Genomic DNA, 115,343 nt, shown 5'->3' with positions numbered 1-115,343 from the left:
CAGACCGCGGAGGCGCTGGTGCGCTGGCCGCACCCGGACCGCGGCCTGCTGCCGCCGGACATCTTCCTGCCCGTCGCCGAGCAGGGCGACCTCCTGCGCGAACTGGACCGGTGGGTGCTGCGCACGGCGTTGAAGGAGGCCTCGACCTGGCCGGAGCCGGGCGGTCAGCCGGTGTCGGTCGCGGTGAACCTGGCCGGTCTGGTGCCGGGCGACCCGGAGTTCGTGGACATCGTGGCCGACGCGATCGCCGAGGCTGGCATCCCGTGGGACCGCGTGGTGCTGGAGCTGGTCGAGACCGCGCTGGTCGACCTGCCGTCACGGGTGCGCCAGACGATGGACGAGCTGGTGGACCGGGGCATCCGGTTCGCGGTGGACGACTTCGGCACCGGCTACTCGTCGCTGGCCCGGCTCAAGGACCTCCCGGCGCAGATCATCAAGGTGGACCGCCGGTTCGTCTCCGGTGTGGGCAACGACTCCTCCGACTTCGCCGTCGCCAAGGCCGTGGTCGACATGGCCCGCGCGATGGGCCGCAAGTGCGTGGCGGAGGGCGTGGAGACCGCCACCCAGTTCCACGTGCTGCGCGGGGTCGGCGTCGACGCCTACCAGGGCTGGCTGTTCTCACGTCCGGTGCCGCCGAAGGAATTCCGCGCGGTGCTGGCACTTGGTCCGTTGCACATCCCCCGCGCCGGCTGATCCGAGATACTCCTGTCCCGATGGATGTCGCACTTGTGGTGATCACCCGGTGACCCCGGAACGGATGATCGCCGACCTCGAAGCCAGGGCCCGGGACCTCGCCGGACGATCGCGGGAGATGCGGGACCGGATCCGGCGCGCGACGGCCACGCAGCGGTCGCCGGACGGCGTGGTGACCGCGACCGTCGCGCCCAACGGGTCGTTGCAGCACATCGAGTTCTCGCCGGGCGCCGCGGAGTTCTCGCACGCGGAGCTGAGCGAGGTCGTGATGGCCACGGTGCGGCGCGCGCAGGCGCAGGCCGCGCGGCAGGTGGTGTCGGTCGTCGAGCCGCAGTTCGGCGGCACCGCGGCGATGGACTTCCTGACCGGCTCCATCCCGCCGGAGGAACCGGTGAGGTCGGTGGAGCCCGTGGAAGCGGTGGACCCGACCGACGCCGGGGACTCCGATCTGCCGCTGCCGCGGAGCTTGTGGGCGCCGCCGGGTGGCGAGTCCGGCACCGGGGCGGCGCCTCGGTGACCGTGCTGGACTGGGCGGAGTCGGAGTCGGAGTCGCACTCGGAGTCGCACTCGGACGCGGGCTCGGCAGAGGTGGGGCCGGACTCGCTCGAAGCCGACCTGGCCGTGCTCGGCGCGGACGCGGACCCGTTGGGGCTGCTGACCGCGGCCGGGCTCGGGTGGCTGGTCGAGCACGTCGACTTCCTGCGCGAGCCGCTGGACTGGCTTGCCGGCCACGGCGACCGGTTCGAGGACGCGGTGGCCACCTGGAAGCAGGTCGGCACGACGTTGGGCGGTATCGCGCGGCGGCGGGCGGGCGGTGGACGGCTCACCGGGGAGATCGCGGCGATGAGCCTGATGTGCGTCGGCGTGGCGTCGAAGGTGGCCGCGGCGGGCAAGATCGCGGCCGCGATCCAGGGCGTGTTCCGCGACCTGATCGCGATGTTCGTCTCGGAGGTCCTCCGCAACGCCACCATCGCGCTCGCGGTGTCGGACATCACCTGTGGCAGCTCGCTGTCCGCCTTCGCGGCGTGGGCGGTCGAACGCGGTGCGGTCGTGCTCGACCGGATCACCCGGCAGATGACGAGACTCGTGCACGTGGTGGTGCGGATCCTGGCCGCGTTGAAAGCGTTGTTCGGCAAGGCGCGCGCCATGCTGAAGGCCCTCACCCGTTACGGCGAGGAAGGCGGGACGGGTTCCCCGAGCGCCGTCGGGAACCCGACGCTGCCGCCCCAGCGAACGCCCCCACGAACGCTCCAGCGGACGTTCCAGCGCCGGACCGGCTACCTGGACGACTGAGCCCGGCCGATCACCCCCACTGACCAGGAGGCGGCGGGCCGGGAACCTGAGGCTGCGGTGGCCCGGCCATCGGCGGCGGAGGTGGTCCGGCCATCGGCGGCGGCATCTTCGGTTTCGCACCGCGCATCGCACGACCCACCGGCGGCAACGCGGCGACCAGGCCCGCGATGAGCCACAACGCCAGCGCGATCGCCGGCATCACCCCGAAGAGGGGCGGGAGGTCCGAGATGCCGGCGAGCAGGAACCCGTAGTGCACCGCGGCCAGGAGCGAGATCAGGACCAGCGCCCAGCGCACACCGGGCACCCGGCACATGAGCAGCACGACGAGGATCAGCGCCAGCGACGGCAGTACGAACGAGATCGCTTGGAAGAGCTCGAAAGTCCGGACGAGGGAGCCGGAGAACGGCGGCATGAGTAGTCCGCCCGAGAAGGTGAACATCATCGAAGGGCCGACGACGATCGAGATCGCGCCGAGGAAGGCGATGATCACACCCGGCAGGTACAGCAGGGCCGCCACGACGGCCATCGCCTTGCTCGGCGGGCGCGGTCCGCCGGGGTAGGCCTGGCCCGGGTACGGCGGTTGCCCCGGATAAGGCTGCTGAGGGCCCGGGTACGGCGGCTGGCCGGGGTGCTGCTGCTGACCCGGGTACGGCTGGCCCGGATGAGGCTGGCCCGGGTAGGACTGCCCGGGGTAGAGCGGTTGGCCCTGGTACTGCTGCCGGGCCGGTGGTTGTTGACCGGGGTTGGGCTGCTGCGGCCAGCCGCCGTTGGGTTGAGTCATGCGCGCGCCTCCAGATTCGAGCGCGAAGTTACCTGCGAAGGCAGTCGGGACGCCGGGATTCGCCTGAAATCAGGCCGGATTCCACAGATTCCGCCGCTATTGAGACGCCGACGCGCGGATCAACGGCAGCAGCGCGGCGATCCGGTGCCGGGGCAGGTCGATCAGCCTCAGCTCCAGGTCGTCGTGCTCACCGATCCGCTCCCGCGCCTCCCGCTTGGTCAACGCGCCGTGCGTCGCGGTGACCAGCGCCTCGCGCCACACGTTCCCGAGCTTGCCGTGCGCGCGCATCAGCACCTCCCGCACGGCCAACCCGCCGACGTCCAACGTGCCCGCCAACACCTGGTCGGCCACCACCACGCAGTGCTTGCCGTCCGGAGTGGACCGCAGGAACCGCAGCGCGAACCTGGTGTCCACCAACGACTTCAGCGCCTGCTGCCCCGCTCCCGATGCCACGTCGGGGTGGTTGTTCGGCACCAGCGCCGCCATCCGGCCAGGCGAGCACGTCAGCAACGTCCGGAGCAGCCAAGGACCCGGATCACCGGACAGGTCCACCGCCAACGACGCCGCGCCCTTGCCGATCGGGTCGGACCACCCCGGCGCACGCGGCTTCGGCGGCGGCGAGGACTCCGGGCGCGGCGCGAGGTCGACCAGCGCCGCCAACGCCGTCGAACCCGGCCCGGACGCCTCAACCGACTGCGGGCCGTGCGTGTAGATGGACGTCTTGGCCGCCGCGGGCGAGACCGAACGGCGTGACGTCGGCCGGCACACGTACAGGTCGGCCGCGCTGCCGATGGCCTGCGCGCCGTCGAACCGGTGGAACGCGGGCAGGATCGCCTCGAACACCAACCCGAGCCGCTGCAACTCCTGCTGCACCTTCAACCCCAGCGCCGGCGTCCGGTCGCTGAACCCGTGCGCCAGCAGCACCCGCCCGCGCGCCAGGTCGGCCAGGCACTCGATGGCCCGCGCGGCGAACAACGCCATGCCCTCCGGCGTGTACGGCGGGTCGCTGAACACCAAGTCCGCCGACTCCAGGAGAGCGGGCGGCAGGCCGAACCGGAAGTCCGCGTGCACCGTCCGCACCGGCCACCCGCGTTCCTCGGCGCGCACCGAGATGTACTCCAGCAGCCGGTCGTCCACATCGACCACGACCACCTCGACGGCGGGGTTCACCGCGCACACCGCGAGCGACGTCAGGTCGTGGTCGCCCAGGCACAGCAGGGTCTGCCCGGCCAGGTCGTACGTCGTGTCCAGCCACAGCGCGCGCTTCAACGCCGTCTCCGCCGTCGCCTGCACGTGGTCCAGCGCGGCCAACGGCGGCGGCACGTCCGCGATGTCGGCCAGGATCGACCGCAGGTGCGCGGTGTGCCGCGACACCAGCGCGTCCACCGGGTCGACCAGGTCGTCACCGGCCCCGAACTCCGCGTAGTCGGCGGCCTTGGCGGGCGCGAGCCGGTACCGGTCGCCGCTCGTCTCCAAGTCGTCGCCGACCGCGGTCAGCAACTCCTGCACGGTGCGCCTGGGCACAGCGGGAAGCCGAACCAATTCGGCCAGGGTGTGCCAGTCACCGGCCAGCAGGTCGAGCACGCGCCGCAGCTTGCGGGCGTGCGGACCGCGGTCGGCCAGGAGGGTGCGCACTAGTTCGGTTGCCACAAACGGTGCAGCCTACTTACCGGATGCTGGAACGCTGTGCCTCGGTCGGACTAACGGGCTAGGGTCGATCGACGCTTGATACCCATCGGCAGGAGGACCACGGGTGATCGAGTTCCGCGACGTGACCAAGCGGTTCGACGACGGGACCACCGCGGTGAACGGCCTGGACCTCGTGGTCGAGGCCGGCACGATCACCGTTTTCGTCGGGCCTTCCGGGTGTGGCAAGACCACGTCCCTGCGGATGGTGAACCGCATGATCGACCCCACGTCGGGCACCGTCCTGGTGGACGGCGAGGACGTGCTGGGTGTGGACCCGCCGACACTGCGGCGCGGTATCGGGTACGTCATCCAGCAGGCGGGCCTGTTCCCGCACCGGACCGTGCTGGACAACGTGGCCACCGTGCCGTTGCTCACCGGCTGGACCCGGCGCAAGGCGCGTCAGCGCGCCGCGGAGCTGCTGGAGCTGGTGGGCCTGCCCGCCGAACTCGGCCACCGCTACCCGGTGCAGTTGTCCGGTGGCCAGCAGCAACGCGTCGGCGTGGCGCGGGCGTTGGCCGCGGACCCGCCGGTGCTGCTGATGGACGAGCCGTTCAGCGCGGTCGACCCGGTGGTGCGGGAAGGCCTCCAGGACGAGCTGCTGCGGCTGCAGGCCGAACTGGACAAGACCATCGTGTTCGTGACGCACGACATCGACGAGGCCGTGCGCATCGGCGACAAGGTGGCGGTGATGCGCACCGGCGGCTTCCTCGCCCAGTACGCACCGCCCGCCGAGCTGCTGACCCGCCCCGCGGACGATTTCGTGGCGGGCTTCGTCGGCAAGGACCGCGGCTACCGCAGCCTGTCCTTTGTGGACTCCTCGGGTGTCGAGGTGGCCGAGGTGGCGACGGTCGCCGAGGGTTCGGCGTCGGAGTCCTCTCCGGACTGGCGGCTCGTGGTGGACGCGGACAAGCGCCCCCAGGGCTGGGTCGCGCCGGACGGCTCGGTCGTGCCCGGCGGCTCGCTGTACGAGGTGGGCGCGTCGATCCGGGGCGCGCTGGACGCCGCGCTGTCCTCGCCGTCCGGGCTGGGCGTCGTGGTGGACGCCGGGGGACACCTGGCCGGTGTCGTCACGGCACGGCAGGTGTTGGACGTGATCGAGAGCCGCCGTGGGTGACGGCCGTGGGTGACATAGCGAAGTACCTGGGCGACGCCGGCACCAGGGCGGCGCTGCTGGACATGCTGCTCGACCACGTCTACCTGTCGCTGGTGCCGCTGGTCGTGTCGGTGGTGCTGGCGGTCCTGCTCGGCCTGCTGTGCCACCGGTTCCGCCAGGTCAACGCGACGTTGATCGGGATGTCGAACATCGTCTACACGATCCCGTCGCTGGCGCTGTTCGCGATCATCCCGGCGCTGATCGGCACGCAGGTGCTCGACCCGCTGAACGTGATCATCGCGTTGACCGTCTACACGACCGCGCTGCTGGTCCGCCCGGTCGCCGAAGCGCTGGCCGCGGTGCCCGCGCACGTGACCGCCGCCGCCACCGCGATGGGCTTCCGGCCGCTGCGCCGGTTCCTGACCGTGGAACTGCCGCTGTCCGTGCCGGTGCTCGCGGCGGGTGTGCGGGTCGGTTCGGTGAGCAACATCAGCCTGGTCAGCGTGGGCGCGCTGATCGGCACCGGCGGCCTCGGCACGCTGTTCACCGACGGCTTCCGCCAGCGCTACCTCGCGCCGATCATCATCGGCATCGTGCTGACCCTGGTGTTGGCGCTGGTGGTCGACCTGCTGCTGGTGCTGCTGCGCAACCGGCTGACGCCGTGGGCGAGGGTGGGGAAGCCATGATCTTCGCGGACGCCTTCGCCTGGCTGCTCGACCCGGTCAACTGGTCCGGCGGCAAGTCGATCCCGGTGCGGGTCGGCATCCACCTGCTCTACTGCCTCGGCGCGGTGCTCGGCGCTTCGCTGATCGCCGTGCCGCTCGGCCTGTACGTCGGGCACACCGGGCGCGGTGGTGTGGTGCTGGTCGGCGGCAGCAACGCGTTGCGGGCGTTGCCGACGCTGGGACTGGTCACGTTCCTGTACCTGATCGCGGGCGGCGGCACGGTCGGTGTGCTCATCGGTCTGATCGTGCTGGCGGTGCCGCCGATCCTGGCCGGTGCCTACGCGGGCATCCAGGACGTGGACCGCGGTGTGGTGGACGCGGCGCGCGGTATGGGCATGACCGGGTCGCAGCGGTTGTGGCGGGTGGAGGTGCCGAACGCGCTGCCGCTGCTCGTCGGCGGTCTGCGCAACGCGACGCTCCAGGTCGTCGCCACCGCGTCGGTGGCGGCTTACGTGGGGATCGAGACGTTGGGGCGTCCCCTGCTGGACGGCCTGCGGGTGTTGGACTACGGGCAGTTCGTCGGCGGCGCGATCCTGATCGCCGTGCTCGCGGTCGTGCTGGACGTCGTCCTCGCGGGCGTCGGCAGGCTGGTCGTGCCCGCGGGTTTGCGGCTGTCGGCCGCACCGGCCGGGAGGACGCGGTCGAGAAGGACACAGCGGGGGCGCCGAGAGGAACCGGTGCCCGTCGAATCTGGAGGAAGCACGGCATGAAGCGCACGTTGGCCGTCATCGTCGCGTCGGCCGCCCTGGTCGTCTCCGCGTGCGGGTCCAAAGAGGACCTGGGCGGGAGCGGGCAGCAGGCCGCGTCGGGTGAGGTCGTGGTCGGTTCGGCCGACTTCACCGAGAACAAGATCCTCGCCGAGATCTACGCCGGGGCTTTGAAGGCGACCGGCGCGACGGTGTCGGTCCGGTCCGGCATCGGCGCCCGCGAGCTGGTCGTGAAGGCGTTGCAGGACAAGTCGCTCGGCGTGGTGCCGGAGTACACGGGCAACCTGCTCAACTACTTCGACAAGACCAACACCACCACCGAGGCGGAGGAGGTCTACACGGCGTTGAAGTCCAAGACGCCGGCGGGCCTGGAGGTGCTGGAGAAGTCGGACGCGGAGGACAAGGACGTCCTGGTGGTCACCAAGGCCACCGCGGACGGCGGCGTGAAGTCGATCGCCGACCTCGGGTCCGGCAAGTACGCGCTCGGCGCGGCCGGTGAGTGGGCGCAGCGCTGGGAGACCAAGGTCAAGGACCTGTACGGGGTGACGTTCACCGAGATCAAGACCACCGACGCGGGCGGCCCGATCACCGTGGACGCGCTGAAGAACGGCACCGTCCAGGTGATCAACCTGTACACGACGTCCGCCGACATCAAGGCGAACGGCTTCGTGGAACTGGAAGACCCGAAGACCATGTACCCGGCGCAGAACATCGTGCCGCTGCTGCGGTCGGACGCGGTCGACGCCAAGGGCAAGGAGGCGCTGGACAAGGTCTCCGCCGCGCTCACCACCGAGAACCTGGCCGACCTGGTCAAGCGCGTGGACGTGGACAAGGAGACCGTCGCGAACGTGGCGGCGGACTTCCTGAAGACCGTCACCCTCTAGCACCACACTCGCGGGCCGGGCGGCACGCCTGCCCGGCCCGCGAGTCTTACCTCCCGCGCTCGGTCCCCCGGGCCGAACTCAGCGGACCGGCCCGGCGAGCGCCGCGAGCCGGTCCACCACGTCGGCGAGCGGCTTCCGGGTGTCGATCTCCACCGTGGCCGACGAGCGGAGCAGCGGCTCGACCCTGGTCGTGTCCGCCACGACCCGATCGCGCTCCTCGGCGGTCTTCCCGAAGGGGTTCGTGTCGCGGTCGGCGATGCGTTCCAGCACCACCTCCAAGGGCGCGCTGAGCAGGACGACCTCGTCGAACCGGGAGTAGAACCGACCCTGGTTCCACACCGTGCCCGCGATGAACAGCGGTTCACCCGAAAGCTCGTGCTCGGCGATCAGCGCGTCGATCCGGTCCTCGCGCCACTGCGGCTCCGCGCCCGTGCCACCGGCCCGGGGGACGTCTTCGATCCACCCGCCGAAGTCGGTGTCCACGACCCGGTAGCCCCGCTGTGCCAACCGGTTCAGAGCCGACGACTTGCCCGTGCCGGACATGCCGGTCACCAAGATCACCGCCACTGGTTCAGCGTAGCGGCGCGCCGGTGTCGGCCGACCTCGACGTGGACGGTGGCACGCGGGCGGTCCAGTCGGATCGTCGCGTCGTCGTGGCGAAGTCGATGCGCGTCTTCCGGACGCCCGTAGACCAGCTCGATCCGGCCCTCGCGCACGGTCGCGGTCAGGGCTGTGGTCGCGGCGGACAGCATGAGCAGGACGCCGATGTTCTCGCCCAGTTCCTCGGCGTGGTAGGTCAGCACGTACAGCGGACCGGTCTCGGCGGCGACGAGCAGCGCTCCCTGCGCGACCTCGCCGCCGAGCGCCGCGACGAGGAGCACCGAGACCCCGGCGAGCAGCTGGACCCGCACCGGCGGGGTCACGTTCGCGGCCAGCACGGCGATCGCGCCGGCGACCGCGGCGCCGGCGATCAGTCCGGGCACGATCCAGTAGAACGGGAAGCTGTCGAAGGCCACGACGTGACGCCCGACGGCGTCCAGCCGCTCGTGCAGCGAGGTGTGGTCGTCCAGGGAGAGCACCGCCAGCACACCGGCGGTGACGAACCAGTACGGCCACCAGCGGGAGCCGGCGACGCGGGCGGACGCACCCGTCACGGCGTGCGCGAGGGCGGTGGTCACCAAGAGCGCGGAGCTCCACCACGTGGGCAGGTTGCCCTCCTCCACCACGTCGAGGTAGAGCTGCAACTCGCCGCCGTTGTTCACCAGCGGGTGGTCGAACAACGCGGGCACGGCCATGCTCAGCAGGCTGACCAGTGCGCTGATGCCGAGCAGCACGAGCAGCCACCGCTGCCCGGTCGAGGTGTTCCGAGCACGTCCGGTCACGTCACCCGTCCTGTCCGTCGTAGAGATCAACCGGAAGTTAGGGGGCCAAGATGAAACCCGCATGAAAATCCGGGCGAGCCCTCTGCGGGTCAGCCGCGTCCGCCGATCCGGCTGGTCAGCTCGTCCGCCGCACGCCGGATCTCCGCCGCCAACTCCGGCCACGTCTCGCCGCACTCCACCTCGCACACGTGCCGGAACGTCACCGTGATCGCCGCGATCGGCCGCTCGCCGTGGTCGAACACGGGCGCCGCCACCGAGGCGAACCCGGCCGTCACGTAACCGTCCTCCACCGCCCACCCGCGCCGCCGCTCCACCGCCAGCAGGCGCCGCAACGCGGGCAGGTTCCGCGGCCCCCGCCCGGTCCGGTCCACGAACGGGCCCGGGAACAGCGCCCGCACCTGCGCCGCCGGCAGCCGGCCCAGCACCGCCCGACCCGAAGCGGTCAGGTGCGCGGGCAGCCGCACCCCGACGTCCGACACGATCGTCGTCGGCTGCCGGGGCTGCTCCCGCACCAGGTACAACGCCTCCGAACCGTGCAGCACCCCCAGATGAGCGGTCCGCCCGACGGAATCCACCAACCGCCGCAGCACCGGCCGCGCCAACCGCTCCAACGGGTCGTGCCGCAGGTACGCCGACCCGAGCTCGAACGCCGCCACGCCGAGCCCGTAGCGTCGCTCCTCGGGGAAGTGGGTCGCGAACCCGGCCGCCGCCAGCTCCGCCAGCAGGTGGTACGTCGTGGACCTGGGCAAGGACAGCTCACGCGCCACCGCCGCCGCCGACAGCGGACCCGGCCTGCTGGCCAGCAGCCGCAGCACCGCCAACCCTCGGCGCAACGCCGGCACGTCGCTGCTGCCTCCCACGAAAGCCATTCTCAACAAAACCGCGGCAAAGCGCATTGGAGGGGTATGACGACCAGCTTCGAGGACTTCGCCACCGGGCAGGTCACCCCGCTGCTGCGCTACGCCACCGTGCTGACCGGCGACCCGCACCTGGCCCAGGACGTGGTCCAGGAGTGCCTGCTCAGAGCCCAACAGCGCTGGACACGCATCGCCCAGGTCGACGCCCCCGCCGCCTACCTGAAGAGGATGGTCACCAACGAGTTCCTGAGCTGGCGCCGCCGCCGGAAGACGCACACCCCGCTGCACAGCATCGACCCGCCGAGCCCGGACCCGTCCGGCTTCTACGACGAGCGCGAAGCGATGCTCCAGCGCATCGACAAGCTGCCGCGCAAGCAGAAGGCGTGCGTCGTGCTGCGCTACTACGAGGGCTACGACGACGCCGAGATCGCCGAGACCCTGAACTGCTCCCAGGTCACGGTCCGCAGCCACATTTCCCGCGCGCTGGCGACGCTGCGCGCGAACGACCGCGTGAAGGAGGCACTGTGATGGACACCGAGAGCCAAATCAGGGACGCGCTGCGGCTGCGTGCCGAGCAGACCCCGCCGGAGGGCAACGTCCTGGCCGCGCTCTACCGCCCCAAGAAGAGCCGCAAGCCGCTGTTCCTGTCCCTCGCCGCGGCGACCGGCGCGGTGGCCATCGCGGCCGTCGCCGTCGTCACCACGGCGAACATCCGCCCGTCGACCGAGGCCGGCGCCCAGAACACCACCGTCCCGACCACGACCACCGCCGCCACGAACGCCCCGGCCACCCTCGGCTACAGCCCGACGTGGCTGCCCGACGGCATGATCGAGGGGGACCGGATCGTCGACCTGGACGACCGGACCCAGCGGCACTGGGTCCACCGCGTCCCCAACGGGCAGTCCGACACGCCGATGTTCACCCTGGTCATCGCGCACAGCGAGGAGGGGAAGCAGGCGCTGCACAACCGGATCATCAACGCGTCCGGTGACAGCCGGGCGACGGTCAACGGCAAGCCCGCCCAGATCACGGACCCGCAGCAGGACGCGACCAACCCCGACGCGGAGGTCGTGCTCAACCCGGAACCGGGCGTCTACATCCAGCTCACCCTGCTGAACGCGCCGGACGTGCGCGCCTCGGCGTTGCGGATCGCCGAGTCGTTGCGGCCGGACCCCACGCCGGCGCGTTCGCCGATGTCCATCGGCGGCTCGGTCGACTACACGGTCACCGTGAACGGCGAAACGCACAGTGAGGGCAAGTGGAGCGTGTCCACGAGCGGTGAGATCGACGGTGTCGGCTACTCCGCGACGCTCAGCAACAACATCGCGCCCGAGCTCAAGGGCGGCTACGGCACGTGGGTTGCGGTCACCGCGCGCGGCCTGCCCGCCGAGTACCTCGCCACCGGCAACGGCTACCTGCGCGTCGAGCTGGCCCCGCAGCGGTACCTGTTGGTCGCCGGCAACGGCCCGGACACCAAGTCGGCGGAGGCGCTGATCGCCGCGGCCGAGGCGGTCGAGGTCGACCTGAACCCGGACATGTCCTGGATCGGCCGCTGACCGAGTCTGGTATTCCAGACACGATCGCCGGACCTCGGGTCGTGCGGACCCGGCTGCCGGGTTGAGATGAGCACATGCAACCCGTGCAGTTGGGTCCGAAGCCCCTGACCCGCGAGGACGTCCACGCCGTGGCCCGTGGCGGCGCGCGCGTGGAGATCACGGAGGCGGCCCGCGACGCGGTCACGACCGCTCGGGCACACATCGAACGCCTGGCCACGGCCGAGAAGCCCACCTACGGCGTCTCCACCGGGTTCGGCGCGCTGGCGGTCCGGCACATCCCGCCGGACCGCCGTGCCGCGCTCCAGCAGTCCCTGGTCCGCTCGCACGCGGCGGGCGCCGGCCCCGAGGTCGAGCGAGAGGTCGTCCGCGCCCTCGTCCTGCTCCGCCTCAAGACCCTGACCAGCGGTCACACCGGCATCAGGCTGGAGACCGCCGAGACGATGGCCGCGATGCTGAACGCCGGCATCACCCCGGTCGTCCACGAGTTCGGCTCGCTCGGCTGCTCGGGCGACCTCGCCCCGCTGTCCGCCGCCGCCCTCGCCCTCACGGGTGAAGGCCAGGTTCGCGACGCCGACGACAACCTCGTCCCGGCCGCACAGGCCCTCGCCAAGGCGGGCATCGAACCCGTCCGCCTGGCCGAGAAGGAGGGCCTGGCCCTGATCAACGGCACCGACGGCATGCTCGGCATGCTCGTCCTCGCGATCAGGGACCTGCACTACCTGCTGGACGTCGCCGACCTGACCGCCGCGATGAGCGTGGAAGCCCTCCTCGGCACGGACCGCGTGTTCGCCGCCGACCTCCAGGCCCTGCGCCCGCACCCCGGCCAGGGCCGGTCCGCCCAGCGGATGGCGGAGATCCTGCGGGACTCCGAGATCATGGACAGCCACCGCGGCCCGGACTGCACCCGCGTCCAGGACGCCTACTCGTTGCGCTGCTCACCGCAGGTCCACGGCGCGGCCCGCGACACCGTCGCCTACGCCGAGACCGTCGCGGACCGTGAGCTGGCGTCGTCCATCGACAACCCGGTGGTGCTGGCCGACGGCCGGGTCGAGTCGAACGGCAACTTCCACGGCGCGCCGATCGCCTACGTGCTGGACTTCCTCGCCATCCCCACGGCCGACGTGGCGAGCATCGCGGAACGCCGCACCGACCGGATGCTCGACGTGAACCGCTCGCACGGCCTGCCGCCGTTCCTGGCCCACGACCCGGGCGTCGACTCCGGCCACATGATCGCCCAGTACACCCAGGCCGCGATCGTCAGCGAGCTGAAGCGCCTGGCCGCGCCCGCCTCGGTCGACTCGATCCCGAGCAGCGCGATGCAGGAGGACCACGTCTCCATGGGCTGGTCCTCCGCCCGCAAGCTGCGCCAGTCCGTGGACGGCCTGCGCAAGGTTCTCGCGATCGAGTTCCTGACCGCCGCCCGCGCCCTGGACCTGCGCAAACCGCTCAAGCCCGCCCCCGCGACCGCGGCCGCCGTGGCGAAGCTCCGCGAGCACGTCGGGGGCCCCGGCCCGGACCGCCACCTCGCGCCCGAGATCGCCGCCGCCGAAGAACTGATCCGGAACGGAGCCCTGTGATGGTGCGTGCCGCCCGAGGAACCGACCTCACCGCCCGCAGCTGGCCGACCGAGGCCGCCTTGCGGATGTTCCACAACAACCTCGACCCCGACGTCGCCGAACGCCCCGAGGACCTCGTCGTCTACGGCGGCACCGGCAAGGCCGCCCGCGACTGGCCGAGCTTCCACGCGATCAGCCGCGAGCTGGCCAACCTCGCCGACGACGAGACCCTGCTCGTCCAGTCCGGCCGCCCGGTCGGCGTCATGCGCACCCACGAGTGGGCGCCGCGCGTGCTCATCGCGAACTCGAACCTCGTGCCGGACTGGGCGAACTGGCCCGAGTTCCGCCGCCTCGAAGCCGAGGGCCTGACCATGTACGGCCAGATGACGGCCGGTTCGTGGATCTACATCGGCACCCAGGGCATCCTCCAGGGCACCTACGAGACGTTCGCCGCCGTCGCCAACAAGCGCTTCAACGGCACCCTTCGCGGCACACTGACCGTCACCGCCGGTCTCGGCGGCATGGGCGGCGCGCAACCGCTCGCGGTCACCATGAACGAGGGCGTCGCGCTCTGCATCGAGGTCGACCCGCAGCGCGCCCGCCGCCGCGTCGAGACCCGCTACCTGGACGAGATCGCCGACGACATCGACGACGCGATCGACCGCGTGCTCAAGGCGAAGTCCGAAGGCCGGGCCCTGTCCGTGGGCCTGATCGGCAACGCCGCCGAGGTGCTGCCCGAGCTGCTGCGCCGCGAGGTCCCGGTCGACATCGTCACCGACCAGACCTCCGCGCACGACCCGCTCGCGTACTGCCCGAAGGGCGTCCCGGTCGAGGACTGGCCGGACTACGCCGCCGCCAAGCCCGACGAGTTCACCGACCGCGCCCGCGGTTCGATGGCCGACCACGTCGAGGCCATGGTGGGCTTCATGGACCGCGGCGCCGAGGTCTTCGACTACGGCAACTCCATCCGCGGCGAGGCCAAGCTCGGCGGCTACGACCGCGCGTTCGACTTCCCCGGCTTCGTCCCCGCCTACATCCGGCCGCTGTTCTGCGAGGGCAAGGGCCCGTTCCGCTGGGCCGCGCTGTCCGGCGACCCGGCCGACATCGCCAAGACCGACCGCGCCATCCTCGAGCTCTTCCCGGAGAACGAGCAGCTGGCGCGCTGGATCAAGATGGCGGGCGAACGCGTCGAGTTCCAGGGCCTGCCCGCCCGCATCTGCTGGCTCGGCTACGGCGAACGCCACCTCGCCGGCCTCAAGTTCAACGAGATGGTCGCGTCCGGCGAGCTGTCCGCGCCGATCGTCATCGGCCGCGACCACCTCGACTGCGGCTCGGTCGCCTCCCCGTACCGCGAGACCGAGGCGATGGCCGACGGTTCGGACGCCATCGCCGACTGGCCCCTGCTCAACGCCCTGGTCAACACCGCGTCGGGCGCCACCTGGGTGTCCCTGCACCACGGCGGCGGCGTCGGCATCGGCAGGTCCATCCACGCCGGTCAGGTGACGGTCGCCGACGGCACCCCGTTGGCGGCGCAGAAGATCGAACGGGTGCTGACCAACGACCCCGCCATGGGCGTCATCCGCCACGTCGACGCCGGGTACCAGCGGGCGATCGACGTCGCCGAGGACAAGAACGTCCCCATCCCGATGAGCGCCGAAGCCGATGAGCAGTGATGACTGACCTCGTGGACATCGCCGACGTCGGCCGCGACCCCAGACGCGGCGGCTACTCGCGCCACGGTTTCGACGCCGTCGAACTCGAACTCCGCGCCTGGTTCGTGGAGGAGGCGCAGCGCCGCGGCCTCGACGTCTACCCCGACCGCAACGGCAACATCTGGGCTTGGTGGGGCCGACCGGGGCCGGACGCCGTGATCACCGGCAGCCACCTCGACTCGGTGCCCGGCGGCGGCGCGTTCGACGGCCCGCTGGGCGTGATCTCGGCGTTGCAGGCGGTGGACCTGTTGCGCGCGAAGGGTTTCACCCCGTCGAAGCCGCTGGCGATCGTCGTGTTCGTGGAGGAGGAGGGCGGGCGCTTCGGCGTGGCCTGCCTCGGTTCCCGCCTGATGACCGGCGCGATCACCCCGGAAGCCGCCTGCAAGCTGGTCGACGCGGACGGCATCACGTTCGGCGAGGCCGCCCACGCCGCCGGCTTCGACCCGTTGCGGATGGGCCGCGACGACCGGGCGCTGGCGTCCATCAGCGCTTTTGTCGAGCTGCACGTCGAGCAGGGCCGGGGGCTGGACGTCCCGGTCGGCCTCGCCAGTTCGATCCTCGCCCACGGCCGGTGGCGGTACACGTTCACCGGTGAGGGCAACCACGCCGGCGCGACCCTCATCGAGGACCGCCGCGACCCGATGCTGCCCGCCGCGCAGATGGTGCTGGCCGCACGCCGTGCCGCCACCGCCGGCGCCCGAGCCACCGTCGGCCGGATCGTGCCGAACCCCGGCGGCACCAACGTCATCGCCTCGTCCGTGGACGTCTGGCTTGACGCGCGGGCCGACGACGAGCCGCGCACCCGTGAGGTGGTCGACCGGATCACGTCGGCGGCCCGTGCGGCGGCTGCGGAGGAGGGCTGCGAGGTGCGGGTGGCCGAGGAGAGTTGGGGGGGAACTGTTTTCTTCGACCCCGGTCTCATATCTCATATACGAAGTGCCCTCGGCGAAAACACACCCACCCTCCCCACCGGGGCCGGTCACGACGCCGGGATCCTGGCCGCGCACGTGCCGACCGCCATGCTGTTCGTGCGCAACCCGACCGGGATCAGCCACGCGCCGGAGGAGTTCGCGGAGGCGGACGACTGCGCGGCGGGCGTGGTGGCGCTGGCGACGACATTGGAGCACTTGACGCGATGAAGAGCTTCTGGTGCGAGCGGGCGTGGTTGCCGGGCGGGATCGCGTCCCGGGTGCTGGTTCGGGTGGACAAGGGCGTCATCACGTCGGTGTCCACTGTGAACACCATCCCGCTGGCGGTGGAACGGCTCTACGGCCTGGTGTTCCCCGGTTTCGCCAACGCGCACTCGCACGCGTTCCACCGGGCGTTGCGCGGACGCACGCACGGGGACGGCGGGACGTTCTGGACGTGGCGCGACCGGATGTACGCGGTGGCGGAGCGGCTGACGCCCGACTCGTACCTGAGGCTGGCCAGGGCCGTGTACGCGGAGATGGCCGTGGCCGGGGTGACGGCGGTGGGGGAGTTCCACTACCTGCACAACGGTGGGAACGAGATGGCGGAGGCCTTGCGGCAGGCCGCTCGTGACGCCGGGATCAGGCTCACCCTGTTGGACGCTTGCTATCTGGCGGGTGGGATAGGTGAACCTGTGCGGGGTGTGCAGGAGCGGTTCTCCGACGGGACCGGGGACAGGTGGCTCGACAGGGTCGCTGAGCTGCGCGATGACGAGAACACCAAGATCGGCGCGGCGATCCACTCGGTGCGCGCTGTGCCACGTGAAACGTTGTCGCTGGTAGCGGGCGCGTTCCCCGAACGGCCGCTGCACGTACACCTGTCGGAGCAACCCGCCGAGAACGAGGCGTGCCTGGAGTCGTACGGGATGACTCCGACGGAGTTGCTCGCCGAAGCCGGTGCCCTGACGCCGCGGACGACGGCCGTGCACGGGACGCACTTGTCTGCAAAGGACATCGCTCTTCTGGGTTCGACGCGGACCGGGGTGTGCTTCTGCCCGACGACGGAGGCGGACCTGGCGGACGGGATCGGTCCGGCGCGGGAGTTGGCGGACGCCGGGGTGCCGTTGTCGTTGGGGAGCGACCAGCACGCGGTGATCGATCCGTTGGTGGAGGCGCGCGCTCTGGAGCACAACGAGCGGTTGCGTTCCGGGCAGCGTGGGCGCTTCACGCCGGACGAACTCGTTGCCGCGCTGACGAATCACGCCTCCATCGGGTGGCCGGAGGCCGGTCGGATCGAGGTGGGCGCACCGGCTGACCTCGTCGCCGTTCGGGTGAATTCGGTGCGGACCGCGGGGGCTGCGCCCGAGCAGGTGGTCCTGGCCGCGACGGCGTCGGACGTGGCTACTGTCGTGGTCGGCGGGAAGGTCGTGGCACGTGACGGCGTGCACGAGCAGTTGGGTGACGTCGCGCGGCTGCTGACGGACGTTGTCACCTGATCGGGCGGTGAGATTCCCACTCTTCGCACTCCCGTTCAGGATCATGGCCACATGCCCCCACCACGCCCGACCTTTCGCCGCAGGAAGTTGGCCCGCCGCTTGCGCCGGATGCGGGAGGCGGCCGGCATGACCATCGAGGACGCCGCCGTCGCGCTCGACAAGCACCGCAACAGCCTCTACCGGCTAGAGGCTGGTGAGACCAAGGTCGATGTCCACCTCGCCCGATCGATGATGGACGTCTACGACCAGTACGACCCCGACCTGCTCGACCAGGTGCGCGATGCCCTGAAGCCCCGGTTGTGGATGAAGTTCGGGATGCGCGCCATGGGTTATGTGGACCTGGAGACCGAAGCCAAAGAGATCAACGAACTAGCGCTCATCTACATACCCGGCCTGCTGCAAACCCAGCCGTACATGAAGGCGATCTTCGCGTCGGGTGCCTTGAAGCGGGTCGAACAAGGCACCGAAATCCAGGTCAGACTGATCCGGCAGCGCCGCCTCACCGACGATGCGGAGCCATTGCACCTGGTCGCTTTGATCGATGAGTCCGCAGAGCATCGGTGCGCACGGTGGGCAAGGTGGTGCCTTCACGCTGCTGGATTTCCCGGACCCCGAAGACCGGACCATGTTGTACGTGGGGTACGCCATCGGGTCCATCCACATCGAGGAACCCAGTGGGGTGTGGCGGGCTAGGATTCTGTTCGACCACCTGCTTGACCGAGCGCTCAGTCCGGAGGACTCGGTCGTCTTGATCGAGCAGATCATCGCCGAGTACGAATGAGGGGCGGTCTGTTGCCTACCGGGAACTTCACCGACGCGGTGTGGCGGAAGAGCAGCCGCAGCGGGGCTGGCGGCCAGGACAATTGCGTCGAAGTCGCCTTCTTCGCTCCTGCGGTGGCGGTTCGGGACTCGAAGAACCCCGCTGAGGGCCTGCTGACCTTCCCAGCCGACGCCTGGCAGCGCTTCCTTAACCCATGATCAGCACGCTCATCACCGGCATCGGTGAGTTGACCACCAACGATCCGGAACTCGGTCGCCTCACCGATGCCGCGCTCGTCTTCACCGACGGTCGGGTCGAGTGGGTCGGTCCGGCGTCGTCCGCGCCGGTTGCCGATTCGCGGATCGACGTGGAGGGGCGGGCCGTCCTCCCCGGTTGGGTGGACAGCCACACGCACCTGCTCTTCGCGGGCGATCGCACCACCGAGTTCGAAGCGCGCATGGCCGGTCGACCGTATACAGCAGGCGGTATTGCGGTGACCGTCAACGCCACCCGTGCCGCCTCGGACGCGGATATTGCAGACAATCTGCGACGTCACGTCGCGGAAGCCGTCGCACAGGGCACCACGACGCTTGAGACCAAGACCGGCTACGGGTTGACGGTCGAGGACGAGCTTCGGTCTGCGCGGATCGCTGCTCAACACGTCGACGAAGTGACCTTCCTCGGCGCGCATCTCGTGCCGCCGGGTGCTGATCCGGACACGTACGTGGCTTTGGCGACCGGCCCGATGCTCGACGCGGTGGCTCCGCACGTGCGGTGGGCGGACGTGTTCTGCGAGCAGGGGGCGTTCGACGAGGACCAGTCGCGTGCCGTCCTCGAAGCCGCTCGGGCCAAGGGGCTGGGCTTGCGGGTGCACGGCAACCAGTTGGGCGAAGGACCGGGCGTTCGGCTCGCGGTGGAGCTGGGCGCGGCGAGCGTCGACCACTGCACGTACCTGTCCGCCGCAGATGTCGACGCGTTGGCCAACTCGTCCACCGTTGCCACCCTGCTACCGGCGTGCGACCTGTCGACCCGCCAATCGCTGCCGCCTGCCCGTCGACTCCTGGACGCCGGTGTGACGGTCGCCTTGGCCAGCAACTGCAATCCGGGCAGCTCCTACACGACGTCGATGGCCTACTGCATCACCACAGCCGTGCTTCAGATGCGCATGACCATCGAGGAAGCCGTCACGGCAGCCACCTTGAACGGCGCGAAAGCGTTGCGCCGCAGCGATGTCGGCCACCTGTCACCGGGTGCACGGGCGGACATCCACGTGCTTGACGCGCCTTCGACGACCCACCTGGCGTATCGGCCGGGCGTGCCGCTCACCCACGCTGTGTGGCGAGCGGGCGTGCGGCAGAGGTGACGGTGTCGAGGGCGTGGAGTGCGGTCTCGGTGCTGGTGGGGTGAGCGGGCAGGAGTGGTAGGCGGACGTCCGGGGTGGGGATTCGGCCTTGGGCGTGCAGGACGGCCTTGATCACGGTGGGGTTCGGTTCGGCGAACAGGGCGGTTGCCAGGACGCCTAGTCGGTTGCCCAACGGGCGCGCGGTGGTGGTGTCGCCGGTGCGCCAGGCGTCGATCAACTGCGCGAACTCGGTCGTGGCGACGTGTGAGCCGGCCAGGATGCCGCCGTGCGCGCCGAGCGCCAGCAGTGGCGAGATGAACGCGTCGTCGCCGCCGAGGATCGCCAGGTCGGACGGCTGATCGGCGAAGAGGGCGATGGTGTCGGCGTTGATCCCGCCGGGTGCGTACTTCAGGCCCAAGACGCCGGGAATGGCGGCCAGGCGGTGCAGGGTGGCTGCGGACAGGTACTGGCCGGTTCGGTGTGGGATGTCGTATGCGACCAGCGGGACCGGGCTGTCGGCGGCCAGGCGGGTGAAGTGGGCGAGCACGCCCTCCTCGCCTGGGCGGACGAACGGTGGCACCACGGTCAGCGCTGCCACGACCTCCGGGTGGTCGGTCAACGCGTGCAGGGCCTGTGGGGTGTTCGCGCCTACCAACAGGTGCGCGTTGTGCTCGCGGGCGACGCGGGTGGTCACGTCGATGATCTCGCGGTGCTCTGTTGCGGTCAGGGAGGAGGGCTCGGCGGTGGTGCCCAGTGCCACGAGACCGCGTGCACCCGCCTCCAGCACTTGGTGGGCCAGGGACTCCAGGGCGTCCAGGGCTACGGCGCCGGTGCGGTCGAACGGGGTGATCAGCGGGACGTACAAACCGGAGAGCGTCATGGTTCGCACCTTGCCCGCGCGAAGGGTGAAGGACCAGTTCACGTTTCTCAACAGAACCGTAAGCTGAACTGATGCTCGACGTTCGACGCCTGCGGCTGCTGCGGGACCTGGCACACCTGGGCACCATCGCGGCGGTTGCGCAGGCCCACGCCTACACGCCGTCGGCGGTGTCCCAGCAACTCGCGGCCCTGCAACGGGAGGCCGGAGTTCCGCTGCTGGAGCACACCGGCCGGAGTGTCAGCCTCACGCCGGCCGGCACGGCACTCGTCCAGCACGCCGAGACGATCCTGGCCGCCTTGGAAGCCGCGACGGCCACGTTGGCCGCCGCACGGAGCGGGTTGTCCGGGACGGTGCGGATCGGGGCGTTCCCCAGCGCGGTGCCGACGTTGTTGCCGGCGGCGCTGGTCGCGTTGGGGCGCGATCACCCGGCGCTCGACCTCATGGTCACCGAGCTGGATCCGGTCGACATGCCCGACGCGCTGCGGGACCGTCGGCTGGACGTGGCGTTGTGGCACGACTACGACATCGCGCCGGTCGAGCCCGATCCCGGCGTGGATTCGGTGCGGCTGTTGGACGAGACGGTGTTCCTCGCGGTGCCAGGCGGGTGGGACGACGCAGGCGATCCGATCGAGGGTGCACGGCAGGCGGCGTGGATCGTCGGGAGTCCTGGAACGCTCTGCCACACCGTGGCGATGCGGGTCTGCCAGGCGTCCGGCTTCACGCCTCAGGTGCGTCACCACGCCGACGACTTCACGGCCGTGCTCGCGCTGGTCGCCGCCGGGCAGGGTGTGGCGCTGGTACCGGAACTCGGCGCCACGCACCCGCCTGCGGACGTCCGGCTGGTTCGGCTCGGCGTCCACCGGCGCACTCGCATCGCCTACCGGCGGGGCGCGGACGGCCATCCGGCTGTTGCCGCGTGTGTTGCCGCATTGGAGACGTCCACGACTGCTTACCTCGCTTCTCACTCTTGAGAGGGAGGCGGAAGACCGCTCGTGCGAGCGATCAGTTCCGGCGGCGGAATCCGCAGGATTTGCGGCATGAGAACAGTCAAGCGCCCCGCGTTCATCGCCGCACCGTTGCTCGTGCTGGTCTACGGGGTCGTCCGGATCATCGACGGCTTCGACGGGGTGAAGGGGCCTGGCCCCGCGTGGACTACCGGCCACTTGGCGTTCATGGGCGCGCTGGCCCTGTTCGTCGCGATCTTCGGGCAGATGCGGGAGATGATCGGTCCGCGAGCGCGGGTCACCGCCCTGATCGCCACGCTGGGTGCGTTGGCGTTGTTCGGGCAGTTCTCGGTGGACGTCGTGGCGGGCTTCCTCGCCGGTGACCACGCGGAGATGGCGGCGATCAGCCAGGACGTCCGCAGCCTGCCCGGGGTGTCGCTCGCGTTCTACGACCTCGGCCCGTACCTGTTCTACATCGGACAGTTGGTGCTGGTCGTGCAGCTCGCCCTGCACCGCCACGCGCGGGTGTGGACGCCGGTGCTCGTGTTGGCCGACCTCGCGATGCCGTTCGTCGACAAGGACCTCATCCCGCTCGGCGCGGTACTGCTGCTCGTGTCGTTCCTGCCGCTCGCCCGCACCACCCGCGCGCCCGCCCTCGTGTGAGACTCCTCCTCGTGTTCAAGGTGGTTCCCGTGCCGATCCGCGCGGTGTTGATCCGGTGGGGCCTTCCGGTGCTGGTCGCGGCGGTGCAGCTGTGGCCGTTCCTGACTCGGGGCGAGGACTACCACTGGTGGGGCTACGCGGTCGTGATCGCGTCGGCCGTGCCGCTGCTGTGGCGTCGCGAGGCGCCGTTGGCCGCGCTGTTCGCCAGTCTCGTCGCGACCGGGCTCTACGACTTCGGCGGGGACTCGCCCGCGCAACCGGTCTGGTACGGCGGGATCGTGGCGATGCACGCGGTTGCCGCCCACTCGGGGCGTCGGGCGCGGGTGGTGGCGCTGGTCGTGTCGGTCGGCGGCACGTTGTTGCTGGTCGGGCCGGAGACGGCGTTGCGGACGGTGGTGCTGTTCGCCGCCGCCTACGGGTTGGGTCGGGCGACCGCCGCGTCCGAGGAGCGTGCCGCGCGGCTGGAGCACGAACGGCAGGTCGAAGCCGAACGGGCCGCCGAACGGGAACGGGCCCGGATCGCGCGGGACATGCACGACATCCTGTCCCACGCGGTGAGCGTGATGGTCGTGCAGGCGGAGGCCGGGCCGGTGGTGTTGCGGGCCGATCCGGCGCGGGCCGAAGCCGCGTTCGACGCCATCGCGGCGGCGGGGCGTGACGCGATGGTGCAGCTGCGGGGCATCCTCGCGGTGTTGAAGAGCGATGACGGACCTCGTGCGCCGCAGCCGACGATCGACGACTTGCCCGCGTTGGGTGACCAGGTGCGCAACGCGGGGGTGGACGTCGGGTTCACGAGCACCGGTGAGCCGCTGGCGTTGCGGCCGGACGTCGCCGTCGCCGCATATCGCATCACGCAGGAAGCACTGACCAACGTCGTCAAGCACGCGGGAGCCGCGCGTGCCGACGTCCGACTCGATTGGCGGGACGATTCGCTCATGATCAGCATCACCGACGACGGTCGGGGCGGTTCACCGGCGGGTGGTGGGCACGGGCTGATCGGCGTCCAGGAGCGCGCTGTCGCGTGCGGTGGCACGGCGAGCGCCGGTCCGCGTCCTGATCAGCCCGGGTTCCAGGTGCTCGTTCGGTTGCCGGCATGAGCATCCGGGTGGTGGTCGCCGACGACCAGGAGTTGGTGCGCGCGGGGTTCGCCATGATCCTCGACGCGCAGCCGGACATCGAGGTGGTCGCGGAGGTCGGCGACGGTGCGGCGGCGATCGCGGCGGTGCGGGAGTTCCGGCCGGACGTGGTGCTGCTGGACATCCGGATGCCCGGGGTGAACGGGATCGAGGCGGCGCGGGAGGTCAGCGCGGAGACGAAGGTGCTGATGCTGACGACGTTCGACGTGGACGAGTACGTGTACGACGCGTTGAAGGCCGGTGCCAGCGGGTTCCTGCTCAAGGACGTGCGCCGGGACGACCTGGCGCACGCGGTCCGGGTGATCGCGGGTGGTGAGTCGCTGCTCGCGCCGTCGGTGACGCGGAAGCTGATCGCCCGGTTCACCTCCGCCGGCTCCGCCGACCGTGCCGCGGTGCGGGTGCCCGCGTTGACGGCTCGGGAGCAGGAGACGTTGGCGTTGATCGCGCGGGGGATGTCCAACGCGGAGATCGCGCGGGCCATGGTGGTCACCGAGCACACGGTGAAGACGCACGTCAGCAACGTGCTGAGCAAGCTCGGGCTGCGGGACCGGGTGCAGGCCGTGATCGCGGCCTACGAGTTCGGGTTGGTCGTGCCCGGTGCCCGGTGCCCGGTGACTGCGGTTGATGCAGGGGCCGGGGTGGGGCTCACCGGTCGGTGAGCCCCACCCCGTCGACTCACGGGTTGACGATCGCGATCTCGCGGTCGTCGGTGACCGAGCCGGGGTACGGGCCGCTCAGGTAAGCGCTGGCGAAGGCCGTGCCCGCCCGGAACGGGTGCTCCTCCGCGTGCACGGAGAGGAACACCGACTGGAGGCTCCCGGTGCAGTTCGAGACCTGCGTGCTGGCGCCGCCGCTCGCGATGCCGGGCCCGACGCGCTGGGTGAGCCGCACGTTGACGTAGGCGTACGAACCCGGCGCGCAGACGACCGTCGTCTCGACTCTTACCGCCGCACCGCGTGCCAGTCGTTCAGCCGGTGACTGGACGCGGATACCGGACTGCGACGGGGACTGGGCGCTCACGTCGGCGCTGGAGGGCAGCACGGACGCGAAGATCGCACCGGCGACGACGGCGAGGACCGCCGCGGCCTTGGCCGGCCGGATGGCGCGGATCGATGGGAGTTTCACGGTTTCTCCTTTGCTTCCACTGCATCGGGGTGTGTTCCCGCAGCGGGTTCATGGGGCGGGCCGTCGGCCGCCGGCGCGGCCAGGCCGGTGAGCAGTCCGGCGGCCAGGACGATCACGGGCAGGTGCCAGAGGAAGTCGAAGCCGCTGTGCACGAGCAGGACGACCAGCGCGGCGGCGGCTCCGGCCCACAGCGGTCGCGGGACGTCCGCCCGGCCGCGCCAGACCGTGACGGCCAGCGCCACCAGGACCAGCAGCAGCAGGCCGAGGCCGATCGCGCCCAGTTCGACCAGCACTTGGAGGTACTCGTTGTGCACGTACCGCATGACGCGGACCTCGCCGGTGGGCGCGGTGAACACGAACCACCCGCGGCCCGGTCCCGTGCCCGCCAACGGCTGCGCGGCGACGTGGTCCAGTGCCGCACCCGTCGCGCCGGTGCGGTCCGGTGAGCTCGTCGAGATCCGGCCTTCGAGCAGCGCGGTGAGGCTGCGGCGGTAGACGAGGAGCGCGCCGATCGCGGCGACGGCGAACCCGACCACCACGCCGGACAGCCGGAACACCGCGCCCGCGCGGCTGAGTCCCAGGGTGACCGCCAGGCCGATGACGAGCCCGAGCACCGCCAGGCCGGTCTGGCCGGGTTCCGACACCGGGAACGACGGGGCCAGCGCGCCGAAGGCGACGAGCGCGCCGAGACCGGCCGGGCCGGCGTGCCGCAGGGTCGGGCGGACGCCGGCGAACACGGCCAGCGCCACCAGACCCGCGAGCAGTGCGAGGAGACCGGCGCGGCTGAGCGTCGCGCCGACACCGACCATCAGCGCGTACACCGCGCCGGTCAACGGCAACGAGTCCGGGCGGGCGGTGTTCAGGGCGAGCGCGAGGACGGCGAGCGCGGCGAGCAACGCGGCGGCGGCGTTGGGGTAGGTGAGGGTCGAGGCGGCGCGGGCCAGGCCGTCGGCGACGACCGACCACGACGGGATCCGCCACACGACGGCGGCCCAGCCGGTCAGCGCCACCAGCACACCGACGCCGACGACCACCGAAGCGCACAGCTCCCGTTGCCTGGCGTCGGCGTGCTGGGCCACGAGTGCCGCCGCAGCCAGGCAGGCGACGGCCGCGACCGTGGGCAGGGCGTTGGGGAAACTGCCGTTCAGGACCGCCCGCAGGACGGCCCACGCGGCGAACCCGGCGCACGCCAAGGGCAGGAAACCGACGCCGACCGGACGGTTGCGCAGAGCCAGGACCAGGGCGAACGCGGCCAGTGCGGCGGTGAAGACCCGGCCGGGCAGGTAGTAGCCGCCCTGGGCGACGACGGCGGCGGCGATCGCGGCGAGCAGGAGCAGCACGGCGTGCGGCAGGGCGACCCCGTCACGTGGCACGACGCGGTCGGGCGCAACTCCCCCCATGCAGGCCTCCCCCAGCCTTCACGCACAGCTCTCGTGCCTGCCTGAGCAGTGTTCGCGCGGATCTTAACCTCGAGATCGTTGCGGCGGAACGATTTTGCGAACGCCGAGGGGACGGGAATCTCGGGTCATGGGGATCTGGGACGTCAAGCGGGACTCCGTCCCCGGATCCGAGTGGTCGACGTGGTGAGACGTCCGGTCGGTGTTGGCTGTTCGCTGTCGGCTGTTGGCCGAACGTGGTCGGGTTGAGGCAGGGTGGTCGGTATGGAGTACACCCAGCTCGGCCGTTCCGGCCTGTCCGTGTCCCGCCTGTGCCTGGGGACGATGAACTTCGGGCCGGAGACGTCCGAGGACGACAGCCACACGATCATGGACCGGGCCCACGAGCACGGCATCAACTTCTTCGACACCGCTGACGTCTACGGGTGGCAGCGGGGGGAGGGCATCACCGAGAAGATCATCGGTCGGTGGTTCGCGCAGGGCGGTGGGCGGCGGGAGAAGACCGTGCTCGCCACCAAGCTGTACGGCGACATGGGGGACTGGCCGAACGAGAAGCGGCTGTCCGCCCTGCACATCCGGCGTGCGGCGGACGCGTCGCTGAAGCGGTTGCAGACCGACTACATCGACCTGTTCCAGATGCACCACGTCGACCGCGACACCCCGTGGGACGAGATCTGGGAAGCCTTTTCCGTGCTGCGGCAGCAGGGGAAGGTGATCTACTTCGGGTCGTCCAACTTCGCCGGGTGGCACATCGCGCAGGCGCAGGAGGCCGCGCGCACCCGTCACTTCCTCGGCCTGGTCAGCGAGCAGTCGATCTACAACCTGGTCAACCGGTTCGTGGAACTGGAAGTCCTGCCCGCCGCGCGGCACTACGGCGTCGGCGTCATCCCGTGGTCGCCGCTGGGCGGCGGTCTGCTCGGTGGCGTGCTGCGCAAGCAACGTGAGGGCGCCGCGGTGCGCGGCACCAGCGGCCGCAGCCTCCAGTCGCTGGAGAAGCACCGGGACGCCATCGAGGCGTACGAGAAGCTGGCCGCCGACCTCGGTGAGGACCCGGCCCACGTCGGCGTGGCGTGGCTGCTGCACCAGGAGGGCGTGACGTCTCCGATCATCGGACCGCGCACCCTCGACCAGCTGGACGGGTCGCTCCGGTCGACCGAGATCAAGCTGGACGCCGACACCCTGGCCAAGCTGGACGAGCTCTTCCCGGCGCCGGGCCCGAACGGCAGCAACCCCGCGCCGGAGGCGTACGCCTGGTAAGCGTTCTCCGGCCAGGCCTTCAGCAAGGTCGCGGCGCGAGACGGGGCATCCCTGAACGTTCGGGGGTGCCCCGTCTCGCTGAGCTGAGGCTCCGGCGCGCGGCTAATCGCGCTAATCCCGTTCCACGCAGAATTGCGGTTTCCGCACGTACTCCGTCCGGCGGCACATCAGGCCGGGGTGTTGTCTTTCCGGATGCCGTGCGATCTGCTGTGTTTATCCGGATTCGAGGGGGCTCGGTGGTCTGGCGGGAACGCGCGTTGTCCGTGGCGGAACACGGCAAGCTGTGCGACGCGTTCCTCCAGCTGCCCGGTATGCGCGACAAGGACTCGCGCGAGCTGTACGTGTCCGAATTGGTGCGGACGCATCTCGCCGCATTCTCGTTCCCCCGGCACGCCGACGCGCGCCACGACGTGTGGTCGCTGCTGACGGCGTGCCTGGAGCACGAGGGCGGTCTCGCCGGGCTGGTCGAGGTGGTCCGCGTGTTCCACCAGGGCAGCCGACCCATGGCCCGGCTGGACGAGCTGCTGGAGAGCCTGTTCCCGGACCGGCTGCTGACCGCGGCCGAGCACCGGCGCCTGGTCGCGCTGCTCGCGGACCTTGACCCGCGACCGCTCGGGATGGCCTTCCGGCAGGCCACGTCGTCGTTCTGGTGGAACGCGGTCTCCGACTGGACCGACGTGGTGGACCTGGTCGAGCGCCTGGAACTGGCGGTCGGGGCCGGCGGTGTGCCGCCGCTGTTCACCTTCGTCGACCGCCTCGCCCACCACGTCGAGGGCCTGCACGCGCCGGGGCACGGCTGGCTGCACGGCGTCGGCACGCGGCTGGGCCTGCGCCGGCCCGAGTTGCTCGAGCTGTGCGCGACGTCCCGGGCGCGGCCGGTGGACAACCCGCCCGGTTACGTGGTGCTGCAACTGCAACCGGACGGCGTCGACCAGGACCGGTACCTGATGTCGGCGTGGCTCCAACAGCCCGGCAGGCCGGACGAGGTGCTGTTCCGCGACGACGTGCCGCGCACGCTCGCCGAAGTCGCGGGCCACGTGGTGGACCTGGTGCGCCGGGCGCACGTGGTCGCGGACACCGACATGGAGGAGCTGACCCTCGAGTTCGTCGTGCCCCGCGACCTGGTGCACCACCCGATCGACCAGTGGCAGGTGGACGAGGTGTTCCCGCACCGGCTCGGCACCAGCCAGCCGGTGGTGGTCCGCAGCCTCGACCGGATGCGCCGTGACGACCTGCGCGGCCGGTGGCGCCGCAAGTGGCGGTGGCTCACCGCCAACAGCGGCCGGCTCGACCCGGCGAGCGTGCACTGGCTGCGTGACAAGCCCGAGACGAGCCCGGACAGCCTGTTCGCCGAACTCGTGCTGGGTGACGCGCCGGTCGCGGTGGTGATGTCCGAGCCGCCCGCCGTGCACACGAGCCTCGCGTGGGACGAGTTGACCGCCACGCTCTACGCGGGCGTGCCGATCGTCGTGTGGTGCCGCGAGCCGGCGCTGTCCGCGTGGTTCGAGGAGGAGATCGGCCGGCTGCTCGAATCCACCGGGCTCGACCGGCTGCCCGAGCACGTGCTGCGGTTGCGCAGGCAAGCCGGTCGGAAGAACCGCGCGCAAGCGCGATTGGGGGAACACATCACTCTGCTGTGGGATGACGCCGATCGCATTCCCGAATCATTCACGCGCACCGGTTGGCTGCGTGCGCCCCGCTGAATGCGCGCGCCTCGTTGAAGGGAATGAAGATGCCCGACTCGCGCTGGCTGGTTTACCGCGGTACCGGACGGCCCCACGACGGCATCGAAACCCTGCCGCCACCGCCGCCTTGGCGCGCGTTCGACGGTGAGGTCGCCGCCGAGCCGGAGAGCTGGGCCGAGGCGGACGTGCGGCGGCTGAACAAGGGCAGGCAGGCCGCGATCGACCGCGCCCGCGTGTACCGGCCGAGCCCGGACGTGGTGGAGATGGTGAACGCGGCGCTCTACCTGCGGCGTCCGCTGTTGGTCACCGGCAAACCCGGCACGGGCAAGTCCACGCTGGCGTTCAGCGTCGCCTACGAGTTGAAGCTGGGGCCGGTGCTCTACTGGCCGATCGGCAGCCACTCGAAGCTCACCGACGCCCTGTACCGCTACGACGCGATCGGTCGGCTCCAGGAGGCGGGGTTGCGCGGCGCCGACGGGCCGCCCGACATCGGCCGGTTCGTCCGGCTCGGTCCGCTCGGCACGGCCCTCGTGCCCGCCGAGCGGCCTCGGGTGCTGCTGGTGGACGAGTTGGACAAGAGCGATATCGACCTGCCGAACGACCTGCTCAACGTGTTCGAAGAGGGCGAGTTCGACATCCCGGAGCTGAGCCGGCTGCCGGACGACCAGCCCGAGGTGCGGGTGATGACCGAGGACCCGGGCCGGCTCGCCACCATCAGCCGCGGCCGGGTCCGGTGCCGGGCGTTCCCGCTGGTGGTGATCACCAGCAACGGTGAGCGCGAGTTCCCGCCCGCCCTGCTGCGCCGCTGCCTGCGGGTGAACATCCAGCCGCCGGACACCGAGAAGCTCGCCGAGATCGTCGCCGGGCACCTGGGCGAGGACGCGTTGGCGGAGAGCCGTGACCTGCTGGCCCGGTTCGTGGAGCGCCGCGATCACGGCGACCTGGCCACCGACCAGCTGCTCAACGCGGTGTACCTGGCGGTGTCCGGTGTCCGGCCCGATCTCGCGACCAGGGAACGCCTGGTGGACCGGATCATCCAGCCGCTGGACAACCCCGGATGATCCCCGACCTCGTCGACTTCGTCCGCGCCGCAGACCCGGACGTCACCGCCGAGGAACTCGCCGACGTGCTGTGGCTGGCCCGGTTCCTGTCCGGCGGCCCGGCCGCGCCCGGAACACCCGCTTCCCGGCCGGATCCGCCGGGGGCCGACCGGGAACCGGCGGCGCCGGGCGAGCCGCTCGGTCCTCCGGTCACGCCGCCACGTCCACCGGTCGTGCCCGGTCACGCGGCGTTGCGCGTCGGGCCGGTCGGGCAGGGCGCCGCCGACGCCGCCGAGGGTGTGCGGACGCGCAGTCCCGCCGTGGCCGCGTTGCCGGACGTGCCCGCGCTGAGCCGTGCGCTGCGGCCGTTGCGGCGCAAGGTCCCGTCGACCGAGACCGCCGAGCTGGACGAGTCCGCGACGGCCGACCACATCGCCGACACGGGGCTGTGGCTGCCGCGCACCCGGCCGGGGGCCGAGCGGTGGCTGGACCTCGCGCTCGTGGTGGACGACAGCGCCTCGATGGTGGTGTGGGAGCGCACGATCACCGAGTTCCGGGCGGTGCTGCGGCAGTTGGGGGCGTTCCGGGACGTCCGGACCTGGCGGTTCGACGGCGACACCGGGCGTGGTGTGCGGATGGCGTTGCACGGCGCGACCGACTCGGCCCAGCACCGGCCGCGCGAACTGCTCGACCCGACGGGCAGGCGGCTGGTGCTGGTGGTGAGCGACTGCGTCGGCGAGGCGTGGAGCAACGGCACGGCCGCCGCCGCGCTCGCCCAGTGGGGTGCGGCGGGGCCGGTCGCGGTCGTGCAGGTGTTGCCGCAGCGGCTTTGGGAGGACTGCGGGCCGGAGTTCGTGCGGGTGCGGTTGCGCGGCCGTGGACCGGGGACGCCCAACCACCGGCTCGCGGTGCGCGCCCTCGACCCGGACGACGACCTCACCGGCGCGGGCGTCCCGATCCCGGTGCTGGAGCTGGAACCGCGGTGGTTCGGCCCGTGGGCGTCGATGGTGGTCGACTCCGGCACGGGCTGGTTCACCGGCGCCGCGCTGTTCACCGGCCGGATGGACCGGCCGCGGGAGGAGCCACCGCCCGCGCCGACCGCCGACGAACACCTGCGGCGGTTCCGGCTGCGCGCCTCGACCACGGCCTACCGGCTGGCGGTGTACCTGGCCTGCGCCCCGCTCAGCCTGCCGGTGATGCGGTTGGTGCAGCACGCGATGCTGCCGTCGTCCCGGCCCGCGCACCTGGCCGAGGTGTTCCTGAGCGGGTTGCTGCGGCACACCGCGGAGGACGGTGACGATCTCCGGTTCGACTTCCAGCCGGGTGTGCGCGACGAGTTGCTGTCGGAGCTGACCAGGCACGAGGCGTTGCAGGTGCTGTCGAAGGTGTCGGAGTTCGTCACCCACCGGCTCGGCTCGCCGTTCGACTTCCGGGCGCTGCTGACCGAGGAGACCGTCGACGCGGGCTCGGCGTTGGGGCCGCCGTTCGCGAAGGTCGCCCGGGACGTGCTCCAGCGGCTGGGCGGGCGTTACGCCGAGGTGGCGCGACGGCTGCGGGTCGACCCGACGCGGGCCGAGGCTTTGTCCCGCCCGGCGCACGAGGAGACCGGACACGATCTGCCGGTGCGCAACGCGGAGTTCGTCGGCCGCGACGACCTCCTCGACGCGATGCGCCGGTCGTTGACCGAGGAGACGCCGCTGGTGCTCGTCGGGTTCGGCGGGATGGGCAAGACGCAGCTCGCGATCGAGTACGCGCACCGGTTCCGGGACGACTACGACCTGGTGTGGTGGGTGCCCGCCGACGACCCGGCGGTGGTGCGGGCGTCGTTGGCCGACCTCGGCGCGCGGATGGGTCTGCCCGCGTCGGCCGACGTGCAGCGGACCGTGGACGGCGTGTTGGAGGCGCTGCGCACCACCGGCCGGTGGCTGCTGGTCTTCGACGGCGCGGGCGGGCCCGGCGGGCTGCGCGGTCTGCTGCCGACCGATGGGCACGTGGTGGTCACCAGCCGTTCGCTGGAGTGGGCGACGCAGGCCGAAGTGCTGTTGATCGGCGAGTTGACCAGGTCGGACAGCGTCACGTTGTTGCTGGGCAAGGTGTCCCGGCTGACGCCGGAGGAAGCGGACCGGGTGGCCGCCGTGCTCCACGACCACCCGCTCGCCGTGCGGCACGCCGCGGCCTGGCTCGCCGAGACCGACATCCCGGCGGACACCTACGTCGGCCTGCTGGCGCAGCAGTCGTCGGAGCCGCGTGAGCCGTGGACGGTGTCGATCCGGGCGCTGCGCTCGCACGCGCCCGACGCGGCGGTCGTGCTCGACCTGTGCGCCTTCTTCGCCGACGCGCCGATCCCGATCGAGGTGCTGGAGGCCGGCCGCGACCTGCCCACGCCGTTCGGGGACGTGCTGGGGAACCCGGTGCGGCTGCGTGGCGCGCTGGAGGTGCTGGACCGGGTGGCGTTGATCCGGGCGCACTTCGCCGTCGGCCGCATCCAGGTGCACGGGCTCGTCCAGCACAGCGTGCGGACGCTGTTGAGGCCCGAGGACCAGCCGGTCACCATGGCGCACGCGCGGACCGTGCTCGGCGCCGCCAACCCCGGTGAGCCGGACGAGCCGCAGAACTGGCCGCGCTATCGCGCACTCGCGCCGCACATCGCCGCCGCGCGGCTGGTCGGTGCGCAGGAACGCCCGGCGCGTCTGCTGGTGCTCGACCACATCCGGCACCTGTTCGCGATCGGTGACTACGAGGGCAGTCGGGCGCTCGGCACGGACACCGCCGAGCAGTGGCGGGCCCGGTGGGGGCTGGACGAGGAGCTGACCCTGTTGGCGCGGCGGCTCGTGGCGAACGCGATCCGGGAGACGGGGCACGTCGCCGAGGCCATGGCGTTGGACGAGGACACCGTCCGGCGGCTGACCGAGGTGTTCGGCGCGGACCACGAGCACACGTTGATGGCGGCGCACGGCCTCGGCGCGGACCTGCGCGCGTCGGGGCGGTTCGACAGCGCCGTCCAGCTCGACCGGACCAACCTCGACCGGCACCGGCGCAAGTGGGGCGACAACCACGGCCGGACCCTCCGTGCGGCCATCAACCTCGCCGTGGACCTGCGGTTGCTCGGCGACTTCGCCGGTGCCCGGGAGATCGACCTGGACGTGGTGCGGCGGCGGCGGGAGATGTACGGGGCGGACGATCCGCGGACGTTGTTCGCCACCGCGAACCTGGTCCGCGACCTGCTCGGACTCGGTGCGTACGACGAGGCGTTGCGCATCCAGGAGGGCGTGCTGCCGACGTTGCGGTCGGCGTTGGGGCCCGATCACAACCACGTCCTGCTCGCCACCCGCAACCTGGTGATCGCGTTGCGGGGGACCGGGCGCTACGCGCAGGCGCGTGCCACGGGGGAGGAGAACCTGGCGGCGTGCGAACGACGGCTCGGCCCGCACCACGAGTACACGCTGGCGGCCATGATGACGTTGTGCAACGTGCTGCGGCGGACCGGTGAGCTGGAGTACGCGCAGAACCTGGGCCAGCGGGCCTACTCGGCCCACATGGACCGCCACCCCGACCCGTGGCACCCGTTCACGTTGGCGTCCGCGACCAACCTCGCCCTGGTGTGGCGGGACATCGGGAAGGTCGCCTTGGCGCACGAACTCAACCGGACCACGTTGCAGGCGTCACGCGAGCGGCGCGGCGACGACCACCCGCACACCCTGGCGTGCGCGGTGAACGTGAGCAGCGACCTGGCGGCGTTGGGCGATCACGACCGCGCGAGCGCCCTGTCGGCCACCACCCTGCCGCGCATGGCGCGGGTTCTCGGTGACCAGCACCCGCACACCCTGATCTGCGCGTTCAACTCGGCACTGGACCACATCGCCACCGGGCGCGCGAACGGCACGGCGGAGGCGGTGGCGGCACTGGCCCGCCGCCTCGGCACGCGCCACCCTGAGGTGGTCCTGGCAGCCGCGGGCCGCCGCCTGGCCTGCGACGTCGAACCACCACCCACGTGACGCAGCCCGTGACGAGGAGGAGCGCGACCGTCGACTACCGGGCGGGGACCGCACCTGGTCCCACCCGTTCACGGCCCGCCGGTCAGTCCTCGAAGTCGTCCTCGTCGTCCCGCGCCAGGTAGGTGGCCAGGCGTTCGACGGCGACCTCGAAGTCGGGGTTCGCGTCGACGAACGCGCGGAGCTTGTCGGCCAGCCAGGCGAAGGTCACCTCCTCCTCGCCACGCCTGCTCTCCAGTTCCTCGATACCACGATCGGTGAAGTACACGGTCTTTCCTCCACGGACACGAAACGGCCGAGCCGCCGAAACCCGGAGGTCTCGACGGCTCGGCGAACCCGACGGGTTGTTACTCGAACGCCTTCGCGATCAGCTCGCGCTGCTCGACCTCGTGCACCTTGGACGACCCCGCCGAAGGCGCGGCCATCGGACGGCGCGAGACGCGCTTCACGGCGAACCGCGAGGGCAGCAGCTCGGGCAGTGCCAGACCGAAGAACGGCCACGCGCCCTGGTTCGCCGGCTCCTCCTGGACCCAGCGGACCTCGGTGGCGTTCGGGTAGCGGTCCAGCGCCTCGGTCAGCTTGCGCGCCGGCACCGGGTAGAGCTGCTCGACCCGCACCACCGCGACGTCCTTGGCGGCCCGCTTCTCCTGCTCGGCGGCCAGCTCGTAGTAGATCTTGCCGCTGCACAGCAGGACCTTGGTCACCGCGTTCGGGTCGACACCGGTCACGTCGTCGATCACCGACTGGAAGCGGTCCTCCACGAAGTTCTCGACCGGGCTGGTCGCGGTCTTCAGGCGGAGCATCGACTTCGGGGTGAACACCACCAGCGGGCGGTTCACGCCGTCCAGCGCGTGCCGGCGCAGCAGGTGGAAGTAGTTCGCCGGCGTCGACGGCACCGCGATCGTCATCGAGCCCTCGGCGCACAGCTGGAGGAACCGCTCGATGCGGCCGGACGTGTGGTCCGGACCCTGACCTTCGTGGCCGTGCGGCAGCAGCAGCACGACGTCGGACACCTGGCCCCACTTCGCCTCACCGGACGAGATGAACTCGTCGATGATCGGCTGCGCGCCGTTGACGAAGTCGCCGAACTGCGCCTCCCACAGCACCAGCGCGTCCGGGTTGGCCACCGAGTAGCCGTACTCGAAGCCCAGCGCCGCGAACTCCGACAGCACCGAGTCGTACACCATGAACTTGCCCTGGCCCTCGGCCAGGTTCTGCAACGGCGTGTACTCCGACGACTTCTTGCGGTCCACCAGCGTGGCGTGCCGCTGCACGAACGTGCCGCGCCGCGAGTCCTGGCCCGCCAAGCGGACCGTGCGGCCCTCCAGCACCAGCGACCCGAACGCCAGCAGCTCCGCGAACGCCCAGTCGATGCCGCCCTCGCGGGCCATCTTCGCGCGCCGCTCCAGCACCGGCTTGACCCGCGGGTGCGGCGTGAAGCCCGCCGGCAGGTTCACGTGCGCGTCGGCGATCTTCTCGATGATCGACCGGTCGACCCCGGTGGGCAGCTTGGTCGGGACCTGCTGCTCCTCCTCGATCGACGGCGAGGTCTTGATCGGGTGCTTCTCCAGCTCCCGGACCTCGTTGAACACGTGCTCCAGCTGCGACGAGAAGTCCTGCAACGCCTTCTCGGCCTCTTCGACCGAGATGTCGCCGCGACCGATCAGGGACTCGGTGTAGGTCTTGCGCACCGAGCGCTTGGTGTCGATCACGTCGTACATCGCCGGCTGCGTCATCGAGGGGTCGTCGCCCTCGTTGTGGCCGCGACGGCGGTAGCAGACCATGTCGATCACGACGTCCTTGTTGAACGCCTGCCGGTAGTCCACCGCCAGCTTCGCGACCCAGTAGCACGCCTCCGGGTCGTCGCCGTTGACGTGGAACACCGGCGCGCCGATCATCTTCGCCACGTCGGTCGAGTACTTCGACGAGCGCGAGTGCTCGGGCGCGGTGGTGAAGCCGACCTGGTTGTTGACCACCACGTGCACCGTGCCGCCGGTGCGGTAACCGCGCACCAGCGCCAGGTTCAACGTCTCGGCGACCACGCCCTGGCCCGCGAACGCCGCGTCGCCGTGCAGCGCGACCGGCAGCACGGTGAAGCCCGCGCCGCCCTTGTCCAGCATGTCCTGCTTGGCCCGGACGATGCCCTCCAGCACCGGGTCCACGGCCTCCAGGTGCGACGGGTTCGCGGTCAGCGACACCTTGGTCTCGCCGTCACCGAACATCCGGAAGTACTTGCCCTCGGCGCCCAGGTGGTACTTGACGTCACCGGAGCCGTGCGCCTGACCGGGGTCGAGGTTGCCCTCGAACTCGCGGAAGATCTGCGAGATCGGCTTGCCGACGATGTTCGCCAGCACGTTCAGCCGGCCGCGGTGCGGCATGCCGATGACGACCTCGTCGATCTCGTGCTCGGCGGCCTTGTCCAGCACCGCGTCGAGCAGCGGGATGACCGTCTCGCCGCCCTCGAGCGAGAACCGCTTCTGGCCGACGTACTTCGTCTGCAGGAAGGTCTCGAACGCCTCGGCGGCGTTGAGCTTCGACAGGATGTACTTCTGCACGGTGGCCGGCGGCTTCTCGTGCGGCACCTCGACGCGCTCCTGGATCCAGAGGCGCTCCTCCGGGTCGAGGATGTGCATGTACTCGACGCCGACGGTGCGGCAGTACGAGTTGCGCAGCACGCCCAGGATGTCGCGCAGCTTCATCCGCTCCTGGCCCGCGAACCCGCCGACCGGGAACTCCCGGTCCAGGTCCCACAGGGTCAGGCCGTGCGACAGCACGTCGAGGTCCTGGTGGCTGCGCTGGCGGTAGTTCAGCGGGTCCGTGTCGGCCATCAGGTGGCCGCGGGTGCGGAACGCGTCGATCAGCTCGATGACGCGGGCGGTCTTGTCGACCGCGCCCTCGGGGATGTCGGCGACCCAGCGGATCGGCTCGTACGGCAGCCGCAGCGACGTGAAGACGTCGTCGTAGAAGCCGTCCTCGCCCAGCAGCAGCTGGTGGATGCGGCGGAGGAACTCGCCCGACTCCGCGCCCTGGATGACGCGGTGGTCGTAGGTGGAGGTCAGCGTGATGACCTTGCTGACGCCCATGTCCGTCAGGGCCTGCTCGCTGGTGCCCTGGAAGTGCGCCGGGTACTCCATCGCGCCGACACCGATGATCGTGCCCTGGCCCGCCTGGAGACGCGGCACCGAGTGGTTGGTGCCGATCGTGCCCGGGTTGGTCAGCGAGATGGTGGTGCCGGAGAAGTCCTCGGTGGTCAGCGAGCCTGACCGCGCCTTGCGGATCAGGTCCTCGTAGGCCTGCCAGAACTGCGTGAACGTCATGTTCTCGCAGCCCTTGATCGAGGCGACGACCAGCGTGCGGGCGCCGTCCTTGCCGGGCAGGTCGATCGCCAGGCCGAAGTTCACGTGCTCGGGGGTGACCACGAACGGCTTGCCGTCGACCGCGGCGTAGTGCCGGTTCATGTTCGGGTACGCCTGGAGCGCCCGGACCACCGCGTAGCCGATCAGGTGGGTGAAGGAGACCTTCCCACCGCGGGTGCGCTTGAGGTGGTTGTTGATCACGATGCGGTTGTCGGCCAGCAGCTTGGCGGGCACGGCGCGCACGCTCGTCGCGGTCGGAACGGAGAGCGACAGCTCCATGTTCTTCGCGATGGCGGCGGAAGCGCCTCGGAGCTGCTTCTGCTCCTCGCCCTGGGCCGGCTGCACCGGCGCCGCCTTGGCGGCCTGGGCGGGCGCGGGCTTGCTCGTGGGCTTCTGGGTCGGCGCCTGGCTCTTCGGCTGCTGCGTTGGCGCCGGTGTGGCGGGCGCCGACCTGGTGGTCTGCTGCTGGGCCGGAGCCGGCTTGGTGGCGGTCGTGGTGCCGTTCTCCGCGGCCGTCGCGGCCCCGTTGCCAGACCGCTGCGTCGACGACTTGTAGTCGGCGAAGAAGTCGTGCCAGGCCGGGTCTACCGACGACGGGTCGGCGAGGAACTGCTCGTACATCTCCTCGACCAGCCACTCATTGGGGCCGAACTGTGAAGCAGGACTGCTGCTGGACACGGCTGGCGCTCGCCTCTATCCATCTCGCTCTTGGTAATGAACTCACTCATGGTCAGGCTAGTCCCCCGTCTGGTGCAGTTCACACACAGGAGGTACCGGGCATCGAGTGTTCGCTCACAGGATCGATCAGGGCATCGGTCCCGTTATGGGTGCTTGAGCATCACTTGAGGTTAAGCCCGTCACGTCCCGCGTTGGGCTTCGACTTGGAGTAGTTCTGCGCACTGTCGCGGGTATCTCGGTGTGAGCTGTTCAGCCGGCTGAAACCTGTGCTCCGGGCGTGCCCTGGCTGTGCTCTGACCTGCTTGTTCAACCTTGGGGTTGACTTCGGTGGGTGGGCTTCGTATCGTTGTGTTCAACCGAGCGGTTGAGTAAGGAGATGGTGGTGGACGACCAGCTGTCGCGGGTGTTCTCGGCCCTGGCCGACCCGATCCGGCGCGACATGGTGGCGCGACTGGCGGTGGGCGACGCGACCGTGAACGAGTTGGCCGAGCCGTACTCCGTGACCGTGCAGGCCGTGTCGAAGCACCTCAAGGTCCTCGAGGACGCCGGGCTCGTCAGCCGCAGCAGGCAGGCGCAGCGGCGGCCCGTCCACCTCGAGGCGGAGGTGTTCGACCTGATGACGAAGTGGATCGAGCGCTACCGGCAGGAGGCGGAACAGCGCTACCGGCGACTGGACGCCGTGCTCGCCGAGATGGCGGCCGAAGACCCGAACCCAGCACAGACCCGTGTTCCGCAGACCCGTGTTCAAGGAGAAGCGTCATGACGACGACCACGCACCCCGAGACCAGCATCAGCGCCGACCCGGCGTTGCCGACCATCCACATCACCCGCGAGTTCGACGCGCCGGTGGACGCGGTGTTCCGGGCGCACGTCGACCCCGACCTGGTGGTGAAGTGGCTGGGCCCGCGCTCGGTGACCATGCGCGTCGACCGGTGGGACGCGTCGACCGGCGGGGCGTACCGGTACGTGCACACCCACGGTGGCGAGGAGTACCGGTTCTACGGCTCGTTCCACGAGGTGCGGCCGAGTGAGCGGATCGTGCAGACGTTTACGTTCGAGGGATTCCCGGACGGTGTAGCGCTGGAGACGCTGACGTTCGAGAACCTGGGCGGCGGCCGGACGCGCCTGCACGCGGTCAGCGTGTTCGAGACGACCGAGGCCCGTGACATGGCGATGGCCAGCGGTATGGAGACCGGTGTCGTCGAAGGCTACGAACAGCTGGACGAACTGCTCGCCGAGGCCTGATCCACCCCCTCGCCCCGCACGCCTCACCGGCTGCGGGGCAGCCTCATGTCCGCACCCCTGCCCGGGAACGCACGCCGCCCGACACCGGCGCCCGGAACCCACGACCTTCTCGACCCGATCCAGCCCGTCGCCGCCGCCGCTGCCGCCCGCCGCTGCCGCCGCCCTGTCATCGCCGCCCGCCGTCGGCCGCCACCCATCGCCGGTCGTCGGGTGAAGTCGATCTCCGGAGCACCTGGCCGCCCGCCCGGCACCGCACCGCCCGGCACCGCCTGCTGATCCCGACCCCCGTGTCCTGCCGACTCCGCGCCTGCCGACCCGCGCTTCGGGCCGGTGGGTCCGGTGAGCTGGGGCCGGTGGGTCCGGTGGGTGTCGGCTCGGGTGGTTGGTCGCGGGCCTCGTTGTTTCAACCGACGTTTGACCCGAAAAATAACAGCGTTTCCTGAGGTTGTCGGGCCATGATCACCCGATTGTGTGGCCTGCCGCCCCATAGGGGGTGGGGGCGCGTGGTTAGTGGGTGGTGGTGAGTTCGGTTGTATCGAGGTTCGCGCCGTGGGACCAGAGGCGGGCGTAGTGGCCGTTCGCTTCCAGCAGTTCGGCGTGCGTGCCCTGTTCGACGATCTTGCCTTCGGACAGGACCACGATCCGGTCGGCGCGGGCGGCGGTGGCCAGGCGGTGGGCTACTACGAACGTTGTCCGTGCGCCGGCCAGGTGGTCGCTCGCCGCCAGTACCGCCGACTCGGTCGCCGGGTCCAGGGCGGCGGTGGCTTCGTCCAGGAGCAGCAGGGTGGGCTGGACGAGTTCGGCGCGGGCCAGGGCGACCAGTTGGCGTTGTCCGGCGGACAGGCTCTGGCCCCGTTCGCCCACCTGCTGGTGGAACGCGGCGGGCAGGGCGGCGACTACCGGCATGGCGCCGACGGCGCGGACGGCTGCCTCGATCTCGGCTCGGGTGGCGTCGGGCTTGCCGTAGGCGACGTTCTCCGCGATGTCGCCGCCGAACAGGTGCGCCTCCTGCGGCACGATGCCGAGTCGCTGTCTCAGCGCCGACAGGTCGTAGTCGCGGACGTCCACGCCGTCGATCAACACCGTGCCCTCGGTGACGTCGTAGAACCGCGCCACGAGCTTGACCAGCGTCGACTTGCCGGCACCGGTGGCGCCGACCAGCGCCACGGTCTCGCCGGCGGGGACGTGCAGCGAGATCCCCTCGACCGCCGGCCGGGTGGTGCCCTGGTAGGCGAACGTCACGTCCCGCAGTTCCACCTCGCCGCGCAGCGTCGTCACCGGCACCGGGTCGTCGGCCGGCGGGACGGTGGTGGGCGTCCGGAGCAGGTCGCCGATCCGGCTGAGGCCGACCCTGGCCTGCTGGTAGCCGTCGAACACACCGGACAGCTGGTACAGCGGCGAGAAGAACAGGCCCAGGTACAGCACGAACGCCAGCAGCACGCCGGGCGACAGGGTGCCGTCCGCCACCCGGTACGCGCCGACCACGAGAACCCCCGCCTGCGCCACGCCCGACAGCAGGGCGAGGAACGGGAAGTAGGTGGCGATGTAGCGCTGCGCCCGGATGCGGGACCGGCGGTAGGCGTTGCTGCGCTCGGCGAACGCCTCCGCCGAACGCGCCTCCCGCGTGTACGCCTGGGCAACGCGCAGGCCCGAGACGTTCTCCTGGAGATCGGCGTTGACCGCGCTGATGCGCTCCCGCGCCTCCCCGTACGCGGCGGACGACAGGCGTTGGAAGATCACCGTCGCCACCAGCAGCACCGGCAGCACGCTCAACGCCACCAGCGCCAGCCCCGGGTCCGTGACCGCCAGCGCCACCGCGATGCCGGCCACGGTCAACACGCTGATCACGAACGTCGTCAGCCCTGTCTGGAGGAAGCTGGACAGGGCGTCCACATCCGTGGTCATCCGGGTCATGATCCGCCCGGCCATCTCGCGCTCGTAGTAGTCCAGCCCGAGTCGTTGCAGGTGGGCGTAGCTGCGCACGCGCAACAGGTACAGCAGCCGCTCGCCGATCCTCGACGTCACCACCGTGCCCGCCGCCGCCGACACCCAGCCCAGCACCACCAGCGTGAAGCTGATCGCGACCGCCGCCCACAGCCACCCGACCTCACCGCCGACCACACCCCGGTCGACGCCCAGGCGCACCAGGTTCGGCGACGTGACCGCCAGCGCCGTGTCGACCAGCAGGAGCCCGGCCACGCCGAGCATCGCCCAGCGGACGGGCCGAAGCAGGGTGCGCAGGCGGAAACCGGGATCGGGCGCGCGTGGGTCCTCGCCGTTCAGGGCGGGCATTTCCAGCGCGGGCGGCAGGGCGTGGACGCGCGCCATGAGCTCCGGGGTCGGCGGGGTGCCGCCGAGCAGCGCCGACGCGCCGCCACCGCCCCGCGACACCTTGGCCGTGCGCGCGGCCCGGTTCGCCGCGCGCACCACCAGTTCGTCCTCGTCGGACTCCGGCCACAGGTCGGGTGTCGTGCCGTCCGGTCCCGGTTCGAGCCGGGTGTCGGCACGGGGGGCGACCTGCTCGATCGCCTCACCCGGGCCGGCCAGCAGCTCGCGGTAGAGGCGGCAGCGCTTGTGCAGTTCGGCGTGCGTGCCCACGTCGACCACGCGGCCCGCGTCGAGCACGGCGATGCGGTCGGCCAGCGTCAACGACGAGCGCCGGTGCGCGATCAGCAACGTGGTGCGCTCGGCCGTCACGGCGGCCAGCGTGCGGTGGATCGCCGCCTCGGTGGCGGTGTCCACGGCCGACGTCGCGTCGTCCAGCACCAGCACGCGGGGGTCGGACAGCAGCGAACGGGCCAGGGCCACCCGCTGGCGCTGGCCGCCGGACAGCGTCAGGCCCCGCTCGCCGACCACGGTGTCGTAGCCGTTCGGCAGCGCCTCGATGAACTCGTGCGCCTCGGCCGCCCGTGCCGCCGCCCGCACCTGCTCATCGGACGCATCCGGTAGACCGTATGCAATATTCGCCCGCACGGTGTCCGAGAACAGGAACGCCTCCTCGAACACCGTCCCCACGGTCCGCCGCAACGACGACAGCCGCAGCTCCCGCACGTCCACGCCGCCGACCGACACCGCGCCCTCGTGCACGTCGTAGAACCGGGGCAGCAGCAGCGACACCGTCGACTTGCCCGAACCCGCCGTGCCCACGATCGCCAGCGTCTCGCCCGGCTCGACCCGCAGAGACACCCCGGACAGCACCGGCTCGCTGCGCGTGTACCCGAACGTCACGTCCCGCAGCTCCACCGCCACCGGACCGGGCGGGACGTCGCGGTCGCCGTCCACCACGTCCGGCTGCGAGTCGATCAGCTCGTACACCCGCTCCACGCCCGCACGCGCCAGCTGGGCCGTCACCATCAGGCTCGACAGCAGCCGGGTCGGGCCGACCAGGGTCGCCACGTAGGTGGAGAACGCCAGGAAGGTGCCCAACGTCACCTCACCGCGCACCGCCAGCCAGCCGCCCAGCGCGAGCACCGCGACCTGACCCAGGTACGGCAGCGCGGTCAACGTCGCCGCCGGGCGCGCGGTCAGCCGTGCCGCGCGCATCCGTTCGGCGAACAGCAGCTTCGCCCGCGCCTCCAGCCTGGTGACCTCGCGCGCCTCCTGCCCGAAGCCCTTGACCACGCGCACGCCGGTCACGGTCTCCTCGACCTGCTGCGCCACGTCCGCCGCGCGTTGCTGCGCCGACCAGGTGGCCGGGAACAGGGTCAGCCTGCTGCGTGCCGCGACCACCCCGACGGCGGGCACGATCACCAGCGCGATGACGGTCAGCAGCGGTGACAGCCAGAACATCGCCACCAGCGCCGCCACCGCGAACACGACCGTGCCGAACGCCAGCGGTGTCATCGACAGCAGGCTGTTGACCAGCTGCAGGTCGGTGATCGAGCGGGACACCACCTGACCGGTGCGCAACGCGTCCTGCTTCGGCCCGTCCAACCGCTGCACCGCGCCGAACACCGCCTGCCGCAGGTCGTGCTGAACGTCCACGGCGAGCCGCCCGCCCAGGAACCGCCGCACGAACGCGGTGCCGAAGGTCAGCAGTTCCAGGCCGACGAGCGCGATCGCCAGCCACGTGAGCCGGTCGGTGCGGCCGGCGATGGCGTCGTCCACGGCGATCTTGATCAGCAACGGGCTGACGGCTTGGAGACCCACGCCCACGACGGCGGCCAGCACCGACCACACCACGAGCGCACGGTGCTTCCAGCACGCGGTGGCGAGTCTGCGGATCCAGCCGTCGGAAGTAGTCACGGATCCAACATAGGTCTGGCCACCGACAGTTTTGTGGCCGTGGATGTGACGAAGGCCGCCCCGAAGTTCGGGACGGCCCACGATCACCCGATCAAGATCACCTGATCAGGTGAGGGTCACGTGATGTCCTTGCGCTGAGTGGCCGCCCAGCCGCCGAGGAAGAACAGTGCCGTCCAGACCAGGAAGATGAGTCCGCTCAGCCACCAGTCGAACGCGCCGAGCGCGCCCGCGACGGCCCGCAGCCCGTCCACCAGGTCGTCCGGCACCACACCGGCGTTCGCCAGGAACAACGACGACGCCACCGAGCCGGTCAGGCCGTTCACCGCGCCGTTGGGCAGGAAGCCGATGATCTCCGGCAGGCCCTGCGAGGCCAACACGATCTGGATGCCGTTCTCCACGAGGAGCATGTAGAGCAGCAGCACCACGGTGGTGCCCACGACGCTGGTCATCAGCGCGCCGACACCGACCCCGAACATGGTCATCAGGATCGACGACAGGATGCCGACACCGGCCAGCGCGAGCCACCCGGTCGCGTCCGGCAGGGCGCTCGTGTCCGAGGTGATCACCACGCCGATGCTCACCGACGCCACGATCGCGATGCCGAAGATCGCGCCCCACACGATGTAGACGATCATCTTCGCGGCCAGCGCGGAGACCCTGTTCGGCGCGGTGAGGAACGTCGTGGTGATCGTCTTGCGGTTGATCTCGTTCGCGATCGCCAGGCCGCCGAAGATCATCGGGAAGAGCGTGGCCACGTTGATGCTGCGGGCCATCCCGAACAGCGCCATCTGCCACTGCGACGGGTCCACCCCGAGGAACTCGGTCAGGTCTTCGGCCTCGGAACTGCTCATGAAATCGGTGACGCTGGTGAAGATGGCGCCGGTGAGCAGCGCCCAACCCAGCGCCATCAGCACGGTCGGGATCATCAGGCCCCACCACAGGCCCGTGCTGGTGGTCTTGCGGAACTCCGCCTTGATCAGGTTGCCCATCACGCACCGCCCCCGAGGCCGCCCTGACCGTGTTGCTGACCGTACGGGTTGTCCTGCGGCGGCTGCTGGTACCCCGGCGGAGGTGGTTGGTAGCCCTGCGGGGGCTGTTGGTACGGCTGCTGGTAGCCCGGCGGCGGCGGTTGCTGCTGGTAAGGCTGCTGCTGGAACGGCTGCTGCTGGAACGGCTGCGACGGGGTCTGGTAGCCGGGTTGCTGCTGGTAGCCGGGCTGTTGGTAACCCGGCTGTTCGTAGCCCTGCTGCTTGTACCCGACCGGCGCCGCGTACTGGCCACTGGTGAGCTGGAAGAACAGCCGCTCCAGGTCGGCCTTCTCCTCCTGGATGCCGTAGATCGACACGCCCGCCTTCAACGCGACGTCCGCGATCTGCTTGGCCTCCACGCCGCTGACCGCGATCCGGCCGTCCGGCAGCTGCTCGATCGCGTTGATCCCGTCCTCGCGCAGCGCCGCGACCAGCGCGCCGGTGTCGGACGGCTGCACGAGCACCCGGGCCTGCTGCTGGTCGCGCAGGTTGTCCAGCGGCCCGTAGTACATGGTCTGGCCGCGGCTGATGATGACCACCTGGTCGACGGTCTGCTCGACCTCGGCCAGCAGGTGGCTGGAGATCAGCACGGTCCGCCCGCTGCGCGCGTAGGACTGCAGGAACGTCCGCAGCCACGCGATGCCCTCCGGGTCCAGCCCGTTGGCCGGCTCGTCCAGCACCAGGATCTGCGGGTCGCCGAGCAGCGCGGTGGCCAGGGCCAGCCGCTGCTTCATGCCCAGCGAGTAGCCGCCCGCCTTGCGGTCGCCCGCCGCGCCGAGGCCGACGAGTTGGAGCACCTGGTCGGCGCGCGAGTCCGGCACGCCGATCGCGGCGGCGTAGACCAGCAGGTGGTTGCGGGCGGTGCGCTTCGGGTGGAAACCCTGCGCCTCCAGCACCGCGCCGACCACCCGGGCCGGGTTGCCGAGTTGGTTGAACGGCCTGCCGTTGATCAGTCCGATGCCCGCGGTCGGGGTCACCAGGCCGAGCAGCATGCGCAGCGTCGTCGTCTTGCCCGCCCCGTTGGGGCCGAGGAAGCCGGTCACCGAACCGGGTTCCACCGTGAAGCTGAGATTCTGCACCGCTGCGACCGGACCGAACTGCTTGGTCAAGTTCTGCACCACGATGCGGCCAGTGCCGTCGTGCACGCGCGTCCCTCCCGTGTACTCCTATCGGGCGTCATCCTGCCCTAGGAGGATCACTCGGGTAGGGCGTGTCGTGGTTTCGATCGGGACACCGGTATCTCGGTCGTCGTCTCGGTGTCGGCGGAACGGCGCAACGAGCGCAGCGGACGGCGGCGTTCGCGGTGCGGCAGGCCGTCGCCGATGAGGTGCTGGTGGGCCATCGTCCACACCTGGCACGGCCACTTCTTGTGCCGCAGGATGCCGGGGCACGCGCCGCAGCGGCCGTCCGGATCGGGTTGGTGCACGGTCAGCAGCAGGCGCCAACCGTCGGCCAGGCGGTGGATCTCGGAGCGCGCGAGCGGCACGAGGGCGTCCGCCTCACCGCGTTCGGCGATCTCGTCCAGCAGCGCCAGCCGGCGCAGCACGGCGGTCCGCAGTGCCTCGTCCACGTGGGCTCACATCCTGTCGGCGGCTTGGTCGAGCAGGCGGTGCAACCTTCGCGTCTGTGTGACTGACATCACAGCGGACTCGCCGGGGGGTGCGACCAGCAGAACTCGGTCGTTCTCGACGAGCACGGTCATCGACCGGTCCCGTCCGAACGGGTCGTGGCAGTCGATCCAACCCTGAGGTTCAGCCATCTGCGCTCCGATCGGGGATGGCGCGGCAGAGCTCCGCGCGAGCGGACGACCCCGCTGCGTAGCTGCGGAGTTTCCGTCCTGTGCATCGGTCGCGGGGTCGTCGTGACTTACCTGTTACGACGCGAATTCACTCGTTCGCTTGAGGGCGCGCACGGTCCGTTGTCGACCGGGGAAGAAAAGTTAGACCGGATCGGTGGGCCCGCTGGGCATGAGACCCGTTGTCCCGCTAAGCTTGCAACGCGGCCCGCTCCCAGTGACCCCCAGGCTGGTTGAGCGGGCCGTCTTTATTGCCGAAAGGGCCCCGCTCACAGCACGTGAGCGGGGCCCTTTCGCGTAACGGGTCTGAATCGGTTCGCGCGATCAGCCCGCGCGAGCCCGTCGACGGGTCAGAAGCCGATCGGGGTGTGGGGCAGGCCGTGCGCCTCGGCGACCGGCTGGTTGGTCAGCAGGCCGTCGTGCACGTTCAGGCCGAGCGCCAGCGACGCGTCCGCGCTCAGCGCCGCCTGCCAGCCCTTGTCGGCCAGCGCCACGGCGTACGGCAGGGTCACGTTGGTCAACGCGTAGGTCGAGGTGCGCGGCACCGCGCCGGGCATGTTCGCGACGCAGTAGAAGACCGAGTCGTGCACCTGGTAGGTCGGGTCGGCGTGCGTGGTCGGCCGTGAGTCGGCGAAGCAGCCGCCCTGGTCGATCGCGATGTCCACCAGCACCGAGCCGGGCTTCATGTCGGCCACCAGTTCGTTGCTGACGAGCTTCGGCGCCTTCGCACCCGGCACCAGCACCGCGCCGATCACCAGGTCGGCGTCGCGGACGGCCTGCTCGACCGCGTAGCGGTTGGACGTCACGGTGCGCAGCCTGCCCTGGTAGAGGGCGTCGATGTGGCGCAGCCGGTCCACGTTCGTGTCCAGGATCTGGACGTCCGCGCCCATGCCGACGGCGATCGCGGCCGCGTTCAGGCCCGCCACACCGCCGCCGATGACGACGACGCGCGCCGGGTGCACGCCGGGCACGCCGCCGGGCAGCACGCCACGGCCGCCGGAGGGCTTCATCAGCGCGAACGCGCCCACCTGCGGCGCGAGGCGGCCCGCGACCTCGGACATCGGGGCCAGCAGCGGCAGCGCGCCGTTCGCGGTCTGCACGGTCTCGTAGGCGATCGCGGTGGTGCCGGAGTCCAGCAGCGCCCGGGTCAGCGGCTGGTCGGCGGCCAGGTGGAGGTAGGTGAACAGGACCTGGCCCTTGCGCAGCCGCGGGTACTCCTCGGCGATGGGCTCCTTGACCTTGAGCACCAGGTCGCCCTCGGCCCACACGTCGTCCGCGGTGGCCAGGACCTTCGCGCCGGCGGCCACGTACTCGTCGTCCGTGATGGCCGAACCGAGGCCCGCGCCGGTCTCGACGAACACGTCGTGGCCGCGCTGCGTCAGCTCGTGGGCGCCCGCCGGGGTCAGCGCGACGCGGTACTCGTGGTTCTTGATCTCGCGGGGAACTGCGATCCGCACGGTGGGCTCCTTCAGGCGTTGTTACGCCAAAGGTCCGGTACCGGGGTTTCGGTGTCATCGTGCCGCCGGCACGAACGGGGAGGGGTCGGGTTGTGCCAGGTGAACAAGTCCGGAGGTGCGTTGACACCCGTCCGGGGCACACCTAGCGTTCGGGCCACCAACTGAACATCGGCCGCGGCGCGTTGTGGGCGCCGGAACCCGCGCGGGAGAGACCTCGGTGTTCGTGCCGAGGCGCCGAAGGAGCAAGTACCCCGCACACTCTCAGGCAGCGAGAACCGCTCGGGTGAGGCGACTCTGGAAAGCGTGCTTCGGCGCGCACCCACGGTGCAAGCCGGGTCGGGACGACGCCTCAGTCGTGACGGCGCGGTGAAGCTCTCAGGTCCCAGGACAGAGTGGGGATCCGGACCTCGCCTTTAGGGAGCGCTGTCGTGACTTTTCCGGACAACCTGCTGTACACGCCCGAGCACGAGTGGGTGGACTGGGCACCGGGTACCCAGGACCCCGTGGCGATCGGTATCACCTCGTACGCGGCGGACTCGTTGGGCGACATCGTGTTCGTGGAGCTGCCCGAGCTCGGCACCGTCGTCAAGTCGGGCGACGTGTGCGGCGAGCTGGAGTCCACCAAGTCGGTGAGCGACCTGTACGCGCCGGTCAGCGGTGAGGTGGTGGCGGTCAACGAACAGGCCGTGAACGACCCGTCGTTGATCAACAACGATCCGTACGGCCGTGGCTGGCTGTTCAAGGTGGCGGTGACCGACGCGACCGGGTTGCTGACCGCCGCGAAGTACGCGGAACTGACCGGGGACTGACGTCGTGGCGATCAGCGTGTTCGACCTGTTCTCGGTCGGGATCGGACCGTCCAGTTCGCACACCGTGGGTCCGATGCGGGCGGCGGCGATGTTCACGGCCCGGCTGCGTCCGGTGCTGGAGTCGGTCCACCGGGTGCACGTGGAGCTGTTCGGGTCGCTCGGCGCGACCGGGCACGGGCACGGCAGCCCCAAGGCGGTGCTGCTCGGGTTGGAGGGGCACCGGCCGGAGGAGGTCGACCCGGCGGAGGCCGAGCGGCGGGTGGAGGAGGTCCGCGCGACCGGGCGGCTGCGGCTCGGTGGCGTGCGGGACATCGCGTTCACCGAGGACACCGATCTGGTGATGCACCGGCGGAAGTCGTTGCCGTTGCACCCCAACGGTATGAGCTTCGCCGCCTATTCGGGTGACGTCCTGGTCGACTCGGCGGTGTACTACTCCGTCGGCGGCGGGTTCGTGGTGGACGAGACGGCCACCGGGACCGACCGGATCAAGCCGGACGAGACGCCGGTCGCGCACCCGTTCCGCAGCGGTGACGAGCTGTTGGCGCGGACCCGGGAGACCGGGTTGTCGATCAGCAAGGTGATGCTCGCCAACGAGCTGTCGTGGCGCAGTGAGGCCGAGGTGCGGTCGGGTCTGCTGCACATCTGGGACGTCATGCAGGAGTGCGTCGAACGCGGCTGCACGCAGGCCGGTGTGCTGCCGGGAGGGCTGAAGGTCCGGCGGCGCGCGGCCGAGATGCGGCAGCGGATGGCCGCCGAGCACTTCGCCACCGACCCGTTGCGGGTGATGGACTGGGTGACGCTGTTCGCGCTGGCGGTGAACGAGGAGAACGCCGCCGGCGGTCGCGTGGTGACCGCGCCGACCAACGGTGCGGCCGGGATCGTGCCGGCCGTGCTGCACTACTACACCCGGTTCGTGCCGGGCGCGTCCGACGACGGGGTGGTGCGGTTCCTGTTGACGGCGGGCGCGGTCGGCGTGCTGTTCAAGGAGAACGCGTCGATCTCGGGCGCCGAGGTCGGGTGCCAGGGCGAGGTCGGCTCGGCGTGCTCCATGGCGGCGGGCGGGCTGGCCGAGGTGATGGGCGGCACGCCGGAGCAGGTCGAGAACGCGGCCGAGATCGCCATGGAGCACAACCTCGGGCTGACGTGCGACCCGATCGGCGGGTTGGTGCAGATCCCGTGCATCGAGCGGAACGCGCTGGCGTCGATCAAGGCCATCACGGCGGCGCGGATGGCGTTGCGCGGTGACGGTTCGCACTTCGTGTCCCTGGACAAGGTCATCAAGACCATGCGTGAGACGGGCAAGGACATGAAGAGCAAGTACAAGGAGACCGCACGCGGCGGCCTGGCCGTCAACGTCATCGAGTGCTGACAAGGGGCGGGAGGTGGCCCGAGGCGGGCCACCTCCCGCTTCGCGCGGTGGGCGGTGGGTCGATGGCCGGCGGCCTACCCGGGGAGCTAGGGCAGAGCGGACTCGATCGCCTTCAGCACGGTCTCGTCCTCCGGCTCGGTGGTCGGCCGGAACCGCGCCACGACCTCGCCGGACGGGGCGATCAGGAACTTCTCGAAGTTCCACTGCACGTCACCGGCCGCGCCGTCGGCATCGGCGAACTCCGTCAGCTCCGCGTACAGCGGGTGCCGCGACGGGCCGTTGACCTCGATCTTCTCGAACATCGGGAACGTCACACCGTAGGTGGTCGAGCAGAAGGTCGCGATCTCCTCGGCCGTGCCCGGCTCCTGCCCGGCGAACTGGTTGCACGGGAACCCCACCACGGAGAAACCCTGTGCCGCGTACCGCTCCTGAAGTCGCTCCAAGCCCTTGTACTGCGGCGTCAGGCCGCACTTGGACGCGACGTTCACCACCAGCAACGCCTTGCCCGCCAACGTGCCCAGGCTCGAAGGCTCGCCGGACAGGGTGTGCACGGGGATGTCGTGGATGCTCATGCCCCCGAGGCTACGTGCCGTTCCACCAGTGCCCGCAAGGCCGTCATCTCCGCGGTCAGGGCGGCACGGCCCGACTCCGTCACGTTCACCCACGTTCGCGGGCGTTTGCCGTCGTAACCCTTCTCCACCGCCACCAACCCGGCCTGCTCCAGCACCGCGATGTGCCGCGACAGGTTGCCCGCCGTCAACTCCAAAGTGGACCGCAGGTACCCGAACTCGACCCGCTTCGCCTCCGCCGCGATGGTCAGGATGCCCAGCCGGTGCCTCTGGTGCACCACGTCGTCCAGCGACGCGGTCGGGTGCTCAGCCACGCCGCAAGCCCACCAGACCGCCGACGACGAGCACAAATCCGGGCAGCCACCACACGCCCATGGACAACGTGGTGGCGGGCGTCACGACCAGCGGCGTGAAGGCGGCGGACACGCACAGCACGACGAGGTAGGCCGCCGTGATGGTGGTGAACCGGGTGCTGCGCTCGACGGCCGCCAACACCACCAGGCCGAGACCGATCGCGATGAACTGCCCGATCGTGCTGTGGGCGTACTGCAGGAACGCCGTGCCGAGCACGGCCACCGGCAACGTCACGACGCGTGGCGCCCTCCGGCGCCACAGCACCGTTCAGCGCGGCCTCGTTGAGCGACAGGCCGAGCATCCACGTGCTCGTGGTGCGGATCAGGCGACGTGCAGTCCGAGGATGCGCCGTGCGGTCGGCGCCATGCCCAACACCAACGACAGGAGCGTCACCGGAACGGCAACTGTGTACGGCAGGAATCACCCGTACGAATCCCTCAAGCGGTTCACGCGAGGGAAAACCGAACCGGCTGAGACGGAGCGCGCCACCGTCAAAGATCGGATCACTCGGATGGATCAGGCGGGGTGTTCAAACGGTAATGGTCTTCGCAGGCCCTTGCGGCAAACGCATTTCACGAATGTGAAGATTGTTGACGATTAGGCTCCGGAGTCCCTACGGTCACCTGAGAGGTCCGAGGACCTTCGCAGAACCCCGTAGAGGGGCCCACGACTTCGGCGGCGGTGTCGTGAGCCCTTCTACGGCGGTTTCGGCGGCCGTGCCGCGCGTCAGAAGTCGAACACCGGACCGGTCTCGGCACGCATCACGCACCGGTTCGGGAACTCCGCCTCGAAGCTGCGCGTCTCGCCCCGCCACGTGCCGGACGCCTTCACCGTCACCGGGTCGTACTCCAACGTGCAGATGCCCGAACCGGTCGCCAGGCCGCCGATCTGGCCGTCCACACCGGACAGCGCGAGGCAGGCCATGTCGGCCCTCGGGTGCAGGCCGCCGGTCGGCTCGCAGGTCAGGTTGACCAGCCGGAGCGAATCGCTGTTCAGCACGCTGAGCACGAAGCTCGACTCGGGTGCGGAGAAGGCGGGAACCAGCGCGGCTATCGCCGTCAACAGGGGGAGTGGTGCCATGCTGCCCAGCCTGGCCGCCTGGCACGACTCGCTCCAGGGAACTCACCGGATCGTGTGGTCCCGACCGTGGCGGCTCACCGGAGGGCGCCCACGACCAGCTCCGCGACCGCCCGCATCCCGGCGGCGTTGGGGTGCACCGGGAACGCGGGCGCGGTCGGCACCAGCCCCTCCACCCACTTCACGCCCGGCAACTGGCACACGTCCCGGCCGCGGCTGCTCGGGTACGGGTCGACGAACGTCGCGCCCACCGCGGCTGCCTGCGCGCCCAGCATCGCGTTCAGGCGGCGCTGGGTGGCGTCCAGGTACGGCACGTCGCCCACCGAGATCGGCACCACGGGCCAGCACCCGTGCGACGGCGGCAGGATGCGCAGGTAGGCCACCACGGCGACGCGGGCGTCGGGCGCGCGCTCCGTGATGCCCTGGAGTACCGCCGCGACCTTGGGGGCCAAGGCGTTGATCCGCGCGGCCAGCTGGTCCGTGCCGCCCGCCGTGTACCGCGTGGTGCAGGGGGCGCCGACCGGGTCGAGCACGCTGTCCTGGGCGCAGGTCAGGATGATGTCGGAGAACCCGATGTCGTTGCCGCCGATGGTGACCGTGACCAGGTCGGTGTCCGCGGTCAGCGCGTTGAGCTGCGGCGGGTTCGGGCCGAACGGCACGTCCTGGGGTGCGGTCATGTCCTCGGTGGTGGCGCCGCCGCACGTGACGTCGGTGAGCTTCGTGCCGAGCCGTGCGGCGACCACGGACGCGTAGTTCTGGGTGGACCGGAAGCAGCCGAGCGGATCGGTGCGCTGGTGCGGGATGAACGGGCCGGAGGCGTAGGAGTCGCCGAGTGCGACGTACTTCGCGTACTCGGGTGTCGCGGCAGCGGCAGCGGCAGCGGCGGTGGCGGGGGCAGTCGCGGTGGCGGGAACCACGAACGCCGCGACGAGGGCAAGTGCCGCGGGCAGGCGGAGGGTCATCGTCGACCTCATTACTCGCGAGTAGGCAGGGTCCTGCGGATCGTGTCTGTGAGGTAGCTCACTGTCAAGGTCGGCTTCTCGGTTGGGCACGCCAGGGTGGGTGAATGGCTTCCGAGGTGCGCAGGGTGGCGCTGGCCAGTTCGGCGGGCAACGCGGTGGAGTTGTACGACTTCCTGCTCTACGGCACCGCGTCGGCGCTGGTGTTCGACAAGTTGTTCTTCCCGTCCTTCGACCCGCGCATCGGCACGCTGCTGGCGTTCGCCACGTTCGGTGCGGGGTTCCTGGCCCGGCCGTTGGGCGGGGTGGTGATCGGGCACTTCGGCGACCGCATCGGGCGGCGGTCGATGCTGGTGCTGACGTTGACCGCGACCGGTGTGTGCACGGCGGCGATCGGGTTGCTGCCGACGTACTCGTCCATCGGGCTGGCCGCGCCGCTGCTGCTGGTGTTGCTGCGGTTGGTGCAGGGGTTCTTCCTCGGCGGCGAGCAGGGCGGGGCGACCCTGATGGCGGTCGAGCACGCGCCGGTGGGGCGGACCGGGTGGTACGGCAGCTGGACGTTCCTCGGGTCGCCGATCGGGCTGCTGCTGGCCAACGGCGCGATGGCGGCGTCGACCGCGGTGTCGGGGGACGCGTTCCTCAGCTGGGGTTGGCGGGTGCCGTTCCTGTTCAGCCTCGTGCTGGTGGGTGTCGGGCTGTACGTGCGGCTGTCGGTGGAGGAGAGCCCGGTGTTCCGCGAGGCGCGGGAGTCGGCGGGCGCGGTGCGGCTGCCGGTGGTCGTGGTGCTGCGGCAGTCGTGGCGGCGGGTGCTGCTCGGCGCCGGGGTGAACCTCGGGTTCAACATGTTCATCTTCGTCGTGGCGACGTTCGCGGTGTCGTACGGGACGAAGCAGCTCGGGATGGCGCGCGGGACGTTGCTGAGCGCCGGGCTGATCGGGGCGTTCGCGCAGGCGGTGGCGATCCTGGTGTTCGCGCGGCTGTCCGACCGGGTCGGGCGGCTGCCGGTGATGCTCTCCGGTGCGGCGTTCCTCGGTCTGTTCGCGTTCCCGCTGTTCTGGCTGTTGGAGACGAGGTCGCCGGGGTTGGTGGTGCTGACGATGGTGTTGGCGTTCGCCGGTTCGGCGGCGGTGTTCGGTCCGATGCCCGCCTACTACGCCGAGCTGTTCGGGACGCGGGTGCGGTACAGCGGGGTGTCGTTGAGCTACCAGTTGGGCGCGGTGCTCGGTGGCGGGCTGTCGCCGGTCGTGGCGGCGTGGCTGCTGGGGGCCACGCCGACGCACGACTCGTGGCCGATCTCGCTGTACCTGATCGCCGGCGCCCTGGTGAGCGCGACGTGCCTGCTGGCGATCGGTGAAACCCTCCGCCGTTCGGTCGAGGTGCCGGTGAGCTAGCGGTCGTCGGCTTTTCGGGGCGATGGAGATCCCCGAAACGGTCAGCGGGCCAGCAGTGTCGCCATCACTTCGGCGGTGCGCTTCGCGGGATCGCTCGCCGTTTCGGTGGTGCGCCAGGCGATCACGCCGTCCGGGCGGACGAGGCTCGCGCCCCGCAGGCCGATGCCGTAACGCTTGGCCAGCTCGCCGGTCGTGTCCCGCAACGCGGGGATCTGCAACGACGCGACTTCGGCTGTCGTCCAGGCCGGGTCGAGGGTGAGCAGGGTCCAGGTGGTGAAGAGGTCCAAAGTGGACTTCGTGGTGCCGTTGTGCTCCACCGGCACGTGCGGTGCGCGGAAGCCGGGTCGTCCGCTGGGGTCGGCCGGGTTCTCCATCGGCGCCGGGTCGTCGTCCTCGATCAGCACCGCGTTCGAACGGCAGCGGTAGCCGAGGGTCAGGTGCAGGTGGTCGACCTCGTCCGGCACGTCCGGGCCGGCCAACTGCGGGGCGAACCGCTGCACGTAGTTCGCGAACGACCCGTCGACCACCAGCTTCGCGTACGGCCGCCGTTCGGCCTCGTAGCTGTCCAGCAGGCCCTCACCGGCCTCGCCGCGCAACACCGCCGCCAGCTTCCACGCGATGTCGAACCCGTCGCCGATCGCCGTGTTGCCGCCGAGACCACCCGTCGGCGGCGTCACCTTCGCCGCGTCACCGACCAGGAACACCCGCCCGACCCGGAACCGGTCGCTCAGCCACGCCGCCATCTCCCACCGCGTGATCTCCAGGATCTCCGGCTCCAGGTCCGGCACGTCCGTCGCGATCCGCAGCAGCTCGACGCACCGTTCCGGCGGGAAGTCCTCGACCGATTCCCGAGTCGGGTCGTACTCGACGGTCAACACGTTGCGCCGCTCGGTGTTCGTCATCACGAACGCGCCCGTGAACGCCGGGTTCCGCAGGTAGTACAGGGTCAACTTGTCCGGGACGATGTGCGACGACATGTCCGCCTCGAACACCACCCCGATGTGGTGCGACAGCTCCCCGCGCCCCTGCCGCCCGATCCCCACCCACTCGCGCACGACGCCGCGGTGCCCGTCGGCGCCGATCACGTAGTCCGCCCGCACGGTGTGCTCACGCCCGGCCGACCGGACCCGTGCCGTCACGCCGTCGGCGTCCTGCGCCAGCGACACCAACTCGGTCTCGAACAACACCTCCGCGCCCAACTCGCGCGCCCGCCGCAGCAGCACCGGTTCGACGTGGTCCTGGCTCGCCATGCCGGGACGTTCGGGGCTGAGCGCGGTGTCCCACTCGTCGTCCTCGTGCAGGATCGTGTGGAACACCCGGCCGCGCAGGCTCTCCGCGACCTTGATCACCAGCCCGCCGTCGAGGCCCGCGCTGCCCGCCTGCACCTTGTCCACGACCCCGACCCCGGCCCGGCGGAGTAACTCCATCGTCCGGTGCGTCTGCCCGGTCGCCTTCGGGTGCGGTGACGTCCCCCTGTGCTTGGAGATGCCCAGCACCTCGACGCCCTGCTGCGCGAGGAACAGCGTGGCGGACAACCCGCCGAGCCCCGCACCGATCACCAGTACTCGTACGCGCTTGTCTTCCATGTAGAGAATCTTAGCTACTAAGAGACTTGTCAATCAAGGGAAACGGTGTTCCCGCTCCGCGCCGACTCGAACGCCGCCTCCAAGACCTCCAGCCCGGTCACCGCGTCCGCCACCGGAACCGGCGTCTGACCAGCGGCGATGGCCGCGTAGAAGTCCTGGTAGGCGCCCGGCTCGGTGTGCACGGGCTCCTCGCCGAGCAGGCCCCACTGCTCCACCGTGTCCTCGCCCCAGCGCTCGCCACCGGGCACCTCGCCCGCCTTCAACGCCTCTTCCTGCGGGTCCATCCCGTACTTCACGAACGCCGACCGGTTGCCCAGCACGCGGAAGCGCGGTCCGAGCGACGCCACCAGCGCCGAAGCCCACAGGTGCGACACCGTGCCGGAGGGGTGGGTGAGCGCGAGGAACGCGTCGTCGTGCGCCTGAGCGCCCGGCCGCAGCGTTCGCACCTCCGCGTACACGCTCGTCGGACGCCCGAACAACGCCACCGCCTGGTCCACCAGGTGCGTGCCCAGGTCGAACACGATGCTGCCCAGGTCGGCGGGGTCGCCGGACTCCTTCCAGCTGTCCTTCACCTCCGGCCGCCACCGCTCGAACCGCGACTCGAACCGGTGCACCTCACCCAGCGCGCCCTCACCGACCAGCCGCGCCACCGTGCGGAAGTCGCCGTCCCAGCGCCGGTTGTGGAACGGCGCGAGCAGCAGCCCGCGTGACGTCGCCAGGTCGGCAAGTTTCCGCGCCTCGGCGGCGGACGGCGCGAACGGCTTGTCCACCACGGCGTTCAGGCCGTGCTCCAACGCGGCACGGGCGTGCGCGGCGTGGAACCGGTTCGGCGTGGTCACCACGACCATGTCGAACTCGTCCGCCCGCCGCCACACGTCGTCCACCGACGTGATCAGCTCGGCCTCGGGGTAGCGGGACGCCACCTCGGCCCGCCGATCGGGGTTGCCGGTGACGACGGCGCCCAGCGCCAGGCCGGGCGTGGTGGACAGGAACGGTGCGTGGAAGGCGGCTCCACCGAGCCCGTAACCGATCAGTGCGGTGCGCATGCCGGGAACCCTAAGCGCGGCCGGTCGCGTCCACAGTTATCCGTGGTCTACCGCCGCCGCATTTCCTCGAACGCCTCACGCAGCCACTGCGGGGCAGGGGGACTGAGCGACGCACGGAGAGGCAGGTAGGGGCCTGAACAGGGCTAGAAGCCGGCTGTGATTCGGGTGAACTCCCAGTCCGGTTGGGTGATGCCGCTGCAATTCGACGCCACCTGGCCGTCGCAGCCGCCGCGGTCGCGGCGTTGGTGGTGTCGGTGCGGATGTCGGAACTGCCGAAGTCGAACGGCATGATCGTGGACACGTCGATGCCCGCGCCGATCGCCGCCGCGCGCTCGATCAGCCGGTTGCCCCAGAAGTTGGGGCCAGGTACGGCGCGCCACGGCCGCCCGGCTGGTTCGTGCCCGGCTGGGTGGTCGCGGAGACCTGGTTGGACGGGCCCGAGGTGTTCGAGGCGGCGTCACGCGCCCGCACCGTGAACGTGTACGTGGTGGACGCGCTGAGGCCCGTCACGGTGGCCGTGGTGCCGCTGACCGAAAACCGCGACCGAGCCGCCCCGGTACACGTCGTACGCGCCCACGCCGACGTTGCCGTTGTACTCGCGGTTGGTCGCCACGTAATGATCACCCGTCCGGGTGACCAGGGCGTCCCAGTACGACCCGAGCGCGGTGCCCGCGGGGAGGTCGAACTCGATGTGCCACGAGGTGATGGCGGCGGGCCCGCCGTTGGCGACGGTGAACTTGGCCTCGAAGCGCCCAATCGTCGTGACATGAGCAATCTCCACTTCGGCGGATCGGCAGGGTGAATCACGCCCACTTCGGAGACTGGTCTAGACCATAGCGAAGGGCAATGCTCCTTACGGACCTGGTTCACATACGAGAAACACGAAAACCGGACAACCGGGTGAAACGACAACCGGGTGAAACGGCTACTCCTCCAGGGCGGTGGCGATCCACGGTGTCACGGGCAGGTCGCGCACCTCGCACTCCACGGCCAGCTTCACCGTCCACCGCAGCGCCTGCAGCACCACCGTGGCCAGCTCCTGCGGCTGCCCGTTGGCCAGCGCGATCTCGATCTGCTCGGCCGCCGCCTGCTCGTCACCGTGCACCTCGGCGAGCAGCGTGCGGATCGCGGTGCGGACCGGCGGGTCGGCGTCGTCGATCGGCACCTCCTGCCCGTCCTCGTCGAAGACCTGCATCTTCACCGGTGTCGCGCCGCCCGAGCCGAGGGCGGCGACCATGGCGCTGCACTCGGAGAACAGCAGGAGCACCAGCTCCCGGATCTCCTCGTTCCCCTCGGGCGAGCCGCTGAGGTAGCCGGTGACCAGGTCGACCGCGACAGCGTCCTCCCCGACCTTGGCGGCGGCCAGGGCCTCGGCGGCCACGGCTTGGAGCCGTGACCAGCGATCCGGATCTTGCTGCGGGTGCATTCAGCCATCTTCCAACACGGAGTAGGGGCGCACAGCTCTACAGCTCTGTCGTATTGCCTACCTGGTGGTGTTCGCTTGCCGCAACGGCTTGTCCGGGTGGTGGACTCTCGGGTATGGGTCCTCCGGGGCGTCGCGTGCTACCCCGGTATGACAGCCCGTAGGGGCACGTGCCGGTACGGCCCGACACCTAGCATCGGGCCCGTGATCCGCACTCTCCTCCAGGTCGTGCTGCTCCGCGACCGCACGCGGGTCTTCGACGGCTTCCGCCACCGCCGGGTGCTGAGCGCGTTGGTGCTGGTCTACGGCCTGATCATGGCGATCGGGATCAGCCAGGAGTACGTCGACTCCGAGGAGCCGGACGGCTGGTGGCCGCTGCTGTTCGCGATCTACGGCGGCAGCTTCGTGTTGATGCTGCACTCCACGCTCGCCGCCTGGCGGCTGGCCACGGCGGGTCTGCTGGTCACGCGGCTGCTGATGGCATCCGAACCCGAACTCCTCGGCCCGTGGTCGTTGACCTGGTACATCCCGGTGCTGTTGGCGGTCGGGATGATCCACAGCGGCCGGGTGGCGCTGGTCGTCGGCCTGGTCACCGCCGGGATGGTGGTCCTGATCACCGGGTCGGGCTGGACCGAGTACCTGGTGCCGACGATCGGCATCCTGCTTCTCGTGCTCCTGCTCGGGTACGCGTTCGGCGCGCGCGGGCGGGCCGAGCAGCGGTTCCACTCCGAACGGGACGAGAAGGCGGCGCTGGTCGAACGCGCCCGGATCGCCCGCGAGATGCACGACGTGGTCGCGCACCACATGTCGTTGGTCGTGGTCCGGTGCGAGACCGCGCCTTACCGCATCACGGACCTGTCCGAGGCGGGCCGACGCGAGTTCGCCGAGCTGGGCGCGGCGGCACGGGCCGCGATCACCGACATGCAGCAGCTGCTGGGCGTGCTGCGGGCCGAGGACCAGCGGGCCGACCGGACGCCGCAGCCGGGGCTGGCCGACATCAGGGCGTTGCACGCGGACGCGTCGGTCACCGAGACCGAGGTGCCGGAGGCGGTCGGCCTGACCGCGTACCGGATCGTGCAGGAGGCGCTGACGAACGCCGGTCGGCACGCGCCGGGCGCGACGACGTCCGTGAGTGTCGAGTTGGTGGACCGGGAGCTGCGGGTCCTGGTGCGGAACACGGCCGGCGGGCCGTCGCTGGGCGGTGGCGGCGGGCACGGGCTGCGGGGGATGCGGGAACGGGTGGCGGTGCACGGTGGTTCGATGACCGCCGAGCCCACCGCGGACGGGGGGTTCGAGGTGCTTGCCAAGATTCCGGTGGCGCGGTGATTCCGGTGGGGGGTGCGGCGGTGATCCGGGTGCTGGTGGCGGACGACCAGGAGATGGTGCGGGAGGGGTTCTCCGCGCTGCTGGACGCCCAGCCGGACATCACCGTGGTCGGGTCCGCCGGTGACGGTGTCGTCGCCGTCAGCGAGGTGCGCCGGCTGCGGCCGGACGTGGTGCTGATGGACGTGCGGATGCCGGAGATGGACGGGCTGACCGCGACCCGCCTGCTGGCCGACGACCCGGTCAAGGTGCTCGTGCTGACCACGTTCGACCTGGACGACTACGTGTACGAGGCGCTGCGGGCCGGTGCGAGCGGGTTCCTGCTGAAGCACGCGCCCGCGAGCGAGCTGCTGGCCGCGGTGCGGGTGGTGGCGCGTGGCGAGGCGTTGTTGGCGCCCTCGGTGACCAAACGCCTCATCGAGGACTTCGTGAAATCGCAGCCGGTGCGGGTGGTGAAACCGGCCGCGCTGGGTGCGTTGACCGAGCGCGAGACCGAGGTGCTGCGGTTGATCGCGCAGGGGTTGTCGAACGGCGAGATCGCCGGGCACCTGGTGCTGGCCGAGCAGACGGTGAAGACCCACGTGAGCCGGGTGTTGATGAAGCTCGGGCTGCGCGACCGGGCGCAGGCGGTGATCGCGGCTTACGAGTCCGGTCTGGTGGTACCGGGGTAGGGGCCTGGGAACGGCACCGCGGGGTGACGATCCGGAGGGCCTCGTCTTCCTAGCTTCGGTGCCATGCCGAAGAAGATCGCGCTGGTCGCCGCGCTGCTGGTGCTGGCGACGCCGGGCGGCGACCCGCCCGTGTTCACGCCCCGCATCGAGGTCCACGGGGACCTGGTGCGTGCCGCACACGTCGCGGTGGTCGTTCCGGGGTCCGATGTGGATGATGAGCGGTTCGGCGCGACGGTCGGGCGGATGGCCCGTGACCTGCACGCGTCCGTCGGCCGGGACGACGTCGCCGTGGTCGCCTGGATGGGTTACCGGACGCCGTCCGGGCTCGGTGTGGACGCGGCGGGCGGGCGGCTGGCGCGGGCCGGGGCGGTCGCGCTCGGTGAGTACGTGCGCACGCTGCCGGGTCACGTGCACCTGATGTGTCACAGCTACGGGTCGGTGGTGTGCGCGTTGGCCCAGGCGCCGGTTGACGACGTGGTGTTCCTCGGTTCGCCCGGGGTGCGGGTGGATTCGGTCGAGTCGGGTGCACGGGTGTGGGCGGCTCGTGGCGGTCGCGATTGGACGCGGTGGGTGCCCGCGGTGCGGCTCGGGGACCTGGGGCACGGGACGGACCCGGTCGACCCGGTGTTCGGCGCACAGGTGTTCGACGCTGGTGACGTGAAGCACGACGAGTACTTCAGGGAGGGCACGCCGTCCTTGCGCGCTCTCAGCCGGATCGCGGTGGGGGAGGGGCCGTGACGCGGGACCCGGTGATCGACGCCACGCGGGCGATCGCGATCGTCGGGGTGGTGCTGGGCCACTGGCTGGTGACGGCCGTGGTGCTGACCGGTGACGGGCTGGTGGTGGACAGCCCGCTGCGGTGGATGCCCGAGTTGGCGCCGGTCAGCTGGGTGCTCCAGACGTTGGGGCTGTTCTTCTTCACCGGCGGGTTCGGTGCGGCGCGGTCGGGCACGCCCTGGTGGCGCCGGGCGCGGAAGCTCGTGCTGCCGGTGGTGGTGTTGCTGGGTGCGTGGGGGGTAGTCCTGTTCGGACTGTCGATGCGCGGCCTGCCGCAGCAGACGGTGATGACGGTCGGCTACCTGGTCGTCACGCCGTTGTGGTTCCTCGCCGTGTACGTCGTGCTGTCGGCGTTCACACCGCTGCTGCTGCGGTTGGGGTGGTGGGGCGTGGTGATCCCGGTCGTGCTGGTGGCGTTGGACGTCGACTGGGTGAACGTGGTCGCGGTGTGGTGGGCGCCGTGGCAGGTGGGTGTGCTCGTCGCCCAACGCGGGCAGCACCGTTCGTGGGGTGCGGTGCTGCTCGTGGCGGGTGCGGGGGCGTTCGCGGTGCTCCTGCACGCGGGTTATCCGGCGAGTGCGGTCGGGGTGCCGGGCGCGGCGGAGTCGAACCTGTCGCCGCCGTCGGCCGCCGCGCTGGCGCTGGCGTTGGCGCAGGTGGGGGTGGTGCTGCTGGTCCGGCCGTCGTTCCGGGCCGAGGCGCTGAACGCGCGGGCGTTGCCGATCTTCCTGGTGCACCAGAGCGCGTTGCTGGTGGTGACGTTGGCGGGATCGGTGTTCGGCTCGTTGCGCGGCCTGCACACGCCGCCGTCGGACGCGCTATGGGTGTTGGAGCGCGGGACGTGGCTGCCGGTGTTCGGCTGTGTGTGCCTGGTTCTGCTTCGGTATCGCCGCGAGCAGCGCGGCGGCGATCGTCGCGCCGTGCAGGACGACCATCGCGCCGGTCGGCTCCAGCACCAGCAGCGGTGGCACGCAGGCCAGCGCGGTGAGCAGCCAGGGACGGCGGTCGTGGCAGGTGCCGGCGCGCGCGGTGTGCAGCAGGTACCAGCCGAGCAGCAGGTGGATGAGGTTTTGCAGCGGGTCGACCTTGAACACGACCAGGGTGCCCGCGGCGCCCGCGAAACCGGTGACCACGAACCCGAGGACGCCCAGCACGCCGTAACCGGCGCCGAGCGTGACGGCGAGCCGGGTGCGGTGGGTCTCGCGGGTGCGGCAGGGGATGAGGGCGGCGTTGCGCTCGAAGCGGTGGAACGCGAGCAGCACCGGCAGGAGCAGCAGCACCAGCACGGCCGGCCAGCGGGGGCGGGGGGCGACCCAGTCGAACGCGGCGGGCGCGTCCAGCAAGCCGAGCAGGCCGACCACGACCGCGAGCACGGTGAGGTAGCCGAGGTAGACCGTCATGGGCGCGGTGCGGGCGAACTCGACGACCCGCCACGGGCGGTGGCCCTCGAGCCAGGCCGTGACGCGCGGCTTGAGCAGCAGGACCAGGCAGATCTGGGCCAGGCCGAGCACCAGCAGGCACACCGTGGGCGGGCTGAGGTTCGAGCTCCCCTCGCCGGGCAGCGTCATCATCGTGCGCGGGTAGCCGCCGAACGTGATCAGCGCGAGTAGCGCCGGGACGGCGGTGAGGGCGAGGGCGCCGAGGACCTTGCGCGAGATCCGGTGCAGGCTGCCGTCGGCGTAGTAGAAGCCCAGCTGCTGGAGCAGGAGTGCGCCGAGCACCAGGTTGAGGTAGCCGCCGGTGCGCCAGTGGAAGCCGATCCGGAGCGCGTCGACCATGATCATGACGGCGACCAGTACGACCGGAGTGAGCAGGCGCGCGTGGCGGTGCAGCCAGGCCATGACCGGGGTGGCGGCGACCGCGACCAGGTAGAGGCCGAGGAACCACAGGGGGTACGCGATCAGCCGGCCGAACATCTCCACGCGGGACTTGTCCACGTCGAGCAGTTCGAGCGGCAGCGGCAGGACCAGCCAGGCCAGCACGAACGCCAGCACCGGGCGGAGCAGCCACGAGATGCGGGCGGACAGGTACCGGCCGTAGCCGCCGTGGTCGGCCTGGACGGCGTGCCAGCTGGTGAGGTTCGCGTGGCCGCCCGCGAAGTAGAAGATCGGGATGGCCTGCAGTGCCCAGGTGAGCAGCCACAGCCAGTTCGCGCTCACGCCCGCCCAGTGCAGGACGGTGAGCAGGGACTGGCTGATGACGACCAGGCCGAGCGCGGCCAGCCGCAGGAACGTGGCGTAGCGGTCCTTCGTGACCGGTGGTCGCGGTGTGTCGGCTGGTTCGGGGTCCTGTTCGCCCGGCTGACGGCGTGGCAGTCGGGGTAGCCGGGCGAGCAGGAGGAAGACGACGACGGCGCTGCCGAAGCCCCAGGCGAGCACCGGCTCGTGGCCCGGTGGGCCCCAGCGCTGCCGCCAGGAGTTGAACTCCAGGCCTGCGGCGTAGAGCTGGGCGGTGGCGTGGCAGCGGGTGGCGTTGCCGCGCGGGTTGGTGTCGCACTGGGCGTGCATGTCCTGGGCGAGGCGGGCGTCCAGGGTCTTGCGGGCCTCCTGGTTGAGCGGGCGGCCCTTGTGCTCGGCGTAGCGGAGGAGGTCGTAGCCCAGGTCGTGGGCCTTGCAGGCGGTGCCGAAGTCCCACTCCGTGTCGCCGGCCGGGCCGGAACAGCCGCCGCTGGGGTCGATCGCCCGCGTGGTCCCGTCAGGTGTGGTGACCGCCACGGGCGAGCGGTTGGCCACCTCGTTGAAATCGGTGGGGAACGCGGCGAGCGGGTTCACCGTGGACGGGTTGGCCATCGCCTCGACCGCCTCGGCGGCGGTCGCGATGTCACCCGTGAGGGGGGTGGTGTCGGTGGCGCCCGCAGGCCGGGACGCGATCACCCCGCACACGAAAACGGCCAACGCCACCAGCACGAACCTGAACCAGGCGGGTAGACGGGCGAACAACCGGAGCCCCGGCCACCCCCCGGTGGTGTTCACCGACGCTTCACTCATTGGCAGCCCAGGGTACGGACGACCCACCCCCACCGCCACCACCCACCCACCCGAACGCAGAACTCGCCATACCTGAGCGTTCGACTCACCCCACCCGAAGGTTCGACTCTCGCGAGAGTCGAACCTTCAGGCCCCGAGAGTCGAACACCCAAGTGCGGTGTGTCCTACGTTCAGAACGCGTGTGTCCTACGTTCGGGACGGCTGAATTCAACGCTCGGGACGCGTGAGCTGGGCGTTTGCGACCCCGTCAGGGTTACGGCAGGGCGCCGGCGAGGGAAGCCAGGGCCATCTGCGACAGCAGGGTGGCCATCTGGTCGCGGTCCAGGTGCGCGCTGTGCGGCGTGGAGTTGATCAGACCGAAGACGGCGTGCGCGGCGGCACGGGCGGTCGGCTCCTCCACCTCGGGTGAAGTCTTGCGGATCGTCTCCACCCACACCTCGACGTAACGCCGCTGGAGCGCTCTCACCCGCCGCCGGTCGGGGTCGGTCAGGTTGGCGAGGTTCCGAATCTGCACGGTGATCAACGCCGGGTCGTCCAACGCGAAGTCGACGTGCCACCTGATGAGCTCCCGCAGCGCGTGCTCCGGGTCGTTCGACGCCGCCACCCGGCTCTGCCCGCCCTCCAGCAGCCGCTCGCTGATGGACGTCAGCATCTCGCCCAGCATGGCGTCCTTGCTGCGGAAGTGCCGGTACAGCGCCGGTCCGGAAATGCCCACCGCCGCACCGATGTCGTCGATGCCGACGCCGTGGAACCCGTGCCGGGCGAACAGTTCGGCGGCGGCGGCCAGGATCTGGTCCCGGCGGGTTTGCTTCGCTGGCTCGTCTGGCACGCGGTCCATCTTAAACGGCCAGCCCAGTGCACGTAAACGGCCGTTAACCGCACGGTCGGCAGAAGATCACCAAGTGCCACCGAACTGCGTAATTAACTCTTGACCCACTCTTCTTATGAGGGGCTACTTACTGGTAACTCTTGTTGTGCTCCGCATCACACCCTGCGTTGTTTCCCTCCGGGAGGCTCCGATGCGCCTTGTCCGAATACTGTCCAGCGCCGCGCTGGCGTTAGCCGCGTCACTGGCACTCGTCGTACCGGCTGAAGCCGCCGCCGCCAACTACGTCGCGCTCGGCGACTCCTACTCGTCCGGAACGGGCACCGGCTCGTACTACAGCGACTCCGGCAGCTGCAAGCGCAGCCAGTACAGCTACCCGGCGCTGTGGGCCGCCTCGCACGCCCCGGCGTCGTTCAAGTTCGTGGCCTGCTCCGGCGCCAGGACCGGTGACGTGCTCGCGAACCAGGTCAGCGCCCTGACCGCGACGACCTCCCTGGTCAGCATCTCGATCGGTGGGAACGACGCCGGCTTCACCGACGTGATCACCACCTGCACGTTCGGCTCCGACTCGACCTGCGTGAACCGGGTCAACGAGGCCAAGGCCTACGCCACCGGCACCCTGCCCGGCCTGCTCGACAACGTCTACACGCAGATCCGCACCCGCGCGCCGTCCGCCACGGTCGTCGTGCTCGGCTACCCGCGCCTCTACAAGGTGCCGGGCAGCTGCTCGGTCGGCCTCAGCGACACCAAGCGGGCGGCCATCAACTCCGCCGCCGACACCCTGCACCAGGTCATCTCCGCACGGGCGGGCGCGAAGGCGTTCTCCTACCGCGACCTGCGCACGGCGTTCACCGGGCACGAGATCTGCTCGTCGGACTGGTGGCTGAACAGCCTGTCCTGGCCGGTCGAGGAGTCCTACCACCCGAACCGCAACGGCCAGCGCCTCGGCTACCTGCCGCAGCTCACCGCCGTCACGGGCTGAGCGCAACGCGTCACCCGTCACCCGGAGGGGGCCGCACGCGCGGCCCCCTCCGGCTTGTGAACCCGCGTTAACAAGCGCTAACATCTCCTCAGGTTAACGACTGCTAACCGCGAGGAGCCCGATGGACGCCCCGGTGCTGCGCAGCACGGCCGACAAATCGGCCGACGCCTTCCGGCGCTACCACGACGAGCACGCCCGACTCGTGCACGAGCTGCGCGCCAAGCTCCGCACCGCCGCCCGAGGCGGCCCCGAGAAGGCGCGCACCCGGCACGTGGAGCGCGGCAAGCTGCTTCCCCGCGACCGGGTCGACACGCTGCTCGACCCCGGCTCGCCGTTCCTCGAACTCTCACCGCTGGCCGCGGACGGCATGTACGGCGACGAGGCACCGGCCGCGGGCGTCATCACGGGTGTCGGCCGCGTCTCCGGCCGCGAGGTCGTGGTCGTCGCCAACGACGCCACCGTCAAGGGCGGCACGTACTACCCGATGACGGTCAAGAAGCACCTGCGCGCCCAAGAGGTGGCGTTGCAGAACAACCTGCCGTGCGTCTACCTCGTGGACTCCGGCGGCGCGTTCCTCCCGAAGCAGGACGAGGTCTTCCCGGACCGCGACCACTTCGGCCGGATCTTCTTCAACCAGGCCACGATGTCCAGCCGCGGCATCCCGCAGATCGCGGCCGTGCTCGGGTCGTGCACGGCGGGCGGCGCGTACGTGCCCGCGATGTCGGACGAGGCGGTGATCGTGCGCGGCCAGGGCACGATCTTCCTCGGTGGCCCGCCGCTGGTGAAGGCCGCGACCGGCGAGGTCGTCACGGCCGAGGAGCTGGGCGGCGGCGAGCTGCACTCGCGCACGTCCGGCGTCACCGACCACCTCGCCGAGGACGACCCGCACGCGCTCCGGATCGTGCGCTCGATCGTCAGCACGCTCGGCCCGCGCGCCCCCCGCCCGTGGAACGTCGAGCCGACCGTCGAGCCCTCCGTCGACCCCGCCGAGCTGTACGGCGTGGTGCCGACGGACAGCCGCACGCCCTACGACGTGCGCGAGGTGATCGCGCGGATCGTGGACGGCAGCCGGTTCCAGGAGTTCAAGAAGGAGTACGGCGCGACGCTGGTCACCGGGTTCGCCCGGATCCACGGTCACCCGGTCGGCATCGTCGCCAACAACGGCGTGCTGTTCGGCGAGTCGGCGTTGAAGGGCGCGCACTTCATCCAGCTGTGCGACCAGCGCAGCGTGCCGCTGGTGTTCCTGCAGAACATCAGCGGGTTCATGGTTGGCCGCGAGTACGAGGCGGCGGGCATCGCCAAGCACGGCGCGAAGATGGTGACGGCGGTGGCGTGCGCGCGGGTGCCGAAGTTCACCGTGGTCATCGGCGGGTCGTTCGGCGCGGGCAACTACTCGATGTGCGGGCGGGCGTACTCGCCCCGGTTCCTGTGGATGTGGCCCAACGCGCGGATCTCCGTGATGGGCGGTGAGCAGGCGGCGTCCGTGCTCGCGACGGTGCGGCGCGACCAGCTCGGCGACGAGTGGTCTCTCGAGGATGAAGAGACGTTCAAGGCGCCGATCCGGCAGCAGTACGAGGACCAGGGCAACCCGTACTACTCCACGGCGCGGCTGTGGGACGACGGCGTGATCGACCCCCTGGACACCCGGATGGTGCTCGGCCTGGCGTTGTCCACGGCGGCCAACGCCCCGATCGAGCCGGTTTCCTACGGCGTCTTCCGGATGTGATGGGGATGTTCGACGGCGAGATGTTCGACAGCGTTCTGGTGGCCAACCGCGGCGAGATCGCGGTGCGCGTGATCCGCGCGTTGCGGCGGTTCGGCATCCGGTCGGTGGCCGTCTACAGCGACGCGGACGTGGACGCGCTGCACGTGCGGCAGGCCGATGTGGCGGTGCGGATCGGGCCCGCGTCGGCGCGGGAGAGCTACCTGTCGATCGAGCGGATCATCGAGGCGGCCACGCGGACGGGCGCCCAGGCCGTGCACCCCGGTTACGGGTTCCTGGCCGAGAACGCCGAGTTCGCGCGGGCGTGCGAGAAGGCCGGGCTGGTGTTCATCGGGCCGCCCGCCGACGCGATCGAGGCGATGGGCGACAAGATCCGCGCCAAGCTGACCGTGGCGGCGGCGGGTGTGCCGGTGGTGCCGGGGCGGACCGAGGTCGGGATGACCGACGACGACCTGGTCGCGGCGGCCGGGGAGATCGGGTTCCCGGTGCTGCTGAAGCCGTCCGCCGGTGGCGGCGGCAAGGGTATGCGGCTGGTGGACGAGCCCGCTGGGCTGCGGGACGCCATCGAGTCGGCACGGCGTGAGGCGCGCGGTTCGTTCGGTGACGACGCGCTGCTGATCGAGCGGTTCATCGGCAACCCGCGGCACATCGAGATCCAGGTGCTGGCCGACGCGCACGGCGACGTGGTGCACCTCGGTGAACGGGAGTGCAGCCTCCAACGGCGGCATCAGAAGATCATCGAGGAGGCGCCCTCGCCGCTGGTCACCGAGGACATGCGGGACGCCATGGGCACGGCGGCCGTGGAGGCGGCGAAGGCCGTCGGGTACGTCGGCGCGGGCACGGTCGAGTTCATCGTGGACGGCGCGTCCGGCGACTACTACTTCATGGAGATGAACACCCGGCTCCAGGTCGAGCACCCGGTCACCGAGCTGGCGACCGGCGTGGACCTGGTCGAGTGGCAGCTGCGGGTCGCGTCGGGTGAACGTCTCTCGCTCGGCGAGGTCAGGCTGTCGCGGCACGCCGTGGAGGCCCGGGTCTACGCGGAGGACCCGGCGCGCGGGTTCCTGCCGACCGGTGGCACGGTGTTGGCTCTGCACGAGCCTGCGGACGTGCGGGTCGACTCGGCGTTGCGGGTCGGGTTGACCGTGGGCAGCGATTACGACCCGATGCTGGCCAAGGTGATCGCGCACGGCTCCTCGCGCGCGGAGGCGTTGCGGCGGTTGGACGCCGCGCTCGGGCGGATGGTGCTGCTCGGCGTGACGACCAACATCCCGTTCCTGCGGGCGTTGCTGGCCGACCCGGACGTGCGGGCCGGGGCGTTGGACACCGGGTTGGTGGAGCGCAAGCTGGAATCGTTGGTGCGCGACGACGTTCCGGACGAGGTGTTGGCGGCGGCGGCGTTGGAGCGGCAGCTCGCGCTGCGCGGTGACGACCCGTGGGAGCAGTCCGGCGGGTGGCGGGTCGGCGAGCACGCGTGGACCAAGTGGCTGATCGACGGCGTCGAGGTCCGGGTGCGCGGTGACGAAGTGGCTGTTGCAGACAAAGAACCGTTGCGGCTCAACGCTTCCGTCGACGGTTCCTGGCTCGTTGTCGGCGGTCGGCGGTATGCAATGGCCCGTTCCGGCGATGTGCTGTGGCTCGGCGCGGACGGGCACGCGTGGGCGTTGACCGAGACGCCGCCGTCCGAGGTGTCGTCGTCGGCGGTGGCCGGCAGCGGTGGCCCGGTGACCAGCCCGATGCCCGGCACGGTGCTCGTCGTGCGTGGCGCCGAGGGCGAGCACGTGACCGCCGGTCAGGCGTTGTTCGTGGTCGAAGCGATGAAGATGGAGCACACCGTCACGTCACCCGTGGACGGGGTGCTCGCCGAAGTGCGGGTCCAGGCGGGCCAACAGGTCGCGCTGGACCAACCCCTAGCCGTCGTCGTGCCCCACCTGGAGTGAGCGATGTTGGACTTCCGCCTTGACGAGGAATACGAGGCGCTGCGCAAGACCGTCGAGGAGTTCGCCCGCGAGGAGGTCGCGCCGGTCATCGGCGGGTTCTACGAGCGCGAGGAGTTCCCGTACGGGATCGTCGCCAAGATGGGGCGGATGGGCCTGTTCGGGCTGCCGTTTCCGGAGGAGTTCGGCGGGATGGGCGGCGACTACTTCGCGTTGTGCCTGGCGTTGGAGGAGCTGGCGCGGGTCGACTCGTCGGTGGCGATCACGTTGGAGGCCGGTGTCTCGCTGGGGGCCATGCCGCTGTTCCGGTTCGGTTCGGCCGCGCAGAAGGCCGAGTGGCTGCCCCGGTTGTGCTCGGGTGAGGTGCTGGGCGCGTTCGGGCTGACCGAGCCCGGTAGCGGGTCGGACGCGGGGGCGTTGCGGACCACCGCGCGGCTGGACGGTGACGAGTGGGTGATCAACGGAACGAAGGCGTTCATCACCAATTCGGGGACGGACATCACCGGATTGGTGACGGTGGCGGCGGCGACCGGGCGGCGTGAAGACGGAAAGCCTGAGATCTCGGCGATCCTCGTGCCGGCCGGGACGCCGGGGTTCTCGGTGTCGCGCAAGTACTCCAAGGTCGGGTGGAGCGCCTCGGACACGCGTGAGCTGTCGTTCCAGGACTGCCGGGTGCCCGTCGGGAACCTGGTGGGCGAGCGGGGGCGCGGGTACGCGCAGTTCCTCCAGACGCTGGACGAGGGGCGGGTGGCGATCGCGGCCATCGGTGTCGGGCTGGCGCAGGGGTGCGTGGACGAGTCCGTGCGGTACGTCGGGGAGCGGGAGGCGTTCGGTCGGAAGATCGGGACGTACCAGGCGATCCAGTTCAAGATCGCCGAGATGGAGGTCCGCGCGCACACCGCCCGGCTGGCGTACTACCAGGCGGCGGCGAAGATGCTGCGGGGCGAGCCGTTCAAGCGGGAGGCGGCGATCGCGAAGCTGGTGTCGTCGGAGGCGGCGATGGACAACGCGCGCGAGGCGACGCAGATCTTCGGCGGGTACGGGTTCATGAACGAGTACCCGGTCGGTCGGTTCTACCGGGACGCCAAGATCCTGGAGATCGGCGAGGGCACCAGCGAGGTGCAGAAGATGCTGATCGCCCGCGAACTCGGCTTGAGATGACCCGGCAATCCGCCGACCCAGGACCGATCGGGTGACAGCCGGTTGTGGGGGTGGCCCGCGACCGGAACCATGGTCCGGTGGAACTGGAGATCGAGACGGCCGAGGCCGACCTGCGGTCCTTGCGCGAATGGCTGGCCGCGGAGGACGGGGTGCGCCCCGCGTGGTTGCGCTGGGCGCCCGCGGAGGTGCCGCCCGGCCAGATGGGCGCCGTGTCCGACGTGCTCCTGGTGGCGTTGGGCGCTGGTGGCGCCGGCACCGTCGTGGCCAGGTCGATCGCCACCTGGATCAGGCACCGGACGAGCGACGTCAAGGTGAAGATCACCGCCGGTGACCGGGTGATCGAGCTCGACGCGCAGCGGGTGAAGGACACGGCCGAGATCGTCCGGATGATCTCCGAGGTGCTCCCGCCGGACGAGCTGCGGTGATCGAGGGGCTGCCGGATCCGGAGCAGTCCCGGGCAGTTCTCATCGGTGTCGACTCGACGCCCGCGCACCCCGGTTTGGAAGGGCTCCCGGCGGTTCGCAACAACGTCGCGGACCTCGCGGCGACCTTCACCGACCCGGGGATCTGGGGGCTCGCTCCCGGGAACTGCGTGGTCCCCACCGACGTGTCGGACGCCCGGCAGCTGGCCGCGACCCTCGAACGGGTCGCCGGGGAGGCCACCGACACCCTGATCGTGTACTACGCGGGCCACGGCGTGCCGGACCCGGACGACGGGGAGCTGATCCTGGCCGTCGGCGACATGACCGAGCGGTCACCGAAGTTCACCGGGCTGCGTTACGCCTGGGTGCGGGAGGCCATGCGCAACGCCGCGGCCCGCAGGCTGGTCGTGGTGCTCGACTGCTGCTTCAGCGGCCGGGCCCTGCGCACGATGTCGGACCCGGCTTCGCTGGTCGCCGGTCAGCTCGACATCGACGGGACGTACGTGCTCACGTCGTCGCCGAAGAACTCGCCTTCGCTGGCACCGCTGGGCGCACGGCACACGGCGTTCACCGGCGGCCTGATCGAGGTGCTCCGCGAGGGCGTCGTGGAAGGCCCGGAGCGGTTGCGGATGAGCGACCTGTACGAGCAGGTGCTGCGGAAGATGGTGCTCGGGCGGTTCCCCCGGCCGCAGCAGATGGGCACCAACACGGCCGGGCGGCTCGAACTCGTCCGCAACCGTGCCTGGCGAGCGCCGTCGGAGCCCGTGCGCAAGTCCCGGCCGCGGGTGGTCGTGAGGCCGATCGACCCCGGTGCCTTCACCGGGCTGGCGGACGTGACCGAGGCGATCCGGCGGACGATCGGACCGGGCGGCCGGGGTGACGCCGTGCGGATCACCGAGGGCGGCCCGTTGCGGGAGCTGACGGAGACGATGCGCCGGCAGTTCGGGGACGGCGCGGCGACCGCGGCGCTGCTGACCGGGGAGATCCTGGCGGAGGCGGTTCGCGAGATCTCCGCGGGTGCCGATCCGGACGACCTCGTGCACGATCTCCAGCGGTGTGCGGACGAACTGCTCGTGTCGCTCATCGGCCTCGCCGTGCCGGTGCGCACCGCGGCGGAGTTCGAGCGCGTGCTGGTCACCGCGTTGGGACCCACCGACATCGCCACGAAGACGGCCGCGGCGATCGAGCGCGCCGGTGCGGCCAACGTCGAGGTCGGGTTGGCGTCGGACGACGGTGTGGAGGTCGAGCTGACCAGCAGGCTCACCTTCACGACGAAACTGCTGGCACCCAACGCCGCCGCCACCCCGGTGATCCTGGACGACCCGGCGGTGGTCCTCTCGGCCACCGGGCAGGTCGACGCCGCCCGGTTGGGCGCCGATCCGGCGATCAGGGGCCGGCCGCTGCTGGTCGTGGCTCCCCAGTTACCGCCCTACCTCGCGCGACGGCTGATGTTCGCGGCACAGCAGGTGACCGTGATCTTCCCCGGCGGGGCGAACACCGAGACCGTCCTCGCCGGTCTGGCCGCCATGACGGGCGCGAGCCGCGACGGCACCCGTCCCGGTCACGCCTACCGGGCGCTCGTGACGGCGTCGACGACCACGGTCATGGCCGGGAACACCCCCGTGAACACCCCGGCGACCGCTCCTGCGCACCCGGCGAACAACTCTGCGGACACCCCGACGCCGGCCCACACCGGACGCGCGGTGGTCCGGGTCGAGCCCGCGGGACTGCCGGTCGCCGTGCGGGCGCTGGCCATCGCGCGGGCCGCCGCGAACGGCGGTGTCGTGGCGGGCGCCGGGGCCGCGCTGCGGGCGGTGGGCGACCGGCTGCCGTCGGAGTCGCCGGCGGGCCGTGTGCTGCGTCGGGCCCTCGCCGCACCGCACCGCGAGATCACGCGCAACGCGGGCATCAGCCCCGATTCGGGGACACCGGGGCACACGGACCCGCTGAACACGGTCCAGGGTGCGCTCGGGCACGCGATCGCCACCGTGGTCCCGCTCCTGGCGCCCGGCCGGACGTCCTAGCCGCGCTTGGCCCCGCAGGATGGGCAGAACCGGGCGTCGGCGGCTGCCGGGGCTCCGCACTGCGAGCAGAAGGCGGTGCCGGCGGGTGGTGTCGGGGCCGCCGGTTGCGGTTGTGGGACGGCCTGGAACTGCTGTGGTTCCTGCACCCACGCCGGTCCGGGCTGCGGGAAGCCGGGTGGTTGGGCGTACCCCGGCGGCGGCGCGTACCCCGGTGGTTGGGCGTAGCCGGGGTGGCCGTGCGGCGGCTGGCCGGGCGGCAGCATCATCTGCGCGGGTGGGAAGCCGTCCTGCCCCGCCTTGAGCGCGGCCTCGGACAGGTACTCCTCGCACACCAGCAGCGCGTCGTCGTGCAGCTCGGACTGCTTGATCTCCCGCCACAACTGACCGAGCTTGACCTTCCACGTCAGCTGTTCCGTGCCGGTCGGGAAACCGAAGACCCCGGCGGAGACCCTGATCATCGTGGTGCCCAGCTGGGGCAGCAGTTCGATCTTCAACGCGCCCCGGTGCTGGCCGATCGCCCGGAACGTGGGCGCGTGGATGCTGATCTCCCAGCTCGGCGGCACGTACCAGCCGTGGTTCGCGGCGGCCATCCGCGGCTGGCCCGTCACCTCCCGGCCGGGACCGCGGAAGTGCATCATGACCCGCTGGGCCACCGGCATGAGGTCGCCGATCGCGCCGGACACGATCCGCTCCGTCTTGAGCAGGCTCATTCGACCGGACCTTCCAGTGCCGCCGGGAAACTCCGGCCTTCCAGCGCGGGCGTCGGTGTGATGGCGGTGCCGCAGACCCCGCAGAAGCGCCAATCCTGCTGCACCTGGCCATTGCAGTGCGGGCAGCGGGCACCCGTTTGCAGGCGCCGGTGTTCCACGGCGCCGGTGAGGATGCGGAACGAGTCCGAGCGCGTCCAGTCGTGCAGGTACTTCACCCTGGCGATCGGCATCGGGTGCGTCACCACGGACTGCTGGACCGCGCGGTCGATCATCTTGTTCCACAGGGAGTTGGACTTGAAGGCGTCGAAGTCCTGTGTCTGCGCCTCGAACTCCGCGAAGTCGATGTCACCCGGCAGCCACTTGGGGACGCCGACCAGGTGGAAGATCGCGCGTTTCATCGGGTCCGGGCCGCCGGCGCACACCGCGGCGGCGCGGTCCGCGGAGAGCTCGCTCTTGCGCTGCCAGTTCAGCAGAGCCTCCTCCACCGCGAACAGTGCCACGTCGCCCAGCTGCTTCACACCGGGGATGGGGAGTTTCGACAGCAGCCCCAGGCCCTCGTTGGCCAAGCGGGTCGCCATGTCGTGGTACAGCACGTGCTTGAACGCGATGTGTCCGCACTCGTGCGCGATGACCGCCCGGATCTCGTCCTCGTCCAGGCTTTCGAGCAACCGGCTGTACAAGACGATCATCGGCTGGTCCACGCCCACCGTCATGGCGTTGGGCTCGCCGCTCATCAGGTACATCTCGGGGATCGGGATGCCGAGGGCGTCGCAGATCGGCGGCAGCATCCGGTAGTACTCGGGCAGCTGCCGGGGTCCGAGCCGGACCGCGTTGGACAGCAGGTAGTGCCGCCACGCCCGGTCGGTGTAGACCTTCGCGTACGCGGTCAGCGCGGTTTGCAGCAGCGGCACCGACTCCAGCGCCGTGCGGGCCGAGCGGTCCAGTGGGTGCATCAGGTCGCGCAGCTGGAAGTTGACGACCATTCACACCTCGGGTGCTGCCTGCCGACTGTGGACGGGCCGGACAATAGCGGTGCGCGTTCTTGATCGCCGCTGCAAAGACCGGCATTCACGCTTATGCCGGAGCGGTTCCCACTTTCGGGTTGTCGTGTCGGACAGAGAGTGGTTCTTACTGGAAGCGGCCGTGGCGACCTTCGCCCGCGTGGAAGCGGCGGAGACCCTTCTCCACTTCGCTCAGGGAGATCAGGCCGTGTTCCAGTTCGTTGGCCAGCGCGTCCTCCTCGGACATGTCCTCTTGTTCGAGCAACGACATCCGGTCCTCCCGCAGGCACACCTGCGGGAACGCGGCCAGTTCCAGCGCCAGCGCCTCGGCCGCCGTGCGCGACGTCCCGGACGGCACCACCCGGTTCACCAGACCGATGTCCAGCGCCTCGTCCGCCGCCACCGGCCGACCGGTCAACACCAGGTCCATCGCCCGCGACGCGCCGATCAACCGGGGCAACCGCACCGTCCCGCCGTCGATCAGCGGCACGCCCCACCGCCGGCAGAACACCCCGAACACGGCGTCGGAGTCCGCCACCCGCAGGTCGCACCACAACGCCAGCTCCAGCCCACCCGCCACCGCGTGCCCGGACACCGCCGCGATCACCGGCTTCGACAACCGCAACCGCGTCGGCCCCATCGGCCCGGACGGCGACCGCGGGTCGTTGCTGCGCGCGGTCCCGAGCGCCTTCAGGTCCGCACCCGAGCAGAACGTGCCGCCCTCACCGTGCAGCACGGCCACCGCCGCCGTCGGGTCCTCGTCGAACTCCCGGAACACCTCGGTCAACGTGTGCGCGGTCGGGCCGTCCACCGCGTTGCGCACGGCGGGCCGGTTCAGCAGCACGGTGAACACCGGCCCCGAGCGCTCCACCCGTACCGAACTCACAGCTTCGGCAGCCCCCGTTCCACGATCGCACCGAAGTCCACGCCGCGCGGCAGCGTGCCGAACGCCACGCCCCGGTCACCGGACAGCCGCGACGCGCAGAACGCGTCCGCGACGGCCGGGTGCCCGTGCCTGACCAGCAGCGACCCCTGCAACGCCAACGCCATCCGCTCCACCAGCCTGCGCGCCCGCACTTCGAGGTCACCGGTGTCGGACAGCTCATCCTTGATCCCGTCGACCGCCGCGTCCAGCCGCCGATCGGCGCCGCGCGCCGCGTCCACCTCGGTGAAGAACTCCTCCACGGCCTCGGGCGACCGTCCCAGCGCACGCAGCGCGTCCAGCGCGGCGACGTTGCCCGACCCCTCCCAGATGGACGACAGCGGCGACTCGCGGAACAGCCGCGGCATCCCCGAGTCCTCGATGTACCCGTTGCCGCCCAGGCACTCCAACGCCTCGGCGGCGTGCGCCGGACCCCGCTTGCACACCCAGTACTTGGTCACCGCCAGCCCGAGCCGGCTCCGGTTCCCGGCCAGCCACAGCGCGACGGTGGTCGCCGCCTCCGACTCCACCGCCAGGTCGGCCAGCACGTTGCGCATCGCGGGCTGGTCGATCAGGTACGCCCCGAACGCCTTGCGGTGCGCCGCGTGGTGCGTGGCCTGGGTCAGGCCCAGCCGCATCCCGGCCGTCGTGCCGAGCACGCAGTCCAACCTGGTCCGGTTGACCATCTCGATGATGGTCCGCACGCCCCGGCCCTCCTCGCCGACCAGCCAGCCGACCGCGCCGTCGTACTCCACCTCGGACGACGCGTTGGACTTGTTGCCCAGCTTGTCCTTCAGCCGTTGCAGGAACATCGCGTTGCGGGTGCCGTCCGGCAGCACGCGCGGCACCACGAAGCAGGACAGCCCGCCCGGCGCCTGCGCCAGGGTCAGGAACAGGTCGCACATCGGCGCGGAGGTGAACCACTTGTGCCCGGTCAACAGGTAGTGGTCGCCCTCCGGCACGGCCCGCGTGGTGTTCGCCCGCACGTCCGAGCCGCCCTGCTTCTCGGTCATCGACATGCCCGCGAGCAGCCCGCGCTTGGTCTCGGGCGCGCGCAGGCCGAAGTCGTACTCGCGGGACGCGAGCAGCGGCTCGAACCGCTCGGCCAACGCGGGCGTCTGGCGCAACGCGGGCACGGACGCGTAGGTCATCGAGATCGGGCACCCGTGCCCGGCCTCGGCCTGGCTCCACACGATGAACTTGGCCGCGCGGGCGACGTGCGCGCCCGGCCGGTCGTCCCGCCACGGCGTCGCGTGCAGACCGTTCGACACGGCGGTGCCCATCAGCTCGTGCCAGGCGGGGTGGAACTCGACCTCGTCGATCCGGTGCCCGTACCGGTCGTGGGTGTGCAGCACGGGCGGGTGCGCGTTGGCCTGCCTGCCCAGCGCCTGGACGTGCGCGGTGCCCGCGAGGACGCCCAGCGCGCGCAGCTCCGGTTCGGCCCACCCCGCTCCGCCGCGGTGCAGACCGTCCAGCAGCACCTGGTCGGCGGAGACGTCGTGACCTTCCAGCGGCGGGACCTGGTTGGTCACCTCGTGAGTGGTGTGGGTCATAGTCACCGAGGGTACTACCCGTGGGTAACTTGGAAACCAGCCAAATTGGGGGTGCTGATCAAGCTCCGGCGGCCTAACGTCGTCCCGGTGAGGGATCACGGTCATGAGCGTTGGGAATCGGGCCATGCCCAGGCGGTGGCCGCGTTGCGCGGCCAGTACGCGGCGATCCCGGCGGGCGCTCCCGTGCGCCTGGCCAAGTCGACGTCGAACCTCTTCAGGTTCCGCGCCGACCAGTCGGGTGGGCTCGACGTGGCCCGGTTCGACAAGGTGCTGTCGGTCGACGCCGCCGCGCGCACCGCGCAGGTGCAGGGCATGACGACCTACGAGCACCTGGTGGACGCCACCCTGCCGCACGGCCTGATGCCACTGGTCGTGCCGCAGCTCAAGACGATCACGCTGGGCGGGGCGGTGGCCGGCCTCGGTATCGAGTCCAGTTCGTTCCGGAACGGTCTGCCGCACGAGTCCGTGCGAGAGCTGGAGGTCATGACCGGCGACGGCGAGGTCGTGGTGACACATCCCCAGGACGACCTGCACGGTGGCCTCTTCCGCGGATTCCCGAACTCCTACGGCACGCTCGGCTACGCGTTGCGGCTGGAGATCGAACTGGAGCCGGTGAAGCCGTTCGTGCGGCTGCGGCACGTGCCGTTCGGCAATGCGGCCGAGTGCGCCGAGGTGATCTCCGCGGTCTGCGCCGAGGGCGCCTACCAGGGCGAACCGGTCGACTTCGTGGACGGGACGGTGTTCTCCGGCGGTGAGCAGTACCTGACGCTGGGGAACTGGGCCGACACCGCGCCGTGGACGTCGGACTACACCGGCAACCACATCTACTACCGGTCGATCCAGCAGCGCCGCACCGACTACCTGACCGTCCGGGACTACCTGTGGCGGTGGGACACCGACTGGTTCTGGTGCTCGCGCGCGTTCGGCGTGCAGCACCCGGTCGTGCGCAGGCTGGTCCCCAAGCGGTACCTGCGGTCCGACGTCTACCGCAAGGTGGTGGCGTGGGACCGGCGGCACAAGCTGTCCGACCGGCTGAACAAGGCGGTGCAGGAGCCGGTGATCCAGGACGTGGAGATCCCGGTCGACCGGCTCGCCGAGTTCCTGGACTTCTTCCACCGGGAGATCGGCATCAGCCCGGTGTGGCTGTGCCCGGTGAGGTTGAGGAGCCGGGACGAGGGCGGCCGGACGGGCTGGCCGCTGTACCCGATGGACGCGGACGTGCTGTACGTCAACGTCGGCTTCTGGTCGACGGTGTCGTTGCGGCCGGACGAGGAGCTGGGCAGCCGGAACCGGCTGATCGAGGACAAGGTCACCGAACTGAGCGGGCACAAGTCGCTGTACTCCGACTCGTACTACGAGGAGGAGGAGTTCTGGGACAACTACAACGGCCCGACGTACCAGGACCTGAAGAAGCGGTACGACCCGGCGGGCCGGCTGCCCGATTTGTACGCCAAGTGTGTTCTCCGTAGGTGAAGGGAGCCGGGGCCATGCGGTTGGCGGAGGTGTTCCAGCGGGCGGTCGGAGGCGACGCGTCCGTGCGGTTCAGCGCGTACGACGGCAGCCAGGCGGGGCCGGCCGACGCGAGTGTGGGCATCGAGGTGCGCACACCGGAGGCGTTGTCGTACCTGGCATCGGCGCCGGGTGAGCTGGGGCTCGCGCGCGCGTACGTGACCGGGCACTTGGAGATCATCGGTGACGTGTACGGGGCGTTGACGCACCTGTCCGAGATGTCGCTGAGGGAGGTGCCCTGGAGCGAGCGGGTGGAGCTGTTGGCGACCCTCGGTCGCACCCGGCTGGGTACGAAGGTGCCGGTGCCGCCGCAGGAGCGCCGGTTGCGCGGTCTGCGGCACTCCAAGTCGCGTGACCGCGAGGCGATCGCGCACCACTACGACGTGTCGAACACGTTCTACGAGTGGATCCTCGGGCCGTCGATGGCGTACACCTGCGCGGTGTACCCCACGGCGGAGTCCACTCTGGAGGAGGCGCAGTTCACCAAGCACGACCTGGTGGCGCGCAAGCTCGGGCTGAAGCCGGGGATGCGGCTGCTGGACGTCGGCTGCGGCTGGGGCGGCATGGTCATGCACGCCGCGCGCGAGTACGGCGTGAAGGCGCTCGGCGTGACGTTGTCGCGCAACCAGGCGGAGTGGGCGCAGAAGGCGATCGTGGAGGCCGGGCTGTCCGACCTGGCCGAGGTGCGGTACCTCGACTACCGGGACGTGCGGGAGACCGGGTTCGACGCGGTCAGCTCGATCGGCCTGACCGAGCACATCGGCAAGGCCAAGCTGCCCGCGTACTTCCGCACCCTGTACGGGAAGGTGCGGCCCGGTGGGCGGTTGCTCAACCACTGCATCACGCGGCCGGACAACAAGCAGCCGGCGCGGACCGGCGGGTTCATCAACCGGTACGTGTTCCCGGACGGCGAGCTGGTCGGGCCGGGGCACATCGTGTCGTTGATGCACGACACCGGGTTCGAGGTGCGGCACGAGGAGAACCTGCGCGAGCACTACGCCAAGACGTTGGCGGCGTGGTGCGCGAACCTGGACGAGCACTGGGACGACGCGGTCGCCGACGTGGGGCTGGGCCGGGCCAGGGTGTGGCGGCTGTACCTGGCCGCGTCCCGGCTGGGGTTCGAGCGGAACAACATCCAGCTGCACCAGGTGCTGGGCGTGAAGCTGGACGGGACCACGTCGCACATGCCGTTGCGCCCCGAATGGTGATGTGACAGTGGTTGATGTGACACCGGTTCCCGGTGGCGTGGCCGAACGCGCGGTCGGTCACGCCACCCGGAACCGTCACGCCACCCGTCACGCCACCCGGAACCGCAGTCGCGTGGACGGCACCGGCTCGACCTGATGACCTGAGCACTAGCTCAGCTGGTTGATGATCTGCTGCACCTGGTTGGACGGGATCGCGAAGCCGATGCCCACGCTGCCCGCCTCACCGCTGTCCGACGCGGGCGAGTAGATCGCCGAGTTGATGCCGACGACCTGACCGGCCGCGTTGATCAGCGGCCCGCCCGAGTTGCCCGGGTTGATCGACGCGTCGGTCTGGATCGCCTGGTAGCTGACCGACGACGAGCCGCGACGGCCGCTGGACGTCCCCGGCACGGTCACCGTGCGGTCCAACGCGCTGACGATCCCCGACGTGACGGTGCCCTGCAGGCCCTCCGGCGAGCCGATCGCCACGACCTGGTCACCGATCTTCACCTGGTCCGAGTCGCCGAACTTCGCCGGCTTCAGCCCGCTCACCCCGGACGCCTGCACGAGCGCCAGGTCACTGGACGGGTCCGTCCCCAGCACGGTGGCGTCGACGGTCCGCCCGTCGCTCAACGTCACGGACACCCGCTGCGCGCCCGCCACCACGTGGTTGTTGGTCAGTATCCGCCCGTCCGGGGTGAGCACCACGCCGGAACCGATGCCCTGCCCCTGCGCCGACACCACGTTCACCTGGACCACGCTCGGCAGCACGCTCGCCGCGATCGCCGAAACGTCCAAAGTGGACGATGCGTTCATCGCCACCGGACTGCTCACGGACGCCACCTCGGAGCCCGACGCGTTCAACGCGCCGACCACCCCACCGGTGACCCCGCCGAACAACGCGGCGACCAGCGCCGCCGAAGTCACGACCGTGCCGGTGCGCCGCCGCCAGAACGGCGCCCGCTCCTCCAACGACCCGCGCATCGCGGGGAAGTCCTGTGTCATGACCTCAGCGTCGACCCCGACCCTATGAACTGCCTGAGCGTCCCATCAGGACTTGCCAAGAATCGCGGCGACCTCGTCGAACGTCAGCAGTGACGTGCCGAACAGCGGCCCCTGCGCCCCGGTCACACCCAGCTCCACCAGCCGCCGCGCCTCGAACTCCGTCCGCACGCCCGACGCGTAGAGAGTGATGTCCAACGTCCGCGCCCACGTGAGCAGCGCCACGGCCGCGCTCTCCTCGACCCGGTTCGCGCCCTCCGCCAACCCCTGCACCGGCGAACCCTGGAACTTCAGCCCGCTCAACGGGATCCGCCGCCACCGGTCCACCGGCACGTTGCCGCCGCCCATCCGGTCGAGCACCAGCCGCACGCCGTGGTCGGCCAGGAACGTCAGCTCGTCCGCCTGGTCGTCGGTGATCAACGCGGGCAGCTGCTCACCCAGCTCGAACTGCAGCATCCGCGCCGGCAGGCCGCTCTCCCGCAGCACCCGCCGCACGGTCGCCACCAGCTCCGGCTCCTGGACCTGCCGGGCGCTCAGATCCATGCTCAGCACGGGCGCGGCGGCGCCGAACTCCGCGTGCCACCGGCCGGCGTCCTCGCACGCCTGCCCGATCGCCCACGTGCCGAGCCGCACCGCCATCCCGGTGCACGTCGACAGCGACGCCAGCGTCTGCGGGTCGAGCAGGCCCTCGGTCGGGTGGTCCCACCGCAACCGCGCCTCGACGGCCAGCAGCGACCCGTCGGCCAGCGAGTACACCGGCTCGTAGTCGACCCGGAAATCACCCTGCTCCAGCCCGCCGGAGATCGACGCGACCAACCGCAACCGCGCCCGTTCCCGCTGGTCACGGCCCTGGTCGTAGAGGGCCCACTGCGCCTTGCCGTCGTCCTTGGCCCACCGCACGGTCAGGTCGACGCACCGCAGCAGCTCGGCCGCGTCCGCGCCGCGCGCCGGCTGCACCACGATGCCGACGCTGGCCGTCACGCCGATGCCGTCGTCGCCCACCCACACCGGTTCGGCGAGCAGTTCGACGGCCGCCTCGGCGAGCGACACCACCGTCGGCACGTCGGCCGGGTCGTGGATCAGCACGGCGAACTCGTCCGGCCCGATCCGGGCCAGCTGCCCGACCCCGTCGAACACCGACCGCAGGTGCCCGGCGACCGAGGTGAGGATCAGGTTGCCGACGTCGTGCCCGAACGCGTCGTTGACCACCCGGAACCCGTCGAGGTCGAACACGACCAGCGCGAGCGAGGCGGGTCCCCTGGCGCCGACCGCGCCCTCCAGCCAGCCGACGAACTGCGACCGGTTCGCCAGGCCCGTCTGCATGTCGTTCAGGCTCTGCCGCAGCAGCTGCGACTGGAGCGCCCGCACCTCGTCCAGGCTCTCGATCATCGTCACGTAGTAGGCGGGCTCGCCGTCGTCATCGCGTAACAGGGCGAGCGCGATGTGCACGTCGACGAGTTCGCCGTCGGCACGCACCAGCCGCGTCTCCGTGCGCACGTGCTCGTGACCGGCTTTCAACTGCTCGGCGGCCCGTGAGACCAGCGCACGTTCGTCGGGGTGGACCAGATCGCGGCTGACCGACCCGATCAACTCCTCGGCGGTGTGGTCCAGCAGGGTGAGCAGCGCGTCGTTGCAGTCGAGGATCACGCCGTCGACGTCGGAGACCGCGATCGCCAACGCCGACGTCTGGAACACGGCGCGGAACTTCGCTTCACCCGCTCGCAACGCCGATTCGGCCGATCGGGCGGACTTCAGCGCGTCGGTCCGGATCTGCTCCTGCTCGGCCAGCGTGCGGTCGCGCAGGGCGTCGCTGAAGCCGGCGGCGAGCGCGCCCAGCACGGCCATCGCGTGCCGGGTCTCGTCGGGCCGGTCGAAGTCGGTGAGCAGGTGTTCGCCGACGAACGCGAGCGTCCGCTCCAACGTCTCCGCGGCCACCAGACCGTGCTCGACCAGCCCGCGGCCGACCCGTTGCGCTGTCGGCGCTTGCCGCCGGAGCGCGGCGTGCAGGTCGGTGGTGAACCCGGCGAGCAGTTCCTCCAGCCGGGGACCTGGCAGGTCGGCGGTGGACGGGACGGTCGGGGCGATGGCGGCGGCCCAGCGGCGCGCGAACTCGGCCCGGACTTCACCGGGATCGTCACCGAGTCTCGCCGCACCTGCCTGTTCGACCATCTTCATTCAGCTCTGCGGGCCAATCGTCGCGGGTCACCCTGTCGTCGTCGTGTCGCGCGAGCAGATCACCGCGATACTCCGACGTGCGCATTTCCGGCCCATTGTCACTCGAATGGTGTAAAGGTGGACCGCCGGTCCCATTCAGCTTACTGGCCATCGGCGTGCGTGCGGCAAGACGATCAAGCTTGCGTTGCTCACATGAGGGGTGGTCACTCGTTCAGGCGAGTCGAGGTGATTCGAGACGGGTCGGGGGTTGTTCAGGTGAGTTCGGGCGGGCTGATCTGCGACTTCGGGATCGCCGAGTCGGTGGTGCCCCACTTGTCGAGGATGGCCTGGTAAGCGCCGTTCTGGATGAGCTCGTCCATTGATCGTGCTCATCACCGCGTCGATGTGCTCCTGCAACCCCAGGAATGCCGTGGTGTTCTCGAGAAGCTGAGAACTCCGCCTCGAACGTCGTGCCCCTTGGGGTTGGTGCGTTCGGCGGTGGAAGGCAGGCGCGGGGATGACAACTACTCGCGGCTGGAGCGGTTCCGGGATCGTCAGGCGACGGACGTGTAGCGGCCCTGGAAGCGGACCAGCGGTGGTGCGCCGGTGGAGTGCTGGATCTCCAGCGGTTCGCCGACGAGGGCGACGTGATCGCCCACCGCGATCCGCCGTGCGGTGCGGCAGACGAGGCGGAGCGGGGCGTCCAGCAGGTGCGGCACGCCGTCCACGTCGGGTTGCCAGTCGGTGTCCGGGCCGAACCTGTCCGAGCCGGTGCGGGCGAACAGGTCGGAGAGGGCGGTCTGGCCGGCGTGCAGCAGGTGCACGGCGAACAGCGGTGCGGTGCGCAGGACGGGCCAGGCCGACGCGCCTTCGCCGATCCAGACCACGATCAGCGGCGGGTGCATGCTGGCGGAGGTGAAGGAGCTGACCGTGACGCCGACCGGGCCGTCCGGTCCGGTGGCCGTCACGATGCCGACCGCTTGGGGGAAGTCGCGGAGTGCGGCGCGCAGGTCGGTCATCGGTTCGCTCCCACTGGCTTCGCTCCCACTGGCTTCGCGGCTACCGGCGTTGCGGCTGTCGGCGTGGTGAACCAGCGGGCTTCTTCGAGCAGGTCTCCGACGACGGGTGGCTGGGTCACGTCCCGAGCATGGCAACGCCCCACACCCCGCTCAACCCCGGTCCACCGTTCGGGAACCCTTGCGCTCCCCCTAATTCACCGCACCAGACCCCGTGAGTCGCGTGTCCTGAGCGTTGAACTCAAGGCCCCTGAACGTTCGACTCTCGCCACCTGAACGTTCGACTCTCGCGTTCTGGAGGTAGGACACACGCGTTCTGGAGGTAGGACACACCACCGCTGAACGTAGGACACACGGGTGTGTCCTACGTTCAGCGGTGGTGTGTCCTGCGTTTGGGTGGGGGTTAGGAGACGGTGGAGAGGACTGAGGCGATTCGGGTGGCGATGCGGTCGTTGTCGGTCGGCGCGAGGCTGAGCCAGCCGTCCTCGTGGACCATCAGGTACCGGCCCTGGTGGGTGTCGAACCAGGTGATCAGCGCGCCGGCCCGTTCACGGCGGTAGCCGCCGCCTACGGTGACCCCGAACTGACCGCCCGCGACCCGACTGGTGGCCAGCTCGCTGACCACCGTCGCGTCCTCACGCGACAACCCGGCCTTCTGCAACGCCTCCCGCTCGTCCAGCTCGCCGCTGCCCCACGGGTCGTCCTCGTCGTCGTCCTGCTGCTCGTCCTGCATCGCCACGGCCGCGTTCAACGTCTCCAGCCGCAGCGACAACGCGCTGCCCGGCCCCGCCGAACCCTCCGGCAGCACCTCGACGATCGACCGCGCCAACGCCGTCGGCCGGATCTCCAGCACGCCGACCGAACCGCTGTCGATCACCGCCAACGCACCGCGCTCACCGTTGGACACGGCCACCGCACGCACCGCGCGGTCCACGTGGGCCACCGCGTCGATCGCCACCTCGTGGTTGCCGAGCAGCCGGAGCAGCCCCACCAGCCGGGAGTCCAGCTCGCCGTACGCGGCGAGCACCTCCTCCCGCAACCGCTTGCGCTCCTCCTCGGTGGCACCGTGGCTGGGCACGTCCAACGGGTACGGCATCCGGCCCAGGTCGAGGTGGTGCCACAGCACGTCCAGCTCACGCGGCGTGAGCACGAACTCCGGCTCGATCACGGCTGGTCGCCCTTCTTGCGCGGCTTCGCGCCACCGATCACCGACGGCGGCAGGTTCTCGCCCGGCACCTCGAAGATGTCCTCACCGCGGATGTACGCCGCGGCCCGGTGTTCCTTGTCCTCGCCCTGCTGACCACCGGCCGGCGCACCACCACCCATCGGCGCGCCACCGGCCATCGGGGACGCCGCGCCCGCACCGCCGGGACCGAAACCACCGGCCGGCATCGGGCCACGCGCACCCTGACCACCGACCGCGCCGGTCGAACCGCCCGCGGCCATCGAGCCACCGCCACCACCGGCTCCACCGGATCCCGTCGGGCCGAACCCACCGGCACCGCCGCCACCGCCGAAGCCACCGCCACCGCCGCCGAAGCCACCCGGAGGCATGCCACCGCCAGGCATCCGCCCAGCACCGGCACCGCCGCCGCCACCGCCGGGCGTGCCGGTCACGGGAGGCGTGCCGGGGCTGCCGGCCGGGATGTAGTTCGGCGGCTTCACACCGGGCGGCAACGTGCCACCGCCCTGACGCGGCACGGTGTTCGGGTTGGCCGGCTGGTACGCCGGCACCTGCCCGCCGCCGGGCGGGTTGTACCCGCCACCAGGCGGCGTGTAGTTACCACCGGACGGCGTGTACCCGGCACCGGACGGCGGCGTGTACGGGTTCGCCACCGGCACCTGAGCCGCCGCGGCGGCAGCCGTGGTCCCCTCCGGCCGGTACATCGGAGTCGCCTGGGTCGCCGGAGTGGCGGGCATCGTCGGACTGGCCGGCATCGCGCCACTCGCGTACGTGCCGGCGCCACTACCGCCACCCGAGTACGACCCGGCACCGGGCTGGTACGCGGCCGGGGCCGCCGGCGTGTACCCGGACGTCTGCGTGGAAGCCGGCTGCACGGGCTGCGAAGCCTGCGTGCTCTCCATCGGCTGCAACGCCGTCATCTGCCGCGGCTCCGCCGCCATGTAGCCCGAAGGCCGCGTGGCCGTGGCCCCGCCGCCGGCGCTCCCGCTGTCGGCCACGTCACCCAACGTGGGCGCCGACGCGGTCCGCGCCAGCATGAGCTTCGGCTCCTCGGTCCGCCCGGTGACCGGGTTGAACGGCGCGCTGAACTGCGGCGTGGTCTGGTCGACCGCCCGCGACTCCTTCTCCATCGTGCTCATGACGGTCACGGCGTGCTCGTGCAACGCCCGCGCCTTGTCGTTGGCCGCCTGCACGTCGGCGGCGGAACTCGCCAGCCCGGAGATGCCGCCCGCGGTGAACGTCCCGGCGGCCTGGTCCCAGTCGAACTCGACCGGCTCGGGCATGCTGGCCCGCGCGTTCTCCATGATCTGGCTCTCGTCCTGCACCCGCTTGCCGACCTCGACCGCGGTCTCGGCGGTGTGGGTGACCCAGTCGGCCAGCCCCTTGATCGCGAGCCGCGCCGCGTCCGCCGCGTCGCCGGTCCAGCCGGACTCGCTGACCGCGACCCGTTCGTTGATCAGCCGCGCGGCCTCGGTCAGCTCGGTGCCGAACTGGCCCCACTCCGAGCCGATCTCACCGGTCTGGCCGGGGTCGTTGTTGTTGTGCACCGCGTCGTACAGCTCGCGGTGCGACCGGGACGCCCAGTTCTGGGTGTCGGTCAGGACCAGGTCGATCTCCACGTCCCGCTGTAGCCGCTGCTCCGCCATCGTCGCCAGCCCTCTCAGTTCCCGCTCAGCCTGGTCAGTTCGGAGCGGTGCTCCTCGTCGACGGTGGTGAAGTTGCGGATCGCGCTCTGCACCGAGTCGTGCGTCTGCTGCAAGACCTCGCGGTAGGCGGTCATCACGGCCACGAACGACCGCGGGTCGCCTTCGGCGCGGGACTCGAACTTCTGCGCCAGCTTGTCGCCGACCGGGTTCGCGCCGATCGGCGCGGGGCGGGCGAGCCGACCGGCGCGCTCCAGCCACGAGTCGACCTGGTCGATCTGCTCCAGGAGCATCTTGCGCAGTTCTTCGCCGGTCGCGGGATCGAGCGACACCCGGCCGGAGTTCACGGTCTCCTGGAGTGCCACGACCTGACCGTTCACGGTCGGGACCTCCTGGGGCGGGGCCACTTCATCCCCGGGTTCGGCGATGTACATCGGTATCCCTCGCGAAGGCAGCCTGCTGGACGAAACCCACGTTCCCGGTGTCCTCCAACGCCCGGCCAACGCCGCCCCAACGCGGACCCGGCGCGGCGGGGGGCGCGACTCTCCGGAGGGTGGTGGCAACTGTGGGAAACTCTTCGACTACACGGTGACAACGCCGAAAGGGCTTCGGATGCGGGTGAACCTGCTCGGCCCCGTTGAGCTGGTTTCCGCAGGTGGGGAAACCGTCCGGCTCGGCGCGGCCAAGCGGCGGACGGTCCTGGCGGCGCTCGCGCTCGAACTGAACCGGGTGGTGTCCGGCGACCGGCTCCTCGACCTGGTGTGGGACGGCTCACCCCCGCCGCAGGCGAAAGCCGCCCTTCAAGGACATATCGCCCAACTCCGCAAGGTCCTGGCCGACGGTGTAGCGCTCGTCACCCGTGCGCCCGGTTACGTGCTGACCGGCGAACGCGCGGCGGTCGACGTGTTCCGGTTCGAGGACCTGCTGGCCACCGCCCGTGACGCCGCCGACGAGGAGGCCGCGAAGCTGCTCCAGGACGCGCTGGCGTTGTGGCGGGGTCCGGTGCTGGCCGACGTGCCGGGCGACAACCTGCGCGAGGCGGTGTCGGCACGGCTGGAGGAGCTGCGGCTGGTTGCCGTGCAGGAGTTGGCCACTCGGCTGTCGCGGCTGGACCGTGCGGCGGAGGCGGTGTCCGGGCTGCGTGACGCGGTGGACGCCAACCCGTTGCGCGAGGCGTTGGTCTCGCGGCTGGTGCTGGCCCTGCACTGGACCGGGCGGCAGGCCGAGGCGTTGGCGCTGTTCCACCGGACGAGGGAACGGCTGGCCGACGAGCTGGGCGTGGACCCGGGTCCGGAGTTGCGTGACGCGTACCAGACCGTGCTGGCCGGTGACACCGCGCCTGCGGCGCCGGTGGAACGCGCGCCCGCCCAGTTGCCGCGCGAACACCGAGGGTTCGTCGGGCGTGAGCTGGAGCTGTCGGACCTCGGTGCGAGCCTGAGCGGGCAGGACTCGGCGATCGGGCTGCTGGTCGGGCCGGCCGGGGTGGGCAAGACGGCGTTGGCGCTGCGCTGGGCGCACGGGGTGGCCGGTGATTTCCCGGACGGGCAGCTGTTCGTGAACCTGCGCGGGTTCGACGAGACCGAGCCGCTGGACCCGCGGACGGCGTTGATCGGGTTCCTGCGGGCGTTGGGGCTGACCGACTCGCAGATCGCGGTGGACCTGGAGGACCAGGCCGCGCAGTACCGGTCGTTGCTGGCCGGACGGCGGGTGCTGGTGTTCCTGGACAACGCCCGTTCGGCCGAGCAGGTCCGGCCGCTGCTGCCGGGTTCGGCGCGGTGCCTGGTGCTGGTGACCAGCAGGCACCGGCTGGACGACCTGGTCGTCACGGAGGGCGCGTCCTCGCTGCACGTGCCGACGTTGCCGGAGGAGAGCGCCGAGCACCTGCTGGCGGCTCTGCTCGGACGTCAGCGCATCGAGCAGGAGCCGGACGCGGTGGCCGAGTTGGCGGAGCTGTGCGACCGGCTGCCGTTGGCGTTGCGGATCGCGGGCGCGCGGTTGGCGTCACGGCCCCGGTGGACGATCCAGTCGCTGGTGGACGAGCTGCGTGACGAGCAGGGGCGGCTGTCGGCGTTGTCGCTGCCGGAGGCGGGGCGCGGGGTGCACGCGGCGTTGGCGGTGAGCTACCGGGAACTGCCCGAGGGCGCGGCGCGGCTGCTCCGGCGGCTCGGGCTGCACCCCGGCACGGACCTGGACAGCTACACGGCGGCGGCGCTGCTGGACATCAACGTGGTCAGCGCCCGCACGCACCTGCGCACCCTGGCGTACGCGAACCTGCTGCACGAGTCGACGCCCGACCGGTACTCGCGGCACGACCTCGTGCGGCTGTTCACCCACCACCTGGCGGCCACCGAGTCCGAAGTGGACAACCAGGTGGCGACGAACCGGCTGCTGGACTACTACCTGCACGTGGCGGACCGGGCGCGGGCGCACCTGTCCGACCACGTGCGGCCGTTCGGGCCGGCCGAGCACCGGCCCGCGTCGTTCCCGGAGCTGTCGTCGCACGCGGCGGCGTTGGACTGGTTCACGTTGGAAGAGGCGAACCTGGGGCTGGCGCTGGACATCGCGTTGAACCACGGACTGCGGGAGCGGACGTGGCAGCTGGCGTTGTGCCTGGACGCGTTCCACTTCCGGCGTGGCAACCGGATGGACCGGTTGGCGTTGTGCCGCATCGGGTTGACGGCGGTGCGTGAGCTGGGTGACGGGCACGCGGAGGCGACGTTCCTGCTGCGGTTGGGTTCGACCCTGGCCGATCTCGGGCGGATCGACGAGGCGATCGAGGCGTGCACGTCGGCCGCGTCGTTGGCCGATGGCGACCGGCACCTGGAGCTGGCGGCGTTGGCGAACCTCGGTTACTGCCTGATGGCCGACGACCAGCTGGACCGGGCGCAGGCGACGATCCTGGAGGCGCTGGAGGTGGCGCGGGAGGTCGGGGACAACCGGTCGCAGGCGAGCATCCAGAACAACCTGGCCAACGTGCTGCTGCGCAAGCACCAGCCGGAGGAGGCGTTGCGGCACGCGACGGAGGCGTTGAGCCTGTTCCCGTCCGCGCTGTCCAAGGCGCACACCGCGACCCTGCACACCGTGGGCACGGCGTCGCAGCAACTGGGCCGTGCCGACGAGGCCCTGGAGTACTACCGCGCCGGCCTGGCGTTGGCGACCCGCTTGGGCGACCGTTACCAGGAGGCCCTGTGCCACCGTTCGATCGGTGACGTCCTGGAACAGGCCGAAGGTCCCACCGCGGCCGGACCCCACTGGCTCGCGGCCCTACAGCTCTACCGCGACCTCCGCTTACCCGACGCCGAAGACCTGGCCCGCAAACTAGCCCCCTGACCCGAACGTAGAACTCGCCCCACCTGAACGTTCGACACACCCGACCTGAGTGTTCGACTCACGCGAGAGTCGAACACTCAGAGCCCGAGAGTCGAACCTTCAGGCACGCCGAGTTCAACACTCAGGTTCGCCGGCGGGCGTCCTGAGTGTTGAACTCGGGGGTCCTGAGCGTTCGACTCTCGCTACCTGAACGTTCGACTCTCGCGTGAGTCGAACGTTCAGGTGGGGGTGTTGGGGGGTGGGGGTTAGGCGGTGGCGGTGGCGGCGGCTCGGCCGGCTACTCGGCCGGAGAAGATGCAGCCGCCCAGGAAGGTGCCTTCCAGGGCCCGGTAGCCGTGTACGCCGCCGCCGCCGAAGCCGGACGCCTCGCCTGCGGCGTAGACGCCGGGTAGGGGGGAGCCGTCGTCCTTCAGGACTCGGGCGGAGAGGTCGGTGTGCAGGCCGCCCAAGGTCTTGCGGGTCAGGATCGAGAGGCGGACGGCGATCAGGGGGCCGGCCTTCGGGTCCAGGAGGGGGTGCGGTTCGACCACGCGGATCAGCTTGTCGGTGATGAACTTCCGGGCCTCGCGCATGGCGTTGATCTGCATGTCCTTGCCCAGACCGGAGATCACCTGGCGGTCGCGTTCGACGATGGTGCGGCGCAACGCGTCGGCGTCGATCATGGACGTCCCGGTCAGCTTGTTCATACCGGCCGCCAACTCCGCCGGCGTGCGGCCGAAGATGAACTCCTCGGACCGCTTCGCGAACTCCTCCACCGGCGCGACGGCGCCGGGCATCGCGCGCTTCAGCACGGCCTTCACGTCCTTGCCGGTCAGGTCGGGGTTCTGCTCCGACCCGGACAGCGCGAACTCCTTGCCGATGATCCGCTGGTTGAGCACGAACCACGAGTAGCCGTGCCCGGTCTTCACGATGTGCTCCAACGCCCCGAGCGCGTCGAAGCCCGGGAACAGCGGGATCGGCAGCCGCTGCCCGGTGGCGTCCAGCCACAGCGACGACGGTCCGGGCAGGATGCGGATGCCGTGCCTGCCCCAGATCGGGGCGTAGTTGGCGATGCCCTCGGGGTAGTGCCACATGCGGTCTTCGTTGATGATCTCGCCGCCCGCGTCCTGGACGACCTTGAGCATCTTGCCGTCCACGTGGTCCGGCACGCCGGACAGCATGTGCTCGGGCGGCGTGCCCAGGCGCTGCGGCCAGTTGCGGCGCACCATCTCGTGGTTGGCGCCGATACCACCGGAGGTCACGATGACGGCCTGCGCACGCAGTTCGAAGTCCCCGGCGACGGTGCGCGAACTCGGCTCGCCACGGCCGGCCGTGCTGGGCTCCAGCACGGAACCGCGCACACCGTCCACGGCACCGCCGGTGGTGGTCAGCCCGGTGACGCGGTGCCGGAACTTCAGCTGCACGAGCCCGCGCGCCACGCCCTCGCGCACCCGCCGCTCGAACGGCTCGACGATGCCGGGCCCGGTGCCCCAGGTGACGTGGAAGCGGGGCACGGAGTTGCCGTGACCTCCTGCCAAGTACCCGCCGCGCTCGGCCCACTGCACGAGCGGGAACCAGCGCACGCCCATCGCGTGCAGCCAGGACCGCTTCTCGCCCGCCGCGAAGTTCACGTACGCCTCGGCCCACTGACGCGGCCAGTGGTCGGCGTCCCGGTCGAACGCGGCCGAGCCCAGCCAGTCCTGCAGGGCCAGGTCCACCGAGTCCTTGACCTTCAGCCGCCGCTGCTCCGGGCTGTTCACCAGGAACAACCCGCCGAACGACCAGAACGCCTGCCCGCCGAGTGCGGCCTCGGGCTCCTGGTCCACCAGGATGACCTTGCGTCCCGCGTCGACCAGCTCGGCGGTGGCCACGAGACCCGCCAGGCCGGCGCCGACGACGATGACATCCGCGTCATGTGCCATCGGGCGAGTCTAGATCGAAGTGCACGCCCGAACGAGACTTGAATATGTTTCACCTTAGAAATTGGTCACAGTGGGAGGTTGGTCACGGTGTCGTACACGGGAGACGTCGGCGAGGTCAGCGCGGTCTGGCGGCCGGTGGCGGAGGTGCCGACCATCGACCGGCCGCTGACCCGGTCCCGCCTGGTCGCGCCCGGGGACGTCACGCGCAAGCAGTTCGGATTGTTCGAGTGGCTGATGGAGCCGCACGCGGGCGGTCCGGCCGCGCACTTCCACAAGACGTTCTCGGAGTCGTTCTACGTGATCTCGGGAACGGTCCGGCTGTTCAACGGCGAGACGTGGGTGAACGCCGCACCCGGTGATTTCCTGTACGTGCCGGAGGGTGGTGTGCACGCTTTCCGCAACGATGCCGACGAGCCCGCGTCCATGCTGATCCTCTTCGCGCCCGCGCCGCCGCGCGAGGAGTACTTCCGGGAACTCGCGGAGATCGCGGAATCGGGGCGGCAGCTGAGCCCCGAGGAGTGGACCGAGCTGTACGCCCGGCACGACCAGTACATGGTCTGAGCTGCGGCTGTCGGAGGGGTGTCGGAGGTTGAGGCCGCCGGCCGTCCGGTGGGGGAACCGTTCGGCCGACGGCGGTCGGGCATGCGCGGGCGCACCTGCAACGTCTCGGGGAGAGGTACCGCGGGCCTGGGGGGAGGTGCCCTGCGGGGCCTGACGTCCGGTGCGGCGTACCACGTGCCGACCAGCAGTAGAACGGGCGGGTTCCGGTAAGTGTTCCCCGGATTCACCCTGGGGTGGCAGGCATCACTACAGGGCGTCACCATCACCGGCGGGGCAGACGTCGGCCAGTGGGGCGATCAGTGGGGCAATCAGTGGGCAGTCAGGCTTCACCGCGCAGCTCGCGCATCCGGGCCTCGGCCCCCGCGAGCTTGTCCCGCGCGGTGTCGGCACGCCGCTTGGCCCGCGCCAGCTGGGTCGCCGCCTCCTGCTCCGCCTGCTGCGCCCGACGCAGCTCGGCGCGCAGGTTGGCGCTGTGCTCCTCGCGTTCGGCCAACGCCTGCTCGGCCTCGGTGACGGCGGTGTCCGCCTTCTTCACGTCGGCCTGCGCGGCGCTGATGTCGGCCCGCGCCCGCGTCAGCTGCCGCTCCCGTCGCTGCTCACGGCGTGGCGCGAGGTCGTCCCGCACCGGCACGGCGGTCTCGCTCAACGGCCCGAAGCCGGACTGCTCGACCGGCTTGACCAGCCGTCCCGCCTTGATCCGCGCGGCCAGCACCGCGTCCGACAACGCCGCGGTCAACGTCGTCCGCACCTGCTGCACGGCGTCCGGACCGAGCGGCTGACCGGCGTCGCGCGCCAACTCCTCGACCCGCCGCACGAGGGTGCTCAGCACGGCCCGCCGACGTGCGCCCAGCTGCCGCAGCGCCCCACCGCGCAACTCCTCCTGCGCGGTGCGCAACTCGTCGCCCAGCGTCATCGCCTCGGTCAGGTCGGACGCGCCCTCGCGGGCCAGCAGGTTCAGCGCCCACGCGGACGAGGTCGGCTTGCGCAGCCCCGAGATCTGCTTGGCCAGCGCCTTGTCGCCGCGGTCGCCCGCCAGCCGGGCGTGGGCGTCCCTGGCCGCGACGAACTCCGCCGGCGGCAGGGCGTACAGCTCGTCGGCTATCCGGTCGATCGGCTCCGCGTCCACGATGGAGACCAGTGTGCTCGCCATCGCGTTGATGTGCGATTTGTTACCGATTTCCCACGCTTCCGGGCGCTTCACCGTTGACAGTGTTTGACATTCCGGCCGGTCGGCTCTTGACTGGAGTAGTCGCGCTCGTCCTTCAGTGGCACGGCACTTCTCGCGTGTTCGCGCAATACACCGTTCAGTCCCATGCGGACTTATAACTTGGGCTGTTCGTCTGATTGTCACCCCGTGGTGGGGAAGATGTGCTTGCGCCAATCTTTCCGCCACGAAGGGTTTGTGCCGTGATCAACTCAAGAAGCCGGTGGAGACACCGCACCAGTGCGGCTGGGCTTGCCACCATGCTGGGCATGGCCGCCGTGCTGGGCACCACCGGGTTCGGCCTCGCCGCCGGGTCGGCCGTCGCGCAGGAGGCGCCGACCGCGCCCGCGCCCGCCGACAAGCAGCTCGACAAGCAGGACCTGGCGCACATCGCCGAGGCCGAGAAGGCCGGTCAGGCGAACGTCACGCTCCTGGTCGCCGCCGAAGAGGGCAAGCTGGACGCCGCCGCCAACGACCTCAAGGCCCTCGGCGGCGTGGTGGAGTCCACCGAGCGCGACGTCGACTACCTCAAGGTCTCGGTGCCGCGGGACAAGGCCGAGAAGGCCGCCGGGCTCGCGTCCGTGAACGCGGTGGACGTGGACGGCCTGGTCGTCCTGGACAACCCGCGCCCCGAGGGCATGGGCTCCCCGCTGCCGCAGCCGGCGCCGGGCGCGTCCACGCCCAAGAAGAACCCGTACATGCCGACGCGGGACACCAACGCGGCGCAGTTCACCGACGAGCACCCCCAGTGGGACGGCCGCGGCACGACGATCGCCATCATGGACTCCGGCGTCGACCTGGACCACCCGGCGCTGGCGACCACCTCGACCGGTGAGCGCAAGATCGTCGACTGGTACAACGCCAACGCCACCAACTCGGGTGACGGCTCCTGGGTCAAGGTCGCGGGCCGCTACAACGGCTCGTTCACCGACGGCGGCGCGACCTACACCGCACCGGCCACCGGCGGCCCGTTCAGCTTCGGCCTGTTCCGCGAGACCGCGGGCGACTTCGGCCTGGCCAACAGCGAGATCGGTGGTGACGTCAACCGCGACGGCGACCGCGTCGACACGTTCGGCGTGCTCCAGGACATCACCACCAAGGAAGTCCGCGTCGACGTGGACGGTGACGGCGACTTCACCGACCAGACCGCGATGATCGACTACAAGTACAAGAAGGATGTCGGCCACTTCGGCGCGGACAACCCGGCCACGCCGGTGCTGGACACCGTGGCGTTCGTGGTGCAGACCGACAAGTCGATCTACGACGCCGCCGGCACCGCGTGGGTCAACCTCGGCATGTCGGCCGGCGCGCACGGCTCGCACGTCGCGGGCATCACCGCGGCCAACAAGATGTTCGGCGGCAAGATGGCCGGCGCCGCGCCCGGCGCGAAGCTGATGGCCGTCAAGGTCTGCCTGTCCACGCCGTCGTGCACCAACAGCGGTCTGATCGACGGCCTGCTGTACGCGGCGCGCAACGGCGCCGACGTCGTCAACATCTCCATCGGCGGCCTGCCGGCGCTCAACGACGGCAACAACGCGCGCTCGGAGCTCTACAACCGCACCATCGCCGAGTACAACGTGCAGGTGTTCATCTCCGCGGGCAACAGCGGCGCGGGCGCGAACACCGTCGGCGACCCGTCGGTGACCACCGACTCGGTCAGCGTCGGCTCGTACATCACCAAGGACACCTGGCTGGCCAACTACGGTTCGGTGACCGCGCAGCGCGAGGGCCTGCACGGTTTCTCGTCGCGCGGTCCCCGTGAGGACGGCGGGTTCAAGCCGACCATCGTCGCGCCCGGCTCGGCGGTCTCCACCACGCCGCAGTGGCTGCAGCCCGGCCCGCTGGCGGGCACCTTCGCCCTGCCCGCCGGTTACGCCATGCTCAACGGCACGTCGATGGCCGCACCGCAGGCGACCGGCGCCGCCGCGCTGCTCGTCAGCGCGTACAAGGCCGAGCACAACGGCGAGCGCCCGCCCGTCGCGGCGCTGCGCAACGCGATCCAGTCCGGCGCCAAGTGGGTCTCGTCGTTGCAGGCCTACGAGCAGGGCTCCGGTCTGTTCGACACCAAGCGCGCGTGGTCGCAGCTCAACGAGCACCCGGAGCCGCAGGCGGTCAGCACCTCGGTGACCGTGAACACCGCGCTGTCCGGTCTGCTGGCCACCCCGAACACCGGTGTCGGCATCCACGACCGCGAGGGCGTCGTCGTGGGCAAGGAGTACGTGCGCACGTACACCCTGACCCGCACCACGGGCCCGAACCGCAACCAGCAGTTCATGGTGAACTGGCAGGGCAACGACGGCACGTTCTCGTCCAAGTCCCTGGTCAGCCTGCCGTTGAACACGCCGGTGAAGTTCGACGTCAAGGTCAAGCCGACCAAGGCGGGCGTGCACTCGGCCGTGCTGAAGCTGGACAACCCGGGCACCCGCGGCATCGACGTGTTCACCCTGAACACCGTGTTCGCGGCGGACGAGTTCACCGCGGCGGGCCAGTACGCGGTGACCAAGACCGGCACGATCCCGCGCAACCAGTCGAAGAGCTTCTTCGTGAAGGTGCCCGTCGGCGCCAGCGCGCTGAAGATCGACATGGCGGCCGGTGGCGCGGAGGCGGGCAAGGGCCAGGTCCGGTTCCTGCGCTACGACCCGTACGGCGTGCCGTTCGACACCACGTCCTCGACGAACTGCTACAACCCCGACGCGGGCGCCGGCTGTTCCGGTGGCTCGCCGACCAGCCGCACGGTCAGCAACCCGCTGCCGGGCGTGTGGGAGGTCGTGGTCGAGGCGCGGCGCACCTCCGACGCCGACGCGGCGCCGTTCTCGGTGACCGCGTCCGTGCTGGGCACGTCGGTCAGCCCGAACCCGGACACCATCGCGTCGGCCGTGATCGGCACGCCGATCAGCCGCGAGTACGCGGTGACCAACTCGCTGGCGTCGTTCAACGGCCGGGTCGTCGGCGGTTCGCTGTCCAGTGCCCGGATCGCGCGTCCGACCATCGCGAACGCCGTGGTCCAGGCGTACGACCTGGTCGTGGTGCCGGGTGCGACGTCGCTGCGCGCGACGATCGGCAAGACCAGCGACGTGTCCGCCGACCTCGACCTGTTCGTCTACAACTGCACTTCGGGTAACTGTGTGCTGGCCGGTCAGGCGGCGGACGGCGACTCGGAGGAGTCGGTGACGATCAACAACCCGGCCGCGGGCGCGTGGCAGGTGCGGGTCGACGGCTTCGAGGTGCCCGCGGGCACCACGGAGTACGACTACATCGACCTGTTCGCCGCTCCGGGCCTCGGCACGGTCGCGGTGACCGACGCCGACGCCGAGCGCGTGGCCGGTGCGACGTGGACCGTCCCCGGCACGGTGACCGTCGCCGGTCAGCCCGGTGCCGGTCGGGTGCTGCGCGGTGAGCTGACCGTGCAGACCTCGGAAGGCGCGATCGTCGGCCGCAGCGCGGTGATCGTGCAGAACGTGGCCTGATCGCTGGGCTGACTCACCGGGCTGACGCCGCGTGTGAACGACCTCAGGGCCACTCCCGCTGCATTGGGAGTGGCCCTGAGCCTTTGCCTTTTGCCGCTAGGGAGTGGGGTCGATGTTGGACAGGGGCTCGTCCACGTCGACCCGGCTGATGCCCTCGACGGTCGTCGCCTTCTCCGCCAGCTCGACGGGGACGGAGACGCGGACGTAACCGATGGTGGTGTCGGTGGCCTCCACGGTCGCGCCCAGCTGTTGCAAACCGGCGGCCACCTGGTCGGTCTTGTCCCGCTCGGTGGAGACGGTCAGCACCACGGTCTTCGCGCCGGAGCGCTTGGCCTGCTGGAGCACGTCCTTGCCCTGCGGGCTGAGCTTGACGGGCATCCGCGCCTCCGAGGTCGCACTGGCCGAGTCCGTGAGAACGGGGTGGGAATCGGCGACGTCCGCGCCTCGGGCGCCGCAGCCCGCCAGCACCAACCCCGCCAGCACGAGTACCACCTGTCTTCGCATGCGCCCTCCCGGCCACGGTCCTGCCACCAGGACGGACGGGGAGGTCAGCGCGGTTGCACGGGCTGGTCGGGGCCGCTGAACGCCTGCACGCGCTCCTCGCCGTCCGCGCTCTCGCCGAACACGCGGTTGTCGGACGACCCGTTCGCCGGCTGAACCGGCGCCTGACCGTTGGCGCGGGGCAGGTCGCGCACCCGCACCTGCGGCAGCGCGCCGGGGTGCCGCGCCCGCAGCCAGCCGACCAGGTGCTCGCGCGCCACGCACCGCAGGTCCCACAGCCGCCCGGCGTCCGACGCGCTCACCAGCGCCCGGACCCGCACGAACGACCCGACCGCGTCCGTCACCTGCAGCACGCACACCCGGCCGTCCCACAGGTCGCTGGCTTCGAGGGCGTGCCGCAGCTCCTGCCGCAGTTCCTCCACCGGCACCGTCCAGTCGAGGTCCATCTCCACCGTGCCCAGCAGCGCCGACTGGGTCCGCGTCCAGTTCTCGAACGGCGTCTTCAGGAAGTAGGCGGTGGGCAGGATCAGGCGCCGGTCGTCCCACAGGTGCACGACCACGTAGGTGAGGGTGATGTCCTCGATCCGGCCCCACTGGTTCTCCACGACCACCACGTCGTCCAGCCTGAGCGCGTCGCTGAACGCGATCTGCACGCCCGCGAACACGTTGCCCAGCAACGACTGCGCCGCCAACGCGGCGATGGCGCCGATGACACCGGCCGACGCCAGCAGGCTCGTCCCGGCCGCACGCGCGCTGGGGAACGTCATCAGCACCGCGGCTGCCGCCAGCACGCTCACCACGACCACGGTGACCCGCCTGACCAGCGTGATCTGCGTGTGCACGCGGCGGGCGTGCCGGTTGTCCGAGACGTCGACCCGGATGCGCGCCAACGTCGCGTCCTCGATCACGACCAGCAGTGCGGCGAGCAGCCACGCGCCGGCGAGGATCAGCGCTATACCCGTCACGTGCAGCGCGACCGGTCGCCACTCGCCGCGCGCCGCCACACCCAACGAGAACTGCACGGCCACCAGCACGGCCATGACCAGCGCGGGCCGGTAGGCGTGTCGGGCGAGCCCGGCGAACAGCGCCGACCGGCGGCCGATGCGGCGGACGACCCGGTGGACCAGCGTGACGGCGAGCAGCGCGACCAGCAGCGAGCCGGTGAACGTGATGACGGCTGCGACCACGGACGGGCACCTCCTCGTGCGCGGGGGACGTTCCAGGTTCCGTACCCACGAACGGCCTGCTTCAGCCCTGTTCCTCCGCACCACCGGCCAATTGCGACATTCCCCACTGGCCCGCCGTCCCCCACCCACCACCCGAACCCGCAGGTGGAGTACTAGCCCAAGCGGCGGAGGACGGCCGAGGCGAAGTTCTTCCCGACCGTGAGCGCGTCCGGTCCGGGCGTGCCCGTGCCGAAGTTGGTCGCGAAGATCCGGAAGGACTGACCAGGGCCGGTCGCGACCAGGATCGAGTACGTGGTTTTGTCGCCGCGTGAGACCGTGCCGAGCAACGCCCGGCGTCCGTCGATCTCGCTGACGGTGAGGTGCTGGGCGTCGTCGACGAAGACGTCACCGGGTTCGCGGGTTGGTCAGGCGCACCGCAAGCGGCAACGCCCACCAGCAGGACAGACAAGAGCAGCCGGAGCATGTGACGCAACGTATCCACGGTCCCGCAGGAGGAGTTGCCGATGGCCCGAACCTGTCACGCGTCGCTTGGCTCCGTCATCCATCTCAGGTCCTTGGTCGCCGACCACGTCACCGCCCGCAAGGGCCGAGTTCGAGGTCGGCGAGCGAGGTCCTGGCGTGCTGCCGGCCGAGGTTCCACTCGCGCCAGTCGTCGGACCCGACGCGGCGGAACTTCAGGGCGCAGGCGCGCAGGTCCGACGGGAGCGAGGCGAGGGCGGGCACGGCGTCGTCGGACAGCGTGCTCAGGTACCAGACGTCGATCTTCCCGGTCTCCTGCCAGCGGTCGATGTTGCGTTCGGCGATGAACCGGTCCGGGTTGATCGCGGCGAGTCCGACGAGGGCGGCGAACCCCGTGCCCACGACGGCGCGGGCCAGCCACCCGGCCTGCAGCCGCACGCCCGCGGCGAGAACCAGCAGGTAGACCAAGCCCAGCCACAGTTCGCACGCCGAGACGAGGACGCGCAGCACGGTGAAGCCGTACGCCTGCTGGTAGAGCCACATGCGGGTGAGGGCGGAGGCGACGATCACCAAAGTGAGCACGCTCAAAGCGCCGAGCAGGCCGCGCAGCCAACGGCGGTCGGTGGGCGAGTCGAGGTGGGCGAGGCGTGCGACGACGGCGATCACGCCGAGGGTGAGCACGGTGACGGCGAGCAGTTGCCAGAAACCGGTGCGCGCGTAGTCGGCGTAGGTGAGGTCGGCGGTGGTGATGACGTGCTCGTCGCCGGCGAAGAGGGTGGAGATCTGCACGCCTACGAAGGTGGCGAAGAGCAGCACCAACGCGCCCACGGGCAGCACCCAGTCACGTCGCGCGACCGTGCGGGGGAGGACGGCTGTCCCGTCGAGGTTCGGTTGTGAGACGAGCAGGTAGCACGCGCCGATCGTGCCCAGGCCCACGGCGAGGAACAGCACGATGGGCTGGCCTGACGATTCGTCCGGGACGACCGAGCCGAGCAGGTTGGCGAACGCCGCGTCCGCCCCGGCGAGCAGGGGGACGAAGACCAGCAGCAGGGCGGCGGTGGCGAGGATCGGACGCGTCATCGGCGGGGCGCCGCGTTCCTTCACGCCTTTTGCCAGCCACGGCACGGCCCTGACCGTCGCGATCGGCACCGCTCCCGCGCCGAACACCATGCCGCGCGCGGTCCGTCCGCCGGCGATCGCGAGTGAACCGGCGGCGCAGCCCGCGATCGCGCAGAGGACGAAGAGCCATTCGGCCGCGACGAACGCGCCGACGGCGAACAGTGCGACCGAGAGGACTGCCCACGCCGGTCTGACTTTGCGCAGGAGTGCGAAGACGAGGGCGGCGGTGAGGGACCAGCCGAGGCCGGGTTCGTCGAGGGGGAGGAGCACGGCCGCCCCGATCCCGGCTGCGGTGCCGGTGAGGAGTACGCGGTTGGGGGTCATCGGGTGTTGCCTCCAGGGCGTGCGCCATCGCCCGCCGAGTGTGCGGCGGTTGGCGGGTGTGTGAGATTGGTGTGATCCGGGTGTTCTGAATGTTGAACTCGGGGTACGCGAACGTAGGACTCTCGCGTCCCGAACGTAGGACTCTCGCGTCCTGGACGTAGGACTCTCGCGGGTGGTGCGGTGGCGCGGATCAGGTCACGGCGGGGCCGGCTGTGGCGGTGGCTGCGGGGATGGTGGCTCGGATTCGGCAGCCTGGGCCGTCGACCACGGCGATGGTGCCGCCGTGCAGGTCGACCACCCACCGCGCGATGTTCAGACCCAAGCCCGTGCCACCGCCGGCGGCCCGTTCACCGCGTGTGAAGCGCTCGAAGACCCGTTCACGGTCCTGCGGCGCGATCCCCGGCCCGTCGTCCGCGACCTCCAGCACCAGATCCGTGCCCACGGAAGCCGAAATCCGCACCTCGCCACCCGCCGGACCGTGTCGGGCGGCGTTGTCCAACAGGTTCGCGACCACCTGCGCCAGCCGCGCCTCATCCGCATAAACCGTTGCCGCAGGCGGCGAAACGTCGACGGTGAACCGCACCCCTCGAGCGGCCACCGAGGCTTCCGCCACGACCTCCTCCAACAACGGCGCCAAAGCGAACTCCGCCCGGTCCAGCCGGTGCGCCCCCGCGTCGATCCGCGACAGGTCCAGCAATTCGGTCACCAGCCGACCCAACCGCTCGGTCTGCGCCAACGCCGTCCGCATCGTCGTCGCATCAGGCTGCGCGACCCCGTCCACGACGTTCTCCAGAACGTTCTGCAAAGCGGTGATCGGTGTCCGCAACTCGTGCGACACGTTCGCGATCAGCTCCCGCCGCTGCTGGTCCGCCGCACTCAGGTCGGCCGCCATCTGGTTGAACGCACCGGCCAGCTCACCGACCTCGTCCCGAGCCGTCGCGCGCACCCGTTGGCTGTAGTCACCGGCCCGCATCGCCCGCACCGCCGCCGTCATCTCCCGCAACGGCCTGGTCATCCCGTGCGCGAGGATCTGCGACGTCACCAGCACGACCGCGATCGTCCCGAACGTCGTGCCCGGCGCCAGCCACCCGATCCGGGACCAGAAGAACGCGAACCCCGCCGCGCACGCCGACACCAGCAGGATCCCGAGCTTCAGCTTGATCGACCGCACCGGGTCCAACGGGCGCGGCAGCAGCTCGACCGTGGTCTCGAACGCCGACCGCAGGCTCACCTGGGCACCTCCAACGCGTAGCCGATGCCGTGCACGGTCCGGATCAGGTCCGTCCCCAACTTCCGCCGCAACGCCTTGATGTGGCTGTCCACGGTCCGCGTCCCGGTCCCGTCGTTCCACCCCCACACCTCGTTCAACAACCGCTCACGCGACTGCACGGCACGCGGCCGTTCGGCCAGGTGCACCAACAGCTCGAACTCGGTCGGCGTCAGGTGCGCCTCCGCCCCACCGCGCGTCACCCGCCGCTCGGCCAGGTCGATCTCCAGGTCCGCAACGGTGATCCGGGCCGCCGCGGCCGACGCCGCCCGCTCCACCCGCCGCAACAACGCGTGCACCCGAGCGGCCAACTCGCGGATCGAGAACGGCTTGGTCAGGTAGTCGTCCGCCCCGACCGCGAGCCCCACGAGCAGGTCCGTCTCGTCGCCACGCGCGGTCAGCATGAGCACCGGCACCGGACGGCTGGCCTGGATCCGCCGGCACACCTCCAGCCCGTCGAACCCCGGCAGCAGCACGTCCAGCACCACGAGGTCAGGCCGGGTGTCCCTGGCCCGTGCGACGGCGGACGGACCGTCGTGCGCCAACTCCACCTCGAACCCCTCGGCGCGCAACCGCGCGGCCACCGACTCGGCGATGGTCAGGTCGTCCTCGACCACCAGAACCCGACGTGTCATGCGACCGACTCTATGTGCGAGCCGTGGAGGTGACCGGCGCGACTTGTGAACGTCCTGTGGAGACCGGGGATGAGGGAAACCGGGCCTCCGCAGCCGCCGCGCGGCCGGACGGGCGAATCTGGGAGCGCTCCCAGTCGTCACCTGCGTAGCTGGTAGTCGGTGGGGCGTCCTAGGGTTACCCGGTGGCTGATGCGGTCCTGGAAGCGGTGCTGGAGCGGATCACGTTCGCCAACGAGGAGACCGGCTACACGGTCGCCCGCGTCGACACCGGGCGTGGTGGGGACTTGATCACGGTGGTCGGGTCGCTGCTCGGCGCGCAGCCCGGCGAGTCGATCCGGATGCGCGGGCGGTGGGGTTCGCACCCGCAGTACGGCAAGCAGTTCCACGTGGACGACTACACGACCGTGCTGCCGGCCACCATCCAGGGCATCCGCCGTTACCTCGGCTCGGGCCTGATCAAGGGCATCGGGCCGGTGCTGGCCGACCGGATCGTCACCCATTTCGGTGTCGACGCGCTGGACGTCATCGAACACGAACCGCAACGCCTGATCGAGGTGCCCAAGCTCGGCCCCAAGCGCACCAAGATGATCGCCGCCGCGTGGGAGGAGCAGAAGGCCATCAAGGAGGTCATGGTCTTCCTCCAGGGCGTCGGCGTGTCGACGTCGTTGGCCGTGCGCATCTACAAGCAGTACAGCGACAAGGCGATCGACGTCGTCCGCGAGGAGCCCTACCGCCTGGCGAACGACGTCTGGGGCATCGGGTTCCGCACCGCCGACGTGATCGCGAAGGCCGTCGGCATCCCCCACGACAGCCCGCAACGGGTGAAGGCCGGGCTCCAGTTCACGCTGTCCGAGGCCACCGGCGACGGCAACTGCTACCTGCCCGAGAACGAGCTCATCGGTGACGCGATCAAGATCCTCCAGGTCGACGCGGGCCTGGTCATCGAGTGCCTGGCCGAGCTGGTCGCGGAGGAGGGCGTGGTCCGCGAGATCATGCCGGACGGCGAGCCCGGCATCTACCTGGTCGCGTTCCACCGGGCCGAGATCTCGCTGGCCAACCAGCTGTTGCGGCTGCTCAGGACCGGGGACGAGCGGATGCCCGCGTTCCAGAAGGTCGACTGGGAGCGCGCGTTCGCGTGGCTCGGCGCGTCACTGGAGGACAAGCAGCGCGACGCGGTTCGGCTGGCCCTGACCAGCAAGGTCGCCGTGCTCACGGGTGGTCCGGGGTGCGGCAAGAGCTTCACCGTGCGGTCGATCGTGAAGCTGGCCGTGGCCAAGGGGGCGAAGGTCGTGCTGGCCGCGCCCACCGGCCGGGCGGCCAAGCGGCTGACCGAGCTGACCGGTCACGAGGCCCGCACCGTGCACCGGTTGCTGGAGCTGAAGCCCGGCGGTGACGCCGCCTACGACCGCGACCGGCCGCTCGACGCGGACCTCGTCGTGGTGGACGAGGCGTCCATGCTCGACCTGCTGCTGGCGAACAAGCTGGTGAAGGCCGTCGCGCCCGGCGCGCACCTGCTGTTGGTCGGTGACGTCGACCAGCTGCCGTCCGTCGGCGCCGGCGAGGTGCTGCGCGACGTGCTCTCCGAGAAGAGCCCCATCCCGAACGTCCGCCTCACGCACATCTTCCGGCAGGCGCAGCAGTCCGGCGTGGTGACCAACGCGCACCGGATCAACAACGGCGATTACCCGATCGTGCAAGGAATGCCGGACTTCTTCCTCTTCCCGGCGGAGGAGGCGGAGGACGCGGCCACGTTGGTGGTCGACGTCGTGGCCAACCGCATTCCCCGCAAGTTCGGCCTCAAGCCGCGCACGGACGTGCAGGTGCTCGCGCCGATGCACCGGGGACCGGCGGGCGCGGGCGGGTTGAACGCGTTGTTGCAGGAGGCGCTGACACCGTCCAAACAGGACATGCCGGAACGCCGGTTCGGCGGGCGGGTGTTCCGGGTCGGGGACAAGGTCACCCAGATGCGCAACAACTACGACAAGAACGTCTTCAACGGCACGCTCGGTGTGGTGACGGACATCGATCTGGTGGAGCAGAAGCTGACCATCCGGACCGACGAGGACGAGGACGTCGACTACGAGTTCAGTGAGCTGGACGAGTTGACCCACGCGTACGCGATGACGATCCACCGTTCGCAGGGCAGTGAATATCCCTGTGTCGTCATCCCGATCACGACCAGCGCGTGGATGATGCTCCAGCGGAACCTGCTGTACACGGCGGTGACGCGGGCGAAGAAGTTGGTGGTGCTGGTCGGGTCGCGGAAGGCGATCGGGCAGGCGGTCCGCACCGTGGGCGCTGGACGTCGGCACACGGCGCTGGACCACCGGCTGGCTCAGCTGCTCTGAACTCAGCTGCTCTGAAACATGCCCTCGTCCTGTGCCGCCCGTTCGGCCGCTTCGGCGAACATGGTGCGGAAGTCGGCGATCTCGGTGCCTCCGAGCTTGATCACGTGGCCGTTGGTGTCCCAGATCTCCACGATGCCGCCACTGACCGCGATCGAGCACACGGACGGCTCGTTCTTCCGATCCGTGCACCGGATCAGCCACTCCCGCTTGGTTTCCATGGTGTCCCCTTTCGAGTGGTCCGAGGTTCGAGGAGCCGGAATCGGCCCTCGTGGTTGCTAGCCTGGACTTAGTCAGATCTCCATGCAACTGCTACACAGCAATTGACACGATCGGATGATCCCGATGCCCATGACGCCGACTGTCCGGCTCAAGTTCCTGTCGATCTACATGCGCGAGGCGCGCGAGCGGGCGGGTGTCGAACCGAAAGAGGTCGCCAAGCTCCTCGGGCGCGACACGACACGCGTCACGAAGATGGAGAAGGGGCGAGAGGGTCTGACCCCTGGCGACGCCAAGATGCTCCTCGACCGCTACGACGTGCACACCGAGGAGGAGAAGCTTGAGATCATGGAACTGGCCCGGACCCGCTCGCAACGCGGGCGCTGGTCCAACCACCGGGCGATCGTGCCGCTCCAGCAACGCGCCTACCTCGACTTCGAGCAGGACTCGAACGTTGTCCAGCACTACGGCATGGAGATGATCCCCGGCCTGTTGCAGACCGAGGCCTACATGCGGACCACACTGGGGAACCACTTCAAGGTCGACTCACCCGAAGTCATCGAGGACGTCGTGGCCACTCGACTGGAGCGGCAGGAGATCTTGTTCCGCCAGGTGCCCGCGACAGCCGGATTCGTGCTCAGCGAGAGCTGCCTGCGCAGGTCGTTCGGCCGCAACGCGGTCATGCACGAGCAGATGATCCACCTGGACAAGCTCACGCGACGACGGAACATCCGGATCCAGGTTCTTCCCTTCGACGCGCCGGTCAGCGGTGGTGTCCCGTTCAGCTTCACCATCCTGCGGATTCCGGCCCCGACGAGCGCGCCGCCCCTGGAGATGGTCTACGTCGAGAACCTGCACGACGCCGACTACCTCGACGGTGTGCCCGAGGTTGCCGACTACGCCGACCTGTGGAGCAGGCTTACGGCCGATGCGCTGAACCTGGAACAATCGAGGAAGTTCATCCAAGGCGTGGCCGACCATTACGCCTGACCCGAGAGGTGGTCCCCGCATGACTCCGGACTTCTCCGCCGCCACCTTCAAGACCTCCAGCCGCACCGACGGCACCGGAACGTGTGTCGAGGTCGCGGTGGTGCCGGGGTTCGCGGCGGTGCGGGACACGAAGTACCGCGCGGGTGGGCACATCGCCGTCCCCGCGCGGTCGTTCGTGGCGTTCCTGCGTTCGGTCGTCGCCTGCTAACGCATCGGGAACGCGACGTCGCAGACCTCGTCATCAGGCGCCGCGCTGTCGAAGTCGGTGAAGTAGACCTCGCGCGGTGAGTTGGTGATCGCGAAACCGTTGTCCTTGATCCACACGGCTACCGCGTCGTACGCCGACAGGATCTGCGGGAACACCACCTGCGCCTTGGTCAGCCGCACGTAGGCCTCCCGGTGCGCCGGTTCGACCCGCGCCGCCACCCCGCTCGGCGGCCCGTCCACCGCCACCGGGATGCACATCTCCACCGGCCCGTCGCTCTCGTCGTTCACCTCGCCGTGGTAGATCACGAACGTCGGTCCCGACACGCCCCCGTAGGCCTCGGCCGCCTTGGTCAGCCTGTCCGTCGAGTCGTCGATCCACTCCACCAACGCCGGTTCGAGCAGGTGTCGCTGCTCGGTGAGGACCACCTGTTCCGACACTTCACGCTGCTTGACCTCGTACATCTCCAACAACCCCTTCCCTCCGGACAACACGATGCGGAGGTGGGCGGCCAGGCCGCGTTGCACGGCCATCCGGTGCTCGACCTCGGCCCAGTAGTCGGTCACCAGGTCGGCCCGTTCGTCCTCGGGCGCGGCGACGATCTTCGCCACCACGGCGAGCGGCATGTCCAGCCTGCGCAGCAGCGCGACCAGGCGTGCCCCGACCAGCTGCTCCTCCCGGTAACGCCGGTAGCCGTTGTCCGGGCCGATCTCGGCCGGCCGCAGCAGACCCTGGCGCTCGTACAGCCTCAACGCCTTCACCGACAGCCGCGACCGGCGGGCGAACTCGCCGATGCCCAGCAGCCGTGTGCCCGATAGCCGTGCCACCCCCACATCCTCCATGGCGACGACCCTGCGGGCTGCCCCAAGGGACGGGTCAAGGACGGGTCACTCGAACGCCTGCGAAGCCACCGTCGGGGTTGGCAGAATGCGCAGGTCACAGGCGTTATGGGGGAGCATGGGCGACAACGGTCCAAGCCCGCTGACCGGTCTGGTCGGCGCCGAGGCGGCAGCGGCGTTCAAGCGCGGCCGGCTGTAGGAGGGGGTCCGTGCCTGACGGGGTCCGTGCCTGACAGAGGTCGGCTACTGGCGGTAGCCTTCCACGGTGCTGGGATCGCGGGCCTCGGCGGCGTCCGGGTCCATGCCCGCCGCACGGCGTGCCCGGCGTTGGCGCAGCAGGTCCCACGTCTGGTCGAGCGCGACTTCGAGGTCCCGCAGCCGTCGGGCATCACCCTCGCTCAGGCCTTCGCCGATGCGCGAGTTCTCCAACCGGTGCTCTTCCTCCACCAGGTGGGTGATGCGCGCGACTAGTTCTTCGTCCGTCACGACTCCTCCTCCATCCGGACCAAGATCCGGGGTACCTCACGAGTATCCGTCAAAACCCCTGCCTGTGAACGGCGAGGTATGGCCGGATGGCGGGTGTTGCGAGGGGCTCGCGTACCCCATCCTCCGATTCACCCTGCCTAGGAGGAACAACTGTGAAGTCGACCAGACGTTCACTGATGACACTGGTGATAGCCGGTGTCGCGGCGGCCGCGGTGGTCACCGGGGGCACGCCCGGAACCGCCGGTCCCGCACCCGAGGTCGCCGCCGTCCAAGCCGGACCGACCTACGTCTACAAGGTCCACGCGCCGCTCGGCGCCGCCGCCCAGAACCTGCTCGGGCGCGGCTTCGACGTGCTGGAGGACCGGGACGGCGACTACCTGTTCGTGCTCGGTGACGCCGACACCGGCCAAGGCCTCAAGAAGGCCGGTTTCACCGCCGTCATCGACGAGGTGCTGCCCGCGCCCGAGTGGCAGCCGCCCGCCAAGAAGTCGCAGTCGCCGACGTTCGAGGCGGCCGACATCAACGAGACCTACTACGGCGGCTACCGCACGATCAACGCCCACTGGTCGCACCTCGACCTGGTCGGGCAGCAGTACCCGGCACTGACCACTTTGGTCGACTACGGCGACTCGTGGCGCAAGACCCAGGGTTCGGGCGGGTACGACCTGCGCGCCATCTGCATCACCAAGAAGAACGCCGGCGACTGCGCGCTGAACCCGACCGCGCCGAAGCCGCGGTTCTTCGTGATGGGTCAGCTGCACGCCCGCGAGCTGACCACCGGTGACCAGGCGTGGCGCTGGATCGACCACCTGACCACCGGTTACGGCGTCGACGCCGAGGTCACCGCGCTGCTCGACAGCACCGAGGTGTGGGTCGTGCCGATCGCCAACCCGGACGGCGTGAACATCGTGCAGCAGGGCGGCAACTCGCCGCGCTACCAGCGCAAGAACGCCAACACGACGAACGGCTCGAACTGCTCCGGCACGTCGTCGTCGCAGGTCGGCATCGACCTCAACCGCAACACCGACTCACACTGGGGCGGTGCGGGCACGTCGTCCAACCCGTGCGACCAGACGTACAAGGGGCCGTCGGCGAACTCCGAGGTCGAGACGCGGGCGCTGCAGGCGTTGTGGCGCAACCTCTACCGCGACCGCCGTGGGACCGGGGTGACCGACGCCGCGCCGGCCGACACGACCGGTGTCGTGATCTCCATGCACAGCTACTCGAACCTGGTGCTGTTCCCGTGGGGCTGGACCACGTCCTCCAAGGCGGGCAACGACGCGTCGCTGCGCGGGATGGCGGCGGACATGGCGTCGCTGGCCGGTGGCTGGCGGTACGGGCAGCCGGGTGAGGTGCTGTACAACGCGGCCGGTGCGACGGACGACTGGGTGTACGACGACCTGGGCGTGGCGTCGTTCGTGTGGGAGGTCGGGCCGTCGTCCGGCACCTGCTCCGGGTTCTTCCCGACGTACTCGTGCCAGGCGTCGACGTTCTGGCCGAAGGTCAAGCCGATGCTGATGTACGCGGCGAAGAAGTCGGCCAACCCGTACGGCGGCGGTGGCGGCAACCCGCCTTCGGATTGCGCCAAGGCCACCAACGACACCGACGTGGCGATCCCGGACAACGGTGCGGCCGTTTCCAGCACCATCACCATCGCCGGGTGCACGGGCAACGCTTCGTCGTCGTCGCAGGTGGAGGTGCACATCGTGCACACGTACCGGGGTGACCTGGTGATCGACCTGGTCGCGCCGGACGGCACGGCGTACCGGTTGAAGGGGTCGAACAGCGACTCGGCGAACAACATCGACACCACGTACACCGCGAACGTCTCGTCCGAGGCGCGCAACGGTGCGTGGACGCTCCGCGTCCAGGACGTGGCCTCGGCGGACACCGGCTCCATCAACTCGTGGAGCCTGACCGTGTAGTCCCGCCTGAGTGTTGAATTCAGGGCACCTGAACGTAGGACTCTCGCAACGCGAACGTAGGACTCTCGCGAGAGTCCTACGTTCAGACCGCGAGAGTCCTACGTTCAGAGTGCGTGTGTCCTACGTTGGGGACACCCGAATTCAACGTTCAGGACGGCCGAAGGGCCCTGCGGGCAGGTGTCCGCAGGGCCCTTCGTGTGCAGGGTGCGTGAGGGTTACTTCAGGCCGTTGCCCATTGCGGTGATCAGTTCGCCGTTGGTGGTGTCACCGTCGAGGGCCCAGAAGAACGCGCCGCCGAGGCCCTGGGCCTTGGTGTAGCTCATCTTGCCGCCGATGGTGGCCGGGGTGTCGTAGCTCCACCACTGGTTGCCGCAGTACGCGTACGCCGTGCCCGCGACGGTGCCGGTGGCCGGGCACTTGGTCTTCAGGACCTTGTAGTCCTCGATGCCCGCCTCGTACGTGCCCGGCGCCGCGCCGGTCGCCGTGCCGCCCGGAGCGGACTGCGTCACGCCCGTCCAACCGCGTCCGTAGAAGCCGATGCCGAGCAGCAGCTTGGCCGCCGGCACGCCCTTGCCCTTCAGCTTCTGGATCGCCGCGTCGGAGTTGAAGCCGGCCTGCGGGATGCCGGGGTACGACGTCAGCGGCGAGTGCGGCGCCGTCGGGCCCTGGGCGTTGAACGCGCCGAAGTAGTCGTAGGTCATGACGTTGTACCAGTTGAGGTACTGCGCCGCGCCGCCGTAGTCGGCCGCGTCGATCTTGCCGCCGTTCGACCCGTCCGCCGTGATGGCGGCGGTCACCAGGTAGTTCGCGCCGAACCGGTTGCGCAGCGCCTGGGAGAGCGTCTTGAACGAGCTGAAGCCGGTCGTGTCGCAGGTCAGACCGCAGGCGTTCGGGTACTCCCAGTCGATGTCGATGCCGTCGAACACGTCCGCCCAACGCGGGTCCTCGACGAGCCGGTAGCACGACTCGGCGAACGCCGCCGCGTTCTGCGACGCCTGGCCGAAGCCGCCGGACCAGGTCCAACCGCCGAACGACCACAGCACCTTGATGTGCGGGTACATCTTCTTCAGCTTGCGCAGCTGGTTGAACGAACCGCGCAGGGCGCCGGTGTCCCACGTGTCCGCGACGCCGTCGACGGAGTTCGCGGCGGTGTACGCCATGTCGTAGTCGGCGTAGGCGTCACCGATGGTGCACTGGCCGTTCTGCACGTTGCCGAACGCGTAGTTGATGTGCGTCAGCTTCGCGGCCGAACCGCTGGTGTGGATGTTCTTCACGAAGTACTGGCGGCCGTAGACACCCCACTGGGTGAAGTAGCCCAGGTTCTTCCGCGAGCCGACCGGCGGGTTGGTCGTGGTCGTCGTCGGGCCGGTCGTCGTCGGGCCGGTCGTCGTCGTGGTCGTGCTCGTGGTGGTGGTGGACGTGGGGCTGGTCCCACCGGCGTCGCAGGAGGCGCCGTTGAGCTTGCAGTTGGCCGGTCCGCTGAACGTGCCGGAGTAGGTCACGTTGAAGCCGAAGCTCGCCGACCCGCCGACGCCCACGGAGCCGTTCCACGTGTTCTTGACCGTCACGTGCTGGCCGCTGGCGGTGTAGGAGCCGTCCCACAGGGAGCTGATCTTGTGCCCGGCGGGCAGGTCGAACTCCACCGTCCACGACGTCAGGGCGGACGTGCTGCCGTTGCTGATCGTGTACTTGCCCTCGTAGCCGGTGCCCCAGTCCGAGCCCTTGCTGAAGGTGGCCGAAACGCCGCCCGCGCCGCTCGCCGCGGGCGCGACGACCAGCCCCACCACCAACGTGGCTACCGCCACGAACAACGCTGTGACATGCCATCGGATCTTGGACATCGTGCTCCTCGTGCAGGGAAGGAGTGCAGGGTTGAGATCACGATGTGGTTCAGACCACTTCACGGTCAAGGTCTAGACCATTCTCGTCACTCGAACGGCCTAGGGTCTGAACCCTCGGAACCGATTCCGCGGCGGCGGGCGGCCACTAAGGGTGGATGAGCCTAAAGTCTGATCGCCTCTCAGACCAGGGTCCGACGTATGGACGTCGCCGCACGGCCAGACTCGGAGTCCTCACGTCGAGAGGGAGGAAACGTTGATGGGCAAGAGGGGGATCGCCCTCGCCGCCGTAGTGGGGTTGGCGGCGCTGGGGCTCACCGGCACGGCCGTGGCCGAGCCGGTGGTGGAGCAGGGCCGGATCGACCGGCAGGTCGTCCAGCGGGCGTTGGACGAGATGGCGCGCACCGGCGCGCAAGGGGTGCAGGTCCGGGTCACCGACGGGCGGCACCAGTTCACCGCCCGCAGCGGCACGGCGCGGGTCGACTCGCCGCAGCCCGTGCCTACCGACGGCCGGTTCCGGGCCGGCAGCATCACCAAGACGTTCGTGTCGACCGTCGTGCTCCAGTTGGTCGGCGAGGGGAAGGTGGAGCTCGACGCGCCGGTGCAGCGGTACCTGCCGGGCCTGCTGCCGGACGGCGACAAGATCACCGTGCGGCACGTGCTCCAGCACACCAGCGGCCTGTACAACTACACGTCCGCGCTGCCGCTCGACCCGGCCGGCTTCGAGACGATCCGGTACAAGACGTGGACGCCGGCCGAGCTGGTCGCGCTGGCCACCGCGAAGCCGTTGTACTTCCCGCCCGGCACGGACTGGCGCTACTCGAACACGAACTACGTCGTCGCCGGGATGCTGGTCGAGAAGGTCACCGGAAGGCCGTACGAGGCGGCCGTCAAGCAACGCGTCCTGCGCCCGTTGGGTCTGGGCGCGACGTCCGTGCCCGGCGTCCGAACCGGCATCCCCGGCCCGCACGCACACGGCTACTACCGGGCGAACGGGCAGGTCGTGGACGTCACCGAGTTCAACCCGTCGGTCGCGTACGCGGCGGGCGAGATGATCTCCACGACAGCCGACCTGGACCGGTTCGTGGACGCGCTGCTGGACGGCCGCCTGCTGCGTCCGGCGCAGCAGGCGGAGCTGACGTCCGTGCTGCCCAACACGCGTGGCTACGCCTTGGGCATCGAGGCGACCGAACTGCCGTGCGGCGTGACGGTCTGGGGGCACGGCGGCAGCACCCCCGGCTACAGCAGCCTGGTGGTGAGCACAGCGGACACGAAAACCCGCCTGGTGGCGTCCCTGACGTCCGCCCCGGACCCGGGCGACATCGCCGGCTACAACGAGATGCTGAACGAGGTGTTCTGCTGACCTTGGTTTCAGGGTCGGTGAGTGCTCCCGGCTTCGGGCGCCCTCACCGACTCGCGCCGTTGACCACGTCGAGGATCCGGTTGGCCAGGAACCGGCGCACCCGCCCGGACCGCTCCAGTTCGACCACCATGCCCTCTTCGAGCAGCTTCTCCACGTTGACGGTGGCGGCGCGGTGCGTCACACCCAGCACCTCCTGGACCGTGCCGATGGTGAGGGCGGGTGTCTCGAACAGTGCGTCCACCAGCTTGGGCAACAGGCTGGAGGAGCGGACACCGGTCACCCGTTCCCGGTATTCGTCCCGCAACCGCTGCAGTTCGTTCGCGCGGCGCAGGACGTCCTTCGCCTGCATCGCGACGACCTGGAGGAAGAACTCGATCCACGCCTCCCAAGCGCCGTTCGTCGAGACGGCTTGGAGACGTGCGTAGTAGTCCTGGCGCCTGGGCTCGATGTAGGCGGAGAAGTCGAGCATCGGGCCAGGGAGCAGGCCCCACTTCACCAGCAGCAGTGACACGAGCAGCCTGCCGACCCGACCGTTGCCGTCGCGGAACGGGTGGATCGCCTCGAACTGGTAGTGCAGGCACGCGATCTCGACCAAGGGAGGAAGTTCGTGGGCGCCCCTGAGGTGGTTTTCGAACGCTTCCAGGCAGTCGCGCAAGCGCTCCGGTGGAGGCGGCACGTACGACGCGTGGTCGATCGGGTCACCCGGTGAGCCGATCCAGTTCTGGGAGTCGCGGAAACGACCCGGGTCGGCCGTTTCGCCGCGCACGCCGGTGAGCAGGATCCGGTGCGCTTCCCGCAGGCTGAACAGGCTCACGGGTGCGGACTCGGCGTCGATGAGCAGGTAGTCCATCGCCGAGACGTAGTTCGCGACTTCCCGGACGTCGCCGTCCGAGCGGTCCGAGCGGTCGATCTCGAACAGGACCAGGTCGGACAGGGTCGCCTGGGTGCCTTCGATCCGGCTGGACAACACCGCTTCCCGGCGGAGCAGGGCGCGGGTGAACAGGTGTGGGCTGGGCAGTGTCCGCCCGACCCCGGCCAGTTCGCCGAGAGCCCGGTCCGCGGCCGAGAGCTTGCGCACCAAGTCGCCGTCGAACCGCACGACAGGCGGCAGCGGCGGCGGCAGGAAGGCGTCGAAACCTTCCAGCGACCGCACCACGTGGTCGCGTTGGGGTGGTGAGAACCGGTCGCGGAACACTGCTACTGAACTCCGAACGTTCGGCCGTTAATGATACCTGGAGATAGGTTAGGTAGCATAACGGGTCGGCAATGCGAGTTCGGTAGCACTGGGCTCTGAAGGCGGTGAGGGGCTTCCCAGGGATGGGGTGGGAAGCCCCTCACGCCGGTCCGACGACACGTCCGGGGGGAAGACGGCGTCGGGGGGAGGGCGCGGCTGGGCGGACAGCCGTATGCGCCCGTGGTCAGTTGTCCGTGGTCAGGCGCCCGTGATCAGGCCAGGAACTTCTCCAGCTGCTCCACCACGAAAGCGTGGTCCTCGGCTTGGGGCAGGCCGGACACCCCGACGGTGCCCACCATCCCGACGCCGGCCACGCTCACGGGGAACACGCCGCCGTGCGCCGCATAGCGGTCCGGGTCCAGACGGGAGTCCACTTCGAACGTCTTGCCGCTCGCGCGGAAGTTCTCGCCGACCCGGTACGAGCTCTGCGCGTACCGGTCCACCACCCGGCTCTTCCGGTCGATCCACTCGTCGTTGTCCGCCGACGTCCCCGGCAGGGCGGCGTGGAACAGGCGTTGCTGCCCGCGCCGCACCGAGATCGTCACCGGCAACGACCGGTCCCGCGCGGCCTCCAGCAGGAACGCGCCCAGCGCCAGCGCCACCTCGTTGTCGAACGACGTGAACACCAGCCGGGACTCCTGCTCGACCAACGTCTCCAGCAAGCTCACAGCGACACCACCTGTCCGGTCCGGGCGGAGGTGAACGCCGCCTCGATCACTTCCAACGCGTACACCGCGGACTCCGGTTCGACCGGCAGCGGGCCGTCGCCTGCCAGGGCGGCGACCAGCAGTCGGTAGAACTCGGAGTAGGCACCGGGCAGGCCGACGACCTCCTGGACGTCGGTCAACAACCCCAACTCGCCGGATGTCGACAAATCGTCAAAGGGTTTGCCGGAGGACAGGGCGTCCTCCTGGCGGTCCAAGCCGTGCGAAACGTATGCGCCGGTCGTGCCGAGCACGCGGAACCGAGGTCCGTGGTGCGGCGCGGCGGAGCCGGCCCACAGGTGCGAGCGGACCCCGTTCAGGTGGGTCAACGCCACGAAGACGTCGTCGTCCACCTCGACGCCGGGCCGCCGCAGGTCCAGTTCCGCGTACACCGAGGACACCGGCCCGAACAGCTCCAACGCCTGGTCGACGAGGTGCGCGCCCAAGTCGTACAGCAGCCCGCCCGCCTCCTCGGCGGCACCGAACTCGCGCCAGTTGTCCCACACCTCCGGCACCCACCGCTCGAACCGCGACTCGAACCGCGTCACCGCGCCCAGCGCGCCGTCGGCCACGAGCGACCGGATCGT

98 protein-coding genes, 2 pseudogenes and 1 riboswitch (2 of these 101 running past the window's edge) are annotated in these 115,343 nt (G+C 70.5%); of the genes and pseudogenes, 49 read left to right on the top strand and 51 right to left on the bottom strand.

The genetic code is table 11. The features are described from left to right. The 3 genes in view from FM051_RS32190 to FM051_RS32180 are tightly spaced (at most 49 nt apart) and all read left to right on the top strand, a layout consistent with a single transcriptional unit that may run on beyond the window. On the top strand, positions 1 to 693 hold the 3' portion of the coding sequence (locus FM051_RS32190; protein ID WP_158849993.1) for a bifunctional diguanylate cyclase/phosphodiesterase. Its footprint begins 2,487 nt before the window's first position; only the last 693 of its 3,180 coding nucleotides appear in the window; its start codon lies beyond the left edge, outside the window; its stop codon occupies positions 691 to 693. Positions 694 to 742: 49 nt separating this feature from the next. Further along, positions 743 to 1,210 carry a YbaB/EbfC family nucleoid-associated protein gene (locus FM051_RS32185; RefSeq protein ID WP_158849991.1) on the top strand — a complete coding sequence of 156 codons (468 nt, stop codon included), beginning with the start codon at positions 743 to 745 and terminating at the stop codon, positions 1,208 to 1,210. Then, positions 1,207 to 1,986 carry a hypothetical protein gene (locus FM051_RS32180; protein WP_158849989.1) on the top strand — a complete coding sequence of 260 codons (780 nt, stop codon included), beginning with the start codon at positions 1,207 to 1,209 and terminating at the stop codon, positions 1,984 to 1,986. The genes FM051_RS32185 and FM051_RS32180 overlap by 4 nt, the downstream gene beginning before the upstream one ends. Before the next feature lie 10 nt (positions 1,987 to 1,996). Here the strand turns inward: FM051_RS32180 and FM051_RS32175 are convergent, their stop codons facing one another. Then, positions 1,997 to 2,767 (bottom strand): hypothetical protein, encoded by a 771-nt coding sequence (locus FM051_RS32175; RefSeq protein WP_158849987.1) that lies wholly within the window; start codon positions 2,765 to 2,767, stop codon positions 1,997 to 1,999. Between the two features lie 96 nt (positions 2,768 to 2,863). Continuing rightward, complete coding sequence (locus tag FM051_RS32170) at positions 2,864 to 4,417, bottom strand: bis-aminopropyl spermidine synthase family protein (protein ID WP_158849985.1); 1,554 nt, start codon at positions 4,415 to 4,417, stop codon at positions 2,864 to 2,866. 103 nt (positions 4,418 to 4,520) lie between these two features. Between FM051_RS32170 and FM051_RS32165 the strand changes: the two genes are divergently transcribed. The 4 genes from FM051_RS32165 (at position 4,521) to FM051_RS32150 (ending at position 7,865) form a co-directional block, all read left to right on the top strand. After that, positions 4,521 to 5,570 carry an ABC transporter ATP-binding protein gene (locus FM051_RS32165; RefSeq protein ID WP_158849983.1) on the top strand — a complete coding sequence of 350 codons (1,050 nt, stop codon included), beginning with the start codon at positions 4,521 to 4,523 and terminating at the stop codon, positions 5,568 to 5,570. Between the two features lie 62 nt (positions 5,571 to 5,632). After that, positions 5,633 to 6,235, top strand: coding sequence for an ABC transporter permease (locus FM051_RS32160; protein WP_162470761.1), 603 nt, complete (start codon positions 5,633 to 5,635; stop codon positions 6,233 to 6,235). Further along, positions 6,232 to 6,984 carry an ABC transporter permease gene (locus FM051_RS32155; RefSeq protein ID WP_158849980.1) on the top strand — a complete coding sequence of 251 codons (753 nt, stop codon included), beginning with the start codon at positions 6,232 to 6,234 and terminating at the stop codon, positions 6,982 to 6,984. The genes FM051_RS32160 and FM051_RS32155 overlap by 4 nt, the downstream gene beginning before the upstream one ends. Continuing rightward, entirely contained in the window at positions 6,981 to 7,865 is an 885-nt protein-coding gene (locus tag FM051_RS32150) for an ABC transporter substrate-binding protein (protein ID WP_158849979.1), read from the top strand. The genes FM051_RS32155 and FM051_RS32150 overlap by 4 nt, the downstream gene beginning before the upstream one ends. Positions 7,866 to 7,943: 78 nt before the next feature. Here FM051_RS32150 and FM051_RS32145 read toward each other — a convergent pair whose 3' ends face one another. The 3 genes from FM051_RS32145 to FM051_RS32135 all read right to left on the bottom strand — a co-directional run bounded on the left by FM051_RS32145 (position 7,944) and on the right by FM051_RS32135 (position 10,107). Further along, entirely contained in the window at positions 7,944 to 8,432 is a 489-nt protein-coding gene (locus tag FM051_RS32145; protein WP_238412805.1) for an AAA family ATPase, read from the bottom strand. After that, positions 8,423 to 9,247 carry a hypothetical protein gene (locus FM051_RS32140; RefSeq protein ID WP_158849978.1) on the bottom strand — a complete coding sequence of 275 codons (825 nt, stop codon included), beginning with the start codon at positions 9,245 to 9,247 and terminating at the stop codon, positions 8,423 to 8,425. The genes FM051_RS32145 and FM051_RS32140 overlap by 10 nt, the downstream gene beginning before the upstream one ends. Positions 9,248 to 9,336: 89 nt before the next feature. Further along, positions 9,337 to 10,107, bottom strand: a complete 771-nt coding sequence (locus FM051_RS32135) for an IclR family transcriptional regulator (protein ID WP_158849977.1) — start codon at positions 10,105 to 10,107, stop codon at positions 9,337 to 9,339. A 45-nt stretch (positions 10,108 to 10,152) separates the two neighbouring features. Here FM051_RS32135 and FM051_RS32130 point away from each other — a divergent pair, with 45 nt between their 5' ends. The 9 genes and pseudogenes from FM051_RS32130 (at position 10,153) to hutI (ending at position 19,455) form a co-directional block, all read left to right on the top strand. Continuing rightward, positions 10,153 to 10,632 carry a SigE family RNA polymerase sigma factor gene (locus tag FM051_RS32130; RefSeq protein ID WP_158849976.1) on the top strand — a complete coding sequence of 160 codons (480 nt, stop codon included), beginning with the start codon at positions 10,153 to 10,155 and terminating at the stop codon, positions 10,630 to 10,632. Beyond that, entirely contained in the window at positions 10,632 to 11,660 is a 1,029-nt protein-coding gene (locus FM051_RS32125; RefSeq protein WP_158849975.1) for a hypothetical protein, read from the top strand. Before FM051_RS32130 ends, FM051_RS32125 begins: the two co-directional genes overlap by 1 nt. A gap of 74 nt (positions 11,661 to 11,734) precedes the next feature. Then, positions 11,735 to 13,237 (top strand): histidine ammonia-lyase, encoded by a 1,503-nt coding sequence (hutH, locus tag FM051_RS32120; protein WP_158849974.1) that lies wholly within the window; start codon positions 11,735 to 11,737, stop codon positions 13,235 to 13,237. Next, on the top strand, positions 13,237 to 14,889 hold the full coding sequence (gene hutU, locus FM051_RS32115; RefSeq protein ID WP_158849972.1) for a urocanate hydratase: 1,653 nt from the start codon (positions 13,237 to 13,239) through the stop codon (positions 14,887 to 14,889). The genes hutH and hutU overlap by 1 nt, the downstream gene beginning before the upstream one ends. After that, a complete protein-coding gene (locus FM051_RS32110) occupies positions 14,889 to 16,067 on the top strand; it encodes an allantoate amidohydrolase (protein WP_158849970.1) in 1,179 nt (392 codons plus the stop codon). Before hutU ends, FM051_RS32110 begins: the two co-directional genes overlap by 1 nt. Beyond that, complete coding sequence (locus FM051_RS32105; protein ID WP_158849968.1) at positions 16,064 to 17,332, top strand: formimidoylglutamate deiminase; 1,269 nt, start codon at positions 16,064 to 16,066, stop codon at positions 17,330 to 17,332. The genes FM051_RS32110 and FM051_RS32105 overlap by 4 nt, the downstream gene beginning before the upstream one ends. Positions 17,333 to 17,383: 51 nt before the next feature. After that, positions 17,384 to 18,113: pseudogene (locus FM051_RS32100) on the top strand (helix-turn-helix domain-containing protein). Continuing rightward, positions 18,110 to 18,310 carry a DUF397 domain-containing protein gene (locus FM051_RS32095; RefSeq protein ID WP_158849966.1) on the top strand — a complete coding sequence of 67 codons (201 nt, stop codon included), beginning with the start codon at positions 18,110 to 18,112 and terminating at the stop codon, positions 18,308 to 18,310. Before FM051_RS32100 ends, FM051_RS32095 begins: the two are co-directional and overlap by 4 nt. After that, positions 18,307 to 19,455 (top strand): imidazolonepropionase, encoded by a 1,149-nt coding sequence (hutI, locus tag FM051_RS32090; RefSeq protein ID WP_202919126.1) that lies wholly within the window; start codon positions 18,307 to 18,309, stop codon positions 19,453 to 19,455. Before FM051_RS32095 ends, hutI begins: the two co-directional genes overlap by 4 nt. On the opposite strand, the gene FM051_RS32085 is transcribed toward hutI, so the two are convergent. Further along, positions 19,415 to 20,314, bottom strand: a complete 900-nt coding sequence (locus tag FM051_RS32085) for a dihydrodipicolinate synthase family protein (RefSeq protein ID WP_158849964.1) — start codon at positions 20,312 to 20,314, stop codon at positions 19,415 to 19,417. The two genes, hutI and FM051_RS32085, sit on opposite strands and share 41 nt — an antisense overlap. A 71-nt stretch (positions 20,315 to 20,385) precedes the next feature. On the opposite strand from FM051_RS32085, the gene FM051_RS32080 reads away from it, so the two are divergent. The 4 genes from FM051_RS32080 (at position 20,386) to FM051_RS32065 (ending at position 23,716) form a co-directional block, all read left to right on the top strand. After that, complete coding sequence (locus tag FM051_RS32080) at positions 20,386 to 21,285, top strand: LysR family transcriptional regulator (protein WP_158849962.1); 900 nt, start codon at positions 20,386 to 20,388, stop codon at positions 21,283 to 21,285. A gap of 66 nt (positions 21,286 to 21,351) precedes the next feature. Then, positions 21,352 to 21,921, top strand: a complete 570-nt coding sequence (locus tag FM051_RS32075) for a hypothetical protein (protein WP_158849960.1) — start codon at positions 21,352 to 21,354, stop codon at positions 21,919 to 21,921. 11 nt (positions 21,922 to 21,932) lie between these two features. Next, complete coding sequence (locus FM051_RS32070; protein ID WP_202919125.1) at positions 21,933 to 23,018, top strand: sensor histidine kinase; 1,086 nt, start codon at positions 21,933 to 21,935, stop codon at positions 23,016 to 23,018. Further along, positions 23,015 to 23,716 carry a response regulator gene (locus tag FM051_RS32065; protein ID WP_158849956.1) on the top strand — a complete coding sequence of 234 codons (702 nt, stop codon included), beginning with the start codon at positions 23,015 to 23,017 and terminating at the stop codon, positions 23,714 to 23,716. The genes FM051_RS32070 and FM051_RS32065 overlap by 4 nt, the downstream gene beginning before the upstream one ends. 16 nt (positions 23,717 to 23,732) lie before the next feature. Here the strand turns inward: FM051_RS32065 and FM051_RS32060 are convergent, their stop codons facing one another. Both FM051_RS32060 and FM051_RS32055 read right to left on the bottom strand, forming a co-directional pair. Beyond that, positions 23,733 to 24,182, bottom strand: coding sequence for a hypothetical protein (locus FM051_RS32060; protein WP_158849954.1), 450 nt, complete (start codon positions 24,180 to 24,182; stop codon positions 23,733 to 23,735). After that, the gene (locus FM051_RS32055) at positions 24,179 to 25,582 is read right to left on the bottom strand and encodes an O-antigen ligase family protein (protein WP_158849952.1); all 1,404 of its coding nucleotides are present in this window, start codon (positions 25,580 to 25,582) and stop codon (positions 24,179 to 24,181) included. Before FM051_RS32055 ends, FM051_RS32060 begins: the two co-directional genes overlap by 4 nt. Positions 25,583 to 25,843: 261 nt before the next feature. Here FM051_RS32055 and FM051_RS32050 point away from each other — a divergent pair, with 261 nt between their 5' ends. The 4 genes from FM051_RS32050 (at position 25,844) to fxsT (ending at position 33,556) form a co-directional block, all read left to right on the top strand. Beyond that, positions 25,844 to 26,836, top strand: a complete 993-nt coding sequence (locus tag FM051_RS32050; protein WP_158849950.1) for an aldo/keto reductase — start codon at positions 25,844 to 25,846, stop codon at positions 26,834 to 26,836. 236 nt (positions 26,837 to 27,072) lie between these two features. Then, on the top strand, positions 27,073 to 28,539 hold the full coding sequence (locus tag FM051_RS32045; protein WP_158849948.1) for a VMAP-C domain-containing protein: 1,467 nt from the start codon (positions 27,073 to 27,075) through the stop codon (positions 28,537 to 28,539). A gap of 29 nt (positions 28,540 to 28,568) precedes the next feature. Then, the gene (locus FM051_RS32040; protein WP_158849946.1) at positions 28,569 to 29,582 is read left to right on the top strand and encodes an AAA family ATPase; all 1,014 of its coding nucleotides are present in this window, start codon (positions 28,569 to 28,571) and stop codon (positions 29,580 to 29,582) included. Next, on the top strand, positions 29,579 to 33,556 hold the full coding sequence (gene fxsT, locus FM051_RS32035) for an FxSxx-COOH system tetratricopeptide repeat protein (protein ID WP_158849944.1): 3,978 nt from the start codon (positions 29,579 to 29,581) through the stop codon (positions 33,554 to 33,556). The genes FM051_RS32040 and fxsT overlap by 4 nt, the downstream gene beginning before the upstream one ends. Before the next feature lie 82 nt (positions 33,557 to 33,638). Here fxsT and FM051_RS32030 read toward each other — a convergent pair whose 3' ends face one another. Further along, entirely contained in the window at positions 33,639 to 33,821 is a 183-nt protein-coding gene (locus tag FM051_RS32030; protein WP_158849942.1) for a DUF6104 family protein, read from the bottom strand. 79 nt (positions 33,822 to 33,900) lie between these two features. Next, entirely contained in the window at positions 33,901 to 37,587 is a 3,687-nt protein-coding gene (locus FM051_RS32025) for a multifunctional oxoglutarate decarboxylase/oxoglutarate dehydrogenase thiamine pyrophosphate-binding subunit/dihydrolipoyllysine-residue succinyltransferase subunit (protein WP_158849940.1), read from the bottom strand. A gap of 376 nt (positions 37,588 to 37,963) precedes the next feature. Between FM051_RS32025 and FM051_RS32020 the strand changes: the two genes are divergently transcribed. Then, the gene (locus FM051_RS32020) at positions 37,964 to 38,350 is read left to right on the top strand and encodes an ArsR/SmtB family transcription factor (RefSeq protein ID WP_202919130.1); all 387 of its coding nucleotides are present in this window, start codon (positions 37,964 to 37,966) and stop codon (positions 38,348 to 38,350) included. Then, positions 38,347 to 38,832 (top strand): SRPBCC family protein, encoded by a 486-nt coding sequence (locus FM051_RS32015; RefSeq protein ID WP_158849936.1) that lies wholly within the window; start codon positions 38,347 to 38,349, stop codon positions 38,830 to 38,832. Before FM051_RS32020 ends, FM051_RS32015 begins: the two co-directional genes overlap by 4 nt. A 507-nt stretch (positions 38,833 to 39,339) precedes the next feature. Here FM051_RS32015 and FM051_RS32010 read toward each other — a convergent pair. From FM051_RS32010 to ald, 5 genes are all read right to left on the bottom strand, one after another. After that, positions 39,340 to 43,077, bottom strand: a complete 3,738-nt coding sequence (locus FM051_RS32010) for an ABC transporter ATP-binding protein (RefSeq protein ID WP_158849934.1) — start codon at positions 43,075 to 43,077, stop codon at positions 39,340 to 39,342. A gap of 116 nt (positions 43,078 to 43,193) precedes the next feature. Then, positions 43,194 to 44,066, bottom strand: a complete 873-nt coding sequence (locus tag FM051_RS32005; RefSeq protein WP_158849932.1) for an ABC-2 transporter permease — start codon at positions 44,064 to 44,066, stop codon at positions 43,194 to 43,196. After that, positions 44,066 to 45,250 (bottom strand): ABC transporter ATP-binding protein, encoded by a 1,185-nt coding sequence (locus FM051_RS32000; RefSeq protein WP_158849930.1) that lies wholly within the window; start codon positions 45,248 to 45,250, stop codon positions 44,066 to 44,068. The genes FM051_RS32005 and FM051_RS32000 overlap by 1 nt, the downstream gene beginning before the upstream one ends. Before the next feature lie 50 nt (positions 45,251 to 45,300). Then, positions 45,301 to 45,675, bottom strand: a complete 375-nt coding sequence (locus FM051_RS31995; protein WP_158849928.1) for a hypothetical protein — start codon at positions 45,673 to 45,675, stop codon at positions 45,301 to 45,303. Between the two features lie 575 nt (positions 45,676 to 46,250). Continuing rightward, on the bottom strand, positions 46,251 to 47,357 hold the full coding sequence (gene ald, locus FM051_RS31990) for an alanine dehydrogenase (RefSeq protein WP_158849926.1): 1,107 nt from the start codon (positions 47,355 to 47,357) through the stop codon (positions 46,251 to 46,253). A gap of 193 nt (positions 47,358 to 47,550) precedes the next feature. Beyond that, positions 47,551 to 47,645: riboswitch (glycine riboswitch) on the top strand. A gap of 140 nt (positions 47,646 to 47,785) precedes the next feature. Between ald and gcvH the strand changes: the two genes are divergently transcribed. Both gcvH and FM051_RS31980 read left to right on the top strand, forming a co-directional pair. Further along, positions 47,786 to 48,166: a glycine cleavage system protein GcvH gene (gene gcvH / locus FM051_RS31985; RefSeq protein ID WP_158849924.1), complete on the top strand. Its 381-nt coding sequence runs from the start codon at positions 47,786 to 47,788 to the stop codon at positions 48,164 to 48,166. A gap of 4 nt (positions 48,167 to 48,170) precedes the next feature. Continuing rightward, positions 48,171 to 49,535 carry an L-serine ammonia-lyase gene (locus tag FM051_RS31980; RefSeq protein WP_158849922.1) on the top strand — a complete coding sequence of 455 codons (1,365 nt, stop codon included), beginning with the start codon at positions 48,171 to 48,173 and terminating at the stop codon, positions 49,533 to 49,535. 86 nt (positions 49,536 to 49,621) lie between these two features. On the opposite strand, the gene FM051_RS31975 is transcribed toward FM051_RS31980, so the two are convergent. The 5 genes from FM051_RS31975 to FM051_RS31955 all read right to left on the bottom strand — a co-directional run bounded on the left by FM051_RS31975 (position 49,622) and on the right by FM051_RS31955 (position 52,497). Further along, positions 49,622 to 50,107 carry a glutathione peroxidase gene (locus tag FM051_RS31975; protein WP_158849920.1) on the bottom strand — a complete coding sequence of 162 codons (486 nt, stop codon included), beginning with the start codon at positions 50,105 to 50,107 and terminating at the stop codon, positions 49,622 to 49,624. Then, positions 50,104 to 50,418: a winged helix-turn-helix domain-containing protein gene (locus tag FM051_RS31970; protein ID WP_158849918.1), complete on the bottom strand. Its 315-nt coding sequence runs from the start codon at positions 50,416 to 50,418 to the stop codon at positions 50,104 to 50,106. The genes FM051_RS31975 and FM051_RS31970 overlap by 4 nt, the downstream gene beginning before the upstream one ends. Then, the gene (locus FM051_RS31965; RefSeq protein WP_158849916.1) at positions 50,411 to 50,692 is read right to left on the bottom strand and encodes a hypothetical protein; all 282 of its coding nucleotides are present in this window, start codon (positions 50,690 to 50,692) and stop codon (positions 50,411 to 50,413) included. Before FM051_RS31965 ends, FM051_RS31970 begins: the two co-directional genes overlap by 8 nt. A 492-nt stretch (positions 50,693 to 51,184) precedes the next feature. Next, positions 51,185 to 51,538, bottom strand: coding sequence for an SSI family serine proteinase inhibitor (locus FM051_RS31960; protein ID WP_158849914.1), 354 nt, complete (start codon positions 51,536 to 51,538; stop codon positions 51,185 to 51,187). Positions 51,539 to 51,612: 74 nt separating this feature from the next. Then, positions 51,613 to 52,497 (bottom strand): SGNH/GDSL hydrolase family protein, encoded by an 885-nt coding sequence (locus FM051_RS31955; RefSeq protein ID WP_158849912.1) that lies wholly within the window; start codon positions 52,495 to 52,497, stop codon positions 51,613 to 51,615. Positions 52,498 to 52,601: 104 nt separating this feature from the next. Between FM051_RS31955 and FM051_RS31950 the strand changes: the two genes are divergently transcribed. Beyond that, positions 52,602 to 53,885, top strand: coding sequence for an MFS transporter (locus tag FM051_RS31950; RefSeq protein ID WP_158849910.1), 1,284 nt, complete (start codon positions 52,602 to 52,604; stop codon positions 53,883 to 53,885). 41 nt (positions 53,886 to 53,926) lie between these two features. On the opposite strand, the gene rdmE is transcribed toward FM051_RS31950, so the two are convergent. The 4 genes from rdmE to FM051_RS31930 all read right to left on the bottom strand — a co-directional run bounded on the left by rdmE (position 53,927) and on the right by FM051_RS31930 (position 57,943). Continuing rightward, a complete protein-coding gene (rdmE, locus tag FM051_RS31945) occupies positions 53,927 to 55,471 on the bottom strand; it encodes an aklavinone 12-hydroxylase RdmE (RefSeq protein WP_158849908.1) in 1,545 nt (514 codons plus the stop codon). Between the two features lie 29 nt (positions 55,472 to 55,500). Next, positions 55,501 to 56,517, bottom strand: a complete 1,017-nt coding sequence (locus FM051_RS31940; RefSeq protein ID WP_158849906.1) for a Gfo/Idh/MocA family oxidoreductase — start codon at positions 56,515 to 56,517, stop codon at positions 55,501 to 55,503. Between the two features lie 457 nt (positions 56,518 to 56,974). After that, positions 56,975 to 57,298 carry a cellulose binding domain-containing protein gene (locus tag FM051_RS52205; RefSeq protein ID WP_238412804.1) on the bottom strand — a complete coding sequence of 108 codons (324 nt, stop codon included), beginning with the start codon at positions 57,296 to 57,298 and terminating at the stop codon, positions 56,975 to 56,977. A gap of 144 nt (positions 57,299 to 57,442) precedes the next feature. Beyond that, entirely contained in the window at positions 57,443 to 57,943 is a 501-nt protein-coding gene (locus tag FM051_RS31930; protein ID WP_158849904.1) for a hypothetical protein, read from the bottom strand. Between the two features lie 201 nt (positions 57,944 to 58,144). Here FM051_RS31930 and FM051_RS53335 point away from each other — a divergent pair, with 201 nt between their 5' ends. From FM051_RS53335 to FM051_RS54080, 4 genes and pseudogenes are all read left to right on the top strand, one after another. Then, positions 58,145 to 59,266 (top strand): sensor histidine kinase, encoded by a 1,122-nt coding sequence (locus tag FM051_RS53335; RefSeq protein ID WP_158849902.1) that lies wholly within the window; start codon positions 58,145 to 58,147, stop codon positions 59,264 to 59,266. A 20-nt stretch (positions 59,267 to 59,286) separates the two neighbouring features. Beyond that, positions 59,287 to 59,934: a response regulator gene (locus FM051_RS31920; protein ID WP_158850075.1), complete on the top strand. Its 648-nt coding sequence runs from the start codon at positions 59,287 to 59,289 to the stop codon at positions 59,932 to 59,934. A 63-nt stretch (positions 59,935 to 59,997) separates the two neighbouring features. Continuing rightward, positions 59,998 to 60,672 carry an alpha/beta hydrolase gene (locus FM051_RS31915; protein ID WP_158849900.1) on the top strand — a complete coding sequence of 225 codons (675 nt, stop codon included), beginning with the start codon at positions 59,998 to 60,000 and terminating at the stop codon, positions 60,670 to 60,672. After that, positions 60,669 to 61,520 (top strand): annotated as a pseudogene (locus tag FM051_RS54080) (acyltransferase family protein); the annotation flags it as partial. The gene FM051_RS31915 and the pseudogene FM051_RS54080, both read left to right, overlap by 4 nt. 9 nt (positions 61,521 to 61,529) lie before the next feature. Here FM051_RS54080 and FM051_RS31905 read toward each other — a convergent pair. Both FM051_RS31905 and FM051_RS31900 read right to left on the bottom strand, forming a co-directional pair. After that, positions 61,530 to 63,698: a phospholipase A2 gene (locus FM051_RS31905; protein ID WP_158849898.1), complete on the bottom strand. Its 2,169-nt coding sequence runs from the start codon at positions 63,696 to 63,698 to the stop codon at positions 61,530 to 61,532. Between the two features lie 253 nt (positions 63,699 to 63,951). Further along, positions 63,952 to 64,527: an SACE_7040 family transcriptional regulator gene (locus tag FM051_RS31900; protein WP_238412801.1), complete on the bottom strand. Its 576-nt coding sequence runs from the start codon at positions 64,525 to 64,527 to the stop codon at positions 63,952 to 63,954. A gap of 190 nt (positions 64,528 to 64,717) precedes the next feature. Here FM051_RS31900 and FM051_RS31895 point away from each other — a divergent pair, with 190 nt between their 5' ends. The 6 genes from FM051_RS31895 to FM051_RS31870 all read left to right on the top strand — a co-directional run bounded on the left by FM051_RS31895 (position 64,718) and on the right by FM051_RS31870 (position 72,773). Next, entirely contained in the window at positions 64,718 to 65,506 is a 789-nt protein-coding gene (locus FM051_RS31895) for an SGNH/GDSL hydrolase family protein (RefSeq protein ID WP_158849894.1), read from the top strand. Between the two features lie 121 nt (positions 65,507 to 65,627). Further along, a complete protein-coding gene (locus FM051_RS31890) occupies positions 65,628 to 67,232 on the top strand; it encodes a carboxyl transferase domain-containing protein (RefSeq protein WP_158849892.1) in 1,605 nt (534 codons plus the stop codon). Between the two features lie 20 nt (positions 67,233 to 67,252). Continuing rightward, positions 67,253 to 69,169, top strand: a complete 1,917-nt coding sequence (locus tag FM051_RS31885) for an acetyl-CoA carboxylase biotin carboxylase subunit (RefSeq protein WP_158850073.1) — start codon at positions 67,253 to 67,255, stop codon at positions 69,167 to 69,169. A 3-nt stretch (positions 69,170 to 69,172) separates the two neighbouring features. After that, positions 69,173 to 70,327, top strand: coding sequence for an acyl-CoA dehydrogenase family protein (locus FM051_RS31880; RefSeq protein WP_158849890.1), 1,155 nt, complete (start codon positions 69,173 to 69,175; stop codon positions 70,325 to 70,327). Between the two features lie 77 nt (positions 70,328 to 70,404). Further along, the gene (locus FM051_RS31875; RefSeq protein WP_158849888.1) at positions 70,405 to 70,752 is read left to right on the top strand and encodes an effector-associated constant component EACC1; all 348 of its coding nucleotides are present in this window, start codon (positions 70,405 to 70,407) and stop codon (positions 70,750 to 70,752) included. Next, positions 70,749 to 72,773, top strand: coding sequence for a caspase, EACC1-associated type (locus FM051_RS31870; protein ID WP_158849886.1), 2,025 nt, complete (start codon positions 70,749 to 70,751; stop codon positions 72,771 to 72,773). The genes FM051_RS31875 and FM051_RS31870 overlap by 4 nt, the downstream gene beginning before the upstream one ends. Here the strand turns inward: FM051_RS31870 and FM051_RS31865 are convergent. The 4 genes from FM051_RS31865 to FM051_RS31850 all read right to left on the bottom strand — a co-directional run bounded on the left by FM051_RS31865 (position 72,770) and on the right by FM051_RS31850 (position 76,959). Continuing rightward, entirely contained in the window at positions 72,770 to 73,483 is a 714-nt protein-coding gene (locus FM051_RS31865) for a zinc ribbon domain-containing protein (RefSeq protein WP_158849884.1), read from the bottom strand. The two genes, FM051_RS31870 and FM051_RS31865, sit on opposite strands and share 4 nt — an antisense overlap. Further along, positions 73,480 to 74,466 (bottom strand): M48 family metallopeptidase, encoded by a 987-nt coding sequence (locus FM051_RS31860; RefSeq protein WP_158849882.1) that lies wholly within the window; start codon positions 74,464 to 74,466, stop codon positions 73,480 to 73,482. Before FM051_RS31860 ends, FM051_RS31865 begins: the two co-directional genes overlap by 4 nt. Before the next feature lie 145 nt (positions 74,467 to 74,611). Then, positions 74,612 to 75,370 (bottom strand): crotonase/enoyl-CoA hydratase family protein, encoded by a 759-nt coding sequence (locus FM051_RS31855; RefSeq protein WP_158849880.1) that lies wholly within the window; start codon positions 75,368 to 75,370, stop codon positions 74,612 to 74,614. Continuing rightward, on the bottom strand, positions 75,367 to 76,959 hold the full coding sequence (locus tag FM051_RS31850) for an acyl-CoA dehydrogenase family protein (protein WP_158849878.1): 1,593 nt from the start codon (positions 76,957 to 76,959) through the stop codon (positions 75,367 to 75,369). The genes FM051_RS31855 and FM051_RS31850 overlap by 4 nt, the downstream gene beginning before the upstream one ends. 87 nt (positions 76,960 to 77,046) lie before the next feature. On the opposite strand from FM051_RS31850, the gene FM051_RS31845 reads away from it, so the two are divergent. Next, positions 77,047 to 78,432 carry an FAD-binding oxidoreductase gene (locus tag FM051_RS31845; protein WP_238412800.1) on the top strand — a complete coding sequence of 462 codons (1,386 nt, stop codon included), beginning with the start codon at positions 77,047 to 77,049 and terminating at the stop codon, positions 78,430 to 78,432. A gap of 14 nt (positions 78,433 to 78,446) precedes the next feature. Beyond that, positions 78,447 to 79,676, top strand: a complete 1,230-nt coding sequence (locus FM051_RS31840; protein ID WP_158849874.1) for an SAM-dependent methyltransferase — start codon at positions 78,447 to 78,449, stop codon at positions 79,674 to 79,676. Between the two features lie 147 nt (positions 79,677 to 79,823). On the opposite strand, the gene FM051_RS31835 is transcribed toward FM051_RS31840, so the two are convergent. The 6 genes from FM051_RS31835 to FM051_RS31805 all read right to left on the bottom strand — a co-directional run bounded on the left by FM051_RS31835 (position 79,824) and on the right by FM051_RS31805 (position 87,033). Continuing rightward, positions 79,824 to 80,660 carry a S1C family serine protease gene (locus tag FM051_RS31835; protein ID WP_158849872.1) on the bottom strand — a complete coding sequence of 279 codons (837 nt, stop codon included), beginning with the start codon at positions 80,658 to 80,660 and terminating at the stop codon, positions 79,824 to 79,826. A 45-nt stretch (positions 80,661 to 80,705) separates the two neighbouring features. Beyond that, positions 80,706 to 82,826: a putative bifunctional diguanylate cyclase/phosphodiesterase gene (locus FM051_RS31830; protein ID WP_158849870.1), complete on the bottom strand. Its 2,121-nt coding sequence runs from the start codon at positions 82,824 to 82,826 to the stop codon at positions 80,706 to 80,708. Between the two features lie 539 nt (positions 82,827 to 83,365). After that, entirely contained in the window at positions 83,366 to 83,830 is a 465-nt protein-coding gene (locus FM051_RS31820) for a flavin reductase family protein (RefSeq protein ID WP_158849868.1), read from the bottom strand. 400 nt (positions 83,831 to 84,230) lie between these two features. Continuing rightward, positions 84,231 to 84,995: an ESX secretion-associated protein EspG gene (locus FM051_RS31815; protein ID WP_158849866.1), complete on the bottom strand. Its 765-nt coding sequence runs from the start codon at positions 84,993 to 84,995 to the stop codon at positions 84,231 to 84,233. After that, the gene (locus FM051_RS31810) at positions 84,992 to 86,656 is read right to left on the bottom strand and encodes a PPE domain-containing protein (protein WP_158849864.1); all 1,665 of its coding nucleotides are present in this window, start codon (positions 86,654 to 86,656) and stop codon (positions 84,992 to 84,994) included. The genes FM051_RS31815 and FM051_RS31810 overlap by 4 nt, the downstream gene beginning before the upstream one ends. A 14-nt stretch (positions 86,657 to 86,670) precedes the next feature. Then, the gene (locus FM051_RS31805) at positions 86,671 to 87,033 is read right to left on the bottom strand and encodes a hypothetical protein (protein ID WP_238412799.1); all 363 of its coding nucleotides are present in this window, start codon (positions 87,031 to 87,033) and stop codon (positions 86,671 to 86,673) included. 232 nt (positions 87,034 to 87,265) lie between these two features. Between FM051_RS31805 and FM051_RS53330 the strand changes: the two genes are divergently transcribed. Then, positions 87,266 to 89,983, top strand: a complete 2,718-nt coding sequence (locus tag FM051_RS53330; protein ID WP_158849860.1) for an AfsR/SARP family transcriptional regulator — start codon at positions 87,266 to 87,268, stop codon at positions 89,981 to 89,983. Positions 89,984 to 90,228: 245 nt separating this feature from the next. Here FM051_RS53330 and FM051_RS31795 read toward each other — a convergent pair whose 3' ends face one another. Further along, a complete protein-coding gene (locus FM051_RS31795; RefSeq protein WP_158849858.1) occupies positions 90,229 to 91,884 on the bottom strand; it encodes an FAD-binding dehydrogenase in 1,656 nt (551 codons plus the stop codon). Positions 91,885 to 91,971: 87 nt separating this feature from the next. On the opposite strand from FM051_RS31795, the gene FM051_RS31790 reads away from it, so the two are divergent. Beyond that, on the top strand, positions 91,972 to 92,445 hold the full coding sequence (locus tag FM051_RS31790; protein ID WP_158849856.1) for a cupin domain-containing protein: 474 nt from the start codon (positions 91,972 to 91,974) through the stop codon (positions 92,443 to 92,445). A gap of 319 nt (positions 92,446 to 92,764) precedes the next feature. On the opposite strand, the gene FM051_RS31785 is transcribed toward FM051_RS31790, so the two are convergent. Further along, on the bottom strand, positions 92,765 to 93,595 hold the full coding sequence (locus tag FM051_RS31785) for a hypothetical protein (RefSeq protein ID WP_158849854.1): 831 nt from the start codon (positions 93,593 to 93,595) through the stop codon (positions 92,765 to 92,767). Positions 93,596 to 93,909: 314 nt separating this feature from the next. Here FM051_RS31785 and FM051_RS31780 point away from each other — a divergent pair, with 314 nt between their 5' ends. Then, positions 93,910 to 97,116, top strand: a complete 3,207-nt coding sequence (locus tag FM051_RS31780) for a S8 family serine peptidase (RefSeq protein ID WP_420803640.1) — start codon at positions 93,910 to 93,912, stop codon at positions 97,114 to 97,116. Between the two features lie 96 nt (positions 97,117 to 97,212). On the opposite strand, the gene FM051_RS31775 is transcribed toward FM051_RS31780, so the two are convergent. The 6 genes from FM051_RS31775 to FM051_RS31750 all read right to left on the bottom strand — a co-directional run bounded on the left by FM051_RS31775 (position 97,213) and on the right by FM051_RS31750 (position 102,608). Continuing rightward, complete coding sequence (locus FM051_RS31775) at positions 97,213 to 97,620, bottom strand: hypothetical protein (RefSeq protein ID WP_158849850.1); 408 nt, start codon at positions 97,618 to 97,620, stop codon at positions 97,213 to 97,215. Between the two features lie 44 nt (positions 97,621 to 97,664). Beyond that, entirely contained in the window at positions 97,665 to 98,804 is a 1,140-nt protein-coding gene (locus tag FM051_RS31770) for a mechanosensitive ion channel family protein (protein ID WP_158849848.1), read from the bottom strand. 152 nt (positions 98,805 to 98,956) lie between these two features. Further along, complete coding sequence (locus FM051_RS31765) at positions 98,957 to 99,130, bottom strand: hypothetical protein (RefSeq protein WP_158849846.1); 174 nt, start codon at positions 99,128 to 99,130, stop codon at positions 98,957 to 98,959. 244 nt (positions 99,131 to 99,374) lie between these two features. Next, on the bottom strand, positions 99,375 to 100,706 hold the full coding sequence (locus FM051_RS31760; protein ID WP_158849844.1) for a DUF4153 domain-containing protein: 1,332 nt from the start codon (positions 100,704 to 100,706) through the stop codon (positions 99,375 to 99,377). Positions 100,707 to 100,896: 190 nt separating this feature from the next. Next, the gene (locus tag FM051_RS31755; RefSeq protein WP_158849842.1) at positions 100,897 to 101,937 is read right to left on the bottom strand and encodes a HAMP domain-containing sensor histidine kinase; all 1,041 of its coding nucleotides are present in this window, start codon (positions 101,935 to 101,937) and stop codon (positions 100,897 to 100,899) included. Beyond that, positions 101,934 to 102,608: a response regulator transcription factor gene (locus FM051_RS31750; protein ID WP_158849840.1), complete on the bottom strand. Its 675-nt coding sequence runs from the start codon at positions 102,606 to 102,608 to the stop codon at positions 101,934 to 101,936. The genes FM051_RS31755 and FM051_RS31750 overlap by 4 nt, the downstream gene beginning before the upstream one ends. A gap of 182 nt (positions 102,609 to 102,790) precedes the next feature. On the opposite strand from FM051_RS31750, the gene recD2 reads away from it, so the two are divergent. Next, entirely contained in the window at positions 102,791 to 104,956 is a 2,166-nt protein-coding gene (recD2, locus tag FM051_RS31745) for an SF1B family DNA helicase RecD2 (protein WP_158849838.1), read from the top strand. 2 nt (positions 104,957 to 104,958) lie between these two features. Here recD2 and FM051_RS31740 read toward each other — a convergent pair whose 3' ends face one another. Continuing rightward, a complete protein-coding gene (locus FM051_RS31740) occupies positions 104,959 to 105,174 on the bottom strand; it encodes a hypothetical protein (RefSeq protein WP_158849836.1) in 216 nt (71 codons plus the stop codon). Positions 105,175 to 105,304: 130 nt separating this feature from the next. Between FM051_RS31740 and FM051_RS31735 the strand changes: the two genes are divergently transcribed. Continuing rightward, positions 105,305 to 106,162, top strand: coding sequence for a helix-turn-helix domain-containing protein (locus FM051_RS31735; RefSeq protein ID WP_238412798.1), 858 nt, complete (start codon positions 105,305 to 105,307; stop codon positions 106,160 to 106,162). A gap of 19 nt (positions 106,163 to 106,181) precedes the next feature. Further along, entirely contained in the window at positions 106,182 to 106,370 is a 189-nt protein-coding gene (locus FM051_RS31730) for a DUF397 domain-containing protein (RefSeq protein WP_158849832.1), read from the top strand. Here the strand turns inward: FM051_RS31730 and FM051_RS31725 are convergent. Continuing rightward, positions 106,367 to 107,209 (bottom strand): MerR family transcriptional regulator, encoded by an 843-nt coding sequence (locus FM051_RS31725; protein WP_158849830.1) that lies wholly within the window; start codon positions 107,207 to 107,209, stop codon positions 106,367 to 106,369. The genes FM051_RS31730 and FM051_RS31725 overlap by 4 nt on opposite strands. 240 nt (positions 107,210 to 107,449) lie before the next feature. Beyond that, complete coding sequence (locus FM051_RS31720; RefSeq protein WP_158849828.1) at positions 107,450 to 107,692, bottom strand: DUF2630 family protein; 243 nt, start codon at positions 107,690 to 107,692, stop codon at positions 107,450 to 107,452. Positions 107,693 to 107,868: 176 nt separating this feature from the next. Between FM051_RS31720 and FM051_RS31715 the strand changes: the two genes are divergently transcribed. Next, positions 107,869 to 109,617: a M14 family zinc carboxypeptidase gene (locus FM051_RS31715; RefSeq protein WP_238412797.1), complete on the top strand. Its 1,749-nt coding sequence runs from the start codon at positions 107,869 to 107,871 to the stop codon at positions 109,615 to 109,617. A 215-nt stretch (positions 109,618 to 109,832) separates the two neighbouring features. On the opposite strand, the gene FM051_RS31710 is transcribed toward FM051_RS31715, so the two are convergent. After that, a complete protein-coding gene (locus FM051_RS31710; RefSeq protein ID WP_158849826.1) occupies positions 109,833 to 111,458 on the bottom strand; it encodes a glycosyl hydrolase family 18 protein in 1,626 nt (541 codons plus the stop codon). A 256-nt stretch (positions 111,459 to 111,714) separates the two neighbouring features. Between FM051_RS31710 and FM051_RS31705 the strand changes: the two genes are divergently transcribed. Next, positions 111,715 to 112,818 (top strand): serine hydrolase domain-containing protein, encoded by a 1,104-nt coding sequence (locus tag FM051_RS31705; protein ID WP_158849824.1) that lies wholly within the window; start codon positions 111,715 to 111,717, stop codon positions 112,816 to 112,818. Between the two features lie 43 nt (positions 112,819 to 112,861). On the opposite strand, the gene FM051_RS31700 is transcribed toward FM051_RS31705, so the two are convergent. The 3 genes from FM051_RS31700 to FM051_RS31690 form a co-directional block, all read right to left on the bottom strand. Continuing rightward, positions 112,862 to 114,013, bottom strand: a complete 1,152-nt coding sequence (locus FM051_RS31700; protein ID WP_158849822.1) for a Fic family protein — start codon at positions 114,011 to 114,013, stop codon at positions 112,862 to 112,864. A gap of 251 nt (positions 114,014 to 114,264) precedes the next feature. Next, a complete protein-coding gene (locus FM051_RS31695) occupies positions 114,265 to 114,720 on the bottom strand; it encodes a heme-degrading domain-containing protein (RefSeq protein ID WP_158849820.1) in 456 nt (151 codons plus the stop codon). Beyond that, positions 114,717 to 115,343, bottom strand: the 3' portion of a protein-coding gene (locus FM051_RS31690; RefSeq protein WP_158849818.1) for a Gfo/Idh/MocA family protein. Its footprint extends 393 nt past the window's final position; the window shows 627 of its 1,020 coding nt (coding positions 394–1,020); its start codon lies off the right edge, out of view — the gene reads right to left on this strand; its stop codon occupies positions 114,717 to 114,719. The genes FM051_RS31695 and FM051_RS31690 overlap by 4 nt, the downstream gene beginning before the upstream one ends.

This window comes from Saccharothrix deserti (genome assembly GCF_009769385.1).
Classification (GTDB): Bacteria; Actinomycetota; Actinomycetes; order Mycobacteriales; family Pseudonocardiaceae; genus Actinosynnema; species Actinosynnema deserti.
Note: the sequence above shows the minus strand (reverse complement) of the source record. Positions and strands in the feature narration are given on the sequence as shown.

Excerpts from the sequence above, each read along its gene's own strand:
- FM051_RS32175 (WP_158849987.1), bottom strand. The coding sequence starts at position 2,767 with ATGACTCAACCCAACGGCGGCTGGCCGCAGCAGCCCAACCCCGGTCAA.
- FM051_RS32160 (WP_162470761.1), top strand. The coding sequence starts at position 5,633 with ATGCTGCTCGACCACGTCTACCTGTCGCTGGTGCCGCTGGTCGTGTCG.
- FM051_RS32155 (WP_158849980.1), top strand. The coding sequence starts at position 6,232 with ATGATCTTCGCGGACGCCTTCGCCTGGCTGCTCGACCCGGTCAACTGG.
- FM051_RS32150 (WP_158849979.1), top strand. The coding sequence starts at position 6,981 with ATGAAGCGCACGTTGGCCGTCATCGTCGCGTCGGCCGCCCTGGTCGTC.
- FM051_RS32130 (WP_158849976.1), top strand. The coding sequence starts at position 10,153 with ATGACGACCAGCTTCGAGGACTTCGCCACCGGGCAGGTCACCCCGCTG.
- FM051_RS32125 (WP_158849975.1), top strand. The coding sequence starts at position 10,632 with ATGGACACCGAGAGCCAAATCAGGGACGCGCTGCGGCTGCGTGCCGAG.
- hutH (WP_158849974.1), top strand. The coding sequence starts at position 11,735 with ATGCAACCCGTGCAGTTGGGTCCGAAGCCCCTGACCCGCGAGGACGTC.
- hutU (WP_158849972.1), top strand. The coding sequence starts at position 13,237 with ATGGTGCGTGCCGCCCGAGGAACCGACCTCACCGCCCGCAGCTGGCCG.
- FM051_RS32110 (WP_158849970.1), top strand. The coding sequence starts at position 14,889 with ATGACTGACCTCGTGGACATCGCCGACGTCGGCCGCGACCCCAGACGC.
- FM051_RS32105 (WP_158849968.1), top strand. The coding sequence starts at position 16,064 with ATGAAGAGCTTCTGGTGCGAGCGGGCGTGGTTGCCGGGCGGGATCGCG.
- FM051_RS32095 (WP_158849966.1), top strand. The coding sequence starts at position 18,110 with ATGAGGGGCGGTCTGTTGCCTACCGGGAACTTCACCGACGCGGTGTGG.
- hutI (WP_202919126.1), top strand. The coding sequence starts at position 18,307 with ATGATCAGCACGCTCATCACCGGCATCGGTGAGTTGACCACCAACGAT.
- FM051_RS32085 (WP_158849964.1), bottom strand. The coding sequence starts at position 20,314 with ATGACGCTCTCCGGTTTGTACGTCCCGCTGATCACCCCGTTCGACCGC.
- FM051_RS32080 (WP_158849962.1), top strand. The coding sequence starts at position 20,386 with ATGCTCGACGTTCGACGCCTGCGGCTGCTGCGGGACCTGGCACACCTG.
- FM051_RS32075 (WP_158849960.1), top strand. The coding sequence starts at position 21,352 with ATGAGAACAGTCAAGCGCCCCGCGTTCATCGCCGCACCGTTGCTCGTG.
- FM051_RS32065 (WP_158849956.1), top strand. The coding sequence starts at position 23,015 with ATGAGCATCCGGGTGGTGGTCGCCGACGACCAGGAGTTGGTGCGCGCG.
- FM051_RS32055 (WP_158849952.1), bottom strand. The coding sequence starts at position 25,582 with ATGGGGGGAGTTGCGCCCGACCGCGTCGTGCCACGTGACGGGGTCGCC.
- FM051_RS32050 (WP_158849950.1), top strand. The coding sequence starts at position 25,844 with ATGGAGTACACCCAGCTCGGCCGTTCCGGCCTGTCCGTGTCCCGCCTG.
- FM051_RS32040 (WP_158849946.1), top strand. The coding sequence starts at position 28,569 with ATGCCCGACTCGCGCTGGCTGGTTTACCGCGGTACCGGACGGCCCCAC.
- fxsT (WP_158849944.1), top strand. The coding sequence starts at position 29,579 with ATGATCCCCGACCTCGTCGACTTCGTCCGCGCCGCAGACCCGGACGTC.
- FM051_RS32020 (WP_202919130.1), top strand. The coding sequence starts at position 37,964 with ATGGTGGTGGACGACCAGCTGTCGCGGGTGTTCTCGGCCCTGGCCGAC.
- FM051_RS32015 (WP_158849936.1), top strand. The coding sequence starts at position 38,347 with ATGACGACGACCACGCACCCCGAGACCAGCATCAGCGCCGACCCGGCG.
- FM051_RS32005 (WP_158849932.1), bottom strand. The coding sequence starts at position 44,066 with ATGGGCAACCTGATCAAGGCGGAGTTCCGCAAGACCACCAGCACGGGC.
- FM051_RS31975 (WP_158849920.1), bottom strand. The coding sequence starts at position 50,107 with ATGAGCATCCACGACATCCCCGTGCACACCCTGTCCGGCGAGCCTTCG.
- FM051_RS31960 (WP_158849914.1), bottom strand. The coding sequence starts at position 51,538 with ATGGCACCACTCCCCCTGTTGACGGCGATAGCCGCGCTGGTTCCCGCC.
- FM051_RS31955 (WP_158849912.1), bottom strand. The coding sequence starts at position 52,497 with ATGACCCTCCGCCTGCCCGCGGCACTTGCCCTCGTCGCGGCGTTCGTG.
- FM051_RS31950 (WP_158849910.1), top strand. The coding sequence starts at position 52,602 with ATGGCTTCCGAGGTGCGCAGGGTGGCGCTGGCCAGTTCGGCGGGCAAC.
- rdmE (WP_158849908.1), bottom strand. The coding sequence starts at position 55,471 with ATGGAAGACAAGCGCGTACGAGTACTGGTGATCGGTGCGGGGCTCGGC.
- FM051_RS31940 (WP_158849906.1), bottom strand. The coding sequence starts at position 56,517 with ATGCGCACCGCACTGATCGGTTACGGGCTCGGTGGAGCCGCCTTCCAC.
- FM051_RS31930 (WP_158849904.1), bottom strand. The coding sequence starts at position 57,943 with ATGCACCCGCAGCAAGATCCGGATCGCTGGTCACGGCTCCAAGCCGTG.
- FM051_RS31915 (WP_158849900.1), top strand. The coding sequence starts at position 59,998 with ATGCCGAAGAAGATCGCGCTGGTCGCCGCGCTGCTGGTGCTGGCGACG.
- FM051_RS31905 (WP_158849898.1), bottom strand. The coding sequence starts at position 63,698 with ATGAGTGAAGCGTCGGTGAACACCACCGGGGGGTGGCCGGGGCTCCGG.
- FM051_RS31895 (WP_158849894.1), top strand. The coding sequence starts at position 64,718 with ATGCGCCTTGTCCGAATACTGTCCAGCGCCGCGCTGGCGTTAGCCGCG.
- FM051_RS31890 (WP_158849892.1), top strand. The coding sequence starts at position 65,628 with ATGGACGCCCCGGTGCTGCGCAGCACGGCCGACAAATCGGCCGACGCC.
- FM051_RS31885 (WP_158850073.1), top strand. The coding sequence starts at position 67,253 with ATGTTCGACAGCGTTCTGGTGGCCAACCGCGGCGAGATCGCGGTGCGC.
- FM051_RS31880 (WP_158849890.1), top strand. The coding sequence starts at position 69,173 with ATGTTGGACTTCCGCCTTGACGAGGAATACGAGGCGCTGCGCAAGACC.
- FM051_RS31865 (WP_158849884.1), bottom strand. The coding sequence starts at position 73,483 with ATGAGCCTGCTCAAGACGGAGCGGATCGTGTCCGGCGCGATCGGCGAC.
- FM051_RS31860 (WP_158849882.1), bottom strand. The coding sequence starts at position 74,466 with ATGGTCGTCAACTTCCAGCTGCGCGACCTGATGCACCCACTGGACCGC.
- FM051_RS31850 (WP_158849878.1), bottom strand. The coding sequence starts at position 76,959 with ATGACCCACACCACTCACGAGGTGACCAACCAGGTCCCGCCGCTGGAA.
- FM051_RS31840 (WP_158849874.1), top strand. The coding sequence starts at position 78,447 with ATGCGGTTGGCGGAGGTGTTCCAGCGGGCGGTCGGAGGCGACGCGTCC.
- FM051_RS31835 (WP_158849872.1), bottom strand. The coding sequence starts at position 80,660 with ATGACACAGGACTTCCCCGCGATGCGCGGGTCGTTGGAGGAGCGGGCG.
- FM051_RS31830 (WP_158849870.1), bottom strand. The coding sequence starts at position 82,826 with ATGGTCGAACAGGCAGGTGCGGCGAGACTCGGTGACGATCCCGGTGAA.
- FM051_RS31820 (WP_158849868.1), bottom strand. The coding sequence starts at position 83,830 with ATGACCGACCTGCGCGCCGCACTCCGCGACTTCCCCCAAGCGGTCGGC.
- FM051_RS31810 (WP_158849864.1), bottom strand. The coding sequence starts at position 86,656 with ATGGCGGAGCAGCGGCTACAGCGGGACGTGGAGATCGACCTGGTCCTG.
- FM051_RS53330 (WP_158849860.1), top strand. The coding sequence starts at position 87,266 with ATGCGGGTGAACCTGCTCGGCCCCGTTGAGCTGGTTTCCGCAGGTGGG.
- FM051_RS31795 (WP_158849858.1), bottom strand. The coding sequence starts at position 91,884 with ATGGCACATGACGCGGATGTCATCGTCGTCGGCGCCGGCCTGGCGGGT.
- FM051_RS31785 (WP_158849854.1), bottom strand. The coding sequence starts at position 93,595 with ATGGCGAGCACACTGGTCTCCATCGTGGACGCGGAGCCGATCGACCGG.
- FM051_RS31780 (WP_420803640.1), top strand. The coding sequence starts at position 93,910 with ATGCTGGGCATGGCCGCCGTGCTGGGCACCACCGGGTTCGGCCTCGCC.
- FM051_RS31775 (WP_158849850.1), bottom strand. The coding sequence starts at position 97,620 with ATGCGAAGACAGGTGGTACTCGTGCTGGCGGGGTTGGTGCTGGCGGGC.
- FM051_RS31760 (WP_158849844.1), bottom strand. The coding sequence starts at position 100,706 with ATGACCCCCAACCGCGTACTCCTCACCGGCACCGCAGCCGGGATCGGG.
- FM051_RS31750 (WP_158849840.1), bottom strand. The coding sequence starts at position 102,608 with ATGACACGTCGGGTTCTGGTGGTCGAGGACGACCTGACCATCGCCGAG.
- FM051_RS31740 (WP_158849836.1), bottom strand. The coding sequence starts at position 105,174 with ATGGAAACCAAGCGGGAGTGGCTGATCCGGTGCACGGATCGGAAGAAC.
- FM051_RS31735 (WP_238412798.1), top strand. The coding sequence starts at position 105,305 with ATGACGCCGACTGTCCGGCTCAAGTTCCTGTCGATCTACATGCGCGAG.
- FM051_RS31730 (WP_158849832.1), top strand. The coding sequence starts at position 106,182 with ATGACTCCGGACTTCTCCGCCGCCACCTTCAAGACCTCCAGCCGCACC.
- FM051_RS31725 (WP_158849830.1), bottom strand. The coding sequence starts at position 107,209 with ATGGAGGATGTGGGGGTGGCACGGCTATCGGGCACACGGCTGCTGGGC.
- FM051_RS31715 (WP_238412797.1), top strand. The coding sequence starts at position 107,869 with ATGACACTGGTGATAGCCGGTGTCGCGGCGGCCGCGGTGGTCACCGGG.
- FM051_RS31710 (WP_158849826.1), bottom strand. The coding sequence starts at position 111,458 with ATGTCCAAGATCCGATGGCATGTCACAGCGTTGTTCGTGGCGGTAGCC.
- FM051_RS31705 (WP_158849824.1), top strand. The coding sequence starts at position 111,715 with ATGGGCAAGAGGGGGATCGCCCTCGCCGCCGTAGTGGGGTTGGCGGCG.